Raw genomic sequence first — 115,343 nt, forward strand, 5'->3', positions numbered from 1 at the left:
GCGCGTTGGCTTGTTTGGATCGTTTCAACGAGACGAGCCCAGTGCTGAGAGTGATGTCGATCTCCTAGTCGAGTTTGTACAGGGAGAAAAGTCGTTCGACAACTTTATGGCCGTCTCTTTTCTTCTGGAAGAAGAGTTTGAACGTCCAGTCGAGTTGGTGACGCCCGAGGCACTCAGTCCTCACATCGGTCCACACATCCTGCAGAACGTCGAATATGTCGAGGTCGGAGACTGAGTATCTTCGTCACATCGAGGACGAAGCACATTATTTAGCGGAAACCAGTCGCGAGGTCAGCTGGGCCGAGTTCGCCGACGACGAGACCCTAAAGCGAGCATTTGTGCGGAGCATTGAGGTGATCGGAGAGGCTACAAAGAACCTCCCAACGGATATCCGAGATCGGTACCCGGAGGTCGATTGGCGAGCGATGGCAGGAATGCGTGATCAGTTGATTCATGGCTACTTCGGTGTGGACTACGAGATCGTTTGGGAGGTGGCAACCGAAAAGGCTCCAGTATTGAGAGAGGAGATCGGTGCCATTCTCGAAAAGGAGGACGCAGCATAACCCACATTGCAGCCGACGACGGGCCGATGCCATTTTTTAACATTGGCGGTTCCAGTGCTCTGTTCATCCGTTTCGGGGCCCGTCGCGGCTGAATTTCCTCGTTATGTGCACCCACCTCCGATTCCTCTCGCATCGGATCATGGTACGATGCTTCAAAATCTGTCCGCTGAGGAAACCACAATTCTAGCGACCTACTCGAACCGTCAAGACGCGGAGGTCGCCAAGGCCCGGTTGGCCGAACGTGAGATTGACGCCTTCATCGTGGCCGACGATGTCCACCCTCCGTTCCAACTCACCGAAGGGGTGAAGCTTCGTGTCTTAGAGGGAGAGGCAGACCGGGCTCACCACGTTCTCGAAGAAAAGACGGAGGTTTCCCCGGAGTACGGGGTCACCACGGAGATGCCTTCCGAATCCGTCCAGGAGGAGCAAAGCGAATTGACGTTTGGCAGTGGTGGGCTTGTGCAGGCGACCGCCTGGACGTACGTTGCGGCGTTTCTCTTCATGGTGGCGATTATTCTGACCGGACTTCTCGTCGGTCTGTAGCGACAAGGTACAACATTCGGCGCAGCGCGATGCGAACTTCTTCCCTATTTTCGTTTCGGGTCCTTCTTTGCCTCACCGGTCTATTCCCCACAACTGCCCTTCCTGCACCCGCGCAGGAGACGAGTTCTGATACGACGATCGTTGGCGAATGGTCGGCCGAGGAATCATACTTCCGCCCCGTGATCCGCCTTGAGCGTGCTGCCAACGGGTCGCTGGTCGCTTTCCTGGCTGGCAATGCTGAGAAAAAGGGGACCCCTTTTTCCAAGACTCGTCTCCGCGGGGATAGCCTTTTCCTTGAGTCCGATCGGATGAGTGTTCAGTTTCGGGGCGTCCTGTTGGTGAAACAGCGGGTCATAAAGGGCAGGTGGAGCCAGGGGGAACGCTCGGCGACCCTCACCCTGACGCCTGTCGAGGAGGCCGCTGCCGATGAGAGCGCCCCTACGACTTCGTCTCGTCCCCAGCATCCCGAGAAACCCTACCCCTATCGTACTGAAGAGGTCACGTTCAAAAGCGAGTCCGACGGCGTGACGCTCGCGGGAACCCTCTCTATGCCGGACAAGGAAGGCCCCCACCCCGCCGTGGTGCTGCTCCAGGGATCGGGGGACAACGGACGGGACTACGCCTATCGAGGTCATAAATTCTTCCTGGTTCTGGCCGACCACCTGACCCGCCACGGAATTGCCGTCCTGCGCTACGACCTGCGCGGTGTGGATGAATCGGAGGGACGCCTGTCGGGGGCGAGTCTTGAAGATCTTGCCCGTGACGCAGCGTCTGCTCTCCGCTTCCTGAAGGAGCGGCCGAGTATAGAGGCAGGGAGCGTCGGACTAGTCGGGCACAGCATGGGTGGGATGATCGCTCCCTGGATCCACGACCAATTCCAGGACGCGGCATTCCTCGCGCTGCTCGCCCCACTGAGCCTGCCCGGCCACCAAGTACTCTCACAGCAGAGGGCGCGGATCGCTGATGTCGCGGGCGCTTCGCCAGCTGAAGTCGATTCCATCCGCAAGCAGTCGCGATGGATCTTCGAGATTCTTCGTTCCGACCGAGATTCTGCGGACGTGGCGTCGCAGCTCCGGCCGATTTTTAGGAATGGTGGCGCCCAAAACGATCGGCTCCAATTGAAGGTCGAGGCCAACACTTCTCCGTGGTTTCGGGATTTTGCCCGCTATGATCCGCGACCCGCGCTCCGACAGGTTGAGGTGCCAATCCTGGTGTTGTTTGGAGGGGAAGACCTGCTGGTGCCCCCTCAGCAAAACGCGGCCCCGATGCGTGCTGCGCTTGCGGACAGCCGGTCTAACCGCGTGTCGGTTCGCGTACTGGAGGGGCTAAACCACCGGATGCAACCGACGAAAACAGAACGGGCCAGCGAGACGGCAGAGATTGAGACGACCATCGCGCCGGAGGTTCTGGAGCAACTCACCAAGTGGATTCGAGACAGGGTTGGATTCGAGTAGACCTGTGACACGATAGACTGGGCACATAACACGACTGCTGCACCTGAACCCGGGCTGTTGCCGTTTCCCTTGCGCTGTCGCTAATGCGGTTCGCTTTTGCCGAGCGGAAGTGACTACGCGAACGGATGGAAAACTGATCGGACATAGTCGTTCTATCGGGGTAGATTAGAGCAAACCTTTTCCCGTGCCCGGGTCAGGTGAGCGTTCTCGTTATGCGTACCCGACGCATCGACGGCGTGACCGCTGAAGTTTACCGGTAGATAGCCAGTACTACGAATTTCTTAGATCAGTTAATCTTATAGTCAGTTATGATGGCGTTTGTCGTTTTAATAAATTTGATATTCTGGGGGGGCGTGTTGTACTGGCTTTACAAAAGAACTGTCGAGCCTACTGTCAAAAAGTACAGAGATGCATCAGAAGGAGTCGAAATAGCTCGGAAGTTTGGCGGTGTCGAGAAAATTTATGACAAGCAGGTGTCTTTCTTTAAGGAATCAGGATTCCGAATTGTATCATCATATAATAAAATAATCGAACTTGAGAAGAAAGAGGAGAACACAGTTTCGGAAATTAAGATGGAACCTTCCAGTACTGAAGAAGCTGCTGTTAAATTTTCCTCAACTCATATAGATGGAGAAACAATAGAGTTCGAGTTGAACACAGACAGAAGAGATGAGAACCTTCAAAAATTATATAAAAGTCTTTGCAAAGAATATTTATACAAGTATGCAGATAATAACAGATCAAATAATTGGGGAACCAAAAAAGACTTTATTATAGAGGAAAGCCTGAGCAGGAAAAAGATATATTCGTTGAGATGGGAAAATATTGCTAATAAAATTAGAGGAGATAATGATAGGGCAAGCAAATTTAAAATAAGAGTAATAGAGGACTGGCTTGTGGAGTTTATGGTATACCCACAGAGATTTTTTGAGAATGCACGTTATTTGGCATCTGGGGGTTATTCTGATGGTTTTTTTACAATCGACAAGAACGTGAGCAAATCCATCGAGGATTTTGTATGGGAGGCCTCTGAGCATGAGCATGTCCGGCTTCCTTTCTGGTTCATTTCTGCCCTTCCTGGCCTCTCTTTACAACTTGCAAAGGAAGAAACTGATCAAATTTTCGGATCTGACAACTCCGACCAAGAGACAGATTTTCAAGAAGAGTTACTTGATTCAGAATTAACCAAAAGAACTAAAGATATAATGTCCAAAACAAGCGGTAAAAGCTTTGATTTAAAAGAAGAGGGAGGAGGAGTATTGGGGCCTGGCGAATGCAAATCGATGCTAGAAAAGCATAAATCAAGCATAAGTTTTGATTCGTCTATCACGTTTCAAAATATATGGGGCAAAAACCCAAATGCAGAACAGAAATTTAGAGATGCATATTTATTATGACAGATTCTGATTGTGATGAATGTTGTACGCATAACAAATCACTGTAGATGACGAGGGGCCAGTGCCAGTTTCGGGCGAATTTATAGAGCAGTTAGTCCTCGTTAATCGAAAGCAAACAAGCAGACTAAGAGAAATTTTTTACCATCCGCTTCGGTTGCCGATGAGCCGATTTCCTGATGTCTTCCCGGCCCCTCGCAAGCTAAGTTTGTCCGTTATACCTACTCCGATCATGATCCGCGTCGTCAGGCTTATTCTTGTGGCGCTCACTGTCACATTCGTAACCACCAGTTGCGATGTCCTGGAAGACGGACCGAGACCGACTCTAAAACAGCCGGTTGAGATGCCCATACGGTATGATGCCCATCGCTTTTTAGTGACACCTGTGTCCCCGGCAGGGGATACCCTCAGCTTTATTGCAGACACAGGAGGAAACTTCACCTGGATCTTCGAGGAGAAGGCGCGAGAACTCGGGCTTTCGGAGGTGAATTATGAGACGAAAGGAGCATATTCCGGAGTCTCTGAGGAATTTAGCGTGATTGAGTCCCCAAACTTTCGGGAGGAGACTCGTCTTCCGCCTCCGGTCTACCAGAACAGTCACTACGTTTCAGTGCCGATGGAGTGGAATTATCGGCACGGACGGAAGTACATCGAAGCGCTTTACCGCGGTGTGGATGGAGGTGTCCTGGGAAATTCGTGGTTTGCCACACGCACCTGGCGATTTGATTACGCGGCTCAGCAGCTTGTCTGGAAGGAGGACGGAGCGCTCCCTGAGGGTTGTCCAGAACACCGGGTAGAGCTAACTCCTGTCCATGGCGAACGCGGCGCGCCGGCTAGTGGCCTCATGACGCTGCCGATCGTGGTGGCAGGCGACACAGTAACAGTCCTGCTCGACACGGGGGCGACCGTTGTGCTAACCGAATCGGCCAGTCGGAAGGTTGGGGATAGTGGATCAACAGTCCGGGCAGGATTCCATCTCGGCCCGGATCTATATCGGGAGTGGCGTGACGAGCACCCGGAATGGGAACGCATTGAAGGCGGAAGCGGAACCGACGGCGATTACGATTTGATCAGAGTCCCGGAAATGAAGGTGGGAGGCCACGAGATCGGCCCAGTTTGGCTCAACGAGGCTGCAATGGAATTTGACCGATACAACGGAGCCCAGGCTGCAATGGGTGGGGCAGCCCTCAAATACTTCGACGCCGTGACAGTAGACTTCAAGAGCGGGGTTGCGGTTTTCGAACGTTAGCCCGGATCGCACCCAGACGAAAGATGGAACGTGGGTATAACCATCACTGCAGCCGACGCTGGGCAGATGCTATCTTCCCTCAATAGTGTCTCGGTGCCGTTCTCAGAAGATGAGAAGAGCAGCGCGGCTGAGTTGGTTCGTTATGGTGCCCGAACCTACTCCCTGAATCATCTGGGGTTGGATGAGCGTCTCATTTCCACGGCTTTGATCCAAAAACACGTGGGATAGCTATGGAACGCGAGCAAATCTTCCATCGCGACCCGGAAATTCTCGGGGGAACGCCCGTCTTCGTGGGTACGCGCGTGCCGGTTGACTCCCTCGTTCAGCATCTGAAGCATGGGAAGCGCCTGGAGGAATTTCTGGATGACTTTCCCTCCGTGCGTCGGGAGCAGGCGGAGGCATTTTTAGACCTTGCTGAGACCGAACTCCTGCGCGAAGACCGTTCCGCACCGGCATGAACGTCCTTCTCGATGAGAACATTCCTCGGAAGTTGCAGTGGCGGTTGAAGGAGCGAGGGATCGAGGTGGTGACTGTTCCTGATCGCGGATGGGCGGGCGTCACCAATGGGGAACTCCTGAGCCGGGCGGACGGGGAGTTCGACGCACTTCTGACGATGGATCAGGGAATCGAGTATCAGCAGAACATTCAGGACCGTTCGCTGGGGGTTGTGACAATCGTAGCTCCGGACAACGAGTATGAGACGCTTCTTCCCCTTGTCCCGCGTATTGAGTCGGCCCTACAGGAGTTGGAAGCAGGAAGGGTTGTGTCTGTGACGCCATAACCCCCGCTAGAGCTGACGGAGGGCTCGTGCCGTCATGGGTCGAGGTCTGTTGGATGGGGGTGCCTTTGATAATCAGAAGTGGCAATGCAGACGGCTGATGACTTCGTCCGGCGCCGTTTTTTCTGTCTTTGAACGCTCCGGTTGAGGTTTTCCCGCCCTCCGCACCTCAGCTACCACGTTATGCTCCGCAGCAACATCCGCGGTTGCTGGCGGTTTTTAGAATACTATGGCTACAGTTCAGACCCGAAAAGACTTACTAGAGCGTCTGCGACACCACAGAGACGATCTACGTCGGCTCGGCGTTCAGCGCGTTGGCTTGTTTGGATCGTTTCAACGAGACGAGCCCAGTGCTGAGAGTGATGTCGATCTCCTAGTCGAGTTTGTACAGGGAGAAAAGTCGTTCGACAACTTTATGGCCGTCTCTTTTCTTCTGGAAGAAGAGTTTGAACGTCCAGTCGAGTTGGTGACGCCCGAGGCACTCAGTCCTCACATCGGTCCACACATCCTGCAGAACGTCGAATATGTCGAGGTCGGAGACTGAGTATCTTCGTCACATCGAGGACGAAGCACATTATTTAGCGGAAACCAGTCGCGAGGTCAGCTGGGCCGAGTTCGCCGACGACGAGACCCTAAAGCGAGCATTTGTGCGGAGCATTGAGGTGATCGGAGAGGCTACAAAGAACCTCCCAACGGATATCCGAGATCGGTACCCGGAGGTCGATTGGCGAGCGATGGCAGGAATGCGTGATCAGTTGATTCATGGCTACTTCGGTGTGGACTACGAGATCGTTTGGGAGGTGGCAACCGAAAAGGCTCCAGTATTGAGAGAGGAGATCGGTGCCATTCTCGAAAAGGAGGACGCAGCATAACCCACATTGCAGCCGACGACGGGCCGATGCCATTTTTTAACATTGGCGGTTCCAGTGCTCTGTTCATCCGTTTCGGGGCCCGTCGCGGCTGAATTTCCTCGTTATGCGGCCTACAGGAAGTGTCCTGAACCGAAGTTCACGTCGGCGTAAGGACTATTGAATTCAAATACTCCCATATCCTCCGCTCGGACCATGAATGTTGCCGAGAGAATCAACAAGCAGGTTCAGCGTCTTCCGGAGCAAACGCAGGCTGAGGTACTTGACTTTGTAGAATATCTACTCACAAAAACGGAGCGCGTGCAGGCTCGCGAAGAGGACCAGCAATGGACGCAGTTTTCTCTAGCTTCTGCAATGCGGGGAATCGAGGAAGAGACGGAGCCTGAGTATACAGAAGGAGATCTCGAAGAGCGGTTCTGAGGAATTATCTCAAAAGATATCAGCACGTTCGCCCCCCCTTTGTCTCTGTCCTCCAGATCCACAAACCATACTTTTCTGAGGGATCTCGGATGGTTTCTCAAGATGGCTGGTTCGTGTTGAGATAATTCCTATTCGTCGTGAAAGAACCTGGTGAGATCGTTCTGTTTCGGTTTCCCCGTACGGGTTTGGCGGAGGGCAAGCTTCGCCCGGCTCTGCTGATAAGCAAAGCTCCTGGTCCGTACGACGACTGGCTGATCTGCATGATCTCTTCGCAGCTCCACCAGCAGATCGAGGGATTCGACGAGTTGATTGAGGAAGGGGACGGTGACTTTCAGCAATCGGGGCTTAAGAAGACGAGTGTCGCTCGAATCAGCCGACTGGCGGTTGTGGAGGGAAAAAATCCTTGAGGGAAGAATTGGGAGGATCAGTTCTCGTCGGATGCAGCGGATTCGGAGGCGTCTCGCGGAATGGATTGGAAAAGACAAGAGAGACTGAGTGGGGTAGTCGTGGCCGCATAACACGCCCGCTAGAGGTGACGGAGGACTCCTGCCGTCATCGATCGAGGTCAGTTAGGCGGGTTCAACTCTGCTGGTTGCAAGTGGCAAGGTCGGAGAATGGAAACTCCGTCCGTCGTTTTTATTTTTCTCGTCTTGCACTTCTGTTGACGGTTTCCCGCCCTCCGCACCTCAGCTTCCACGTTATCGCGCTCCGGAAGCATTCCCGCTCTTGGTCCGTTGATTGATAAACCGTAAATCCATTAATTTCGCCGAACCATGGATTGGAAAGAACGAATCACGATTGATCCAGATCAGTGCGGAGGGCGACCCTGTATTCGGGGGATGCGAATCCGCGTCATTGATGTGCTGGACTTACTGGCGGCAGGTCTTTCGCATGAGCAGATTCTGGAAGAGATGCCCGACCTGGAAGAAGAGGATATTGAGGCATCGCTTCGCTACGCTAGTCGTCGGATTGATCATCCCGTTTTAGCGGCATGACCGAGGTTTGGATTGACGCGCAGCTTTCTCCCGCCCTGGCGGCGTGGACCAACCGCAAGTACGAGGAGATCGAAGCACAGTCTGTCCGCGCTGTCGGACTGCGGGATGCCGGGGACGAAGAGATCTATCGGGCAGCGAGAAAGGCGGAGGTCATAGTGATGACCAAGAACAGTGATTTTCTGAACCTGCTTGATCGACTTGGCCCGCCTCCGAAGGTGATTTGGGTCACCTGCGGGAATACGTCCAATAGACGGATGCGTCAAAGTCTCAATCAGACGCTTCCTTCGGCCGTCGATATGCTTGAAGGAGAAGAGGAAATCGTAGAGATTGGCGATCAATAGGAGCGCCATAACACGATCACTACACCTGAACCTGGGCTGTTGCCATTTTCAGACAGCCCAGGTAGAACAGGTCGCCTCTGCTGGCCGAGAGTGACGATGCAAACGAATGGACACCTCGTCGTACATTACAGTTCGAATGGCACCGGTTACAGCTGAACGGTTGCTTGCCCGGGTCAGGTGAGCGTCCACGTTATGGCGCGCTGTGCAACTGCTTCTGCTCGTCTCAGTTGATACAAGATCAATCCCAAGCGGAAACCCTCCACTCTCATGGCTACGAAGTCTCTCGATCAGCGGATCGTCCGGACACCGGACATCTGTGGCGGAAAGCCGCGCATTGCAGGGCACCGCATTACGGTCCAAAACATCGCCATCTGGCACGATCGCCTCGGTTGGAGCGCCGATGAAATCGCCTCCGAGTACGATTTGGAGCTGGCCGATATCTACGCGGCCCTTGCCTTCTACTTCGCTCATCGCGAGGAGATCGACCAGTCCATTCGGGAGGGAAAAGCCTTCGTCGAAGAGATGCGGCGCAAGACGCCGTCGAAGCTTGAGAAGAAGCTTCAGGGGAAGAAGTAATGGCTGCCGTTCGATACTATCTGGACGAGCACATTGCAGAGGCGGTAGCGACAGGGCCTCGAAATCGGGGGATTGACGTTCTCACGCTGAGCGGAGCTGGGATGCTGGGAGCCAGCGACAGAGAGCACTTCGCATACGCCTACGAGGAAGGAAGAGTACTCGTGACCTACGATGACGACTTCCTTCGGCTGGCTGACCAAACCGAGGAGCACGCGGGCGTCGCCTTTGCGCCACAGAGTCGGTCGATCGGAGAACTGGTTCGCGGTCTTACGGTAATCGCGGAGGAAATGGAAGCAGAAGAGGTGGAGGATCACGTCGAATTTCTGTAATTCTGATCCGTGCGCTCCATAACACGACCCTAAGTACATAACAAAAACGCAGTCGGACTTCGAAGAACCCGCAGGCAATCGAAGAATGCCTGTGGCTGTGGCTCTGGGGTTGTCAGAATGTTCTGAAGCCGGTCCAGCCCATATCGGAATAGACTTCTCTCCCTGCGTCCGTGTGTCTTGGTCGCGGGAGGTCCTTCACGCCGAGCGCGCCGGTTTCCAACAAGTCGCGTCCAGCTGAATGCCAGCGCTAGAAGACCGATCAGTCGCTCGATTCGGTTCGGCTCGGTCAGGTTGGTTGCTTCCAAGTCGAACCCGCGTGACTTGAGGGCGGCAAACATCGACTCGATTTCCCAACGGCGCCGGTAAAGATCGGTTGCTCCATCGAGATCGAGTCCCCATGTCCCAGAATCAAAAAAAGTAGCATCCGCGTCGCTGGAGCCGACATGCCGCATCACAACTCGGACTGGAACCGGGGAGTCTTCCTCGCCGAACAGATAGCGCTTTCCTTCCAAGATCCGCTTTGATCCAGGGCTGAGTAGGCGAGCAAACATCCGTGCCGGGAGTGCAGGACCTTCCTCACTGTCTCCAATCCGCCGATCCGACCGGAACCGTCATTCCATCGTGCCCGACTCCAACCGTAAGCACATTGACCGGTGTCTCCCCGAAAAGCCACTCCGTACGGTCAATTACGACTACGTACGGCGGGGCCTGCGGAAGTAAGTGCACCATTAGGCCTCCCAGTGCTGTTCAACATCGTACTCCGCCAAAAACCGTTGGATACGACGATAATTCGACTTCTGATGAACACCGGCTTTCAGGGCCAGGGCAATCTTCCACAGGTCTGTCGTCGTCAACTGAAGCAGTGCCGAGGTGAATCGCGCCATGAACTTGAGCCGGGCTCGGTACTACCCAAGGTGATTGGAGAGAACGTTCGTGATTGAGGCTACGTATCGCATGATCAACGGGACTGGCGCGTGGCACAGATCGCGGCTTGGTCGTCACGATCTGTATCGCCGGACGTCGGTCCCATTCACGTGTTTAGATCCGTCCCACTTTTGTCACGTACAGTGAACACGACCACTACACCTGAACCCGGGCTGCTGCCGCTTTCATGCGGCTACGGTAGAGCAGCTCGGCTTCGTTGACCGAGAGTGACGACGCGAGCAGATGGAAACTCCGGCGTACGTAGGACGGGTATCAGTTGAGATCGTATGTCTTTCCGTCCGGGTCAGGTGAACGAGTCCCTTATGCCGTGGGGCAACGTAACATATCGCCGGTTCGGAGCACTCAATAACGCGGTCTGACAAGGAGGGGGGGCTGAAAATAGCGGGCGGACGTCGGTTTCCAGCAGTCTCGTTTCTCGCGTCGTCTGCGTACGGTGCCCCGGACGCCGCCGTAGAGCTCGGTCTGGTATAGGGGGAGCTCACCATCAAGAGCGTGGACAATCTATCCCGGCGGGGGATTCCCGTGCGGGGCGCAGGGGGACTCTATCCGTTCCCCTATATATCAATCTATGGACTCGAATCCCCCTATGCCTCCATCACTGCTATTTACGTACACCGCTTGTGGGATTTTCTTTCTCACCGGTTTAATCACCGGCGTTTGGAAGTACTACCACATCCATTCATCGAAGGAAGCACAAGCACCGGTCTATGTAAATATTGCACATCGATCCTCGCTGATGTACAGTTTTGCCACGCTGGTTCTGGCCAAATTTGTAGAGCTAAGTCCCTATTCCGAGACGGTGACGTTCTGGTCGGCAGCAGGGCCCATTGTGTTTTTCGCTCTGGCGATTTCGACGTATGTGATTCATGGCGTTCTGAAAGACACCGATAATCAGTTCAAAAAGCCTCATACGCTGGGGGCATTCACACTTCCTAACTGGGTGATTATCACGTTTATGGTGGCGCTGATCATAGCTGAGATCGGAGGAGCTGGAATTTTGTTTGTGGGATTCTTGAGCACGCTCTGAGCCGACCGTGTACCTGCCGTCACACAATTCTAAATCGGGTGAACGACTCCGGGACAAGCAACGACTACAAGTGGCGGCATAACATCTTGGTCAAGACTGGAGGTAAAGCAGTTCAGACTCAATTGTCAGATACTCGTGCATAACCATTCATTGCAGCCGACGACGGGCTGCGGCCAGATTCCATCGATAGCGTCTCGGCTGCTCGATTCATAGCTTTTCCTGCCCATCGCGGCAGAGTTCTATCGTTATGCCGCACATGAGGCATTACCTCTCCTCTGCTGTGAGCGGCCTTTCAATGAGGGTTCAATAGATGCACCAAATACATTAGCTGCCATGAGCCAGTCCTTTAGATTGGATCTAGTCTTAAAGAGGGCCACCCACTTAATCACAATATTGACAATACTTTTTCTTGCTACATCTGGGGACACCGCAGCTCAAAAAAAGAGTCTGACACTGAAAGCTGGTTATCCGTTGACTATTGGAGATACATTCCTATCTGAGTATGACGGGGTTGTGGGAGGCGACCTTATCTACAACTACCCCCTCTCACAGCAGTTAATGTTTCGCCCTGCTGTAAGATACGGACGACTCAACTTAGACCGTACTGATGTGACAGCAAATCTATATTCGGTTAGAGCAGGATTTGGATACTATATTTCGATGACGCGCTCTTTGAGTGTGATTCCGGAAGCCGGGATTGGATATACCCGATTCAGCTTCCAAGCCTCAGAAGACGCTATGGGAACCAACAGCATTTCTACGTGGGTAGCACTCACCCCCACGCTGAGCGTTAGTCCCTCGGTCGACATTGGGGTTTCGTTCGGTTACAAGGCGTCCTTTCTAGAAGAGCCAGAGGAAGCACTGGATACGCCCTATAACCGCCAACTACATGCACTCATGTTTGAAGCAATTCTCACGTACGGGCTTTGAGTAAGAATCCAAAGGGGGACTCAAGGTTTTCCGAATATTTGCGGCATAACCTGTCCACTACACCTGAACCCGGGTTGGTGCCGTTTCCGTGTGCTGTTCATAGGGCAATTCGCTTCTGCAAAGCGGAGGTGACGACACGAGCGAATTGAAACGTGGTCGAAAGAAGTCATTCAGGCGGTATGGGTTAGGTCAGACTTATTACATCACTCCGGTCAGGTGAGCGTCCTCGGTTATGCTGCACCGCCCCGTGCCAGAGAACCCTCGATTTGAGCTGAGGACTCCCCGATGATACGAACTGCACTCAAGGTTATTGGCGGCATCCTTCTTCTCGCCGTGCTGGGCCTCGGGCTCTGGTGGCACATCAGCGGCCTTCACTTCCTTTACAGTCAATTTAGTCCCTCGACCGAGCAAATCATCGGCGATCAGGAGGTGCCCCGCTCGCTCCCGGACGCCGAGTGGCGGGCGGATCTTGACTCGCTCGAACAGATTCTCCAGCAGCGGCTCATCTATTTCGAGGATGCCTACGGTTTGCGCCGGTTGGCCCGGCAAGTCGACTCGCTGAAGCGCCTCGTGCCGACGCAGACCCGTGCGGAGCGGGTCCTGTCGGTGGCTCGCCTGCTGGACCTTTCGACTCCCGGCACCCGGCATACCACCCTGCCGTTTATCCAGCGGCCCATCAGCTGGAGACTTCTGCCGATGCGTATCTTTGAGTTTGACGACGGCTACTACATCGTCCATGCGGAGGAAGAAACCCTCATCGGGAACGAGGTGCTGGCCATTGGAGAGACCCCCGCTGACTCGGTCGCCGCGACTCTTGCACCCTGGGGCATCACGTCGTTTGCGGAGCCCCTTCGGGCGGTCGGCGTCGTCGAGCAAACCGATGAGATCCCCGTCCGGATGCAGACACCGAGCGGGCGCCAGGTGACTCGGGGCTTTGAGCCGAAGGGAGCCTGGTCCCTCTCGACTGTGCTCTACGAGAAAGGTCTGCAAGAGCCGGTGAAGGGGGAATGGTCTCCCGCGAACGCCCATCCGCGAGAGCGCAACTACTGGCTTTCCTACCGCGACTCGACCGATCTGCTTTACGTGCAGTTCAACCGCGTCCGAAACGCGTCTTCGGAGTGGACCATCGCAGATCTCGCCGACAGCATGCGCGTGATCGCCGACACGCGCCCGCTTGACAAGGTCGCTCTTGACCTGCGCAACAATGGTGGGGGGAACCACGACCTGGTTGAGCCAATCGTCGATCTGCTTGGCAGCCATCCCAAGATCGACCGGCCCGGGGCGCTCTACACCCTCCTTAGTCGCATGACCTTCTCCGCAGCCGGAACGCTTGCGCTGGAACTGGAGCGTCGGACGAAGACGATTTTCGTCGGCGAACCGGGAGCTTTCGCGCCGAACATGTGGGGCGACACCGTGCCGTTTGTGCTCCCCAACTCGAAGCTCGTCGGCAACGTGTCGTATCGGTACTGGCAGGCCAGCCTGCCGGATGATCCGCGCACGCAGCTTGTCCCCGAGATTCCGGTGCCGTTCACCTCTGATCAGCACTTTTCGGACACAGACTCGGCAATGATCGCCCTGCGGCGGCACGAGCCGGCCCCGCACGAATTGGTCTCGCTGACCGAATCAGAGCGAGCGTCCTTCACGGGCACCTACCGTCTTTCGCCAATTCACCGGGCGCAGGTCACCAACACCGGCGATGGGCTTCAAGTCGTCGTCGATCGAGGACGGTTGGCGTCCGGCCTCCACCCCTTCATGGAGTCGGACCTATACCCGCTTTCTTCGACTCATCTCGCCACTGACATTGCGGACGTCCGCGTGAGGCGCCGATCTGGCTCGAATGAACTGACTCTGGCTTGGAAAGACACGACCTACGTGCTCACGCCAGTCGACTCAACCTTTACGCTCCCAACGGAGGATCTCCGAGCCGGTCGGTACGAACAGGCCGCCAACCGGCTGCGCAGGGCCCGATCATCGGGCTTCAAGCTCGATAGCTGGATCACCACTGCACTGACAGCGCGGGCCGACACGCTCGAAGCGAGAGATGACCCGGAAGACGCGCTCCGCTACAACCGGCTCGCCGTGGAGCTTTTCCCGGAGTCCTGGAGGGTCTATTCCAGTCTTGCACACAACTACGAACTCCTTGGACAGACTGCTGCCGCGATCAGTGCCTACCGGCGATTCCGGGCGCTTGACCCGAGCCGGGCGGAGGCTGTAAACGAGCGGCTGCGTAAATTGGAACGTTCCGACGAGGGAAGAGAAGAGTAAGCTTTCAGTCGCCATTCAGAGGCGAAGAGGTGCAGAATAACCCCTATTGGAGCCGACGACGAGCTGTTGCCGTTTTCGAAGATTGGTGTCTTCCTGATTCTCTCCATACGTCTTGAAGCCCGTCGCGACTGAATGTTACCGTTATGCCTCATTGGGATTCATCTGCGAGTGAGATACGCATAAGAGTGTCCCTGGCTCTGCGCAGTGCACCTCGATGTCCACATACGCGGGTGCCGTTGACGGGAGACGGCTGCATCTTCGCAAGATCGAAGTGGGGGATTCCCTCCGACCCTGCAGTAACGGGAGCGCAGATGTCTTGGGAACAGGGGGAAAGGGTGTGGTTATAAACTTCGAATTCGAATAGTTGGAATCCGAAGTTATCTTAAGTTGTAAGCTGTGAACAGGAATACGCGCGCAGCGCTTCACTTATGGATTGCGATGAACCGCACCGCCGGCAGCATCCACGAGCACCTGCGTCGTCAGGTGGAGGCGCATGACCTCACCCTGACGGAGTTTGGGGTGCTCGAAGCGCTCCTCCACAAGGGACCGCTCACCCACAGCGAGATTGCAGACCGAGTGCTCCTTGCCAGCAGTAGCATCACCTATGTTATTGACAAGCTTGAGGACCGCGGCCTCCTTTGGCGGCGCCAATCGGAGGAAGATCGTCGCGTGAAGCTCGCAGAGCTGACCTCAGAAGGTCGAGCGAAAATCGAAGCCGCATTCTCCGAGCACGCTGCGCTCCTCGACGACCTTATGGCAGAGCTCAGCCTGGAGGAGAAGCGCAAGACAGCATCGGCACTCCGTCGTGTGGGCCGCTGCGCAAACGAGTTCGATACGGCGTCTTCTTCCGACTGACGAATTCGTCGCTTTCCCCGTCCCAACCCAGCAACAGATCATGAACACGGCAGAACCCCGACCCACCGTCCACGGCCTACACCACGTTACGGCCATAGCGGGCGACCCGCAGGAGAACGTCGACTTCTACACCCGCGTGCTGGGCATGCGTCTGGTCAAGAAGAGCGTGAACCAGGATGCACCGGATACCTATCACCTCTTCTACGCCGACGGCGTCGGGTCGCCGGGCACGGACCTCACGTTCTTTCCGTGGCCGGACCTCCCGAAGGCCCGCCCCCGCGCTGGTCAGATCGTGGAGGTTCCCTTCGCCGTACCGCAGGGCAGCCTCGCTTACTGGCAGGAGCGGCTTACGGAGAACGACGTGACGATTCAGGACGAAGAAATGCGCTTCGGCGAGCGGACACTGCCGTTCGAAGATCCGCACGGCCTGCGGCTGGCCCTCGTTGAGACTGACGATGACCGGGAATTTGAGCCCTGGACGCACAGTCCGGTGCCGGCGGAGCATCAGGTGCGCGGCATGCATGCGGTGCGGCTCTGGGAGCATGAATTGGGGCCGACCGAGACGCTCTTAACTGAGGTGATGGGTTTTGAAAAGATCGGCGAGGACGACGACTGGCACCGCTACGGCGTGGAGGACAGCGGCTCTGGAACGCTTGCCGAGGTGAAGGTGGTGGACCAGCATCCCCGAACGAGCAATCGGGTTGGCGGGACCGGCGCGGTGCACCACGCGGCCTGGCGGATGCGCGATTCGGAGGAAGAACTGGAGCTGCGTGACTTCATCGGGCGAGTTGGCCTCCAGCCCTCGCCACAGATCGACCGGCACTGGTTCAAGTCGGTCTACTTCCGCGAGCCAGGGGGCGTCCTCTTTGAATTGGCGACCGACGGGCCGGGCTTTACGGTGGACGAGGACCGGGAAAATCTGGGCACCTCGCTCGTGCTGCCGCCGTCGATGGAGGATCAGCGCGAGGAGATCGAAGCAAACCTCCCGCCGCTCGACACGCCTCAGCTGCAGGCATAACCGACGGCCCATTCCGATTCGACTCCCAAATACGCGACAACTCGGACCATGCAAACCACTTCGCAGGACCGCTTCGCTCCCTGGCCGGAGCTACCGCCACTCGACGATTGGCAGGACACCTTAGAGACCGTCCACATGTGGACGCAGATCGTCGGCAAGATTCGGCTGGAGCAGGCCCCGTGGATCAACCACTCGTGGGGCTCGGTGCTCTACGTCACGACGCGGGGGCTTACCACCTCTCCCATTCCGTACGAGAAGAGCACCTTTGCCATCGATTTCGATTTCGTCGATCACGCGCTGCGCATTCACACCTCGCCAGGACAAGAGCGCACCTTCGACCTGAAGCCGATGTCGGTGGCGGACTTCTACGAGAGAACGATGCGGGCGCTCGGGGATCTCGGCATCGAGGTAGAAATCTATCCGAAGCCGGTGGAGGTCCCCGACCCCATTCAGCCGTTCCCCGAGGACGAGTCGCACGCGAGCTACGAGGCCGACGCCGTGCACCGCTTCTGGCGCGCGCTCGTGCAAGCCGACCGCGTGTTCAAAGACTTTCGCGCTCGGTTCATCGGCAAGGTGAGCCCGGTCCACTTCTTCTGGGGCGCGTTCGATCTGGCCGTGACCCGCTTCTCCGGGCGGGACGCGCCGCGGCATCCGGGCGGCGTGCCCAACTGCGCCGACTGGGTAATGGAGGAAGCCTACTCGAAGGAGCTTTCCAGCGCAGGCTTCTGGCCGGGGACGGGGCTGGGCGAGGCGGCCTTCTACTCCTACGTCTACCCCGAACCGGATGGCTACCGCGAGCGGGACGTGCAGCCAAACGCGGCATACTACCTCGACGAGATGGGCGAGTACGTTCTTCCGTACGAGGCCGTGCGCACCGCGGACGATCCGGACGCCTTCCTGCTGGACTTTCTCCAGAGTACCTACGCGGCGGCTGCTGACCTCGGGGCTTGGGACCGCGACGCACTGGAGGGGGAGCCCACTCCGGCGTGACGCACACGTTTCCCGTTCCTCTTCTTCTCCACAAGAACACAATATCCGATGCCTACGACCCACGTCTTTGCATTCGCCGGCAGTCTTCGCGAGGGCTCCTACAATCGGGCCCTGCTTCGCGCTGCACAGGAAGAAGCCCCTGAGGGGGTGACGATTGAGATCTTTGACCTCACCGGCGTGCCGCTCTACAACGCCGACCTTGAAGCCAAAGGCGATCCCGATCGCGTGACGGCCCTCAAGGATGGCATTCGGACGGCCGATGCGGTGCTCATTGCCACCCCGGAATACAACCACGGGGTGCCTGCCGTTACCAAAAACGCCGTCGACTGGGCGTCGCGCCCCCCGAAGGACTCCCCCCTCGACGGAAAGCCGGTGGGGATCATCGGGGCCTCACCCGGCATGACGGGCTCGGCGCGTGGGCAGAGCCAGCTCCGACAGGCGTTCGAATTCACCAACTCCTACTGCATGCCGCAGCCCGAAATCCTGGTGGCCCGTGCCCACGAGAAGTTCGACGAGGAGGGGCGCCTCACCGACGAGAAAACGCGGTCCTTTTTGGGGAAATATCTTACCGCCTTCGAGGAGTGGGCGACACGCGTTTCTGAAGATGGACGCTAGGTTGCTCTCCGCATCTTTTCCTCCTTCGATCTCCAATCGTTCTCGCCTGTAAAGACGTGCCCATGGCTACTCCGTCCATCGTTTCCCCCGAGGACCAGAGCGCGACATTCGTCGAGCTGTTCTTTGACCTCGTCTTCGTCTTTTCGGTGACGCAGGTCGTAGCTGCTCCATCATGACTTCAACTGGACTGGGGTCGGGCAGACGGTGCTCGTGTTTTGGCTCGTATGGTGGGCCTGGACGCAGTTTGCGTGGACCCTAAACGCGGTCGACACGACGCATCACGGGGTGGGGCTCTCACCCTTGTGGCCACCGCGGGAAGTCTCTTTGGCGCACACCGCGGCGCGGGTCTGGTCCCTAGCTTCGCTCGGGGGACTCGTCGCCGTTCTGGAGCGACGAGCGGACCGCCCTCTGGTGGACGTGTCCGAATAGTCCTTGGGTTTTCGATACTATCACCGGGCGTGGAAACGAATTCGAGACCCGTCAGATGTGGGGGTAGATATGGTGTGTCAAAGCCCCGCCGGGTGCATTAGGACCGAGTGGCCCTACTGTACTTGAAGTGAGGTGACCCCAATTTCTGTACCATGGTGCATGTTAGACTGGTGCCGGGTGACGGGTTACTTGAGGGGAGACTTGGATGACCAGTTGCCGCAAATCCCTGAAGGGGCCGAAGCTTAGCCAGAGCCGAACCGATGTAGCTTACGAGCACTATTTCCAGCGGTGCGGCGGTTTCTTTCTCCTTAGATCCCCCCGCAGCGCAGGTTGCAACAGGGCCAAGAGAAGCTTCCAGCTACTTTCTATGAGGCTCGATCATCGGACGGGGAATCTCATGTTTCTGCCTGCATCCACTGCCGAAGTGTCCGAACCAGCCTGCGAAGCAGTCCAGGCCGGTAGTGCCTCTCACGCCAGATGTCCACGAAGGGCCGAGAGGAGGGACCATAACGCTCTGATCCGAGAGAAGCGGGGGAAAGCCCAGCCTCGGCGGCAGCCACCCATGCGAGGAAGGCCCTGTGGGGATCGTTCCTGAGTTCTTCAGGAAGAGGCATTTCCCCTACCGCGTCCATGGCTTCGGCGGCTCCATTCAAGAGCACACCTAGGGCCTCGGCCCGAGCCTCTCGTTCAGAAGAGCCTGTCGTTTGTCTGCTGTTCAAGGAGAGGTTGGCAGGGTCTGCGGAAGCGGAATCGTTCAGGAAGGTAGGCCGGACGGCAAGAAGGCCTTTCCGCAACTCAGGCCGTAGTTCGGGTCCAGAGCCAACCAGAATTTGGCGCGAGCCAAGAGGGCAGGAGTGCTCGCCTCCATTCTCGGAGTTGGGAGGCAACGCAGGACTCTTGGTCAGAAAGCGAGCAGTCAAGCAGCAGATAAACCGGCAGGCGGGGGACGCTATCGGGCGGGGCTCTTCGTAGCACGGGGGCTCTTGGAATGGAATGTCCTGGCGTAGGCCCCAAAAGCTCGGATCGGCCGTAGCTTCCAGGCACGTAGAAAGAAGGGGTTGAAACTGGCTCAGTGGCTTGCTGGACCTTGGGTCGAGCAGGAAGGCCAGCTGCGTGGCTAGCCAGGAGAGGCGCCGAGGATCATCTCCTTCTAGGAGAAGGGGAGGCACAGGCCCAGTAGGGCAGAGCGCCCCGAGGAGCCATCCCCGAATTCCGATCCAGGCCTCGCCCGCCTCAATCTGAAGGAATTTACGGAAGGCGGTGAGGGAGCCTCTCTTTTTGGGTGCAGGCAGGGGACGGGCATACTCGCTTCGAAGGAAAAGAACAGGGGCGCTGGAGCGGGCCTGCCACTCGCCAGGTTTCACTTCGAGAATGGTGTTTTCGCCGGCGTCAATGTAGATTGCTCCGTTTCCGAAAGCGACGCGTGAGGAGACGTGGGCCGGAGAGGGCACTGCTGGAGTGAGAAACAAGAGGGCCGCCCGGCAGGCATCTGGACTTGGGATCCGTTCACTGCGGTTGTAGGTGAGGCGAAGGAGTAGGGGTACGACGAGCGGGCCGTCAAGGGGATACGCTTTGCCAGAAATAGCGGGGCGATGAGCCTCTCCAGCCTGCTTTTGGGAGCCGCTCTTTGTGGAGGAGAGAAACGGAAACACCAGGTAGAAGGCACCGCCCGCGCTCAGGACCTCTGCGCCCTCCTCCTCAAGGAGACGAATCACCCTCCGGGTCTCTGAGGAAAAGCTGGGTCCAGAAGAACGGGAGGTCCCGTTCTCCCTTGAGGAGGCCTTCCCGGCTCCGATATCTGAGTATTCATTCTCCCGAGATCCGTTCTGCCGAGAGGGGGGCGTCTCAAGAGCTTCTGTAATCGATTCTGGCTCAGTGGACTCGAGAAGGCCCGCCTCCTCTGAAGGAGCAGCCTCTTCCAAGAGATCGGACTCTTTCGCAGGATCAGTCCCCTTTGAGCAGAGATCTCTCACATCCGGTTCGGAATCCGAAGTGGAATCCTCTGACATGTAAATATCCGAATCGGAGACCTCCGACTCGGTAGAGGGAAGAGAAAATCCAACCGCTCCATTCCGGCTTTTGACCTCAATTTGGTCGAGACTGTCGAGGACCGCTCCAAGGGAGCCTTCGTCATAGGGCATCTCCACGCCGATTCCCTCCCACTCGGAAATGTCTGCACCGATTTTTTCCCATGTGGGGTCCTCATCCTTAAACTTTGCCTCTTCGGGAGGTTGACTTGGGGGCAGCCCTGGAGACGTTTCTTCGAAGACCTGCCCAGACCGAACGCTACCGCCGGAGACGAGGTATTCTTTGATCTCTTTGAGGGAGGCGGAGGGGCCAGGGACCGCCTCGAAATCAATCTCGTGCGTCGGGTGCGCCCGGCTGAAAAGATAGGGCGACTGGTCGGCCAGGCGGAGCAAATCTTCTGCGCTTCCCCCGCTTTCAGCCCACGCGGAGAGGTCAAAGTGCTCCTCAGTTGAGGGGAGGCGGAGGACCTTGATGCTTTCTGCGACGCCTCTGAGATGCTTTGCGACCTGCCGCGCATGGTCGAAACCAGCCTCGTCAATGTCGGGGGCGATCCAGATGTGAGCGCCCTTGAAGTAGTGGGAGAAGGAGGTTCTCCATTTCCCGGCTCCGCCGGGTGCGGTCGTCGCGAAGTAGAACCGGTCAGAGGACGCTTCGAGCGAAGACCGCATCCGGAGGGCCGTCTCTACGTCCTTTTCACCTTCGACGATCAGGATTGGTTGGCCTTCACCGATCGCTTCCAGCATTTCGGGGAGAAGGTAGGGGAGGCGCTCTACGTCCTGCAGGGACCACGTCCAGCCGCCCTTTGGATTGGGCCTACGCTGCCGGAACGCCTTCGGCTCGAAGCGCACGACCTGGTAGAGGAGGGTCCCCTCCGCGTCGAAGTAGTCGTAGGTGTCTTCAATTCGGGTTGAGCGGCCGCTTTTCTTTTTCGACCTGGACGATTGGGTGGACGACTTTGCGTTGGGGGATTTCGGGTTGGGTGACCTCGTAGTGCGAGAGGCCTTCTTCGGAGAAGTATTGTCGGGAGAAGACATGTCCGACTTGTTTTTCCTGGAAGGAGCAGGCTCAGAGCGGGAGAGGTAGAGATCGCTCATTTCGAGTCCGACCGCACGTACGACGGCCTCTGTTTGGCACTTTGCGTGGCAGTGAATAAGCAGGCGGTCTCGGATCAGCGAGATGGAGAGGCTCGGAGTCCGGTCGTGGTGTGCGGGGCAGCGGGCCTTCCAGCGAGCCAGGTATTTCCCGCTGTTGGGGAGCTGCTTCAGGCCCTTGAGGCGCCTGAGGAAACGGTCATGCTTGGGCATTGGGCCAAATGGGCATAAAGGAGTTGGTAGCAATGGGGACAAGAGAGGGCCCCAGGGGAAGAGGAAGCCGTCGGTGAGTTTCAGGCCACAAGTCCCAATAGAAGCGGGGCCAAGGCTCTCGTCAAGATCCGCCTGGCTCATCTTTGTGTAAGCCGTCCATAACAGCCACGTAGACATCTGGCGCAAATATGGGTTTTGGGCACTAGGGCTCTTGACAGGAGCGGAGACCGGGCGTATGATGGGCGCCGGCTTTCCGAATGCATAAGGAAAACCTCACACTGGCAAGCGGCTCCCTCCTGACGAAAATCATGCACGAGACCCACCACCTAGAGCGAGAAAGTGCCCGTCGCATGGCCCACTATTTAGAACCGGTCCGGCGGTTTATGGATGATGAGAATGTCACCGAGATCTACACCAGTCCTCTCGACGGACGTGTGTTTTTAGACACCCGGCAGGAGGGACGCGTAGGCACGGAGACGTTTCTGTCTCCCGGGGACATTCGCTCGTTTCTCAGCGTGGTGGCTGACCGGCAGGCTGAGACCCTTGGACCGGGCAACGAATCGATTCAGGCGCAGCTTCCGGAGGCAATCTTTGGCGGCGCGCGGTTGCAGGGCATCTTGCCCCGGATTGTGCGCATGCCCTGCCTGAACATCCGCAAGCGTCCCACTCGGATTTACACCCTCGCCGACTACGTGGCGCAGGGCGCCCTTACGCCGGGGCTCAAGGCGAGCCTCGAAGAGGCGGTGGCCCAGCGAAAGAATGTCCTGGTAGCCGGGGGCACGGGGAGTGGCAAGACCACCTTCGTGAACGCCCTCCTGAAGGCGATGACTGATTACGGCCCACGGGAGAATTTCCTTCTGATTGAGGACACGCCCGAGCTGCAGTGCGAAGCGGAGGACCGGCGGGAGTTTCAGACAACCCTCCATTCGCCTATGGCCCATCTCGTTCGGATGAGCCTCAGAGCCAGCCCCGACCGGATTATCGTCGGAGAGGTGCGCGACGGGAGCGCTTACTACCTGATGGACGCCTGGTGCACGGGTCACCCCGGTGGGGCCGGCACCGTCCATGCTACGAACCCCGTGGGGGCGCTCCGCCGCATGGCGCGCCTCGCCCGCCAGGCCTACGACGTGGACCACCGCGTCCTTGTCGCCGAGTCGATCGACCTCGTCTGCGTGATTCGCAAGTCCGGCGAAAGGCGAAAAATCACCGATGTGGTGCAGGTCGGAAAGGACCTTACCCCGTCAGGAGGGTTCGCGTTAACACCGCTCTTCCCGACAGGCTTTTCAACGGGTACCGGTCCGGGTGGGACCGAAACGCCAAACGGCGTTGGGCACGAGGCTTCCAGGCCGTGAGCACTCCGAAGTACACCGACCGGAAGTACGGGGAATCCAGGATCAATCATAAAACCAAACAAACCAGAATACCGATGACTCAGCCCATGTCCTTGATCGATAACAGCAGTTCTAACCACACGTCCAACTCTCGACGGCCGCTCGCGCCTCTTTCAGCTCGAGGCATTGAAGAGGAGAAGAGGAGAGGGGGCAGCGCCAGTTGGGTCCTCCTCACGACGGTTGCGTGCATGGGCTTCCTGCTTGCGCTTGGCGCCACCCCCGCCTTTGCGGCCGGTACGACCGCCGGCGTCCCGTGGGAGACGGCTCTGACCTCGTTCCTCGACATCTTCTCGGGCCAGACGGCGCGGCTCCTGGCGGCTCTCATGTTTATTGGGGGTGCGGTGATCTGGGGCTTTAGCCGCAACGAGGAGGGCTTCCAGATGATCGGCAAGGTCATCGTGTCGGCGGGCCTCATCATCGGCGCAGCGGCCCTCAGCACCACCATCTTCGGAGCCGTGGTTTAGGGCCGGAAGGGGGCGAAGGTGTGGAAAGAAAATCTTTCCTCGTAAAACCGCAATCACAGAAACACTGAAAAGATCAGAATGGAAATCCATCGGCAGCAAGGGGGGTCAGTAGAAGCTCCGATTCTTGAGGCGAACACAGTGCACCAGTCCCTGGTGCGGAGCCCGCTTTTTGCCGGGGTCGAGTTCGGCATCTTGCTCATGGAGGTGGGCATCTCAGTCGCGCTTCTCTTCGTGGCAAACTTCAGCCCGATGGCGATTCTTCCATGCCTCCTGGTCGGACTGGGGATTCACATCCCTACTCAGCGGCTCCTTCGGAGCGACCCGCAGTTTCTTCAGGTTCTCGCGGCCAGCCTCCCCCACCGGGCCTACTACAGCCCCGTCAGCGACGTCCGCGTGCCGCTGCCCAAGCTGAGGTCGTGTATCTCAACGAAGACCTGACCCATCACGCCAAACGAACACGTCCATGGACTTTCTTTCTCTCCTTCTCGGTGCCGGGGGCGGGGCCCTTCTCACAAAGGCCTTGTCGGCAACCCGGGAGTTTCGCCCCGGCGTCACGGGCATCGCCGACCTCCTGCACTGGGATTCTATCATCGGAGAAGGAGCTATTCAGCAGGCCGACGGCTCGATGCTTTGCGGATGGGCCTACCGGGGTGCCGACATGCAGACGGCCACCATCCACGAAAGAAATGCCCTCGCCCGGCAGCTCAACGAGGCACTATTGCCCCTCTCCGACGGCTGGATGTTTCACGTAGACGCCGTGCGGCGGCCCGCCCACTTCTCGGCAAAGGAGGGCGCCTTTCCGGACGGGCTCAGCCGCCTCATCGACGAAGAGCGCCGTTTGGGGTACACCTCTAACTCTCGGGGTCAATCAATCGAGTCGAGATCGGGCTTCTACGAGACGAGCTACGTGCTGACGGCGACCTACAAGCCGCCGGCGGGCGTCTACAACCAGCTCTCGCGGTTTTTCGTGACCGGCCGAGAGCGGAGGGCTGCAAAGATTGATCGACTGGTCGACCTCTTTGAATCGCAGGTATCGGAGGTCGAGATGCGCCTGCGCGGGCCGCTTCGCCTGCGGCGCTTCTCGACAGAAGAGCTCCTTCGCCACCTGCACACGTGCCTTACGGGCCTTCGGCATCCGGTCACGCCCCCGCCGGTCAACGTGGGACTAAATTCCTACCTTGCCGACCAGCAGGTCTTTGGGGGCTTTGCCCCTCGGGTTGGGGACCGGCACGTGCGGGTGGTGTCGCTTCACGGCTTTCCGAACGCAACCTCGCAGGGAATCCTGGGCCGCCTTCACAACCTGCCGGCGGCCTACCGCTGGAGCACCCGTCTCATCATGCTCAGCTCAGAGACGGCCTCCCAACTCATCCGCACCCGGCGGCACTCCTGGTTCAAGAAGCGAAAGGGCCTCGCCGAGGCGATCCGACAATTTGCCGGGCAGCAGGTAAGTGAGGAGCAAAAGCGCATCGAGCGAGAGTTTTTCGAAGACGAGAGCGCAGTGCGGATGGCCACCGACGCGAAGGCGGCGCTCACGCGCATGCAGTCCGCTGAGGCTCGCTACTGCCTCTACACGTCCACGTTCATCGTCATGGAGCAGGAAGAAGCCCGCGCCGAGGAGACCGCGGAAGAGATCCGGGAGGTCCTGGTCGAGGCCGGTTTCCCCAGCCGGGTCGAGGACGTAAATGCCCTGGAGGCCTACCTGGGCTCTCTCCCCGGCAACGGGACGGCCAACAGCCGGCGTTTTGCGGTCCACACCCGCAACGTCGCCGATCTGATGCCGGCAACCCAGATCTGGCCCGGGGCCGAGCACAACCAGAGCCATCTTTTTCCACCGAAATCTCCGGCGCTCCTCTCGGCGAAGACCGACGGGTCGACGCCCTTCCGCCTCAACCTGCACGCCCAAGGGGACGTGGGGCACACGCTCGTGATCGGCGCCACCGGAGCGGGAAAGAGCGTCCTCGTAAATATGCTCATGGCCCAGTGGCTCCGCTATGAAAAGGCACAGGTCTTTCTCTTTGACCTCGGGCACTCGGGCTACCTCCTCGCGAAGGGGGTAGGCGGACGGCACTACCAGCTCTCCCCGGACGCGGGAGCGGCCCTTTCCCTGCAGCCGCTTCTTCAAGTAGACAGTGAGGAGGAACGTGCCTGGGCGGCCTCCTGGATTGAGACCACCATCCAGCTTCAGGGCGTGAGTCCGACGCCCGCCCGGCGGGCCGAGATCGGGCGCGCCCTCAAACTGATTGCGGCCAACCCGCCGCATATGCGCACCCTGGAGGAACTGAAGATCCTGGTTCAAGACAAAAAGGTCGCCGGTGCGCTCGGGCAATTTGTCGGAGAGGGGACCTACGCCCACCTCCTCAATGGAAGCCGGGACGCGCTTGCAGGAGACGCCTTGGGGGGCGACGCCCCGGCGGGGGAGGAAGGCAGGGAGCCAAGTAGCGAGGACACTTCCAGGGTCATTAATCCAGCGTACCAGGTCTTTGAGCTCTCCGCCGTGCGCGACCTTCCGGAGAGCGTCTTCATTCCCCTTCTGCTTTACCTGTTCCATCACGTCGAGCGGCAGCTCCGGGCCGACCGCCCCTCGATCATCGTCTTGGAGGAGGTCTGGCACGCTCTCATGCACTCCAGCTTCTCCGAGCAAATCAAGCAGTGGCTGCTCACGCTCAGAAAGCAGAACGCGGCGGTCGTTATGGTGGCCCACACGCCCGCCCAGATCGCTCAACTCGAAAACCGGGAGATCGTGATCGATTCGTGTCCGACGAAGATTTTTCTTCCCAATCCCGATGCGGTCGATCCGGAGACCAAAGCCCTCTACCGAACGATGGGCCTAAATGAGCGAGAGATCGAGGCGATTGCTGCGGCGACTCGAAAGAAGCACTACTTCTTCAAGTGCCCGGTCGGGAGCCGCCTCTTTGACCTGGATCTGGGGCCTCTGGCCCTGCAATTTGTGGCGATGCCGTCGGGGGACGTGGGTGCCCTTCGGGGGCGGGTCGAGGCGCTGGAGAAGAAACGTGGGCGCGGGTGGGTCGCCCACTGGCTTCGCGAACAGGGGCTTTCCGAATGGGCCAGTCGGTTTGAGGGACCAGTCGAGCCGCCTCTCCAGGAAACAGCGGGGGCCGGTGTGCCGGTCGGCGAGGGGGAGGGAGGCCGATGAGCAGATCAAAGAGATCGATTCTCCTCCGTTTCCGATGGCTCATTGTAGCGGTGCCTCTGGGCATGGCGATGCTTCTGATGGAGGCGGCCCGGCCGGCTCCGGCCCATGCGCAAAGCGAGTTGGCAGTGTCCTGCTCCCCCTGGCTTCTCCTGGGGCGGGATTGTCCGGTGATGGACGTCGTGCGCCGGATTGCCGAGGCCGAGTATGCCGATGGGAGGAAAATAGAGCACCAGCAAAAGCGACTGGAAGAGCTCCTGAGCGCAATCGAAAGTAGCAACCTCAGCAGCTTTGTCTTCACCGATGCCCCGGCGCTCCTCGAGCAAGTCGAGCTCACGCTAAAGGCGGGCTCAGGCCTTGCCTACAGCTCCTCCCGGTTGTTGGGCGAGCTCGATACCCACTTTCTCTCTACGCTGGGCCCGGACTACGATCCCGGCGCGGATGCCCCGGCGCGATACGACGAGCTCCTTCAGGCCTACCGCTCAATTGGAGGCACGGGGCGGCAGGTGGGGGCTGGGCTTACCGACGCGGCCGGTCGGGTGCGGGCCGTGCAGCAGGGCATCGAGGACGTTGGGCAGCTCCTGGGCTTTTCGCTTCCAGGGATCGGGAGCCCGCGCCAGTCGGCCCAGGCAGAGCTGCAGATGGCGATCTACAACGCCGAGGAGACGATCCAGATGCGTCAGGCCATTGCCCTGCAGACCAACGCCGAGATCCTCAGCTACATGGACCGGGTGGCCGACGATCGGATGGAGACTCTCCTCCTGCAGCGGGCCATTCAGGGACCGCTTCTCCCGCTCCTCTCACCAGAATAGCAGCAATATGGTGCTCAAAGGCCAAGTCGAAGGCGCCGAACCAAACGCTCAAAATTACCCGCTAAACGATGAACATCATCACAACATGTGACTCCTCCAAAGCTGACTCGATGCAAGACCTCAACGGCGAATGCCGCTGGGGAATTCATCTCTCTTGTAGCCGGGCAATCTATCTTGCGCTTCTTGTGGCTGGCCTCTCGGCAGGAGTCGGCTCGCGGCCGGCAGCGGCACAGGTCGGGTTCCCAGTCACCGATCCGGCCAATGCGGCCCAGGAAGCGACGCTCGTGTTCTGGCAGGAGCGGATGACGGGCGATGCGGTGGACAAGCTGATCGAGCTATACGATCAGCACCGTCGCCTCGGGGCCTTCCATTCAGGATCCTTCGATTGGCGAGACGTAGAGCTCGAACTCCTACTTCTGGAGCTCACTTCGGAGGCGGGTGGAGCATTCGGGTACGGACTTCCAGACCTGAAAGCTCGCCTCCGGGCACGGTTTCCAGGGAGCGAGGGGTTTTCGGTCTCTACGCTGGAGGGGATCCGTCAGCAGGCCGGGCGCCACCTAGAGACAGCCCGCAACCAGGCTCAAACCTATCGGCAGCACTATGAGCTGATTCGCGATTCGAGAGATCGAATGGGGGACTACTGGGCAGAGCTGCAGGGCATCGTCGGGGAGCAGCAAGCCTACGATCTCCTTCTCGCGATGGGCGTCCTGGAGGGGGAGGAGTTGACTTTGACCCGCCAGCTTCTGGCGCAAGATCTCCTCCTCACAATTACCTCCAAATCGAGTCACGCGAGCGACAAGGCCCTTCGCATCCGCACGCTCACACAGGGAATTGCGAGTCCCCTTCCGTAGACAACCAGCATCCCGAACGATCAAATAAAAGCCTTACATGAATCTGTTTTCTCTTCTGTGCCTCATTCAGTTCAGGTTGTTGGGTCAGGTGCTTCGAAAGCCTTTTCAGGCAGGCCTGGTGCTCCTTTCCTTTCCGTTTGGCGCCGAAGTCACCTACGGTCAATACCCCGTCCACGATGGTGGCATGGCCCATCAGAACCAGGAAACCCTGACGCGGCACGCGTTCGAGCAGTTCGTAGAGCGACACGCGATCCTGGACTTTACGCGAGAGATGATGCGCGGCCTCCCGGACTCGAAATTTGAGTGGCGGGATGCCGTTGAGCACGCCCTCGCCGTCGAGACTGTACTGAGCGAGACAGATGTCCTCGGATACACCCGAGGAGACCTCCGGCTCTTGGTTGAAGAGGCGTATCCTGGGTTTGCGCCGGTCGCCGACTGGGCGATCCAGCAAGAGGGGCGCGCAAGGCAGGTGATCGGGACCCATCGGGCCATTCTCCTTTCGATTGCCGAGGATCAACTCCGGTGGAACGCGCAGCAAGGGCGGCTTCTTCGCCTCAAAAACCGAATTGACGGGGTCGGGGAGAGCTGGGGAAGCGTTGTGACGCCCCTTCTCCCAGACGTAGCCCCCAGGCAAAAACTCATGGAGCTTCGGGCAAACGTGAGAGCCGTTGCTCAGCGAGAGACGCTTCTCCTTCGCGAAGCCATGCTTGCCCGCTCGCTTCTCTACAACTTGCAAAACACCACCGGGCCGGACGCGAAGGCCCGGCAGCTGGCCCTGACAGAGAGGGCCATCGGAATCGCGTCTCCGTGAGCGATCTCCATGCCAACCGTCTCACTCACGCTAATCCCAGACGAACGAAAAACGATGGGGCAAAAGCAAAGCAGAGGTACCCGGTATACAACCCATTCGGCGCATACACAGCATTCAACTCGTATTCTGCACCTCGCGCTGCTTTTCCTGATGGGAAGTCTTCTCGTCCCTGCACTTCCAACTGATAGTCACGTCGCCACCGCCCAGATTGCGGTCAAAGATAAGCGGCTGAGGAAGCGGACGAAAATCGAAAACAACAAGCGGACGGAGGAAATCATCTATAAGATTTTGGAGCTTGAACGCTTAGTTGATGAGGCCCGCTCACTTGTCCACACCGCCGGGCGTCTCCATGAGATTGAGGACGTGCGCGGACTGGTCGATGCGATTATCGGCGCCGCCGACGAGCTCGGCTATTCCAACGCAGACTTTGCGCTTCTCTACGACGAGATCTTTGCGGGGCCGGATGCGCCTCTTGACGTGCCAACCTACGTCACGGCTGGACATGACCGCCTCCTGCGCAGCTACCGGTCTTTGATGGAGGGGGTGCAGGGCCAGATGGCGACCTTAGAGGACGCTAGCCTCACGGCCCGCCAACTGAAGTGGCAGATTGAAACTGAGGCCACCAACCAAACGAAGGCGCTTCAGCTTCAGGGCGCGATCGACGTCTTCCGCGCCCAGGAGATGATGCTGGTCCGCCAGGCCCTTCACCTCCAGACAAACGTGCAGGGCCTGATGGGGGCCTACGAGGCCAACCGCCAGGCCCTCCAACAGGCCACAATCACGCGCAGCATCGTGCCGTGAGGCCTTCTCCATCTGTATGCTGTTGCCGTTCGATCCGTGCCTCAAGGCACCACTATCCCCACTCTCTTCTTCTGGAAACCCCCTTCCATTGAAGAGCTCCTTCCTCTTTTAGGGACGCTTCTGACGCTCCCCTTGACCCTTTCGTAGATGCCCAGAACGCTGCATTGCCTCCTCAGTCATCCGCTTCTCAAGTACATACTCGCACTTCTGGTCGTCGCGATGGCGGCGCTATTGGACGTGCTCCCAGCCCTTGCGGGAACGGTCACGTGCCCGTCGGGAACGGCGACGACCCCTGAAGTGACGTTCGTGCACACGCTCGTTTCCAACTTCGAATCGACCCTCCGAGGATTCGTCGCAAACGCGCGTCCCATTGCGAGAGACCTTCTCATTCTTCTGGTTGCGTTTGAGCTCATCTCCTCTGCGACCGCCTGGGGCCTGAGCCGCACCGGGCTCGATGAACTTATCATGCGGCTCAGCTTCAAGATCTTGATCTGGGGCCTCATTCTCGCGGTGATCAACGGGACCGGCGTTCCCTCCAGCATTTTCAACCTGGAACACATCGTAAACGGGTTTCGGTCTCTTGCCCGAACAGTGGCGGGCACCTCCCTCCCGACGCCGTATCCGGACGTGGTCATCGGGTGGGCCTTCGACCAAAGCGCCTGCCTGCTGTTGCAGGCCAACACGAATGGGTACCTGCTTTTCGGCCTAACGGGGCTCTGGAGCCTCCTCGCAAGCCTCGGGGTCATCGTCGGGTACACGATCGTGGCCTTTCGCCTCTGGGTTGCGATCATGAACTCGATCATCGCGGTGGCGACCGGGCTGGTCCTCCTGGGATTTGCGGGGTGGCGCGGCACCGCGGGCCTTGCGGACGGGTGCATCACGTGGGTCTTCAGCGCGGCGATCAAGCTATTCTTCCTGGACCTTCTTCTTTACGTAAGTGAGGCGACGCTGCCCCTCGTCCAAGGGGAGCTCGACCTGGTTCTCTCCACGCAGTCGCTGCTCGCGTTTACAGCCGCGCCGCTCGTGGCTTGGTTCTTCGCGGGACTCGCGATCTATATCCCGACCGTGGCCGGCCGTTTCTTTCGGCGCCACGTCAATGTCGGGATTGCCCGCTCGATCAGCTGGTAGGCCCTGATGCTTTGCCGGTGGCTCGGCCCCGTCCCACTTCAATTCTAACCCGAACACCGAAATGACACACTCCACCAATCATTCCTCCAGTCAGGAACACCCAAACCCGCAAAATGGGGCCGAGACTCCTGCCACTTTCTCCACAGAGGATCCCTCCGCAAAGGAAAATCAAAACAGTGGATACCCCTCTGGGGAGGAGCGGAGAGTGGGGGAAGCCACTCCAGTAGGCCGCCTTCTGGCGTGGCTGGGACTGGGCGGGATCTTTGGAGGGGCTGGCAGCGCGAAAAGAATAGGAGGGGAGACAAATGATCAGCCGTCGACGAACGGAATTGCCGCGCCGCCAGGCTGGACGAAAGGCGGCAATCCCTACGTGCGCCCCGAGAAAGAGTGGCAGAGCCGCTACATGGACCTGGCGACGGCAAAGCGGAACTGGCAGCTCATCGCCGGGGCCTCGGTGATTACCTGCCTGGTGCTGGTCGTCGCGTACGTGCAGCTCTCGATGTCCTCCCGCGTGGTGCCCTTCCCAGTGGCGATCGACAGCCTGGGGATCCCCCTCGCGTACGGCACCCTGGAGCCGAAGCCCGATGTCGACCTGGCCGGCCTCGTCGAGCGCTCCAGCATCGCGAGCTTCATTTTGAACACGAGGCGCGTGGTGGCCGATCCCGTCGCCCAGCGTCACGCCATCGAGTCAGCCTACCATTTTTTGGACGCCCGTGGACAAGCCTTCTTGAACGCCTACTTTTCCCGTCCGGAGAACGACCCGCTCCGCCTCGGCAAGCGCATCCGACGAGAGGTGAAGGTCCAGAGCATCCTAAAGATTCCCGGTTCCAGCTCCTACCGGGTCACCTGGACTGAACGAGAACGGGGCATAAGCTCTCGCAAGGTTACAAAAAGCACCTGGGAGGCGATCCTCAACGTGGGCCGCACCTCGCCTACCGAGATCACCGAAAACGCCATCGCCAACCCCCTTGGGACCTACATTCTCGACGTAAACTGGGGGCCTATCAGCGCCTCTCAATAGGGAGAAGACTGGACAGCGCGCTCTCCCACTAAGCCAAACCACCCTCAAACGATCACCCTCCAACGACACTGCTAATGACTTTCCCCTTCGGCGTACCCATTCACACTCCCTCTAGTAGCGAGTGCATTCCGGGTGACATGACAATCAGTCGCCATTCAACTACGGTTCTTCTTTTCCTCGGAGCGCTCCTTGTCGGGGGGCTCCTTTTTGAAACCCCGGCTTTTGCACAATCAGCCGCTTCCACCTCGACAGAAGAGGAAGAGGTCCCGGTTCTCTTATTTGAAGCCCCGGATGCTGTTCGTGCGGACTCGGTCCCGGTAGGATTTCTTCCGTGGCAGGGGATCGAAGTGGATCCGCTCTCGCCTCGGGCCCCTGCGAAAGTCGAGGGGCAAACAGAAAAGTCGTCGGCAACCATGTCCTCCCGAGCGCAAGTACCGCCAGCAAGTGCATCATCAGTAGAGGCTCCTCCAGTTAGGGAGGCCTTGAGCATGGAGGAGGCGGTTCGGGCGTACGAAGAGAGTGGTGCAGCCCTGCCGATTCTCACGCAGGGCCTCTCCCGGCGGGTGCCCTACGGCCACGAGAAGCCGACCCTGCGCTGCAATCAGCTCATCTCCTGTCTCATCATGCTGCAGCCCGGGGAAACGGTGCGTCACACCGTCGCGGGCGACCCCAAGAACTGGAACATCAGCCTCGCCTCGATGGGGCCGGGGGGCGTGACGCCCCTCGTCGTGGTAAAGCCGGTCTTTCCGCTTTCCGACCTGCGAACCAACCTCTTCGTCATGACCGACAAGCGGATTTACGAGGTCGCCCTGGAGGCAGAAGGCATCCGGGACCGCCGGCCGGTGGGGGACCCCTCTCGCTTGAACGTCCTGGAGTTCTACTACCCCGACGAGATGGTGCGCACCTGGCACCAGAAAGCCCGCGTCGAGCACCAGGCCGAAGAGGCCGCTGCTTTGCGCGCCACGACTGGAGAGGTCCTCGACCTCTCGCCGCGAATTGCGCTTACGGACATGAACCACAGCTACAAGTGGAAAAAGGACAAGCGCTTCCCTTGGGAGCCAGCTGCGGTCTTTGACGACGGACGTCACGTCTACATCAGCCTCGAAGAAGGGGCCCAGCATGACGCCTCAGCGACCCTCTTCGCGAGGGGGCTGGACGGCTCGAACGTGATGATCGAATACGTCGTGCGCGGCGGGCGGATCATCACCGACCGGGTCTTCCGGGAGGCGGTCTTTATCTACTCGGAGCCCACCCGGCGAAAGAAGCCGAAGAAATACGAGCTCGTCATCGAGAATACCTCCCGGTAGGAAGGCACTTCCCGATAGAGGATGCCCTCTACCAAAAGTAGATGGGGCATCCACCCCTTCTCAACGCTTTCAGCCAGAAAATGTAATGAGCGACCCCAACTCCATAATTCCGCCCGATCCAGAAGGTCTCTTTCCCACCCGAAAGATCAGCCGTCCTGCCGTGCTCTTCACTGCCGGAGCCGCGCTTGCGCTCATATTTCTCGTTTTGCTTATGACCGTAGGGGAAGAAAGCGCCGAAGGCCCGGAGGCCGAGCTCAGCAGTCAGGCCACGCCGGAGAAAGTTGAAGCGGGCACCATCCCTGAGATTCTTCGGGACCTGGACGAGGAGGTAGATCGATTTGATGACAACAACGTCGCGGCCCGGCATGCGAATGAGGACGGGTCGACCCCGGACAGCGTGGGCGAAAAGAGGCCGAGCGGCGAAGGGAGCGCCAATCAGGCTGAATCGGGCAGCGGACACTCTACGAAAGAACGGCCTGCAGGTGGGCAGTCTTCAGGTGGCAACGTCACCGCCGAGAAGAAATCCAACGGTCAGCGCTCCAACAGTGGCCCATCCAACGGTGCTCCGCCAAGCGGTAACCCCTCCGGCGAGAGCGCCACTGGTGAGCCAAAGAGAGCCGAGGCGCTCCTGGAGCTTCTGCGGAAGCGCAGGGAAGCCTCCTCTGCAGGCGCTGCGTCGCAGGGCCAGTCCTCCGCCTTTGGGTCTTCGGCGCAAAGCGCCTCAAGCCCTGCGCCGGGGACCAGAGACTACTACCGCCAGCAATTGGAACGGCGCGCACGAGAGCGGGCGCTGAGTAGAGGTGCTGACGGAAACTCCCAGCGCAGTGCGTTCAGAGGTGGTGGACGTCCGGGGCAGGATGATCCTGTCGAGAAGGCCTTTATGGCCGGGGCGACGGCCTCGCCCGTCGTGTCCGCAGGCGGGGGCTCCCCGGGAAGCTCCGCATCGATTGGAGCTGAACCTGACCCGCAGGTCCAGCGGCTCCAGCAGATGCAAAAGATGGCTGAGGACCGGGGCGATAGGGAACTCGCGCAGATGATCGCGTGGATGGCAGCAGATGCAGAGTCGGCTTCAAGTTCGTCAGCTGGAACCGCAACCCCAGTGAGATCCGCCCCAGGAAGTGTCGGAGGAGGTTCTTCCCCGCAGTCGAGAACCCATTCTACTCTGACCGGAGCGCTCCCTTCGGAGACCTGGCCGGGAGGACGGCAGCAGGTGGTTCGGATTCGCGCGCCGCTCACGCCGTTTGAGATCAAGGAGGGGACCACGATCCCCGCCCAGCTAGAGACGGCCGTCAACACCGACGTGCCGGGCGGCGTCCGGGCTCGCATTACGCGGAACGTCTACGACTCCCGCACGCAGCAGCACCTCCTCATTCCTAAGGGATCAGTTGCTCTCGGATCGGTCGAGGGCGGGGCCGTCGTCGGCCAACGCCGGATCGCGATGGTTTGGGACCGGCTTCTTCTTCCCGATGGGCGAAGCATTGAGCTTGGCTCCCAGGAGACGAAAGACGGCATTGGCGCCGGCGGCGTGCGGGGCCGCGTCGACAACCACGCGTTTCGCCGCTTCAGCGGTGCGCTCATGGTTTCTCTCGTAGGCGCGGGCGCTCGGATCGCGACGGCCGAGCCCCAGGCCGGTATCGTCGTGGCCCCCAGCGCGAAGACGATCATCGGTCAGGGCGCGGCCCAGCAGACCGCCGAGGTGGCCACCTCGATGCTGGAGCGCAACGTCAACATCCAGCCGACGATCAAGCTGGAGGAGGGGCACCCCTTCCACATCTACCTCCAAAACGACGTGGCCTTTGCCGGGCCCTACCGCCCGACCGACGGCTATATGGGATGGGAAGGCGGCTCCGGATTGGGCGATGGGACACGTCTCCCATGAGCCTTTCTCCTCCGACTGCAGCAGCTCTATTACGCTTCCCCATATCTCACTCTGATTTTGACAAAATGCCTCGCTCCGTCCCTCGCCCGCCCCTTCCCTCAAAGGCTGCTCACCTGATCAGCCTCGTCGTGGCTGCCACATGTGGCCTGCACGCCGGGGTACAATACATGGCCTATATGACGGGCTTTCACCCGGTTCTTGGTGAGCCGGCCTTTGACCTGTCTGGGGTTGGAGAAGATGTTCTTCCGTGGCGCTTTGGCCTCTGGATCCCTCTTGCTGCGGGCTTGCTGCTTGCGTCGGCCGCGAGCCTCCCGTGGGAAGAAGCCAGGCGCTTTGCGCCCGTAGCGCTCGCCGGCGCGATTTTGTCGTTTGAATTCTCTCTCGGGCCGATCTACGGTCTTCAGCACTACCTCAGCTGGATGCGGCTCTTTTTGGAGGAAGAGGCCCTTCGGCCCGTCGCCGAGCAGGCGATGGTCGTGACGACCGGGGGGCTTATCTCGGCGATCCTTCTTCTCCTGGGGGCCTTGAAAGGCTCCTTCCGCCTACGCGAGACGACGAGCCAGGGCTCTGCTCACTGGGGAGAGGAGCGTCCCCTCCAAAACAAAAAGGGCCTCATCCTGGGGAAAAGCAGGCGTCGCCTTCTGCGCTTCGATGGGGAGGGGCACCTCCTTACCCTCGCCCCCACCCGGAGCGGCAAGGGCACCGGGCCGGTCATCTCGAACCTGCTCGCCTATCCGGGGAGCGTCGTCGTCACCGATCCCAAGGGCGAGAACTACTGGGTTACCGCCACGCAGCGGCAGGCCATGGGACAGCGAGTGGTGGCCCTCGACCCGTTTGGCGTGGTGGGCGGCACGGGCGCCTACAACCCCCTCGACATCATCGACACCTCTTCGGAGCGCTGTATCGACTACGCCCGCATGCTGGCGGAGATGATCGTGGTTTCTCGCGGCTCGGCCGACTCCTCGAACTCGAAGTTTTTCCAGACGGAGGCGCGGGCGATCGTCTCTGGACTGATCCTCTACGTGTCCCACGCCAAAAGCGGGCGCGATCGGCACCTGGGCACCGTGCGCGAGCTTCTCACCCTCGCGCCCGAGCTCTTCGAAGCCCTCCTGGAGGAGATGATGGTGACGAGCGGGTGCTTTGGGCTCATCTCCCGGACGGCCGCGCGCATCCTTCAGAAAGAAGACCGGGAGCGCTCCGGCGCGATCAGCACTGCGCAGAGCCACACCCACTTCCTCGACTCCCCGAGTGTGCGGCGCCGCCTTCGCTGGTCGACCTTCCAGATGGAGGACCTGAAGCGAGAGCGGCTTACCCTCTACATCATCGTCCCGATGGACCAGCTCGACGCCTACGCGGGCTTTGTGCGCCTGATTATTGCCTCCTGCTGGATGGGCATAATCCGCGAGACCAGGCGGCCGGAGGAGAACGTCCTCTTTCTGCTTGATGAGTTTGCGAACCTCGGGAAGATGGAGATGATCGGGAGGGCGATTACGCTTTTGGCCGGCTACGCCGCCACGATCTGGATGATCGTGCAGAACCTCGGGCAACTGGAGGTGGAGTACGGGCGCGGCTGGAAGTCGCTTCTGGACGTGGCGGTCCTTCAGACCTTTGCGACCGGCGACCAGGAGACCGCCGAGTACGTGAGCAAGATGACCGGGGAGGCGACCGTCTTTACGGGGAGCCAGGCCGAGAGCCGCTCCCGTGGCAAGGGAGGGCGCGGTCGGCAGCGCTCCTTCAACATGAGCGAGCGCTCCCGCCGCCTCCTGACGCCGGATGAGGTGCGGAGGCTTCCCGCGTCTTGTCAACTGATCTTCCTGAAGGGAGAGCCGCCCATACAAACCAGTCTCCTGCGATACTACGAGGAGAAAGGGCTCTCGGCCCTTGCCGATCCCAACCCTCTCTACGAAGGGACCGTTGAGGAGCAGCGCCGCAATGGGGAGCCCGAAGAACTAGCGCGCCCAGACGCTGATCCTCGCCCGGAGGAAAGTGAGATGCAAGGGGAGGAGGAACGGGCGGAAGAGGCCGCTGAAGGGCCAGGCCCGGAAGCCTCCTCCGAAGCCGGCAGTCAATTCCCGATGCCCGACGAAGAGCCCGTCGTAGACGATTACTTCCTGCCATTTGCACTTCGGAAGGAGGCCCCGTTGAGCGGATCCAGTTCGGAGGGGGAATCGGAGTGCGAATAAGACCCCTGCTCTGGGGGACTACAACCTACACCACCGATCCAACAGACGACGAAAATGAAAAACAACACGCGGAAATCTACGATCCTCTTTTCACGACTCCCCTCGCGAGCACCTCGATTGCGACATGTTCTTCCGGTAGCAAGGGCAGTGGTTCTTGCACTTTATGTTGGCTTGGCAGTCGGATGCGATTCGGTTGGGCCTACTGGGGGAGAAGAAGACAGAACCTTTGACATCGATCGGGTTCAGGTATCGTTTCAGCCGACGATGGTTTACGATCACCCGAGCTTCGAGATCACAATCGAGAACCTCCTGGATTGGGGGCTGGAAGAAGTGGTGATTGACATGTCTTATTGGGTAGATGATACGCAGATCGGGAATACACCGATGCCCTTCACGGCTCAAATTCCCTCTAAACTGAAGGCACGGCAGCGATTCCTCGTTCACACCCTCAATCCCTCCCGGATTACGTCACACGAGGACTACCAGTGTTACCGATACGAGGTGCGCGCCGAGGACGAGAAGGGGAACTATGAGACCAAGAATTATGAGGGCACCTGCTCCTGATCAGTCTCAGCCGAGTACTACGTTTCCCTTACGGCTCTGACGGTGAAAGCAGCACCTTGAAAGGGATCCATCACCCACCTGACGATCACGAACATGCCTTTCCAAAGAGAACCCACAAAACGCGCTGCTGGGGATACCCGCAGCGAAATCAAGTCCCATCACATCGAGCGGCTTTTGAGCATTGATCCTGCGCGACTGGATCTCACAAAAAAGCGCAAGACCTGTCGGAAGGACCTCCAACTTCCCCTCGGGCTTCTCGCCGGGGCCATTGCCGCCCTCGTGGGGGGTGGACTGGCAATCGGTGGGGTCGACATTGTGGCAGGGATCTTTGGGGAGCGGAGCTTCAATCACCTCCTGGTGCAATCGGTGCTGAACGGCGCTGCAGTTCTCATTTTGCTCTCCCCATTGGTGGGGTTCGGGCTCTCGACCGGGCCGGCCCGGAACGCCCTTTGTAGCCTTATCGATTGGCTTCTCGAAGAAGAGATCGGCCGGGCCCGAGCATACGTACAGAAGGTTGAAGAGGAGGAGGGGCTTCTCTGGCGATTCTTGGAGGAAGAAGCGGAAGTGTCCCTTGGGGATTCCCTTGGCGACGAGCGGTGGAGAGAGCTTTCCCGTCAGTCGAGAGAGGGGTGCCTTAATGAAATGGATGTCCAGGGCTACCGGCGTGCCGTTCTGTTTTTGCAATCTCGCTGGAGACAAGACAAGTCATTGAGCAAGAGCGAGCCCTGCGCGGAAAGGCAGCGCGAGGGGGAGGAGGAAGTATGAGCTCACGCGCATTCCAAGCTCAGGCGGACCGCTCGTGTGGGAGGCAGGAGATTTACCGCTGGCAAGAGAGGAGATTCTCTAAATGGATTATTCGTGGGGGAGTGATGGCGGTCACGGTTGTTGGGGTAGCACTTGTCGGTTCAGCTCTCTTTGGCCTTGAGGGTCAAGCGTCCACAGAAATGTTCTCAGGGAGGGGCTTGATCGGAGAACGTTCCGTACTAAAAGAGACCCCTCATTGGGGCGTCCCCTCGGCAGCAGAGAGCATTGACAGAGCGTTGAGCAGAGCCCAGGCGGAAGGCGTTTTCGAGAATAGGCTCCCCGAGAAGGTTCAGCCAGAAACCGGAGCACTTGGGTACCTTCGTCTCCTGGAGCACCTACCCGCCCAGCCGCCGGCGATTGGCAAGGTCAGTTCCCCGTTTGGGACTCGGGCCGTGCCTCACAGGGAGCACCACTACGCGGCTCAGGATTCCCTCCAGGGCGGGGGTCGTTTGGGCAGAGAGGAGTTCCATAGCGGAATTGACATCGCGGTCCCGCCGGAGACGCCCGTCCGAGCACCGGGGCCGGGCATCGTTATAGCGACTGGCCGCAGCCCCAGGCTCGGGACCTACGTCCGCCTCCTCCATAAAGAAGTCCAGCTGGAAACCGTGCTGGCACATCTCTTTCGGGTGGCTGGCGGCCTAGAGCGAGGACAGCCGGTCCGGCGCGGGGAGGTGGTCGGTTTTTCGGGAAACAGCGGGCGAAGCACCGGTCCGCACTTGCACTTCGAGGTCCGCTCCCTTCCGGGTTTGGTACCAGTCGATCCGACTAAGGTATACGCCCTCTACTTTACCTGCCTCGACCACTTGTCGAGGTTCCCCATCGGGTCGATCCACGCCCGCCTTGAACCATATCGAATTTGGGTATCTGAGAGCGGAAAACGCCTCTACGTGAGCAGGTAGTTGCGAAGAAAAGAATCCAGTGGAGGTTGATCGTTTTGTGAAGATATAGTTAATCAAATCCGCTTTAAGCAGGATGTATTTACTGGGACTTGATCTTTAGTTGCTCAAACCTTCTCGTTTAGTTTAACATTGGGTTAGGCATTTCTGGGCTAGTCCTGTTGAGGGATACACTCAACGTGATTGCTGACATTCAGTAATCCAGTCTAGTCACAGCTGTGGGGGGCTCAGTGCAAAATGCTCCGGTTTCGCGGGAAGCGGTCAACAAGGCATGGGGAGATGTCGATGGTTAAACCCGCGATCATCCTCTGGAAGCGTTGGTCCACTGGGGTCCGCTGCAATCACTTACGGTGATTTGTGAACCGGTCCCACGCAGCATCATGTCAGCTTCTACCAACTCCTGGAATCGGGCAGGTGATGCGTCTGAGGACCAGGAAGATACGTTGCCGTCAATTGGGGAAGAGCTCACCGTGAGTTCCTTCACGGGGAAAGCCAGCTTGGAAGTCCCCCTCCCGATTCCGCCGGGACGATCGAATTTCACGCCACACCTAAGCCTGCAATACGCCGGTGGGGCCGCCAACGGACTCTTCGGTCGAGGGTGGTCGTTGAATCTAGCACACATCTCTCGCAAGCAAGATGACCGGGTCCCCACCTACAGTAATGATCCAGATGAGTCTACGTTTGTCTCTTCTCGGTCAGGAGAGTTAGTGCCTGTTCGGAGCGGGGATGGGGCGGTGGAAAGCAGGGTAGAGGAAGGCGGGCGTTTCCACGTTGTTCGCTATCAACCCCGGGTCGAAGGTGCCTTTGAACGGATAGAACAGTGGAGAGAACGATCTACTGGAACCTCTCACTGGCGCGCGACGGATGCTAATGGAGTCACTCGCATATTCGGGCGATCGGAGGCGACGCGAATCCATCACCCTGAGGATCCACAGCAGATCTTTCGATGGCTCCTTGAGCGCGTCTACGATCAAGAGGGGAATGTCCAGCAATACGAGTATGCTCGTGAGAACCATGCGGACGTGCCGGAAGGGGCCCCAGCAGAGAGTCACCGCGATGAGGAGCGTCGCACCAATGCTCACCTAAAGCGGGTTCGTTACGCAAACACGTCGCCCTATCGTCCGGAGCAAGCAGGGTTTTCGGAGGGAAACCGCTGGATGTATCAAGTTGTGTTCGATTATGGCGGTCACGACGAGACTAATCCTGACCCAACGCCACAGGGGACGTGGAGGGCACGGCCTGATCCTTTTTCTCGATACAGGGCCGGTTTCGAAATGCGTACGTATCGGTTATGTCGGCGGGTGCTTGTATTTCAGCGTGACAAACCCAATTCCAGCACCCCTACTCTGACCCGGTCTCTTGATCTTACGTATGGTCCTCGATCGGAAAACGATACGCTTAATACGGCTGAGGCACGACGAGGCGTACAACTGCAAGAGATAGGACTGACCGGCTACCGACCAAATGGATCTGGTGGGACCTGGACCAAACAGGTGCCTCCTCTTTCACTGACCTACACGAAGCCGCAAATAGACGCTGACGTCAAGGTCCTAGAGGGAGGAGAGCACTACCTTCCCAACAGCATTGACGGGACGCAGCACGCGCTGGCCGACTTACTGCAAGAGGGCCTCCGTGGTCTTCTCGCCCGGAACGCGAATCGGGACGCCTACGGACGGAGCCGGGGAGATGGCTCTTTTGACGAGCCCTCTCCGCTGGACCGCCCGAGTGCGACGGGGGGAGGCAGCCCGACCTACGCCGACATTGACGGCAACGGCAAGATGGAGGCGGTCACGCATCAAGGGGCTGCACCGGGAACGTACGAACTTGATGGGGCGACGCAGTCGTGGGGAAAACATGAGCCTTTTGAGAATGCCCTGCGTGAGAGATGGGCGGACGGGGCCGTTGCACAGGGGGACCTTACGGGCGACCAACTACCCGATGCGTACGTTTCTACGCCGGATGAAGTGGTCTGGTACGAGTCAGAAGGTCGAACCGGTCATCGTGCTGCCAGCCGAACGAGCCAGCCTCGTGGAGACCAAGAGTCTCCACCAATGGTGGGTTCGGAGCCCGGGGTTGGTCTCTATCAAGCGGACATGACCGGGGACGGCCTTACGGATGTCGTTCGCGTCCGAAACGGTCACGTTGCGTACTGGCCCAATCAAGGGTATGGTCGTTTTGGCCGTCGGGTGACCATGGGGAAGGCCCCGAGGGTCGCCTCTTCGGACCAGTTTGATCCCCGTAGGCTGCGGCTGGTGGACCTGACGGGGACAGGAACGGCGGATCTGCTCTATATTGGCGGAGACGGAGTCTGTTATTGGTACAATGAGTCGGGCAACAGCTTCGGCTCGAAGCACTGCCTGGACGTCTTTCCACCGGTAAGTCGTTTGCACTCGCTGCAGGTGGTAGACCTCTTCGGAGATGGGCTGCCGTGCCTGGTCTGGAGCTCGCCCCTGCCTGGGGACAGTGGGTCGTCGCTCCGCTACGTGCAACTCCAGACCGAGCCTCCCCATCAGCTCGAACAGATGGAGAATGGGATGGGGAAAGACGTTCGGATCTCCTACGGTTCGTCGGTCGAACACTATCTCCGAGACCGTCGAGAGGGGCGGTCGTGGAACAGTGCCCTTCCGGTACAACAGACGGTCGTCGACAAAATCGAGCGGATCGATCACGTTGGGCAGACAAGAACCCACACGGAGTATCAGTATCACGACGGATACTTCGACGGTGTGGAACGAGAGTTTCGAGGATTCGGCTGCGTAGAAACGGTCGACACGGAGCAGGTCTCAGAGTATGCCGGTCTTGAAGCTGAGGACTACGTTGCTCCTTCCCGAGAAGTGACGTGGTTTCACCCAGGATTGCCCCCCGAAGAGCTGGGCCAAGAGGACGAGTGGCCCTACCGGGCGTATGACGGAGATCCACAGAGTGGGCGCAGCTTGACCTCCTGGATAGAAAACGAGGGGCAGCTTTCAGCCCGGACGCGCCGAGAGGCTTATCGGGCGCTTGGGGGAGAGGTGGTGCGAAAGGAGGTCTACGGCGAGGATGAGGACCCAGCCGCAGATCTTCCGTATCGGGTTCGGGAAAAGAGCGCTGGCGTTCGCGTCCTGCAGGATCGAGCCAATGACTCCCACGCCGTTGTTCACCCTATTCCTTCAGAGACGCTAGACCGTCGATACGAGCGCACGAAAGATGACCCTCGAGTCAGACACCGATTGGTGCTACAGGTTGGGCCCTACGGCACCGAAGAGCGGGTGGCAACCGTCGCATATCCGAGGCGGACCCAGCATGCACAGCACGAAGAGCAGAAGCATCTTCACCTAACGGTTGAGGAACAGGACGTTGTTCATGAGACCAACCGGTTTTATCGGCTTCGAGTCCCGATCGCGTCTCGCACATATGAAGTTGCTGGCGTGAAACCGCAGAACGGAGGGCTCTTCGATCGCCCGGGCGTAACCGACGCAATCGATACGGCTCGGAATAACGTCCGACCATTTGACGACCGGTTCGACAATTCCCCCTCGTCTCCTACGGCGCGGCTCGTCGAGTGGACGCAAACGTTTTACCACGATGCCAACGGGAACCCCACCCGTACCGTCGCAGATACCGATGTCCCCGTTCGGCACCATCACGACGAAGAGGCGCGTTTGACGGATCCGTTGGTGCAGGATGTGTACGGCTCCGAGGTGGACGCCCAGCGGCTACGGAGTCTCGGCTACGTGAAGCGAAACGGCTACTGGTGGGCCCCGTCGCCGATCAAAAGCTACGAGGGGCCGGAAGGGTTTTACCTGCTTTCTTCCGAGACGGACCCGTTCGGACACACCTCGCAGCAAACCTACGACAGCAGCTTCCTTCATGTAGACTCGACGACCGACAAGCGGGGCAACACGACGAAGATAGAGGTCGACCCTTATGCGCTGCAGCCTCGGTGGGTCAAAGACCCGAACGGAAATGTTTCTGAGATGCTGTATGACCCCCTCGGGGTGCTGCACGTCACCTCGCGCCACGGCCAACAGCTCGACGACGCGGGCTCTCTGGTCGATGCTGGCGACGAGCCGCTGGATCAGTATCAGCTGCGGACGGCGCCTCGGGACATGGAGCAGGTCCTACAAGACCCGCATCACTTCCTTCAGGAGGCCACCTCGTTTTACCACTACGATCTTTTTTCCTGGCGTGACACTCGGTCAGGGTCACAGGGCAGTCCCCAACCGGTTCATCGGCTGAAGGTCAACCGAGAAACCCACGTACACGATTTAGAAGGCGGGCAGACCGACCTTCAGTTTGCCGTCGACTACCTGGATGGATGGGGGCGAGACGTACAGACGAAGAAGAAAGTCGGGGCCGGGAAGGCCCAGGTGGTCCAGTCTGACGGCTCGGTTCACGAGGAGCAGGTTCAGGGCCGTTGGTTGACAACCGGACGCACGATTTACAACAACAAGGCTCTCCCCCTAAAGCAGTACGAGCCCTACTATTCCGCAACGCCACAGTATCTGGACAACCAGGCCCTAAACCACTTCGGGGTCACCCCGGTCTACCGGTACGATCCGCTGGGGCGCCACGTGCGGACCGATACCCCGAAGGGCTTCTTTTCTGAGACCACAATTACGCCGTGGCGGGTGGAGACCTCCGATGAGAATGACACGGTCGAGCGGTCCTTCTACTTCCAGACCCATGTGCAGCCGGGCCTGGTGTCCGGAGCGGAAAAGAAGGCCATCGACAAGGCGCGCCAGCACGCAGACACCCCGAGTGTGGACCTGCTAGACCCGCTCGGGCGACCGTTTTTGACGCAGGAACAAGCGGAAAAGGGAGGGGACCTCCTAGAGACATACCGGGCTTATGATGCCCTTGGGCGCGAGCGCGTCGAAGTCGACCCGCGCCAGCACGAGAAAAACGAGTCCCGTGCATCGGGCGATGAGGTAGAGACGTTCGAGCGAACCTACGACATGTCAGGCGCGGAAATCCGAAGTGTCAATATTGATCGCGGCGAACGCCGTCAGCTTGTCGACGCCATGGGGCGCCGGGTGGGGTATTGGACCGGGCGAGGACATCACAGACAGATCGAGTATGATGCCCTTTCCAGGAAGACCTCTGTGCAAGTTTTCGCTCCCGGCAGCAGCGCAGGGCGTACGGTGCAGGTGCGGACCTATGGAGAGGATTCAAGTGTTGCCAACGCCGCCGATCGGAATGCACTTGGTCGTTTGGTGGAGCACCGAGACCGAGCCGGAGTCCGGACCGTCGAGCGGTACGACCAGGCCGGCCGACCTCTTGCGGCGGAGCGACAACTGCGCTCAGCCTACGGGAAGCCTGTCGATTGGGAAGCTGGGCAGCATACAGGCTTGGAGTCGGATCACTACGAGCTGACCCAGTCCTTTGACGCGCTCGGCCGAATTGTGCAGCGCAGTCTGCCCGACGGGAGTGTGCAAAGGCCCCAGTTTTCAGAGGGGGGCTGGCTCGAGAAGCTCAATGTAAAAGCCGCCGGGGGATCGGTTGACGAGAACGTCGTGGCAGGGATGGATCGCGATGCGAAGGGGCGGCGGACCCAAATGCAATACGGCAACGGGGTTCGGTCTCATTACACGTACGACCCACAGACAGGACATCTTCGCCGTCAGCGCAGTACTCGTCCCGCGAGCGAGAATGGGTCCCAGACCCGGGAGCCGATTCAGGAGATTGACTATACCTACGATCCCGTCGGAAATGTCACCCGGCGGGAGGACACGACGCGGGAGCACCTGTTCGATGCGTTCCCTCGGTCATCGTCGAGCCCTGCGCATTCGGAGTACACATATGATGCCCTCTATCGTCTGGAAGAAGCGACAGGATGGGTCCACAAAGGGCTACTCGAGCACGACTATGCTGCCGACACGTCCCCCCCCGACCCTGTAAAGGGCACCCGTTTTGCCTCTCTAAATGACGGTCAGGCTCTTGAGCGCTACACCCGGACCTATGACTACGATGCGGCAGGCAATCGGACCGAGATGAAGCACATCGGGGCCAGTCAATCATGGACTGCCGAGATGTGGGTCGACGACAAATCGAATCGAAGCACCACGAAGACGCGTCGGGATGGAATCGACCGACAGAATCCAGCGGCACTGTTTGATGCCGATGGCAATCGGTCACAGCTCGATCATGTCGCGGAGATCGAGTGGGACGATCGGAACCGTATGCGTCGCGCGGTAATCGACGACACCGTCGTGAATGGACGCCCAAAACACGCGGTGTATTTTGTGTATGCGTCGAGCGGAAGTCGGATGCGCAAGGTGGAGGAGCGGGTGCGCAGCGGCGTCCGGCGCGTGACGGAGACCATTTATCTAGGCGATTGTGAGATCAAGCGTCAGTACAAGGAGGAACGCACCGTCTTCGAGCGAAAAACGTCGCATGTGGGCGACGGGGAGGAGGTCGTTGCGTCGGTCCACCACTGGACGGTCGATGACCTCGGCCGGGAGACCGACCGGCCCGGATCGGCCAAGATTCACTACCGCCTGCGGGACCAGCAGAATACAACCACGCTCCACCTCGACAGCCAGGCCCAGGTTATCAGCTACGAAGAACACTTTCCCTTTGGCGGGAGCTCCTTTCTGACAGGACGCAAGATGCAGGAGGTGCGGTCGCGGGCCCATCGATACATGGGGAAAGAGCGGGACGACGTCACCGGCCTATACTACTTTGGGCAGCGCTACTATGCTTCCTGGATTGGGCGGTGGATGAGTCCGGACCCGGCGGGGGCAGTTGATGGATTGAATCTGTACGCTTTTGTCCGCAACAACCCCGTCGGCCGAGTAGATCCCAGCGGATTAAATTCTGAAGCAAACGATTTTCAACGCCGGGTCCAGCAGCAGGCCGTCCCAGTGAGTCGGTTGCCGGAGGGACTTCAAGACGAGGTTGATGTCAAAGAACTCAAGGAAGAGGGCAAAGCCTACTATTTTGCAGCGTCTCAGCAAAAGGACGAGTTTAAGACGGCTGAGAGTTTTGAGCAGCTCCACAAGTTCGCTCAGGAGCATGATGTCCCCATTCGCAAATTTGATCCACAGGCCGAGAGCATTCGGGAGTTTGCTGAGGAGCAAGGAGCGGGAAAAACGATTGGGGAGGCATTGGCCTCTTCCGATGAAGTGTACACCGCCTCAGACGTAGAGGGAGGTCTCAAAGGAGACGCTGAATCCGATACGGCGTCCAGGGGGGAGTCCGGCTCAGCAGAATCTCAAGACAAGAAATCCTCCAAGTCGGAAACGTCTTCAGGTACGGATCGCAGCGGCGGACAAGAGTCAGAAAATCAATCCGATAGCTCTTCCTCAGGAGGGGAGCAGTCGGAGGAGCAGCGCAAATCCAAGAGTCAGCCAGGCAACCAAGAGTCCGGCCAGGGACCGGAGGATACGTGGATGCCGAGAGTAGATCGACCGCCAGAGTACGACAAAGGAGAAGCGCTTGACGACTTACAGACATTTCTGGACGTGGTAGGACTCGTGCCAGGATTAGGAGAGCCTGCCGATGCGCTGAATGCACTGGTATCGTTGAGCCGAGGAAATTACGGCGATGCCGCACTGAGTGGAGCTGCAATGATCCCCTTTGCCGGGTGGTTTGGTACAGGGGCGAAATTTGGCAAGAAAGCAGGAGTTGATGACGCCGTTGCAAAAGCAATAAAAGAGTCAGGCGAAGAGGGGGGCGGGAAAGCTGTCAAGGAAGGACTGGAGGAAGGGTCCGGGAAGGCTGTCCGGGAAGGAACTGAGGCCGGCTCGGATGTTCGTCGGGCTGGTAAAAAAGGTGAGGGGACGTCTGGAAAAGGAGTTGAAGAAGGATCCGATATTAACGAAGAGCGACTCAGAAAACTAAGAAAACGAAGGGAGCAAGGTCGTGAACCTAGCGAGCGGCTAAAAAGGCTACACGAACTTTCCAAGCGTGACGATATCCCATGGGTGGCTGGTGACAAGGAGCTTTATGAAGCTGCACAGGATGCGAAAGGACCGGGGTTGTCTCGGGAATGGCGTAATTTCCGTAGCCGATTGGGGAACCGGCTTGAAAAACGGGGACGAGACGTGAAAGGAAAACCCTTTCATCACTGGAAAAAGAAGAGCCGGTACCCTGATAAGGCAGACGACCCGGAGAATTTATACCTGACTCCAAATGAGGAAGTGCATAAAGAGGGGTTTCATCGAGCGCAAGATAGGGTGCTGAATAGGGAGACAGCTCCAGGTATGAGTGACTCTGCGACCAGAGATTTGTTCAACGGAATGTCTGAAAGTAAGCCCATGTCGGACATCCGTAAGCAACTACAGAGAGAGGATCCGACTCTGAGGGATCCCGACCCAATTAATCCAAACCGAGAAAATGTGAGAGATCTCGATAACATAGATCGCGCTTTGGAAAACTGGTGAGAACAGAGATTGTCAGTCCAGCTTCGCCCTGTAGCTATACTACAACAGGTCTCTTCTCACAATCCCCCCAAAACACCTAACTTTCTGCCGTGTCTGAATACCGCGTACATCTCACGATCGCCGGCGATCAAACAGAACACCTCACCCAGAAGCTTCAAGAAGTGGCCGGCCTGACGGCCCAAGGGGCGAGCGATGTCATCGGTCGTCTTGGGGTGGTCGGACAAGATTACGGTTTCAGGGAGGCCCGTCGCGTGGCCGGACAGATCGAGATGGCGGGGGGGCAAGCCATGATTCTTCCGCAGGAGTCTGTCGATTTGGAAGACGGTCGGCCCCTTCAGATCCAGGTGCTGGACGCAGAGGATCAGCCCCTTTCGGGAGTCACCGTGCACCTACACAACGAGAATGGCGAATTTTCGGACGCGATTGAGCCTGCTGAAACCACCGAAAACGGGCGCGCTACGTTTTCAGGCTTCACTACGCTCGTCAACGAGCACTTCGAGACCTATCCTCCGATCTGGTTCGAGGTCGAGAAGGGAGGCGACGAGTTCAACGTCACTCACAGTGCCTTTCAGTGGCCGGGCTTCCTGGATTCCTCGGATGACGTAATTTACGTCGTCCAGGTGGCTGAAGAGACCGAGGAGGATACGGAGCCGACCGACCGGCAGTATCGGATATCGGGCACTGTCGTCAATGAGAAGTCGCGAGAAGGGCTCGCCGGATTGAGAGTGCAGGCCTGGGATCGAGATGTCGTGCATGACGACTTTCTTGCCGCAGCCACAACGGGAAGGGCGGGGTCATTCTCCCTCCAGTTTGCCCCCGTTCGGTTTAAGGAAACGCACTTCGAGGAGGGACCGAACGTCTTTTTCCGCATTCTGGATGGCGATACGGTACTTGCTGAGATTGACCGATCTGATTTGAATGGGCTCGGGTCCAGTGGAGACGTGGAGGTGACGCTCCCCGTGCCCCCGCCGGCGGAGAAGGGCAGTAGAAAAGAACGACGCGTTTTTGGACAGGTAACCAGGGCGGACGAGGGCCCTGGGGCTGGTCTGACCGTCAAAGCTTACGATCGGGATCTTCGGAGTGAGCAGCTTCTAGGTACGGCGACGACAAATCAGGACGGGCACTATGCGATTGGCTACACTCCTGATGCCTTCCGGAGAGCAGAGAAAGAGAATGCGGACTTGCGTCTCAGGGTCTATAACGATTCTGGGCGAGAGTTATCCGTCGCCCTTTCAGGGGAGGAACAAGACACGGTCTTTAATGCCCAGCCGTCGCAGAAAGTCGATATCGAAGTCACGGACCCTCACGTTGAGTCCTCGTTATACGAGCGGCTCCGTTCAGACATCGACCCGCTCCTAGAAGGCGTTTCGCTTCGAGACCTGACCAATGAGGACATTGACTTTCTTCTCCACGAGGTCGGTCGGCCCCGGAAGTACATCGGGTATGTGGCCGATGATGCACGCCTACGGATGGAGGCCAACGTGCCGGAAGGGGTTTTCTTTGGTCTTGCGATGCAAGGGATCGGCGTTGTCGAGCCAGAAACTGGGGGGCGACCACGTCTTGATATGCCGACCGTGCTTGGGCAGACCATCGATGAGATTATCGACGGGGTCGAGGCGGCCATCGAAGAGAATCAGATTCCCCACGGTGTGGAAGAGCAGATTCCAGCCGTACGAAGGGAGTTAACCCAATTGAAACGGAGTGCCCCTTCGGAGAGCCGCAAAAAGCGGGCAGATCGGGTGAAGGAGGTAGGTCGCATTGCGGGGGTCAATTCAGAGGCGCAGAAAGAACTGTCCCGGCAACTGGCCGATGGACAGGTATCGGACGAGACATGGTCTCAACTGGTTGAACAGGGCACTCTGACCGAAGACGATGTACGGGAGGTGCAAACCACCTTGTCTGTCAATGCTCTGGTTGGAGATTATACTCCCATGACCGAGCGGCTACGCACCGAGTCCGTCCCCCGGTTGGATCGACCGGTCCAGTCGCCAGAAGACCTGGCTGCCCTTCGGCCAGACGATTGGAAAAGGCTCACAGAAGACTCAGACATCTCCCCGCCGGCCGATCTTTCTGCAAGCCAGTACGCAGAGCGCCTTGCGAATAGGGTCGAGCAGCAGTTCCCAGTCGCGTCGTTGATTCACCGCACGGTGAAGTCTGATCATGCGGACGCCTGGAGCCAGATCGAGGAGGTGCACAGCCTCACTGAAGAGAATCCGGATTTGTTTTCGCGCCTTACCGATGAACGGCTTTCTCTGAGTGAGGTCCAGTTTGCGGATCGAGGGGAAGAGGAAGTGCAGTCGTTGAAAGAGAGCCTGAAGAATATAAAATCGTTTGCACGGACGTACTCGTACTTAAATACGGCAGAGACGCTGGACCGAGAAGACCTTACCGTTTCAGAAAAGGTCGAACGCGTGCAGGCCGACATGACGGCCCTGCAAACCTTCTTTGATGACAATGGGATGCAAGAGCTGCAGGCGCTCAATTTGGTGTCGCTGCCCACGGAGGACGGAGGCCCTGAGCCCATATATGAAGGGGTGGACGAGGAGCGACGGCCGCAGGTGCGGAAGCAGGCGATGGCATTTCAGCGAACGCTGAGCGTGGCGCCGAGTGTTGATGGATCGCGGGCACTTCTGGCTGAGGGTCTCGATTCGGCGGCTCGGATCCAGGCTCACTCGCCAGGCACACTCTCGGAGCGTACCGGGCTTTCACGGGAGGAGGCAGAGACGGTCTACCGACGCGCCCGTGAGCTTAAGGCCGAGGTGAACCGCATTGGGGTAGGACTTGCCACAGAACACCCAGCGCTTCGCACGAATCCTGGGATGGTCGAAGCACCGGACCGCCTGGATACCGACTTGCGAGAGATCGACGGGTATGCCGACCTGTTTGGCCCTCAAGACTACTGCGACTGCGATCACTGCACGTCTATCTTTGGTCCCGTTGCCTATTTTGTCGACTTGATGCGATTTGTTGAGAGGAATATTCTCAGCGAAAACGACTTTTCAGGCGCGCAAGCTCTCCGACTTGAAAACCGCCGACCGGACCTGTGGGAACAGCCGTTAAGCTGTGAGGCGGCTACCGAACTCCTGCCCACCCTCACCATCATCAACGAGATACTCGAACGGTACGTGGCCGGGGACACAGCTGATGACACCACGCCGGAGGCGCGTGCACGGGCCGCCTACAAGTTGCTCCGACAAGCCGAGCATTCGTTTCGGTTGCCCTTTCACCGGCCGCTTGTCGAAATTCGAATCTATCTCGAGCATTTCGGCATCGATCTGGACCAGCTCGTAGAGCTCGTGCATGGATGGGGCCACCGCGCCGCGCGAGAATCGCTCGAACTGGCACCGGAGGAGGCCGACCAAATCGTTACCCCGGACACGTCGGAGCAGCATCTCCGAGACTTGTACGGCATCCCGTCCGGACAAAGCCTGACCGAGCTGTCCGTACAGACCGTTCTTGAGGCCAGCGGGCTTGAGCGAGATGTCCTGACCCGGGTCGTGAAGCTTGGGGTCGTGAATGGGAGCGGCACCACCCTCCAGATCCAACGGCAGCGCGCTTCGGCCGGCTCAAATAAGTATACGGAGCGGGTTGTAAACCTCTCTGCGGACAAACTGGACCGCTTGCATCGGTTTGTCCGCCTCCATGCTCGCCTCCCCTGGACCGTCGAGGCCCTCAATCACATCTTGCGCCGCAAGGCGCCTGCCCTCTTTGCCGATTCCTCCTCCGAAGAGGATCGACAGGAGGCGTTGAAGTACATCGCGGGACTGCGCAGAATACAGGAAACGCTTGAGCTTAAGACGGAGGATCTGATTGCACTGGTCGATCGGATCCCAGCGGTTGCGCTCGCCCCTGATGAGCGGAGTCTCTTCGATCGTTTGTTCAATCCGGAGCGGTTGGGCCCAGAGCCGGAAGATCGCACGCGCTGGACACCGTCGACCCTTCCGATTTTCCAGCACCCCGTGTTTGCAGCGTCCGGATCCCAGGGGAGCACGGATCTGGATAAAAATCACTACCGTCTGATGAGTGCCCTGAGCGTTGAGGAGGAGACGTTCGCTGTGCTCCTGGACCGTGTATTGGGGAGCGAGGCCGACCCGTCGACCGCAGAGGTGCAGCTGACCCATGATCGCCTCTCCCGGCTCTATCGGCATGCGCAATTAGTAAAACATACGGAGTTGGAGATCGAGCCACTCTTTGCAGTGCTGGAAACGGTCAAGCAGTCGGCGGGAGCCGAGGTCCAATCACTCCAGGATGTGCAAGACCTTTTGAGATACCGCGAATGGCAGAAGCCAAGCCCCTTCAGTGTGGGTCAGGTGCAGGACCTGCTCGACGGAGCGGGGGGGACCTGGACAGACCGCGAAATCCGGAAGGCGCTTAAACAGGCGGAAGAGGCCGCCCAGGCGGTCACTTTTCCGCTGGACGTGCTGTTGGCCCCGTCGGCAATCGGCACGCCAGAGGCCGACGTTCTGGTCGAGGTCCTCATGAATCGCGGCATCTTGGCTGAGGTCTCCAGTAACGGGAACGATCAAAGCCGCGCCTCCCGCTATCGGGTGACCGATGCCTTTGATCCGACGACCTCCTTGCCGCTCACATTCCACGACGATCAGGGGCAGGTCGATACTGCGCGCAATAGCGCCCATCAGGACGAACTGAACGTCCTTCGAAATAACGAAACCCAGCTCCGGAATCTTCTAGCCGATCATTTGCCGGATGAGGCGGCGGTCGATGCGCTTGCTGGCTCGTTTGGGATCTCCCCGGCGACGTTCCGAACGCTTTTTCAGCGCAGCGTCTTGGATGTTGACAGCCGGAGTGACCGTCTCATCTTGACGGAGGCCCCGGGGGCATCGTCGGCGATTCCATCGAAAGTCAAGACCTTCTTCGAACAGATTGAGCAGACGCTCGGCTGGGCCGAGCCCCTCGGCCTGAAGGACGAGGCGCTAGCGTTTGTGGTGGCCCACCCAAAGATCTTTGCCTTGCCGGCCGTCGGATCCGCGCCGACTCTCGATACGGTTCGACAGCTCGTCCGCTATGCCTCGTGGCGAGAAGAGACTGAACAGCCGGAAACGTTGGATGCGTTGCTGGCGACCAATGTGACCGATGCTACACTCCTTGCAGAGGTCCTGGGCGTGTCCTCATCGCGTGCCGGCAGTTTTATGGAAGCGCTCCCGTTGCCCGCGAGCGGATCGCAAGGATCGCCTGAGCCGGCGGATGCTGTCCAGCGGTTTGCCAAGCTATACGGTGCAATCGGCATGGCTTCCCCATTGGGGGTTGATGGTCGAACCTTTGTTAACCTAGCCTCGGAACGATTTGAGGTTCTCCAAGAGGTCCGAGAAGGGGCGCTGGCCGCCTTTCGCTCCAAGTACGACGACGAGGAGAGTTTCCAAGAAGCCTTTGGCCCGTTCGAGGACCGGGTTCGTGAGCGACGCCGAACGGCCCTCGTGGACTTCATCCTGACCCATCCAGAGCTGAGCTTTGACACCGAGCGGGACGTGTACCACCACTTCCTGATCGATCCGGAAATGGATGGCTGTGCCCAAACGTCACGGATCGTGGAGGCGACCGGTGCGCTCCAGCTCTACGTTCACCGGGTGCTCATGGGGCTCGAAAAAGACACCGACGGCGATCTTGTAGTTACGCCCACAGATGACGTCCGCGAACAGTGGGAGTGGCGCAAGAATTATCGGGTCTGGGAAGCGAACCGAAAAATCTTTGTCTACCCAGAAAACTACTTGGAGCCCGATCTGCGAGACAACAAGACCCCGCTCTTCAAGAATCTGGAGGACACCCTGCTCCAAAAAGAGATCACGGAGCAGACCGTCGAGACTGCGTATCGTAAATACCTGGAAGATCTGGAAGACGTGGCCGGTCTGAAAGTGAGGGGGGTGTGTTGGGACGAGGAAGAAGAGGCGTACCACTTTTTTGGGACCACCAACAAGGAAGACAGTCGCTACTTTACTCGGTCCATGCGGTACGTCGGGGAGAGCGGCGGCTGGGACAGCCTCTATTACAGCTCAGAACGGCCGGTTGAGTGGACGCCGTGGCAAGAGGTCGACCTGAAGATTGAAGCCCCTCTTGTGACGCCATACGTCTATCGGGACCGCCTGCACCTGTTCTGGATTGACGCGCGGCCGAAGCAAGAGACGGAGATCAAGGACGGCACCATGGAGGAAGAAGAAGTGAGACACGAGATCTTCCTCAAGGTCGCGTATCGCACCCAGGACGATGGGTGGAGTGACGTTCAGGAAATCTACCTCACGTGGACCAAGGAATTTGAAGAGCCCGGCTCCTTTGAGCGGCTAACGGAGACGTGGTACGAGGTCTATCCGTATGAGCAAGATGAGGCCCTTCACGTTGCCTATCGGGATAAGGCGTACGAGACGAAAATAGACTTCGAACGTGATTTTGGGATCGCCAGTTACGAGTATGAGTCCGAGACGCTTCCGACGTACTCAGGGCCTCATGTGTCACGTCCTGGAGAAAGACAGGAGGGAGATCACTTCAAGCTTGACCTCTATAACGGGGCGGCAGAATCGGTCAAGGCCTCTGCTGAAGGTGCAGAGAAGTTTTTTCACTTAGATGATAAAATAGGAAGCGGTGAGAGGAAGTACTCTTTGGCTACCCACGTCGAATCATTCCGGAATGACTTTGACGTCGACCATTCCCCGTATCCCATCACCCCGGTAACGGAGCCACAGGAGGGGGATGTGCAGTTGCAGGTAGACGTGACCTCTCCCGTTTCTCTCGACGACATTGCGGGGCTTGGCTCAGAACTAGACATTTATCATCGCACGTCGATCCTCACCGTCCATGGCTCCCCGGGCGACGTAGTTTATCAGGTAGGGGACCGTCTGTACTTCTTAGAATCGAACGTCGATGCTGCTCTCTTTCTCCCCATTCCGTATTGGCGGACCTGGTCATTGACGAGTGAGGTCGTGGACGACCTGGGAGAGATCCTCATGCGACGGGGGATCAGCGGTTTTCTTCAGGTGGACACCACGGACAGAGTCGATGAGCTGCCGTTTCCGATACCTGAAGATGAGACTGAGCTCCTCAAGTTTCCCCACCAGGAAGAGGATCAACTCGATTTCTCCGGTCCGTACGGCACGTACTACCGAGAGCTCTTTCTCCACATTCCCCTCCTGCTGGCCCAACACCTGAACGAGGCCGGCAAGTATGAGGCGGCGCAGAAGTGGTACCATTACGTTTTCGATCCAACGACCGACGAAGAGCCGCCGACCGAGCAGCAGATCAACAACGGGGTTCGCCCAACGGCTCACTACTGGAAGTACGCAGAGTTCAAGGAGCCGCTCACCCGAAGTGTCGAGGACATGCTGGAGAATTCTGAGGCCGTTTCCCAATATAAAGAGGATCCCTTCAGTCCGCATGCGATCGCCCGGGCCCGCCTCAGTGCATACCAGAAGTCGGTGGTCATGCGCTACGTGGACAACCTCCTCGACTGGGGGGATGACCTCTTTGGTCAAGATACGCGAGAATCCATCAATCAGGCCCACCTGCTGTACACGATGGCAGCGGACATCCTTGGGCCCCGCCCTGCAGAGCTGGGCGACTGTGAAAGCGTCGAGGAGCGGAGCGAGCCCCCCACCTATGAGGATTTAGACGTCGAGGACGAGTTTGACGTGGCCGTCGAGAACATCGTGGTCGCCAAGCGGGCGCAGGCCAGGATGCCTGAGGCGGTCACGAATGGGACAAGAAAGAGGCTGTCGTCTTCGCTTGGCGTATCAGCCGCCGTGCAAGGACTCGGGAGCGGAGGAATTACCGGCCCAAGCGCCCAAAACCGGATGGGCAGGTATGACCTCTTCCAGAACGGTCAGGCGGCCGACGGGGCTGAGAACGGCGCCGCGAAGTCGTCAAGCAAGGCGGCGACGGCCTCGTCGATGCAGCCTTCCCCGACCGACGCGTTCTGTCTTCCGGCCAACGACGAATTGCTGGGGTACTGGGACCGGGTGGAGGACCGCTTGTATAAGATCCGACACTGCCTCAACCTCAGCGGGGAGCGTCGCTCCTTGTCCCTCTTCCAGCCGCCCATCGATCCGGGGCTCATTGCGCAAGCGAAGGCCGCCGGCCTCAGTCTGAGCGAGGCCCTTGAGCTCTCAGAGCCGGACGTACCGGTCTACCGGTTCAGCGTGCTTCTGGAACGGGCCAAGGGCTATGCCTCCACGGTCCGCAGCTTTGGGAGCAAGCTCCAGAGCGCCCTTGAGAAGAAGGATGCCGAGGAGCTCAAGAAACTCAAGGCCTCTCACCAACAGAACATTCTCAAGCTCCAAACCGAGGTTCGAGAGCGGAAGGTAAAACAGGCGAAGCGGAATCTGGAGGCCTTGCAGGAATCCAGGAACCGGACGGATTTTCGGCGCAAACATTACGATGACCTGGTGAAAGGAGGACTCTCGACAGGAGAACAGGCCGACCTAGCCTTTCGCGCCACGGCCCAGATGTTTGAGATGATGGCCAACAGTTTCAACACGGCCGGATCCATCGCTCACGCCGTTCCACAGGTAGGGGCCCCCACCGCGATGACGTACGGCGGGAATCAGGTGGGCTCGCTGCTCACGGCCCTGGGATCATCCTTCAGCAACCAGGCCAGTTTTGCTCAATTCATGGCCTCGATGAGTTCGACCCTTGCCGAGTATGAGCGGCGGTCGGATCGGTGGAAATTCCGGCGAGATCTAGCGGGGAAGGAGTTAAAGGAGCTCGACAAGCAGATTCTGGCTGCGAAGATCCGCGTGGCGAGTGCCGAACGGGAGCTTGAGATCCACGAGAAGCGAAAGAGCCAGTCCGAGGAGGTCTTGGAGTTTTACGAAGACAAGTTCACGAGCCTCGGTCTCTATGCCTGGCTCTCCAATGAGCTCCAGCGGCTGTACCGAGACGCGTACAACTTGGCCCACGACATGGCACGCATGGCCCAGCGGGCGTATCAGTACGAGCACAGCGCCGAGGACGAGGTCTTCATAGAGCCTGGGCACTGGAACGGGAGCCGGGCTGGATTGCTTGCTGGCGAGCGGCTTCAGCTCCAGCTGGAGCGAATGGAGAAAGCGCACTTGGAGAACAACCAGCGCGAGTATGAGATCACGCAAACCTTTTCGCTCCGCCAAATCGACCCCTTCTCGCTGCAGGAGCTCCGAAACACGGGCTCCTGTCAATTTCGGCTTCCGGAGGTTCTATTCGATGTGGCCTATCCGGGTCAGTATCGCCGCCGAATTCGTTCGGTCCGCCTGACGATTCCCTGTGTCACAGGCCCATATGTCAACGTCGGCGCCAAGCTGCGCCTCCTTCAGAGCTTCGTTCGCAAGGAACCGGAGACCGGGCCACAGCACCTAATTGCTGAGCCGCGGGCCCGGAATGCGTCCATTGCGACGAGCAGTGCGGAGAATGACAGCGGCCAGTTCCAACTGAGTTTCCAGGATGGCCGCTACGTGCCCTTCGAGGGAGCAGGGGCGGTCAGCGAGTGGGCTCTTGAGATGCCTGACCAATTCCGCAGTTTCGATTACGACACGATCACGGACGTGCTTGTGCACGTAAGCTATACGGCCGAAGAAGGAGGCCAGAACTTCAAGAATAACGTGGTCGGGGGAATTCAGGGACGGCTGAACACAGTGGCGGAGGACGTGGGGATTTCCACGCTCGTGAGTCTGAAGGAGGAGCAGAACGGGGCCTACCAGCGGCTCTTCCAATTTTCGAGCGGTGAGACAACGACCACGGAATTTACCATTACGAAGGAGAAATTCCCCTACTTCCTCGAGGACACTCCAATGAGGGCCGCAACCGGAGTTGTCGTGTTGAGCCTCTCGGAAGAGGCCATGAGCCACTACACGGACAGTCCCTCCTCCGAGGCGGGCCCCTTGAGTGTTACCCTGAAGGCTGACTCTGGAACTGACACCCAAGAGGCGACCGAGTCCCTTCGGAAAGGGACGGGGATAGAGGCCTTTAGCGAGGTGCCCCACGCACGGTTCGACCTGGCGGGAAGCTCCGACGGCCTGGCCGTTTCCGATGAAGGATTGCAGCTTGAGGTAGAAATCGCAGACTCCGAGTTGAAGCAGTTCCTTACAGACCTGCGATCGTCGATGGGCGTCAGTGAGCAGGACACCGGCCCGGATCCCGTTTTCTTCCGTGAGATTGTGGACGATGTCGTGGTGGGGGTACGGGTAGAAAAAGTTGGATAGCATACCCTCCGCACACGAATATATATCTGAATCTATCCCCTGAATGGGGGCCAGTCCTCATCGGGGGCAAGTACCAGAGCGCTCTCACCGGGGTGAGTGCTGGAGGGGGAATGAGCGTTGAAAAGCGGTCCGTCAGAGACAAGACCGCAAGCCGGGTCCTGGAGTTCAAGCCGGGTTTCGGAGCTGGGCCTCTCGGCCAAACCCACGGTGGGACTGTGGGAGAGAACAAAGTTTGCCGCCCCAAACGCCTCTTATGCAGGTGGATTAACAAGAAGAAGCATTTGGCAGGGGGGAGAGGGGCCGAGGTTGGAGCAATCCAACGGCGTCTGAAAGCCGAGCGGGACGCCGGCGAGGGCTTGATGAGTGGCACTTTGCATTTCCGAGGTCGCCCACTTCCTCTTAGTTCGCATCCTCCGTGGCCGCGTGCTTTGAAGACTCGTGGGCGTCTGTCGATGGCGCTTCCGATGTTGCTTCTGTCGGTTTTACGGACGCGAGGAGCAGGACGCTGCAGATCAAGCAGCCCAGCCCGATCGGCGCCCAGAGCGTCAGCTGCACCCAGTCGTCCGAGGGCCCTATCGCCACTGTCGCACCGGTCGCTGCGGAAAGGGCCAGCATGTAGACAGCGCCCTTCACGTTCCAGAGAACCGCCAGGACGAACCCCCACGGACGCCGCCGCCACAGCCATACGCCGCCCAGCAGCGCGACCGATACCACCATTGACAGGTCGAGGGCCGCGATCAGATTCGTATGCAGTCCAACCGCGTCGATCATGGCCGGGGCCTCTCCCGTTGCAAGGTACTGGAGCGATAAGGCGACGTAGAAGCCGCCCAGGACAACCGCCACAAACACCATGAATCCGCCGATCCACCGGCCAGGAAAGCCCTGCTGCACTCGCTGGTAGAGGGCCTCCGCGTCGAGAGACGCCAGGCCGAAGACGAGAGCAAAGCCGGAAAGCGTGTAGAGGATGGCATAAACGAGAAACAGACTGTTGAACGCCGCCCCGAAGAGATAAAAGGCGTAATTGTAAAACGTGTAGGCGAGCATCCCCATCCACACCAGAAACGCCTTCCGCGACCCTTGCCGGGCCCCAATCAGAGCACCGACGAGGAGCGGCGCCGCCACAATCAGCGTAACCAGGTCGTTGCCGTACCAGCTCGATGCCACGAGCGCATTGTCCTGGTATAGGTCGTGAAATAGCAGGCCCGCACTGGATGTCAAGACCATCAGGATGGCAATGACCACCGATAGGTGATCCGCAATTCGCCGGTTGGGTGTGCTCATATTTCTACGATCTGGTCTCTATATGCGGGTGTCTAGATGGTGCTTCCGTCTACAAGAAGAGGTTAGTGCCTCGGCGTGAAGCAATACCAGCGCGGATGTTTTCTACAGGCGCGGAGCGAGGAAAAGGGCAGCCAAAATGCCCACGTTCACGATGAGGCCGGCGTAAGCCACGGTCCAGTCCAGGGCGGTCAGGACCACAGAAAAGAGCGTTACCCCAACGAGAAGAACACGCCAGTTCGGCCAATCCAAGAGGAAGGCCAGGGCCCCGACCCAAAGTCCGATGGCGGCTCCGGCCCAGAGGATTCCGAATATTCGGATGCCCGCCGGGCCCAGGTCCCAGTATCCATTGAGCAGAGTCGTCTTGTATGGAAACTCGGGGAGCTCGGCGAGCCGGAGGTATACAGCGGTGCCTAAGAGGTGGACGAGGCCGTGAAGAAAAAGCAGGGCCGCGGCGGCCAGGTTCAGGAACCGAAGCATCTGTATCAAAGGGAATTGGGGGAAAGAGACACGGAAGGAGCCGGACGGGCGAAGGGCTCGAACGCTTCCTGTTCGGGCGAAATGCCAGAGGCCGGCCGGAGGACGGCGTTTCGGACTGGAAATGCGCCGTTGAAGGTCATCGGTCGCGGGTCGGCATCCAGAATGGTGGTTTCTCCCACCGACGACTGTGCACTGAGGTGGAGGTGCGGTTCCCAGCTGTTGCCACTGTTGCCGACCTGCCCGAGACGCGTGCCCGTTGTCACAGAATCGCCCGGTTGCACCTGTATGCTTTGGCGTTTCAGGTGCGCCAGCAACACGTACGCGTCGGGAGCGCAGCGGAGCAGTACGTAGTTGCCGGCCTTGCGAGTGGTATCGCGAGTCGGTGGGGAGAGGTCGGGAAGACTCCCTTCCGTTGACTCTACCATTCCGTTGCACGGGGCGTAGATCGGGGTCCCGAAGATCGCGTACTGGTCGAGCACCGTCGGGTACAGGCCTTTTGCGCGGTTGCCGGTGGGATAGAGCTGGACGATATCGAGTCCCCAGAGTTGCCCGCGCCATCTCTGCAGCTTAGGGGCACCCACCTTCATGTGCGGATTCATGAGCGACTGACTGCCCCCGCTCGCGACGTAAAAAGCCTCGCTACGCAGCGGAAACGTCAGGTGTACAGGATCCTCGGGAACCCGGTGCGCCTGATAGACCTCTAGGAGGCCGGTCCCGCTGAGAAGGAGGAGAAGCCCCGCAATGGAAGGGCCGGTCCACTGCCATCCCACGGGCCGCGTCCAAAAGATGCGCCGCCGCATGCGCCAGCCGCCGTACGCCGCCATTACGACAAAAAGCCCCAAGAGGGCGTACCGGCCGTAATAGGAAAGCATGTGCCAACTGCCCAGGTAGAACGTCGCGAGCACGTAGCTCCCGACTGCCGCAGCCTTTAGGCCCCAAAGGAGTCGACACTCGCTGCGTAGCGCGACCCAGATCAAGGCAAGTGAGGGAAGAACGATGAGGGTAAGTATCGAAGAGACAAGAAGCAGAATCATAACACTGGAAGATCATGGGACCGACGGCGCACGGCGTGGATATGAAGCCGACACAATCAGCGTTGCGGCAAGCAGGCAGAGAGCAAGGCCGGCCCACCCGGCAGTTGCGGGAAAAATCGATGTAACTATGAGATAGGGCTGAGTGGCACTCCAGCCAACGACAGCAAGCACGGCAATTCCTCCCACGGCCTGAAGTAGCCGTCGTATCCAAGCCGTTCGCTCCAGCGGCGCGAACCGGCGCTCCTGTGTACGCAATGCCCAGACGAGGCGGTATAGCAGCCACAATGAAACGATCACCAGCAGCCCAATGAGGCCCCAAAGGGCCGTCGTTGCGTCAGTGATTCTACCCAGTTTTACTCCCCCAAAGCCGCGCCACGTGCTCCATGCCGTGAGTACGTGAGCGAAGAAGGGCCAGCTCCGCTCACTGTTGGTCAGAAGGACAATGCCGTCGCCGGATTCTGGAACCAGATGAAAATGGCTCATCCACCCGTGTCCTTGGCCCCCGTGCCATGCGGCCTGTCGGCTGTCTGGAAGGACTTCCACGAAATGCCCAAATCCATACCCATCCGCGACAATTCCGTAAAGGCCAGGAATGTCTGTCTGCGGTGCATGAAGCATGCGAATACTTTCGGGGGAGAGGAGCCCGTCCATCTCGTCGCCGAAGGAGAGCATCTCTGCGCGGAGAAACCGGGCGATGTCTTCGACGGGGGCAAGCAATCCGCCGGAGGCCCGAACCGGGTAGACGTACGGAGCCACTGGCGTGCCGTCTCCTTCATACCCCATCGGGATGTACTCTCGAAGCGAGTCCCTCCACGCAAATGTGGAGCGACGCATTCCCAGCGGTCTTAAGACCTCCTCTTCCATGTGCGTCGCGAAATCACGCCCGCTCACCTCTTCGATGAGGAGCTCAAGCAAGTTGAACCCGACGTTGGAGTATAAGAATTCCGAGCCGGGAGGTCGGATCAGCCGAGCCTCACGGGTCAGATAGTCGCGTAGGGAGGGGCGAGAGCTCTGAGGAGCATACTCCGCTCCTTTTCCGATGGGGCCCAGGGGAAGACCGGCCGTGTGGCTCAGCAACTGGCGGACGGTTACCTTTTGCGCGGCGTACTCCGTGTCCGGGAACGTCCAGTCCTCAAGATACTGATGCACGGGCGCATCCAAATCGATTCGACCGTCCTCGACCAATCGCATAACGGCCCAGGCGGTGACCGACTTCGAGATGGATTCCACGCGGCAGACCGCCTCCACAGTCATTTTCCGGCCCGACCCGGCATCTGCGGTGCCGTAGGCGCCGGACCATACCAGTGTGCCTTCATGAATGAGGGCCATGCTTGCCCCGGGAATCTGGTATTGCTCCACCAGTTCGGGGACGCGGCGATTGAGATGCGCAGTGAAGTGCTCAAGAGAGGAGAGTGGCTCAACAGGCGATTGAACACACCCACTTAAGAAAAACGCAAGCATTAGAACGGTGACCGCTGCTATTTGCCAATGGGCTCGCCTGCTTGCAATCTTTCGAAACCGCGTGCCATTCGGTTCACAACGTCGAGTATTCGGAAATAGATCTGACATAAGGTTCCCTCGCGGCTCCTGACGTTCGTCTCCTTACTGCCACTGTCACGCGGTGGCGAGGATACAGCAGGACGGTCCCGCCGAAGTGCGGTCTTCAGTGACGGGGTTCTCGGCCGTCGTATTTTTGTAGGCGATGGCCCCTCCAACTGGGGCGGCCCGCCTAACTGGGGCTCAAACACTTGTACAATATAGCCACGATTCCGTCTTGGCTGCCAGTGAAATGCAGTTCTCATCGTAAGGAAAAGGAGCAGCCACAAAGGGGTGGACTCCTGCGCGATGCGGAGACATTCAACTGCATGCATCTGCCGCCCGAGCCGTGTGGGGATCCTTGACAGAATAGGCTGGCAATATGGTTGACGCGTTGGGTGGGGGACGACCTAATACCAAATACTTAGGGTAGTTGTGCATTCGAGGTATCTATCAGATACTGATACCCGGTCAGGGGCGGGACCGCCTCGTCGGTGTAGCTGTGGAGCTTTTCGCTGACCCTTTCTTTCAGCTTGGAGAGCGTCTGGTGCAGATGGAACGCGAGGTGATCTTTCAGGTCCTCCCAGAACCGCTCGACAGGGTTGAGTTCCGGGCTGTAGGGGGGTAGAAAGATCACCCGAACGTTCTCCGGTATCGTGAGCTTGTTGGCCTTGTAAAACCGGCCGTTGTCCAAAGTCAGAACGTTCAAGCTCTGGGAGTACGCCGACGAGAAGCGGTGTGCTGGGGCTGTTACCGCCCAAAGTGCATGATGACCATTTGTAAAGGGCATAAGTTCGTTGAGGTGCGAAACACGCACACAGATTGGTCTCTAGTACTAATACGATTGTATTCAATTGATTAATTGAGTGATGGAAGATAAGCAGAAGCGTGCGTTCAAGGACGAGATTTACGAGCAGTTCGCCCGCATGGGCAAGGCATTCTCCAGTGCTTCTCGCCTGGAGTTGATCGATCTATTGGCGCAGCGGGAGCGCACTGTGGACGAGCTGGCAGAGGAGACCGAGATGTCGGTGGCCAACACGTCGCGCCACCTGCAGGTGCTGAAAGGGGAGCGCCTCGTGCGCCGACGAAAGGAGGGAACCCGCGCGTACTACACGCTCGCCGACCCGGAGGTGTACCGCGCCTGGAAGGCGGTGCGATCACTCGCCGAGACGCGTCTAGCGGAGGTTGAGGAAACGGTCAAGCGCTACCTGTCCGACCGCGACGAGATGGAGGCACTTTCCCAAGAGGAACTGGAGGAGCGCCTAGAGCGAGACGACGTTCTCGTCCTTGACGTGCGGCCGGAGGAAGAATTCGAGGCCGGCCACATACCCGGGGCGCGCTCGATTCCGGTGGACCAACTGGAGGAGCACCTGGACGAACTGCCCGAGGACCGGGACATTGTCGCATATTGCCGAGGACCGTACTGCGTTTATTCCGACGACGCGGTTCGAAAACTCCAGGAGAAGGGTCGCAATGCACGGCGTCTTTCGGAGGGCCTCCCGGACTGGCTCGTTGAAGGCCGATCGGTCGAGCACGGAGGGTAGTTTGTCATATTCAGGCTTCAGCCTACCACAAGTGGAGAAGCTTTACGTCTTATATTCAATTGTTCAATTGAGTACAGTGATGCAGCGTCATGGGTACTATTCACCCAAGAGCGGTCGGCCAGGACAAAGAATACCACGGGTGGGTCGACGATATAGCGTTACTCGAAATAACGTTACTCGGACTGGTTGATTGTACCGGCGTCGATGACACTCGTCCCGTTCTGGCAGCTGAGGCTGACTGAACACTCACCGGGGCTGATTGACGCTATAACGCCGTTCGCTGTTCAGTAAAATCAACAATTTCAAGTCATGAGGTCGGTTGCCTCAATTCTCACGATCGCCGCACTCCTCGTCTTTGTAGGCCCCGCTCAGGCTCAGACGGACGCTCGCCACGTCGATCTCGAAGTCGAGCCGTTGGCCTATGCCTTCGGCGGTGCTGGGTGGCACGTCTACCATGCAGGCCGTTGGAAGTACGAGATCGAAGTCTTCGGCCTCGAGATCCCTGAATCCCTTCCCGAAAACGACAGCTTCACCGCCTCCCCGCTGGGGGCCGAGTTGCACTTCGAGCGTTTCTCCGGCGAGGCTTCCGGCGGCTTCTACATTGGTCCCAGACGGGGATCGTTCGCCTCGACCTCGCCCACCAGGGCAGCGGGACGAGCGAGCAGCGTCTTCGGTACTCGATCGGGGTGCGGGGCGGGTATCAGTAGTATCCGGGTCTTGGCAACCACTACGTAAGCCGGGTGATTGGGGGCTCGTACACTCTGAATAGCGAGCCGATCACCATTGGTGGAGACACCTTCGAGAGCGGGCCTGTCGATCCGTGGGGCACCGTCGGCATTGGATGGATCTTCTTCAGGTAGGTGACAAGCCACTCCTGAGTTGTACGCATTTCTATAATCACGAACGCCTTGATCCATGAGCATAGAAGCGAGAACGACCAGCGAGTGGCCCTCTGAGGAAGATCTCGTAGACCTGGAGGCTGGGGGCGATCGCTGTGCCGTCAGCTAAAGAAGGAGCGTTCCAGCCCTTGGAGAACCGGAATCCGTAGATGCTCCATTCACCGATACTGTCAATAAGCGCTCCATGAAGTCTCCTGTTCACGGCATACGAGCCAACTGGAAGCAGTTCGTCCTGCAGGTCCTCACCGTCTTTGCGGTGGGGCTCACGATGGGCGCTGAGCGGAACGTGGTTCCTCTCATGGGAGAGGAAATCTTCGGCGTCGAGTCGTTTCTGGTCATCGGGACCTTCGTGGTGAGCTTCGGCCTCGTGAAGGCGATCTTGAACCTCTATTCGGGAAAGTGGGCGGACGCCTACGGCCGGCGGCCGGTGCTCATTGCCGGGTGGCTCTCGGCGGTGCCGATTCCCTTTCTGCTGATCTACGCCCCGAGTTGGGGGTGGGTCGCGCTCGGCAACGTCCTACTCGGGGTCAACCAGGGCATCGCCTGGAGCATGAGCATGATTTCGAAAATCGACCTGGCCGATTCGAAGGAGCGCGGCCTGGCTGCCGGCATTGACGAAGCCTTCGGCTACACCGGCGTCGCCATCGGGGCGTGGCTCACCGGCGTGATTGCCGCCCACTACAGCCTCCGCCCGGAGCCGTTTTACTTCCTGTTGGGGGTGATTGCCCTCGCGCTCCTGATCGCCGCATTCCTGATCGAGGAGACGCTTCCGTATGCCCAGGCCGAGGCCGATAAGAGGGCCGGCACTGATCGCGACGATGCTGAGCTGCCGTTCTGGGACATCGTGAAGCGGGCCACCTACCAGGATCGTACGCTGTTGGCCGCCGCCCAGGCCGGGCACGTCGAAAACTTCGTCGACACGCTCCTGTGGATCGCCGTGCCCATCTTTCTGGCCGGACACGGCCTCGGCCCCGCCGAGATTGGGGTCGTGGTCGGCGTGCACAGCGGGTCCTATTTCCTCCAGGTGTACACGGGCCGCCTCGGAGACCAGATTGGACGCAAGCCGCCGATTGTCGGTGGGCTTCTTCTTGCAGGGGCCGGTGTGTTGGGGATGGTGCTGGTGGAGGGGTATGCCCTTTGGATTCTCTTCTCCGGCCTGTCGGGGGTGGGCATGGCGCTGCACTATCCCAACCTGATTTCCGTCGCAAGCGACGCCTCCCATCCGCTCTGGCGATCCACCGGGCTCGGCGTCTACCGCATGTGGCGTGACCTCGGATATGCCGTGGGGGCGATTCTCATCGGACTCACCATAGACTTCTCTTCGATCGAGACGGCGTTCTATGGGGTGGCCGGGGCGATGTTTGTCTCCGGCATTTACGTTCTGTGGCGGATGGAGGAGACGCATCCGGAATTCGGCACGCATGTCTCTGCGACGCGACCTGAAGAGAGCGAGTTGGGCGCCGAATGACTGAGAGCCTCCTGTCCTACAATTGTACTTCGCATAAGGAGCTGATAACGCCATGACGTCTGACTCTGTGCGTTCGCCGACCGCTTCCCCTGGATGGATGCGCTGGTGGAACCGGACTCGATACCAGCTTTACGCCCCGATTTATGACTGGGTCGCCCGGCCACTCGAAGAGGGCCGCAAGCGGGCCATCGAGCAGGTCGCGCCTTCCTCCGACGACCGCATCCTGATCCTCGGAAGCGGACCCGGCTCCGACCTGGAATATCTTCCGCGGGAGGCCGAAATCACCGCGGTCGATGTAGTCCCGGAGATGGTGCGTCGGACGACATCGAAAGCGGAAGCGCTCGACATGAACGTGGACGCACAGGTTGGAGACGTGCAGGCACTTTCCTTCGAGGACGATTCGTTCGACGTGGTTCTGCTGCACCTCATTCTTTCGGTGGTGCCGGATCCGAAAGCTGCCGCCGCCGAGGCGGCCCGCGTCCTTGCGCCGAACGGACGCGTGTCGATCTACGACAAGTTCGTTCCTTCGGGAACGGAGCCGTCCCTGCTCCGGCGTGCGCTCAACCCACTCGCTCGATTCCTGTTTTCTGACCTCACCCGCGAGCTCGATCCCTTACTCTCTCAGGCCGGCCTTGAGGTCGCGACTCCTCGCAAATCTTCCCTCGGTGGGCTTTACACCGCAGCGGTGGCGCGTCCCATTCACGCTGTAGACACTGGAGACCGAACGGCTTCCGAGTAGCCTGAGGTTAGGTACGGATCACTTACGGCGCTATTCCTCACTCTCGAATCACGATCGTTATCCATGCCTGCTCTTCTCGACGCCCTGCAACAGACCCAGACCATTGCCATGCTCGCGGGGCTGGCGGCCTTGATGCTCTGGGAGCATGCCCACCCGTTTTTCGACTACTTTCGAAAGGCACCCAAGGAGCGCGGCGTGCACGCCCTTCGCAACCTGCTGTTGGGCGGGCTCAACGCGGGCGTCATCTCTCTGGTGTTCGTCGGGCTGTGGGGGGCAGCCGCCCTCTGGGCCGACCAGCAGGGCATCGGCCTCCTCCACTGGGCGGAGGCCGCGGCGGGCCTGCCGACCTGGGCCCACGCCCTCGGGGCGGTGCTGCTGCTCGACTTTTGGATGTACGTGTGGCACCGCATCAACCACGTGATTCCGTTCTTCTGGCGGTTTCATCGCGTCCATCACCACGACCCGAAGATGGACGTGACAACGGCCAGTCGCTTTCACGTCGGGGAGATTATTCTCTCGTCCCTCCTGCGGCTCGGAGTCATCGTCCTGGTCGGCGTGCATCTCTGGGAACTGGTCCTCTACGAAACGGCGATGTTTGCGGTCGTGCAGTTCCACCACGCCAACATCGCTCTGCCCGCCGGCCTCGACCGCACCCTGCGTGCGATTATCGTGACGCCCAACATGCACAAGGTGCACCACTCGCGCTGGCAGCCGGAGACGGACTCGAACTACAGCTCGCTCTTCTCCTTCTGGGACCGTTTGGGCCGCACGTTTCGACTCCGTGAGGATCCCTCGACGCTGGAGTTCGGGCTCGACGGGTGGGACGCGCCGGAGGACCAGCGGTTTGCGGGCCTGCTGTGGGCGCCGCTCAAAACCGTCGACTCCGACGAGGATCTACGCTCGAAGACAGTGTCGGTGGAATCCCCGTCTCGCGAAGGCGATTCCGCCCGCACGGAGTGAGGAGAGGGAGGCTGGCAGAACCAGCTTTCAGGTCTTGGGTCGACGCAATGGGGCGGGGAGCCGACTGCCGATCTTCTGACCGGAACGTTCTGCCCGGCACTGCTCACGCTCTACACCCGTGAGGCAACGTCTACCGTCTGCGAAAGGCTCGAAGCAGCGCCGGATCCGGAGGGAGGCATTGAGATCCTTGACATGTTCTGGGACCCGGAAGACTTAAGGCCAGATGGGGCCACCGCCAACCGCGTGCCCCCTCTTCTCGTCTATGCCGATCTCGTGGCCCTGGCAGATCCCAGGGGGCTGAACATCGCCCGGAAGATTCGAAAAGAACACCTCGGTGGAAGAATGGCCCCGAAGCGTTGAGCGCTTCCTAAGCCGAAGGATGTCACCAGAAAGAAGTGCATCCCGATCACATGTTTCGTAGTTGCTGCTCTCCTCTCGACCTCGACGGCGAGCCGATGCCGATCGAGACCTTCCGCGACCTTTACCACGTGCCCGGCTTCAAATACGAGTACGTGAATGGGCGGGCGGACATCTCCGTGCAGCGTTCGGCACACGCCATCGTCGCGGCGCCCACAGGTCGGATCGTGGAGCAAACTGACCGTTCGTTGCCCGACGACGTGGAGATGGATTCGGCAGCCGGCACGCCTGTTGGGGACCTCGAATCCCTCTGGGTAAACGCCTTTGCCCGGACGCTGGACTACTACGGCTGGGCCATAGAGGACATCCGCGACGACGCGCGTAAAAGTCTCGACAGGCTTTTCGGAGAAGAAGCCCTTCACCCTGCGTCCCTTGTTGCGCATTGGAGGGGCGATCTCGCAGCTTCTCGTGAACCAGGCCAAGACCCGGCCGCTGATCGACTTCTTGTGCGTGCGCCGGCACCTGCGCCGGAGGGGCGTAGCCAGGGCGCTCGTCCATCGGGGGGCTCGCCGCCTGAAGGAAGAAGCGGGTGCGAATCACCGAGTGACGCTCTGCAGCGGATACCTGCTTGCCAACCGCGAGAGCGCAGCGTGGCACGAAGCGGTCGGCTTTGTGGAGCTTCCCGACTGGCTCGTCCTAACCCACCGTTATCGGCGTCTGCAGCACAACCTCCGGCGGGGTCTCGTGCGGGACGTGTTTGGGGCAAAGCACCGGGCTGAATCCCTACAGGCTACCCTGGGCGAGATGAAGGAGGAGAGGCGGAGCGACCCGCTGGCCTACTCGCCCTCTCGGTGGCTTGACCCAAAGGAGGAGCCTACCGATGAGGAGGAGCGTACTGGTGAGGAGGGCACCTCCCTCGGAAGCCGGATCGACGGGCATCTGGAATCCCATTTCGACCGGCTTGATGGGTTGGGGCCTGTGTGAGAGGCGAGGCTGTTGGTTGCTATTTCCAGGTCGTTCGACGCCCACCTCAAAGAAACCACACGGGGTAGTGGCAAGTGTTGTCACCACGTAGTGACAATAAACCCAACCGGGCGACAGTCCAGCTCAATTCTCCCTCCGCTTATGCAATCTTTTGAAGAGAAGGGCCTTCCGGCCCTGCCGCTAACACATGATCTCATCCGATCGGTAGGCCGGTTGCATGAGTACCGGGGACGGGAACAGCTGTACACGCAGCAGGCCCGCCAGGAGCTCGATACGTTGAAGGAGGGGGCAGTCGTCCGGGGCGCCGAGTCTTTAAATCGAATGGAAGGGATGGAGGCAGCTCCAGAGCGAATCAAGAAACTGATGGATGAAAGCGCGGCTCCGGAAACGCGCTCTGAACAAGCCATTGCGGGCTATCGGGACGTTTTGCACACCATCCACACCCATCACGAAGGCATTGAGCTGTCGAATGGCGTTGTGCGACAGTTTCACCGGGATCTGTTCAAGTACACCAGCATCGGCGGCGGAGATTGGAAGTCGGCCTGCATCAACATCATTGAAGAACATCCCGACGGCACGGAGGCGGTTCGGTTCCGAACCGTGCCTCCACACCGAACGCCTGAGTGTATGGAAACGCTTCACGCCCAATTTGCTCGGGCGTGGACGCAGGGGGAAGTGGATCCGCTTCTTCTCATTGCAGCGTATGTTCTCGACTTTTTGTGCATCCACCCGTTTCAAAGCGGCAACGGTCGGATGGCCCGCCTTCTGACACTCCTGCTTCTTTACAAGGCCGACTACGGGGTGGGGGAGTACATCAGTTTGGAACCTATTGTCGAGGACAGCCAGGAAAGCTACTATGACGCCCTGTCCCGTTCATCCCAAGGGTGGCATGAGGCGAAGCACGATCTTTGGCCCTGGACCGACTATTTCCTCGGAATGCTCCTGTCCGCTTACGAGGAGCTTGAGGACCGGGTGAGTGTTCGCGACTAGCGAGGGGCAAAGACGCAGCGGATTCTCGACACGCTCGAAGAGGTCCACGATGGATTCCGCGGGAGGGAGAAAGAGGGGGGAGGCCACGCCATGCTCGCTGGCAGGGCAAATTACCAATCGGTATGTGCGATGGTGGTGCGACGGGCCTTCTCGTCTGGATGGACCTTCCCCTTGAGTACAATCACACCGATCCATCTCGAATCGGTAAGGTCCATGTCGTTATTAGGGCGGGCCTCGCCACGTGCATGAGAGCCGTAGACGATAAGCTTTTTGAGACGATCTGAGTACATCTTCTCAGGAGCAGGTTTCGCATCTGCGAGTGCCTCTCGGACCGGGGAAGAAAATGGCGAGGCGTCGGGCTTCGGTGAACAGGGAAGAGGAACGTCCGCAGGTTGGATCATCGAAGAATCACTCTTGAAAAGCGGCTACGATGGAATGCCGTGCTTGGTGCTGTGAGGCACGTTGCGGACCATCCGAGCCCCCGGCTCGTTTTCTGCAAAGTCGATTGGCCTCTCACCACCAAGGCCGTATCAGTTACCCTCTGGTAGACAGCTGATTTTACCAGGGGCAATCGGGGGATAATGAAGGTTTGGGGGAGCTCTCTTGCTTGGAGCTCTCTTGCTTCGGAGGGCTGCGTATTAAAACCGCTGATCATCGCTCATAACTGGGAAGGCAAAGGTCAGGTAGAACGGCCGGGCGGATCTGCGAGGGTTTGGGGGGAATCGAAAAGCGCCCTGAGAGAAGCAGAAGCAATCAACCCCGAACGTCGCGTCCACTCGGGGCGTGCCAAGCGCTGGGACAGGTGCAGAGCAGATGATGAGCGTCATGGCCTCCGATAGCTCCGGAGAAAGGGGGATTGGCCCGCCCCGTACAAGAGCCCCAGGGCCAGGCCATGAGGGATTCTTTTTCCCGTGAGCGCTGCTTCGGATCCATTTGGAAATCAGAGGAAAGCCGCTCTCTTCTCAAGGCAGGCGGTAGGTTCTCGGTAATCCCAAAATGCAAAACTCGAATCGACGACCCCTTCAGTTGATGACTCGTCACTTCCGCCTGCTTTTTGCGCCGCTCCTCTTAGCGATTCCGCTATTGCTGGCGGGGCCGGATGCCGGAGTAGCCCAGCCTACGGCCGACAGCACAGACAAGGACGTTCTGTACGTTCCGACGGCCCCGTCGGTGGTGAGAACAATGCTTGAGGTTGCCGGCGTCACGGAAAGGGATGTCGTGTACGATCTCGGCAGTGGGGACGGGCGCATGCCGATTATGGCCGCCAAGGAATTTGGGGCGCGGGGGATCGGGCTCGAAATTGATTCTGCTCTGGTTGCGGAGGCCCGAGGAGAGGCCCAAGTGCAAGGGGTGTCCGACAAGGTGAAGTTTCGGCAGAAGGACCTCTTTAGCGCCGACCTCAGTAAGGCCACGGTCGTGACCCTCTATCTCGGGCCGGCGATCAATGTCAGGCTCCGACCAAAGCTTCTTAGAGAGCTGGATCCCGGGGACCGAATCGTTTCCCACGACTTCCGGATGGGAGAGTGGGCCCCCGACTCGACCGTTAACGCTGGCCGGGGCAATACCGGGAACGAGACCGTCTACCTCTGGATCGTGCCCGAAAAGGTTCACAAAGACCTCCGAGACACGCCGATGAGCCGGAGGCAAACTGATGGGGCGGTTCCACGCTCCACCCCCAGTTCTTCATCCCCGAGTTCTTCATCGAATCGGGTTCGTCAAACGACTGCTTCCTTGACTGAGCCGACCGGATCGGCCGCAAAGGACAGAATCCGTGCAAACCGAACGGTTCGTTCGGCCTCTGCTCCTTGAAGGACCCGCCGGTCGTCTCGATAGAAGGAATACGTGCTCCGGCAGCGGCCGAGAGGAAGCTGGGCCGCCTCCTCGTTTTCAGGTCCAAAAGCGACTTGGGATGGGGGGCAAAGATCAATTCGGTTCTTCGCTGCTCGTCGGAGGGGAATCCTCTCCTCTTCTTGGGCTAGCGCATCAGCCTAAGCGAGCGATGCTCGCATGTCAGCAATGGTAAGCGCCGGATATTCCTCGGTGATTTCCTCGGGAGAGAGGCCCTCGGCCAGGGTGTCGAGAACGACCGATACCATCACACGCGTCCCCTTGATTCAGGGTTTTCCATGACAGATGTCCGGATCCGTTGTGATGTGTTCTTCCCACAGGGCCATACTGGAAGGGGGCGTTTCGTAAGTTTATGGCCGTTCAGTAGAGAGACAGAGGAGAAGTTTGCTCGCTCTCAACGCTGGAGAATTTTCTCTTCCACTGCATTGACGAAGCGCTCGGCCTCCTCAACGAGTTGGACTGCCTCCGACCTGTCAAAGTCTGAAAATACATCATAGTCCGCTTCTCCGCGCATTGACTCAGCGGTGGTAAGGATCCCTCCAACTTCCTCGCTGACTCGTTCGGTGCGAACGAAATGATAGCCAAACCGCCGAATAAGGCTGGCGTGAGTGCTTGGTGTCTCTTCCTTCGTGAGAAGAGCCGCGCGAGTGGCGCTAAAGACAGCGTAATAGGCCCGGTTGATGGTCGCCTCCGCCGAACCGTTCTCCAGAAGAAGCTCCGCGTCAGACAGTGCTCTGCGAGCCTTCTCGATCAGGGCTCGGATGGTTTCTTCATTTTCTGAGCTCATCGGGTCTGCGTGGCGGTCTCTTCGGAAGGAGGAGCCGGCCCGGAGGAAAGCGTCTCCAAGAGGTCAATGCCTTCTGCTTTCGCAGATTGGACGAGCGGCCGGCGATCGTCTTCGAAGTCTTCTGCGCTCATGTGGACGAAGGATAGCGCCGTATCCTGATAAGCGGCGGCTCGTGTTGCAATTCGACTGGTGCGTTTGGCCTCCTCGTAGGATCTGACGGGCCCCTCAAGCACGACGAGCAGGTCGACATCGCTTTCAGGCCGGGCCTCTTCCCGAGCATAAGAGCCGAAGAGAATGAGGTGCTTTAGGCGAGAGCCGTAGAGATCCAGTAGGGATTCAGCCGCCCAGCGAAGAACCCCCCGGGTCTTTTCTGGAATGGGAGGGAGCGTGTTGTCCATTGGCTGGAACTCCAGGGGCTGGAGCGATGACAAAAAGCGGACGATCCCATCTTTTGATGACTACCTGTTGATGGAAGACACCTCTTCTCCGAAAGATCCGAATGCACGTTCGAGAGACGGTAGTGCCGTTATTGCACAGAAAGCCCCCCTCCCTACAAACCCCGGAATTTTGCCTATCCCCGGGGGTGTTGAGCTCCGTGGATGGATTTGTTTGGGGCGGGGCGGCGTCGATTGGATGGTTGTGTTGTTAGCTTTGCAATAACGGAAATGGTTTAGATAGGTGTGATTTTGGGCACGCGAGGGCGAAAATCGTCACGTATCGGACTGATTTCAGAGCTGAAAGCGGCTTCTTTCTCCCCTCGCTACGCGTCTTCTCCGTATCCGGACTGTCGCCGCAGGTGGCCTGGAGAACACGAGGGACGGAGTCCCTCGATGGAACGGAGTCCCTCAATGGACAGGAGCATTCCTCCTTAAGCAAGTGGAGGTGGAAAGAGGCTTTACCTGGACGATGCCCTGAACCTGGAATTCGATATGAAGTGAGAAGCTCTGGAGGAGGCCCGTTCCTACGAGAGGCATGGTTGGAGCTCCCGCAACAAACACTTCGCGGGTTACACCGGAAAGAAGTGCTTTCGCATCATACAGCAGAACGTCTCGGACCCGGTCGTCCGCAAGGGTGACCTCGGTAAGGGTGGTTTCCGGCGGGCCCAGCTACGTGCACGGAAAGTGCCGGCTCTCCGTCAGAAGTAAAGAATCCTGTCATCACTCCGTGCTCGTCTCTCGCAATCGACCGCCGAAGTGATATGCGTGACGGCTTCCCACTCTGCGAAGCCACGTTCGTCCTCTTGCGTCCGGTCGTCGCTCTATGAGACGGTCAAATGCCGCACGAGCATTGGCGTCAATCTCGTAGTCTTCTGTCTCAACATCGATGACAACGAATTTCTGAGCGTCCTTCTCAACGTCAACCTCGGGACGAACCACCCGCTCGAAGATTTCATTGCCACGATCGGCGAGTCCAGATTTTTCCTCGGACATGACGGGCTGCAATCGCCTGTTGGCAACCAGTTGGATAAACTTACTACGACGACCGCCGGAGATCTTTCCTCAGAGAACCGAAAAGACAAAGGGGAGAAACTCCACCCTACGCTCAGTTCGAGCCCCCCTATCCCCAATCTTGACCTCAGCCCCGAGGAAATCATCCAGGCGATCCTGAAGGAGGGAGCGCGAGCCACCCTCTCCAACCAGTGGCGCCTGGCCCGTCGTCGCGTTCAGCGAGAGAGTCGCATCGAGCTTCTCGGCCCGAATGGCCCCGAGGTTCTCGCTTGCCTCACCGAGCACCGGGACGTGGTGGATCTCGACTGGCAGTGAAACCGGCAATGAGACGCTTGTCTTATCTTACAGCGTCCTCCTTGAGATAGGCCGGGAGAGAGCCTTCTCGGGTGATGGCCCTACAGGGTGGGGGTGCCCTACAGGGTGATGTGGATGGGAGGCAGGGGGCGCATCCCATCCACATCACACCCAAGAGGGCTTTTCCAATGACTACGAAAGCGACTTCGAAAAAGAGATCTTCCAGCAAGACACCGTCCGGCAAGAACGGATTCAATCTCTACCAGAGCGTCACGGATCAAATCATAGAGCTCATCGAAACGAGCCAGGCTTCCGGCCGGGAGCTCCCGTGGCACCGAGCGGGGGCAGATATTTTCCTGCCGGTCAACGCCACGACGGGGAGCCGGTACCAGGGAATCAACGTCGTCTCGCTCTGGGCCTCCGCCGAGATCAACCGGTTTACGACCGGCACGTGGGCAACCTACAAGCAGTGGCAGTCCATCGGCGCGCAGGTCCGAAAAGGCGAGAGCTCAACACTCGGGGTCTTCTACAAAAAGTACGTGCCGAACCGGAAATCAGAGCCCGCAGCTGCGGAAAAGCTAAGCGGCAGGTTCGAAGACAGGGGGGAAGAGAACTCCGGCAGGGACGACTCCGGCGACGGGGATCCTGGGGAGAAGCCCAGGGCTCGGTGGTTCGCTCGGGCTTTCCGGGTCTTCAACGCCGATCAGGTCGATGGATACGAGCCTGACGAGCACTGCGAGGAGCTTCCCGAAGAGAGCCTCGTAGAGCGCATCGAGCAGGCAGAGACGTTTGTGGAGACGACCGGTGCCACGATCGGGCACGGCGGCGGCCGGGCCTACTACAATCCGAGCGGTGACTACATCCAGATGCCGGGAGAAGTGCGGTTTCGGGATACGGAAACGAGTACGGCGACAGAAGGCTACTACGCAACGCTCTTCCACGAGCTTACCCACTGGAGCGGGCACAAGGGGCGCTTGGGCCGGGACCTCACCGGGCGGTTCGGAGGCGCCTCCTACGCGATGGAGGAGCTCGTGGCTGAGTTGGGTGCGGCGTTTCTCTGCGCGGAGTTGGGGATTTCCGCCCAGCCGCGCGAGGACCACGCCGGCTACATCGCGCACTGGCTGGAGGTGATGCGGAAGGATGCGGCTGCTATCTTTACCGCAGCCGCGAAGGCGAGCGAGGCAGCAAGGTACCTGAGTGGAAGCGAAGACGAGGAGCGTGTCGGAGAAACCTCTTCAGAATAGGGGGACTGGCTTTCTGTGCTCGTCACACCAACGAACCGTCTCGGCGGAAAAGGATTCTTCCAGCACACGTCCCATCTGTCAGAAGAGTGTTTGTCTATGGCCACGATCACACTGACGGGCGTTCCGGACAAATGGAAGGAGCGCCTCCAGGTACTTGCCGACCGGGAGAGGCGTAGCCTCAACCAGTAGGCAATCTAGCTTCTGAAGCGTGCCGTCCATGAGGAGACAACCGGATTCGACCGGGCCTATCAGCGCTTCCGCGAGAAGCAGGGGGAATCGCCGCTGGAGCAAGGAGACCTGAGTGGCCTTCGGAGCGAGAAGGGAGGCCGTCCTGTGGGCATGTAACGCCCGCCTCGTAGGAGATACCGCCAAATCAAAATCGAGGGCGAGAGATTGATACTCAGTTGGACGAAATCGCAACAGAAAGAGGCCGCTCTGAGAATTGATCGCTTCGAAGAAAACCAATCCCCAGGTCTGAGATCGCCCTCGTCCCCTGTGTCACGTCAAAACGTGATTAGCCGAAGCCGACGGCCACCTCTGCGACTCTACCGGTTCCGGATAAGTGCCAGTTTCACACTGGAGCGATTGCCTTCGGTCGGCAGTGCAAAAACACAGGGGTACATCACCCCAAATCGGAATCAGAACCACCCCTATCACTCACTCCTCGGGGCTGTCTACTTTTAGTTGCACGCCTCGCGCAGAACGACCGTATCCTCTACCAACTAGACAACATCCTAGCCACACTCGGTGTGTTCGGCCGCCTCGACCTGCCGCCACGCCCATCGGGCTCGCTCTGTTTCAGTACCGGCTGGTAGATCACTGGAGCGAGTATAGACTGGCACGTCGATTTGAACGACGCCATCCCGTGTATGCTCACCCGAAGCCCCTAAGGCTCTCAAGTATCGAAGGACACCCGTATTCTCGGCAAGAACGTATCCTCGGAAGAAGTCTATCCCTTGTGCTCCGGCATACTTACTTATGGCCGCCATAAGCATCGATCCGATTCCCTTCCCCTGATAAGCATCGATGACTACAATTGCCGCCTCTGCTATCGAGGGACTTTTCACGAGTCGAACGTACCGCGCAATACCGATTCCAGGCGTACCATCACGGTGGCAATCCACCGCCCCAAGTGCCATATGAGAGTTGCCGTCCACTTCTGTAAGGTACCGGAGTTCGGCCTCACTAGGATAGAACTTGGGCGTAAAAAAACGGCGGTACGTCGTTTCCGCCGACATCGATCGCAAGCCCTCGAGGATCCGCTCCCGATCATTCTGGGTGACCGGTCGGATACACACGCTCATGTTCCCAACTGTGACGGTACGTGGGAAATAGGTGTGCGGAAAAGTATTCATTCCTCAGTATTGCATAGTAGGCTCGTCAAGCTTGCATGCCCGCACTGACGATAAGTGAGGACGTTACGTATGTAGACACCGAATTCATCGGACTGTTCTAAGGGGTCAGAAATGGTACCTGAGCGTATCCAGCAAAATGCTCTTTCATTACGAGGTCTGGGAGACATGAGCACCCGAGAGGGAATGAGCACCTTGATGTAGTCAGCACCGCTCCTGAAAGCAGCTACGCGCCGGTCGGCCCGATGTGTGTGGAGGAGGCCTCCGGTTCGAAAGCGGCCCGAAAGAGTGACTTCGCAATTTTGCGACCGCCCTGCTCGCTCGGCTCGATCTGCTGGGTGTAGTCCTCCCTGCTTGTGCACACCCGGCGCAGATCGATCACCGGACACTCGTGGTCCAAGGCCGCCTGGAGGATTACGTCGTTCCACATCGTAAGCGCGGCGTCGATGACCCGCTGCTGCCCACCGTGTTCGTCAAAAGCGCCATTGTAGATGGTGCAGACCGTGGTGGGCAGCCCGGCCTGGAGGACTTCTTTCAAACATCTCCGATATGCTTCCGCAAAGCGCTCGACCGCGAGGCTCAGCTCAGCGAGCGCCTCGGACACGTGTCCCACCGGCTCCTCCAGCACGGGAATCTCCATCACGGCATCGTTTCCCCCAACGCTAAGAACCGCGCGGGTTGCCCCTTCCGGCAGTCGATCGAGTTGACTCCCAATGCCTTGAGTGGCCGCTCCGTCCACGGCCAGGAGCGTTGCCCGATCCTCCTCCGGCAGCAGGCGAGACAGGTGATCAATGACGGCGGGACCGCCGGAGGTATACGCGCCGTTGTCGAGGGTCGAATCGCCAAGAAGCGCGAGGTGCATTTGCGGAGTGGGGCCGAGTGTTTGTTGTGGTTGCGAGGGGGGCAAAAGACTGGACACCAGGATACCAGGTATAGCGTCAAATCTCCTCGCTCCGAATTTCACCTTGAACGGTGTCTACCACGATGCTGTGGTGCTCCACGTCGAACCATTCATGGAAAACCTCCAGGGTTCTCGGCTCCGGCCACAGCGCCGGGTCGGCAAACCACCCCGCCAGCTCCGATTCGAAAAGCGCCTCGTAGTTGGCCTCCACCCACCGCTCTACTGACTCTGGTCCATCTGCGTCTTCGTCGGCGACTAAGTAAACAGTCCGGTCGGTTCGAAGGGCCTCCTTCGTAATCCCTGGGTCGTCGTCGTACGGATCCGCATCGTTGATCCACCGGACCATGGGACCGCGATACTTGAGTAGGATGGCTCCTCGGTTAATCATCGGCGTCGATGCAGCAATGAGAGACGTTGTGATCGGGAGTCTCAGGGATGCCCGTAAGGATAGATGAGGTCAGACGGGAAGGACCACGTTCAAGGCGGAGTGTCTCGCGTGAGACATCGAGCAATCCTCAGGTCGGCTTCGGCGAAAGAGAAATTCAGACCACGTCCCGGAGAGCCCACACGTCCTCACTTGGATTGTACTCGTTCACGCTCGACCCGCCAAGACCGGTGTCCTCCAGAATCCCTGCGTGCTTCAGGATGCTTTTCATCTGGTAGAAGGTGGTCGAGCGGTAGTGAATCGGCTCCACACGGTCCCATTGAACCCGGCCGCGATCATCGAGGATTTCGGCGCTTCGTTTCGGATGAAAGAAAAGCGTCGGCGTGCGGTCGTGGTCGAGCGCGTCGCAGGCGCGGACGAGCTGAGGCATTGTGGCCGAGCTGTCTGCTTGTTTTAGGCCGCGGACGATGAGGCGCACCATTGGCTCTTGAAGAAGTAGAATACGCAGGGCCGCGCCGGCACGGGGCATCACGTCCGCAAGCGTGGAATGGATCGCCTTCGGATGTATACTGCTCCACTCTGCGAGAGAGGTGTCAAGAATGTCCCCAACGGCCGCTCCCGTGGGGGTGAGGCGCACGCCGTTTCCCTGGATGCGGAGGAGGCCGAGCGTTTCGGCGCCGCGAAGCGCGCCTTTCCACCGCTTCGGCAACGCCTCGTACGGCTCGATGATGTTCGGGAGTTTGGCCGTGTTGTATAGCGGACCGGGTTCAAGTGCAATCGCCCATGCGAGGTAGTGCGTGGGAAGGTTGTATGTGAACGTGCTCCATTCCTGCGTGCGGACGCCGGTGTCGAGCTGGCGGCGGATCGACTGATACGGATCCCGCCACGGCTGGCGGGCCCTGGGCCAGACGAGAGGCTCGGCGCTCTCCTGGTTCGCCGAGGCGGCAAGAAGGCCAATATTCTTTTCTCGGAGGCGCTCGACGGTGGGTTCGCTGATCCGATCGGCAGGAGCGCTGAGGAAGCTATACTGCACGCCGTCCTGGTACATCTCCGCTTGGGCCGCGCCCTTCAGCAGGTCGCCGGTTCCCTTGGCCTCGACGGCTAGGAGGCTTTCCCCGTCGTCGAGCCGACCGACCAGATCGGGATGACGGGCATCTTCACCGACCTCAAGGGTGATGCGCTGGTAGGGATCCAGTCCGCCGTGCTCCAGGAGCGTGTGGTGTGCGTCGGTGAAGAGGTGCAGCACAGAGCCGCCGTCGGGGAGAGAGGTCGACGTCAGAAAGGAACGGACCCGTTCGACGACGGCGGGTTCAGTCATCGGAAGAACGACTCACGCAATGGACAGTGGGCAGAGGTCTTTCGAAATGGAACCGTCACAGTTCCTCCACAATAACTGGGTCTGTCAATGCGTACCGGTTCAGCGATAGGGAGACTTCCCCTAAAAAAGCGAAAAGCCCGCCTCGGGGCTGCCGGGCAGGCTTTTCTAAAGCATCGCGCTACGTCGTGTCTCAAACGCAGAGCACATCTTTAGTGTGATGCTCTGGACCTACAATACGCCCCCCGCCAGTTCCAGTCAAGAGGGAAGTGCAACGGGGTGGTGAAATCGGGGCCCCTCACACATGGCTGCACATGGGCTTTTCGAACAGGCCCTGACATCTCGGATGAGCCTCGATGTCTGGAGGGCCTTGACCTCTTGCAGATGCAGTCTTTCCCAGAGCATTCCTTGTAAGGAGCCCCAGAGCACTCCATCTTGAGAGCACTCCTTGAAGACGCTCCGCGAGGGCACTCTTTTTGCAAACGCATTCTTTCTCACAGACGGTTTTTCCAAAAACACGTCCGACGCTACCATGAGCGATGATAGCACCCACGACCTTGGCGGCCCGAGCCCGGCCGGACGCCCGGGCGGCTCCGCCGGCACCGGCGAGTTTCTGGAGGCCCGAGCTACGATTTATCGTGAGGACGGGGGCCTCGATCATCTCCAGCTGGAAATCTCGGCCCTGAACTTCCGCCGCAAGCCAGAGGCGGCCCTCATCGGCGCGCTCAAGGAATCGAACGCCGGGCTCGAGGGAGCCGAACAGATTGAGGTGGAGATCGGGGGCGAAACCCTCACGCTAAAACAAACCGGCTGGGAGATTCAGTAGAGAAGGCCACCAGAACGGAGGCGCCTCTCCGTAAAAAAGAATTGTGGGGAGAGCTGGCCACCTTCTGGATCACTGACCACTAGACCTGGTTCCCTCAAATGAAATGTGCTCGCTCCCACTTGAAATAATTTTGCCATGAGCGCCACGATCCCGCTTCCAAGGAGCCAAGACGCCGGGGATTTTCCTGAGCTTGGGGCCGGTGGACCGGCCGGTCTCGTCTCAGCCGTGCGTGAGGGCATTCCAACCGGTCGCTTCGACGCCCTGAAGACACTCGTGGGCGTCTCGACTGAAATGCTCACCGAGGTGGTCGGCATCAGCCCTTCCACCCTGAGCCGCCGGCGCAAGAAGGGCACCTTCAACAAGGACGAGTCCGAGCGCATCCTGCGCATTGCCCGTATCGCTCTTCGGGCCGTCGACGTCCTCGATGGAAAGGATAACGCCCAGAAGTGGCTCACCGAACCGGCGCGTGCCCTCGGCGGAGAGAAGCCCCTGGAGTTTGCCGACACCGAGCCCGGGGCCCGAGAGGTTGAGCGGCTTCTCATTCGCCTGGAGCATGGGGTCTATAGTTGAACGGCGTCTACAGCTGAGCCATCAAACCGGTTGACGTTTCTGTTCTGACGATAGTACGGACTGATGACGCGCGTCTGGCGGATCGTAAAGGAGAAATTTGCAGATTCAGCCTTTAGCGGAGAGGGCGCGCGCCGGGCCGGCGGGCGGTTCAACAGCCCCGGCCATCCGGTCATCTACACTTCCGGGTCCCTCGCCCTGGCCGAGCTGGAGATCCTGGTCAACCTGCCAACAGACCGGCTCCTGGCGAGCTACGTGGCCTTTTGGGCGCAGATCCCAGACGGGCGGATCGACACGCTTGGTCGAGATCAGCTTCCCGACGGATGGCGAGAGGCGCCAGCCCCCGACTCTGCCAAAGAAATCGGAGACCAGTGGCTCCAGTCGGAGAGGTCGTTGGCCCTTCGGTTGCCCAGTGCCGTCGTCCCGGCCGAGGACAACATCCTCATCAACCCCAACCACCCGGCCTTTGGGGAGGTGGAAACCGAGGGGCCGTTCGATCCGGAGATTGATGATCGCCTTCAGTGACCTCTTCTAACCTGGGGTAAGGTTAGACCTGAATGGGAAGGAGTCAGAAGAGAGACAAAGAGGGGATTGGAAGTACTTATTGCGCCGGAACGTCGCCGCACTGCAGGGAGTGACCTGAGTGTTCAATGTGTTTTTCGGGTCCAAACCTCCCTCACTCCATGTCTGACGCGCCACAAAACGTCAAAATCACCGGCATTCGCATTCCCTTCCTTGATCTCGTGTGGCTTCTGACAAAAGTGGCCCTTGCGTCGATTCCAGCCGCACTGCTCGTCGGTCTTATCTACGCGATGATCTATGCCCTTCTGACCGGAAGCATCGCTGGGATCGGGTAGCCAGGCAGGAGGGTGGAATCCGGTAGTAGGAGAGGTCCAAAAGAGGCCTACAGCCACGTCTGCCCAAAACCTCCAGGGCCTGTCCCTCAGGATCTGCTCCTCAGTTCGGAGAGGAATCATCCATTGGAGGGCAGCAGAGGCGTTTTTGTTGTGCTTTAGATCAGCTAACCAATTCCCGAACACTGTCGACTCCTGACTTAGGGAAAACGTCTGCAGTTTGGTCAGAGGTCTCTCTTGAAGTTCCATTGTAGCACTCTCATCTTGCACCTGCACCTCGCCAGTAGCGGACGCTCGGTGTCCGCTCTTTAGGGATCCTCTGCTATCTTGATGGAACCGAGGCGACTGGATGACGCATCGGTCATCGAGGCAATGCTTCCCCGCATCTCTTCTGCATCTTCAAAGAGGTTATGAACACGGACCTGCGTTCTACGTCCATCGGCAGACAAAGCCAACCTACCCATCTCAAACTCCTCGCCCTTCTCAGAGACGGAGAGTCTTTAACGCAGGCCGAGATGACCGAGCGACTGCCGATCAACTCAAAGCGGCAGGCCCGCCGCCTGATTGAGAAGCTTGAAGGAGCCGATGTGCCCCTCGAGTCAAGCCAGAGGGGACAGGAAAAGGAGTACCGCCTTCCCCCTGAAGAGTGGGAGACGCGCCTTCGTTTGGACTTGACCGAGCAAGAGGCTTTGGCATTGCTTTTGGCGGCCTGGGCAGCAGGATCAGGACTTGGCCCCGCACCCCTGAAAGAGGCCCTTAGCAAAGCGACCCGTGGCTTGATTGAAGGGCTCCCTGCGTCGGTAACGACCTTCGAGCCCAGCTCCCTCATGGACCACATTCACTTTGGGGAGGCCGCTTCGGTGGAAGTCGACCCGGAGGTGTTTACCGATCTGGTCGACGCACTTTCTAACCGGCGGGCGATCGAGATCGACTACTACTCCGCGAGTAGCGATCGGCGCTACGAAGGACGAAAGATCGACCCGTTAGGTTTGGCCGTGCGCGGAGACGCCTGGCTCTGTGTGGCCGAGGACCACCGGAGCGGCGAGCGCCGGGACTTCAACCTTACGCGCATCGAGGCGGTCCGGCCCCGGCGTCCCGACAGCAACGGAGGGGACTACCGGATTCCAGAAGACTTTGACCTGGAGCTCTATTTTATCGACCGGTTCGAATCCCTTGATGCGGAAGAGGTTTACGAGGTGCGTCTTCTGGTTGAGCCCGAGGCGGTGCCCTACTTCCGGTCGAAGTCCTACCACCGGACGCAGCAGATCCACGAGGAGGCCGCCGGTGGCGAGGGGGCGGTCATCTCCTACGAGGTGGCGGGTCTCGAAGAAATCGCCTCGTTCGTACGGTCCTGGGGGCCCCGAGTGAAAGTGCTCCAGCCGTCGGAGCTTGCGGACCGCATTGCTCGGGAGGCACGCCGAATGGCCGCCCAATACGAGGAAGACCCGCCCGCGCCCTGACCAATTTGAGCGCCCAAAAGAGACCGGACGCCGGATGTCCGGCCTGGAGGCAAGCCTCCATATGTTGGCTGATGAATCGACGGTTGACTTCGAATCCATCGGGCTCCCGTTATGCCAGAGGGTATCTCACAGGCCAACCCGGAGGCATCTTCGATCAAAGGGTCGATCAAGAGCGACCGTGCGCCGAGGGAGACCTGGGCGGTGCACGTGCGGTTTGCGCCCTCAGAAGGACGCAGGCTCCGCCGTCCGGAGCCGACGAGCTGTCCGGGCGAGGGTCCCCTCTGGACCGAGCGGCCCATCCTCATGGAGCGGGCCGACGGGACCTACGAGCTGATCGGCACCTCCGGAAATTTGGACGGGCTGGCCCGGTGGGTTCTCAGCTTTGGGACGAGCGCCGAGGTCCGAGGCCCTGACCGGCTCCAGCGCCGGGTGGCTGCTCAGGCCCGGCGCATAGGACGGAAGTACCCTGAAGACCGCGACTGTAAGAACTGAAACCGACACCTCACGAGAACGAAGCTATTCGAGAGAGACGTTTTTAAATCGCACCCTTTGGGACAAACTGACGACACCTATGCGACTCAATCTGACACTTTCTCCCAACACCGATCCGGTTCCGTTCAATCACCTGCACAAGCTCACGGGCACGCTACACAAGTGGCTCGGGTCGGAGAACGACCTGCACGACGGGCCCAGCCTGTACAGCGTCGGCTGGCTGAAGGGCGGGCATGGGGAGGATGGAGCCCTGCAGTTTCCCGATGGCGTGCGCTGGCGTCTTAGCTTCTGGGAGGATGGGGCTGCGAAAACCGCATTGGAGGGCATTCTGCAGGATCCATCGGTCTTTGCCGGAATGCGAGTCGTGGAGGCCCAGCAGCAGACGACGCCTGCGTTTTCAGGTGGCTACCGCTTCGACGTAGACGCGCCGGTCATTGCCCGCCAGCGCCGCGAGGATGGGAGCCGCGAGTACCTGATCCACGACGACGAGCGGGCCGACGATGCCCTCACCCGCACCCTGCGCGCCAAGATGAAGGCGGCCGGGCTCGACCTCGATCCGTCAGAGGCGCAGGTACGGTTCGATCGGGGGTACAAGGGAGCCGACACAAAACTCGCGACCATCGAAAAGGGGGGGCATGAGATTGACCACAAGGGTAGCGTGTGTCCGGTGATCGTGGAGGGGCCGCCCGAGGTCTCACGCTTTGCCTGGAACGTGGGCGTAGGGGAGCTTACCGGAAGTGGGTTTGGTGCGCTGAAGTGACGCCATCGCGATGAGCAACACACTTGAATAGATTCTACACCTATGTCCAACTCACTCAACCTTTCTTTCTTTTTAGAGCCGCCAGACCTGGATACGACAGCACTCTTGGAGATTAGGGCGCTGTCGCCGTTGTCAATGACTGCCACCCAGCCGGGCACGTACTATCGCAGTCAACCAGCCCCAACTGAGGCTATGCTGTTTGGGCTGCTCGAAAACGCCCTGGGATGGCACTTCCCAGAGAAGGTGCGCTCCACCGTTTTGAAGAAACTGCGCTCGGAGGCGAAAAGCGAACTTGGGCGTGGGCATCCACAGAAAAAAGAGCCGTGGATCACGGGCGATGACGACTCGGAATCCGGATCCGGCTTCCTGAGTCTCCTCCAGCATCATCTTGAGTTTGAGATGTCGGTGTTGCCGGACACGGTACACTTCGATGATCTCTGGGCTCGGCATGCACGTGGGAGTGGGACGGAATTTCCAGGTGGAAGTCGTCACTACGACGTGCGACTCGAACGCGTGGTGAGTCTTGAGCGGAGCGATGACATCAAGTTTGGCGACTACTCCAGTTACAAGATCCGCGACCCGGACGCTCTTCCGGATGTCGAAGAGGGGGACAAGGTGCACGTGAAGGCGCTTCGACCGCAGTATCCCCAATACTATACCAGCCCGACGCCCCGCGAGTACGTCATTCCGGAAGGACCGTACCGGTACCGCGTGCGCACGACAGAAACGCTGGCGACGCAAATCGAAGACGCGCTCGACGACCCGGCGGCCCCGCTCTATCTCGGGAATAACGACGGATGGGTGGAAGCCGAGTGGGAGGTGATGAACCAATGAATCAGACCACGACACCGATGAAACCCGACAAGACCGAGTCCCCGACTCTCGTTTTCGATCATCCTTATCCGCGCTACGGACTGGCCGCCGCACTCGTGCAAGTGGGCGTGGGGCGGGAGTGGAAAACACTGCTCGATCAGCCCGAAGCTCTTCTGGACGCAGCCCAGGTTGCGATTCGCGATGGTTTGCAACGCTTCCGTGTGCATACCAGCTGCGATTTGGACACGGACCGGGAGCTACAGTATCGCTGGCTCTCGAACGAGGAGCTAGAAACTGGGGGTCAGAAAGCGGAGGACGGATATTACATTGCCCCGCATGTCGTGATCGACGATCGTAACTCGCGCTACCTGATCCGGGAGGCCCGATCTACGCTCGACGAACTTCAGAACGAGGAAGAGATCGATCCGCAGGCGTCGGTGAAGATGAAGCGCTCTTTTGCCCCGTTTACGTCGAAGCTAAATCAGGGGACGAAGACCCTCTCAGAACCGAAGTCTACAAAACTGGAGGCCGTATTCTCGCTGGTGGCGGCCCTCACATCCTTGAAGCCTGCCGCGCAGGTGGATTTCACCAACCAGGTGATGATTCCGGATCTGGATCTGGAGGGGATGATCCGGTTCGTTCGGCTTTTTCGAAGCATGAAGGACAAGGAGACGGGCGAATTTTTGACCCTCAACCGATCGGAGGACAGCAATCGGAAACGTCCCCCGCTCTTCGAGGGCAACTACCCCGATGCCCCTGGCAGCAGCGCCTTCGGTCCGGTTGGGCTTATGGGGGCAATGGGGCAGTGGGCGAAGCGGGCCGGCCGGCTGGATGAAGCGCGTGACGTGCTAGACCAGATGGCCGGAAATCCGGTCTACCTCGTCAGCTACGATGGCGGGCTGATGCGACAGGAGTTCGTCGGACACCACGCGGCTCGGCTCGCCGAAGAGCAAGACCTTCCGGCCGTCATCGCCAGTTTGTATCGGATCCGGTTTTACAACGAAGACGACAATCGCCCGGACAGCACCAACCGGCAGAGCTTCTTCCGAATGGCGGGACGGTTTCTGCAGCTCTACACCCAGCCGGCCTTCTGCGATTTCCTTGCCTTTCGAGTCCAGTACGACCGTGTTTTCTCACCAATTCTAACCGACTACTTTATGAATAAGCAAGCCATCGACGCCGACATCGTGCAGTCCGCACGAGCGTACGGCGCGTACCTCAACGATGTCGCCTACCATATCGCCCGCCAGGAGGTGGAGGAAAACGACGAGCAGGACGGCGGCGGCACGGGCCGAAATCTGTACGAGGCTAAGACGCGGGCGCTGGCGCAGCTTGAAAGCACCGCCATGAGCGCTCGCCGTCCGTCAGCTCTCTTCGCACAACTCAACGTCGACGCCGGGCGCCAGTCAAACCGCGACGTGCCCGCGGCGGCGGAGCGCTTCCTGGAGGCCACGAATGCGGGAGAAATCGACTTCGACACCGCGAAGGACCTCGTGCTGGCGTACATGCGACTCCGATCTGAAAATGGGTCTGAAAACGCGCAATCCGAGGACGACGATTCGGACGATCCCTACATGGAGGACGGTGAGTAGTCGGCAGCAGCACCGCACCTTTTCCTCTCTTTTTACTTCACTTGACGACACAACTTCTACCATTTATGGAAAACGTAAAAGGCATTTCCGTCACGCTTCTCTCACCGATGTCCAATCACACGGCCAACGGAGGAGAAAAACTCCTCGGCAACGCGTCGTCCATTAAGCGACGGCCCGACGGTCGGGTGTACATCTCCGGTCAAATGCAGCGACACGCGCTGTTCAGTGCGATCGAACGCCTCAATTTAGAGCACGACAACCGGGGCGACACCTACGTATCCAATGGCGACGGAACGACCAATCAGATCCAAAAGGATCTCCGTGCCGACATGGGCGGGTTCATGCACCCGTCGCAGGGCAGCTACTCGGGCCGCCGGACCGCGCCGGTGAGCGCGACGTTCGCCGTGGCCAAAGAGGAGAGCGACGTGGGACGCGACCTGCTCATCCGCATCAAGCAGAACACCAACGAAGAGTCCGAGCAGAAGCAGGCGCTTGCCACCAATGAGTTCAGTCAGGACGACGACATGCAGATGAGTTTCCATCTGGACGTGTCGGCCCTGTCGGTGAGCAAGGCGTTCACCTACGAAGAGGAGCGCCACGTCGAGACGAACTACGTAAAGCACGTTGACGAGGCTGAGCGGACACGCCGCGCAGAACTGTTTCTGGAGGCCACTCGGTTTCTGAACGACTACGCCAACCAGGCCCGGAATGCGACCACTGGGGAGCCGCAGGAAGCGCTCATCGTGCTGGATTCCCGGCTGTCCCGAAAGGCATCACGCTTCTTCGACATGAGCGAGGCGGAGCGGGAAAACCTCTTCGCGGAGCTCGATGCGCGAGATGCCAAGTACTTCTACGGCGACGATACCACCACCGACGGCAAGAGTGTGTTCGAGGCATACGATGCTGCGCTGGACGCCATCGACAGCCTTTACGATCCGACGGAGGGAGCCGAGCCGGTGCCCTTCAACGAGTTCGCTCAAAAGGCGGAGGCCTAACCGATGAACCCGATTCTTGCCAAAACCAACGGCATCACGCTGGAGGAGCACACGCGACATGTCGTTGAGCAGGCCCGGGCGTGGCTCGATGCGTTTCCGTTTCTGGAATCGAAATATCAAGAGCGAACGGGAGCGGCGCTTCGCCCTCAGCTTCTGAAAGCGGCCGAGGTGCACGATCAGGGCAAGCGCCACTCCACATGGCAGACGGCCTGTCGCAAAGATGCGAAGGAAGGCGGCTCGCGGCACCTGATGACGGCAGACCTACGTCACGAGTTCGCGTCGCTCGATTATGCGGACACGAGGGGAATTGACCTGACACTGCCGGAGCGTGCCGCAATTGCCGCTCACCACGGAAAGCTGAGCTACGACCGGCGGGCACGGAAGCGGTGGAAGAACGACGGCGAAGGACAGTTCGAATATCTGTGGGATGAGTTTTGCGAAGAGGATGGTCGGTGGACAATAGATCCACCGCCCAATCTCGCAGAGAAAGCCTTGAACGAGCGGTTTCGTATCGCCGGGGTTCGGTCGCTTCTCCGCCTTGCCGACACGCGGGCGAGCATTCAGGAGAAAGAGTCCCAGAACTGGGTGCCTGATCCCGAAGAGCTCCAGTTCGCGTACGAGTTTCCGTATGACTCTCCGCGCGGAGTCCAGGAGGTCGTTACAGAGGCGACTGAGGACGATGGTCGGGACGACACCGCCATGATTCTGCGGGCCCCGACGGGGAGCGGAAAAACCGACGCGTCACTCCTCTGGGCGCAGCATCAAATCAATGCCGGAAAGGCCGACCGGTGCGTCATTGCCATGCCCACGCGGTTTACGTCCAACTCATTGTCGGTGGACGTGGACGAAAACGTGAGCAAGACGGGGCTCTACCACTCCAGCGCGTGGCACGCCCGGTACGGGGAAGGAGTGGGGGAGGAAGACGAGGATGCCCGTCACCGTGCCGGGGAGATGCACCGGATGGCGCGGCTGTTGGCGACGCCCGTCACGGTGTGTACGATCGACCATCTCTGTGCGGCGCTCACCGGCACGCGAGAGGATCACTTTGCCATCTTCTACCACCTGTGCAACAGCTGCGTGGTGATCGACGAGGCGGACTTCTACGATCCTTTCGTGCAGGCGAATCTTGAGGTACTGCTCCACGTGCTGCGCCACTTCGACGTGCCGGTACTGGTCATGAGTGCGACCGTGCCCGACGCCGCCAAAGACTTCTACAACATCGGCACACTGGAGGAAGACACGTCGGATTTAGACCGCACGCGCTGTTACATCAAAGACGCGGGTGAGGCGGACGAGCCTGATGAAATCGTAGACGTGCTTCGACCGATTGCCCGCCAGGACCCCCCCACGGCCATTTTGTACGCCAACACCGTGAAGAGGGCGCTGGCGTACTACGACTGGTTTCGAGACAATACCGACGTTGAGCCCATTCTGTACCACTCTCGTTTTACGGAGCCGGGCAAGAAAGGTGTGGAGCAGAACCTGCTCGACGCGTTGGGACAGGAGGCCTGGGATGAAGGGACTGCAGAAGGGGTGGCAGTGCTCACCCAGATCGGCGAAATGAGCTTGAACATTAGCGCGCCGGTGATGGTGAGCGAACTCTGCCCGTACGACCGCTTGGCCCAGCGTGCCGGACGGCTGGGGCGATTTGAGGGCATGGACGTGGGCACGCTCCACGTCGTGACGCCGACGAAGGAGGGCAACCTGTATCCGGCCCCGTACGGTGAGTTTGATCAGGACGAGTACGAGTGGCATCCAGGACGAGCCCTCGTTCAGACGCGGGAAGCCCTTCAGTTCGAGCCGCACTCGGCGCGAGACTTTATCGATGCGGTGGACGAACTCTATCCCAATGCAGAGTCCTTTTCACCCTCAGACGACCGCATCAAGACCAACCGCAAGCGACTCGTGCAACACTTGAAGGATGATTGGCTCATCGTAAGTGCCCGTCACTCCGACGAAGAAACCGAGTCCACGGATGATTGGCTCAGCCGGGATATTCCATCGCAAGCAACCGTTCTTACGGCCTGTCCCGATCGGTTCGACACATACTCCGAGTATCGGGCCTTCGAACAGGAGTACGGAGTGTCGGTCCCTATGTATCATGTGCAGCGGGACGACCGGGAGCAGCGTCCGGATCTGCCACCGGTTCAGAAAGTGGCCGTCGAAGTGGCTGACGAAACAGAAGAGGCCTGGTATTCTCCGGCGTACTCCCCAACAGAAGGCCTTATACTCGATCAAAAACGAGGGCGCTCGATGAACGACCGATGTTTGTAGGGTGGCATAATCTCGTCGCCCTCCCTGCTCAAGAATAACTAAGCACCGATTCATTCGCCTATTATCACTGATGATTATGGGTAAACCATTGAACAACAAAACGATAGAGGTGGTCGTCACCCTCCCCGGGGTTGACACAGAACCGCGGGGTGACGACTTTAGAAACGCCCAAATGGCTATCACAGCGGCCCTCAGCGTCGCTCAAGAGGCATTTATGAGGGCGAGAGGTTAGCTTCGAATCGGACCTATGAGGTATTGAAAGTTCTCGCGCCTCTTCTGCGGCACACTGCGGATGCTCCTTCGAATCGGACCTATGAGGTATTGAAAGAATCGCGACGTTGATCATCCGCCTCAGCGTCCGCATCTTCGAATCGGACCTATGAGGTATTGAAAGAAGCAGCTTTCCTTCATCAAGCGGCTGAATCGGGCGCCTTCGAATCGGACCTATGAGGTATTGAAAGATCCGAAGCCTGCCCCCGATCCGGATTCCTCGACCGGCTTCGAATCGGACCTATGAGGTATTGAAAGGAGGAGATCATCGTTGAAGCTGATGAACGATCCACGCCTTCGAATCGGACCTATGAGGTATTGAAAGGCCGAGACCTGGGACGCGATCGAGAAAGAAATCGAAACTTCGAATCGGACCTATGAGGTATTGAAAGTGAGGCCGCGCGTGATCGGATGCGTGAGATGGGTGTTCTTCGAATCGGACCTATGAGGTATTGAAAGAGCTGACCCCCCACAGGTGAAGCAGTCCACTTATGCTTCGAATCGGACCTATGAGGTATTGAAAGTCATCATAGGTAATGCCTGCACGAGTGTCCAGCGCGGCTTCGAATCGGACCTATGAGGTATTGAAAGGATCTTCCATCGGCAGTGGCAGCGCGTGAGGCACTTCTTCGAATCGGACCTATGAGGTATTGAAAGTCGTACGAACGCTTGTCTTGGTCTCCAGCCTGATCCACTTCGAATCGGACCTATGAGGTATTGAAAGATAATCTGATCCGAAAATGTCAGCAGCAAGGTGAAGCTTCGAATCGGACCTATGAGGTATTGAAAGCATCTTTGACCCCCGCCGCCGCTGCTACTCTGTGAGGCTTCGAATCGGACCTATGAGGTATTGAAAGGCGGGCTGTGGATTATCGCCTGGGCCATCGGGCTGACTTCGAATCGGACCTATGAGGTATTGAAAGCGCAACCCCGCGATAAAATCCTCCCGCGCCTCCTGCTTCGAATCGGACCTATGAGGTATTGAAAGCCTCTCTTCGGCACAAAGAGGACGGCACCGACGTGACTTCGAATCGGACCTATGAGGTATTGAAAGTTGGTCGAGGCCACCAGGCCCACCATCGAAGACATCCTTCGAATCGGACCTATGAGGTATTGAAAGTACAGCGTCGGTTCGTGAGGAGTGTCCGCGCCGCACCTTCGAATCGGACCTATGAGGTATTGAAAGTATTCTGATCGGGGATATCGACGAGATCCGGGTCAACTTCGAATCGCACCTATGAGGTATCGAAAGCCAGACGATCCTGGACGCGAAATGTCCGGGGTCGGAAGGGAGCGTTTGTAGACTATGGGTGTGTCGGCCGGGACGCGAAACGAAGCGGCCCACTCGGCACACCCGTTGTCTGTTGGATCGATCCTCTGTCGGCGCATGTCCGCTCCCAATTCTGCTCCGCCTCGTTCCTCGTTTCGCGTGGGAGGAATGCTCGTCGGCTACTACGTGCTCTGCCCGCGCAAGGCCTGGCTCTCGATGCGGGGCCTGTGGATGGAGCAGGAGTCGACCACCGTCGCGCTTGGGCGGCAGATCGATGAGAACAGCTACGAGCGAGAGCAAAAGGAGATCATGCTCACGGCTGAAGCGCCGAACGGCACGCCCCTCATTGGCAAAGTCGACTGGGCTCGGCTCGACGCCGGCGTCCTCCACGAAACCAAAAAGAGCCCCTCTGCTGAGGAGGCCCACAAGTGGCAACTCCGGTTTTACCTGTGGCTTCTCGCCCTAAACGAGGTGACAGGACCGCAGGGCGAGCCGTTTGCCGGCGAGCTCAACTACCCGAAGCAGCGCCGCACCGAAGACGTCCGTCTTACAAACGCCCACACCGAGCGCTTGCAGGAGATTGTCCAGTCGCTTCAAGCGCTCTCGCGCCAGAAGTCTCCGCCCCCGCGGCGAGAGGAGCGCTCGTTCTGCCAAAAGTGTGCATTCGAGGAGCTTTGTTACGGGTGAGCACCGGGACCGGGTCAGATGCTGCGTCCCAACCTTTCTTTCGTGATTTCAGTTCAAGACCATTCTCCCTTTCCTATGAAGCGCCCGTACTACCTCTTTTCCAACGGTCGGCTTTGCCGCAATCAAAACACACTCTGTCTTGAACGAGCGACCGACGCCCGCTCTCCCGGGGCCGAGGTGGCGGGGGACCGGCTTCCTTTGAGTGAGATTCCACACCGAATCAATCCGGAATCGCCGACAGGGGGCGACGGGGCTCCGCAAGGCCAATCGGACCCGGCCGAAGAACCAGTCGCCACTGGAGCGGGACGGCAGAGAGACGAGGACGCCGCTTCCCAGGAAGAGTCTGGGGCAGTCAGCAACTCATTGACCTCCGACGACGGCCAACCCAGTGGAGAATTAACCGGCGAGTCGATTCCATTTCCGATCGAGAGCGCCGAGTCAATCTACTGCTTCGGGGAAATTGACGTCAACTCGAAGCTGGTGAGCTTCCTCTCGAAGCACCACGTTCCACTTTTCTTTTTCGACTACTACGGCAACTACACCGCCAGCCTCTACCCGAAGGAGCACCTCTTAAGCGGACGCCTTACCGTCGAGCAGGTACGCCACCACACCAACCAGGAGAGGCGCCTGCGCCTGGCGCGCTCGTTTGTGGAGGCGGCCCTGGCCAACATTCGCCGCGTGCTTCGCTACTACGCTTCGCGCCTGGAGGAGGGCACCGAAGGGATCGAGGAGGCAATCAGAAAGATCGAGTCGATCAAAAAACGGGCTCAGGAGGCCGAGGGCCCGGCCACGCTTATGGGACTGGAGGGCCAGGCCCGGCGGCGGTACTACCGGACTTGGCCAACGCTCCTGGGCGGGGCCGGCGAAAACTTCTCCTTCGAACGGCGCAGCCGACAGCCGCCCTCCAACCCGCTCAATGCCCTGATCAGCTTCGGAAACAGCCTTTGCTACAGCGTGGCACTTCGCCAGCTCTATCACACGGCTCTCGACCCGACGGTCTCCTATCTTCACGAACCGGGGGACCGGCGGTTTTCCCTTGCCCTCGACCTGGCAGAGGTTTTCAAGCCGCTTCTGGTCGACCGGGCAATCTTCCGCCTCGTCAAGACACGTCAGATCCAACCCGACGATTTTGAGGAGCGTCTCGGGGGAGTGTACCTCACCGAAAGCGGGCGCAAGACCTTCGTAGAACACTGGGACGAGCGCCTGCGCCAGACGATTGAGCACCGGCGCCTCGAACGTAAAATTAGCTACGAGCGCCTCGTGCGTCTCGACGCCTATCGCCTCACGCGTCACCTTTGTGCTCCGGAGGACGACCCGTACGAAGGGTTCGAGATGTGGTGGTAATCTTCTGAGTCTGGGCGTCCGGACGGGCTGTCGCTTTCTCTTTACATCGACACGGGAGCAACCTATGTACTTCGTAGCGGCCTACGACGTCGACGAACGGCGGGTCGGAAAGATGCTTAAGATCTTTCGGCGCTACCTGACCTGGGTGCAGAATTCGGTCTTTGAGGGGGAGCTGACCGAAGCGCAATTTGCCGAGCTCAAAGCGGAAGCAGAGGCGTTGATGGACCCGGCCACCGATTCGGTAATCTTCTGGAACCTGCAGGCCCAGAAGTATTGCGATCGCGAGACGTTGGGCCAAGAGCGGGGAACGACGGGCCGGATGCTATAACCCAGCGCCTATGACCAGGCGTTCCCGAACGGCGTTCTCGTCACCCTCCCGATCGACCTACTGGGAGAAGGCTTCTGATTCTTAGTCGAGAAATTCTGTTCTATATAAGATACTGAATAGCAATGATTTACGAAGTCTCGTCACCCTCCCGGAGAGAATGCATTACCGACGGGGGACGACAATTGGGGCGGCTTAGACGTCCCGATGCCCGCCTGCATTTGCGCTCACGGCCGTTTTTTGGCAATTTGAGGCAGCCTTCGAATCGGACCTATGAGGTATTGAAAGAGCGGCCTTACGGCCTATCGTTTCGCAAAGAGCGCGGCTTCGAATCGGACCTATGAGGTATTGAAAGCCGAGCGATCCGATCACCGATCCCGTGCAGATCACCTTCGAATCGGACCTATGAGGTATTGAAAGAAGGCGTGAGTATTGCCGACGACGGCGAACTGCTCACTTCGAATCGGACCTATGAGGTATTGAAAGTCGAACCCAAGTCGGATATTGGGTTGAATTTCGCAGACTTCGAATCGGACCTATGAGGTATTGAAAGGGGCCACGGAGGGCGATCTCGAAAAGGTGGAGGAGTCCTTCGAATCGGACCTATGAGGTATTGAAAGAACAGGAGGGAGGTCGGGGTCATCAAAGCGAACCTTCTTCGAATCGGACCTATGAGGTATTGAAAGACCATTCACTACGCGGAGTACGTCCACGAGGGCACGACTTCGAATCGGACCTATGAGGTATTGAAAGAGGACCTCTCCGGCTCGACCGAGACGGTCACGACGACTTCGAATCGGACCTATGAGGTATTGAAAGTGGGTGGCGATGGCAGGGTGACTTCAGGCATGGCCTCCTTCGAATCGGACCTATGAGGTATTGAAAGAAGTCGCAGGTAAGGAGGTTGAGGGCGAGGGCCAGGCTTCGAATCGGACCTATGAGGTATTGAAAGAGAATACTGACCCCTACTGGAACGGTGTCTGGGACTGCTTCGAATCGGACCTATGAGGTATTGAAAGTTGTGCCATACGATCCAGATGATTAACGAAGAGACTGCTTCGAATCGGACCTATGAGGTATTGAAAGGGCGCCGTCCTTGGCCCCTTCCAGGTCCGCGGCGAGGCTTCGAATCGGACCTATGAGGTATTGAAAGTGAAGTGATGCGGGAAACCCACCGCGTGCTCGATGCTTCGAATCGGACCTATGAGGTATTGAAAGTTCTTCAGGATCTGCACGTCCGTGATGATGTCGGACTTCGAATCGGACCTATGAGGTATTGAAAGGTGGCGAAAAGCGGCTGTTCTTCCATCCAGACGGTGTCTTCGAATCGGACCTATGAGGTATTGAAAGGGCCCGCCACCCACTGCCCAAAATCCGCCCTGAACGCTTCGAATCGGACCTATGAGGTATTGAAAGTCGCCTGCCCGTCAGCGTATTTCATGGCAGTAATTCTTCGAATCGGACCTATGAGGTATTGAAAGTGGCGTCCGAATATCGGCGCACCGGCCGGGAGTTTGCCTTCGAATCGGACCTATGAGGTATTGAAAGCACGTCCCCGTCGCGGTAGGCGTCGAAAAGCTCAAACTTCGAATCGGACCTATGAGGTATTGAAAGCGAGTTGCGGGAGGTGGCCTATGGCTAAACTCATTTCCTTCGAATCGGACCTATGAGGTATTGAAAGAATGCCGTCGGCCATCGACTCAGGAGGGCGTTCACCTTCGAATCGGACCTATGAGGTATTGAAAGAGACAGCTTCTCGACTGGATGGACCGGGTCAGGCTGGCTTCGAATCGGACCTATGAGGTATTGAAAGCTACCCGCATTTCTCCGTGAGTGGCATCGAGGGGCGACTTCGAATCGGACCTATGAGGTATTGAAAGTGGCCCCCGGCGCGGAGATCAGCATCTCACGAGCGACTTCGAATCGGACCTATGAGGTATTGAAAGGCATCCTCAGCAACGAGGTCCGCGTAGAACGACGGAGAGCGCTCAAAAGCGAACTCGACAAGGTGCAGGGCCGCCTCGAAAGCGACGACCTCCGCGGCCTACACGGCCGCCTTGAAGAGGCGCGGCAGGACCTGGAAGAGGCGCAGGCCGAGGTAGACCGGCTCCAGCAGCAGGCCGAGGCCGCAAAGCTTCTCTACGAGACGCTCACAGAAAAGCGAAGGGAGGCCCGCCGCCAGTATCTCGCGCCTCTCCGAGAGGAAGTTGAAGAACTGCTCAGCCGATTCTTCGGGGCCGACCGCGCCACCGTGCAGTTTGGGGAGACCTTCGGCGTCGAGCGGTTTAGCCGTTCGGGGGAGGGGAGCTTTGAATTTGACCAGCTCAGCGCCGGGGCGAAGCAGCAACTGAGCGTCCTCACGCGCCTGGCCATGGCCCGCCTCATCTGCCAGGAGCGTCCCCATCCGGTGTTTTTGGACGACGCGCTCTCAGACACCGATCCCGATCGATTTGAGGCGATTGCCAACATCCTCCGGAGCGTCGCCCGCGAGATGCAAATCATCATGACCACCTGCCACCACGAACGGCACCGGCGCCTGGGGGTGACGACGAAGCGGATGGAGTCCTTGAAGCAGCAGGCCGTAGGAGAATAACAGCATTACGTTTACTTCTCACAGGGAAATCCTTCCTCGACTTCGCGCAGCACACTCGTGAATGGAGAATCGTTCCGGCCGGGTGGACGTAACACGCCTTGGATCTCGTCTTATTCTACTGCCCCTAAAAGAGGTCGCTATGAGCAAACTAACAGTGGACATCCCCGACGACGTGGCCTCTTCCCTCCGGCTCCCCCCTGATACGGCTGAGAAAGAAGTGCGCAAAGAATTGGCCCTCACACTTTATGCTCGACGCCTTCTTCCTCTCGGCAAGGCCCGGAAATTGTCTGGACTCTCTCGTCGGGACTTCGAGGCACTACTCGGAGAGCGTCAAGTGCCCCGTGACTATACCGAAGAAGAGTTGGAAGAAGACCTGCGTTACGCCTTCGGTAACGACTCCGAATCCTCGTCAACTCGAAAGCTCGACGAATGACTGTCGTCAGTGATACGTCCGTTCTGATCCACCTCGCTCGGATCGACCGCTTCAATCTCCTTCATCACCTTTTTTCTGAACTCACGGTTCCCGAGACAGTCTGGCATGAGACTGTCTCGGAAGGGAAGGGGCAGCCCGGGGCACCAGAACTACAGTCAGCCCGTGCGTCTGGCTGGATCGAGGTGGCTTCCGTTAATACGGAGACCGGTACCTGGCGACTTCTGCATCAGGCGCTCGACGAAGGGGAAGCCGATGCTCTCGCGTTGGCGAACCAACGAGGAGCTGACCTTGTGCTTCTCGATGAGTCTGCCGCCCGAAACCGAGCGGAGGACCTTGGACTTCGAAAGACCGGGACCATTGGCGTGCTTCTCCGTGCGAAGCGGGAAGGTCTGATCGATCGGATCCAACCCGCACTCGACGCATTACGAGCGACATCTTTTTGGATCGATGAGTCGCTCTATCGGCATGCGCTGAATGCTGTGGGGGAACTTCCGGAGGAGACATAATCTCTCAGGACAATTCCCGTAAAGAACCTTCCCAAGCAACCGACTGTCCACAATCATACCGATCTCGGATCGGTGGAGACGAAATTCTTCGCCTGGCGAGCAAGTACGAAACCTAAGTTGTTAGGTACAGTCGGTTCTCGTCAGTGACTCTGAAATTTGGCTGCCAGATGATCCGTCGTGGGAACAGGAGGTTTTAGCGAAGGAGATCGAAAAAACACGCTTCTTGAAAGTATCGAGTCCGCCCTGTCGTTTTTGGACGTGGCTTCTGTTTCACACGCCGGCGCTGTTCGAGCCGGTAGGCTATACGAGGACTTCGAAGACGGCATCATTGGCGAGGCGGCCTCCGAAAGCGGCACAGATGTTATCTGCACACGGAACGCAGATGACTTCGGGCCGGCCCGTCCCGAGGTGCTCACTCCAAGCGAACTCGCCCATCTCCTCCGACCGTAAATGGCCTCTGTATTCATGCATGATTTTAGACGATCCCTTCTGGCCCGTCCAGTTACAGAACGGCGTGAGGTCTTGGCGAAGCAGGCCAAGGAGATGAGCGAGCACTACAACGCAACTCGCGAGGAGCGCACAAGCTGGCAGAGCGGCAGGATCTACGATTATGATTCCGAAGAAACTCCCCCCTCCTCCGAAAACTCCGAGGAGCCGAAGGGCAAGGGGGGAGGCCAATCGGACGATCTCAAAGAGGTAGATTAACGTTCAGGGCCACCTCCTTCGAGACTGTCTCCGGCCCGGCTCCACGTACCGTACCCTCTTCCTTTAATCCCATTCATCCGCACGCCGACGCTCGTCCATGGAATATACAACCCTCGGCTCGACGGGACTGGAGGTAAGTCGCATCTGCCTCGGCTGCATGAGTTTTGGGGCCACCGGCTGGAAGGACTGGCTCCTGGATGAAGAAAAAAGCCGGCGGCTCATCGAAGGAGCCATCGAGCGGGGCATCAACTTCTTCGATACCGCGAACATGTACTCCCACGGGGACAGCGAGCGGATCCTGGGGGAGGTCCTTTCCGACCACAACCGAGAGGAGATGGTCGTGGCCACGAAGGTGTATTTCCCGCCGTCGGAGGAGCCGCATCGGCACGCCACGGGACTCTCCCGGAAGACGATCGAGCAGGAGCTACAGAACTCCCTCGATCGGCTTGGCCTCGACACCATCGACCTCTACCAGATCCACCGCTGGGACTATGACACCCCAATCGAAGAGACGCTCCGCGCCTTAGACGACGCCGTCCGGCGGGGGCAGGTTCGCTACATCGGGGCCTCCTCGATGTGGGCCCACCAGTTTGCAGAGGCGCTGAGCCGAAGCGACCATCTTTTCTCTTTCGTCGTTCGACGAACCGAGGGCAGGTGGGCGTGCGTCTCTGCCCATAATACCGACGTGGTCCCGGGATCGGAAACGAATGTCGTTGGTCCTGATGGGAAGATGCAATCGGTGAGCTACCGCTCTGCCTCCAAAGAATGACCCGTTTTCGCTACGTTTCCTGTGTACAAGGTCAACGGACTTTCCGGAATCCGAAATCGCATGAGTGACTCGCACGCGTCTTCGTACCGGGCGGCACGTAGTACCCTATGCTTGCCGTCGACTTGTCAAGGACCTTCGTTGAATTCATCCTGGGAAGCTACAAGTACCAGCGAAAGCGAGATGAGAACAGCAAAGCGCGAGGATGAGATGTCAGACCCCTCACACGAGTACCGCTCACTCGTAGAGTGGTCCCGTGCAAATTTGAAAGGGATTCTGCCATAGGATAAAGCCAGTTATGCAATGGCAAATCGACGCCCCGAACAGATCCGACCGAACGTGTCCAGACGTGGTGAGCGTCTACCCGGAGAGGGTTTGATGTATGCGATATTGAGCCGCCCCACGTAGCCGCCGACATCGAAGAGGAGGACAGGCGTGAGCGACCGTCAAGCGACGAAAGAAAATGCCGTTTTTCTTGTGTCCAACGAGCGGGTGTTGAGGGTCGGTAGGGCGATTAATTAGGCCCCAGGTTTTACAAATAGGCTTCGAGGCGTTATGATACTACTACTAATAGAGAATGAAAGTAGCGTCTCACGTCTCATGGGGAGACGAGTGATATCCCGTTCACCACCGATCTCCTCTCCTAATGTACCGTCTCTTTTTACTTCTTCTCTTCTCGATAGCACTTACCTCAATTCCAACTTTGGCCCAACCGGCCGCCGACTCTGTAGAGGCGCAAGTCACCTTTGGACTACACGGTGCAGACGGTCAGGGCCGTGACGGGCCGATGTCGAAGTTGAGCCGTGACCTGGTTGAATTATATTACCAATACCGGGCGTTTCGAAGTACGGGCCGCACTGAGCCATTCGTTTCAGAAGATCAAACTCTTCCGGTCCGAGACTCACTCGTCACCATTGATGCGATTGCCGCACAATCCCCGGAAGTTCTACTTGACAGCTTGAGGGCGATAGGTTTGCAGGAGGCAGCTCGCTCCGAGCGCCTCGTTTCCGGAAAGCTACCAATCTTGAATCTGAACAGAGCCTCTCGCCTCTCGCTCTTGCAGAGCATGAGGGCAGCTAGGTCAAGGTCAGGAGCCCGCAGTGGAAACGGCGTTTCGGTTCGGGAAAATGAGGAGAAGTCACCAGGAGAAGCAGAGTCGGGACCGAAAAAGGAGCGCAAACCGCAAACCTCGACTGGTTCGACTGACAGCTTGAAAAACCATGGCATAAGCCCAGAAAGCCAGCAGCAGTCGGCAGATACGGGCGGATGGATTTCTCTTCCGAAGTACTGGCTTGTGGGGGGGGCTGTATTGCTACTCATCGGTTTTGCCTTAGTGTTTTTTGGAAGCAGCTCTGCCGTGGACTAACTCCTGCCGACCGGGATTTATCAGTTTCACCAAAAGAGCCTCGAACATTATTTCGGACATGCAAACAAGTGCCTTTCTGAGAGCCACTATATCTCTTCTCACGTGCATGCTTGTAATTTCTCAAGCATCCGTCTTCGGGCAAGAGCCTTTAGTCGAGCAACAGGTTCTAAAAGACTTGAAAGGAGAGGACCTAGAGGATCGAGACGGTCCATTTGCGAATCTAGGGTACGACCTTACCCGTTTGTACCGGTCGTATCAGCAGTTTGAACAGAGGAAAACCGAAGCCGCGTCCTTCAAGCCCAGGTCGTCTTACATCCCCGTTCGGGGAGAGATGGTTACGGTTGACTTTCTGGCCCGACGAGGAGAGGCAGAAATGCTTGAAGAGGCGCTCCGCTCACTGAACGGTCAAAGCCTTGCACGAGAGGGTCGCCTCGTTTCTGTGCGTCTTCCCATAGGTGCACTTTCAGAAGCTGCTCGTCTGGAGTCCTTACACTCGGCTAGGCCCGCCTGGGCGGTCTCTTCCTCTGGAGAGGTTACAACTCAGGGCGATTCCGCAATGAAAGCAGACGACGCCCGATCCGAGAGTGGGTTCGAAGGAGGAGACGTGAAGGTCGGCGTTCTTTCTGACAGCTACAACCAAAGTGGTGCCTCCAGGACAGCCCAGGACGATATCGACAGTGGTGATCTCCCACCTTCGGGCCGGATCGACATCCTGGACGACACTGAGCCTGGGGACGATGAAGGCCGGGCGATGATGCAAATCATCCATGACATAGCTCCTGGAGCCGACCTTGCTTTCCACACCGCTTCTGGAGGACAAGCAAACTTCGCTCAAGGCATCCGTGACCTGGAAAATGCTGGCAGTTCGGTGATCACCGACGACATCTATTATTTTGCAGAACCGATGTTTCAGGATGGGGTAATTGCCGAGGCGGTCGAGGACGTGAGTAAGGACGGCGTGGCTTACTTCTCAGCGGCGGGCAACAGGGCTCGACAATCTCATACCCAAAGCTTTTCCTCTTCGGGCTCTTCTGGGCCAAACGGGGGGACCCTTCATGACTTCGGAGGTGGAGATACTCGCCAACAGGTTTCGATTCCAACAGGAGAGGAGATCTGGTTTTCATTTCAGTGGGTAGACCCGTATGCCTCGGTCTCCAGCTCAGGGGTGGGTGCAGATACTGATCTCAACATCTATCTTGTAGACCAAGCGGACAGCATAGTAGCCCGAAGCGAAATCGACAATATCGGCGGCGACCCTATCGAGGTGATCACATTTGAAAACGACGGGTCTATTGACGCCGACGGAGACGGCTCAGCCGATACACAGTTCGACCTCCAGATTGAACTGTCTGAGGGTCCAGCGCCAGACCGTATGACTTACATTTACGGGGGAGGGGACCTCTCAATCGACGAGTATCAAAATCCTGGCCCTTCTACCTTTGGCCACTACAACGCGGAAGGCAGCCACAGCGTGGCGGCTGCCGCTTATTTCAACACGCCTGAATTTGGTACGGATCCGCCCCAGGTGAATTCCTTCTCTTCGGAGGGTGGGGTTCCGATCTACTTCGACGACGACGGGAATCGCCTTAGCTCGCAGGAGGTCCGGCAGGTACCGGACGTTACGGGCCCGGACGGAGGGAATAATACTTTCTTTGGGTCCGACAGCGACGCGGATTCAGACAACTACCCGAATTTCTTCGGCACCTCGGCCGCAGCCCCACATGTGGCAGGCGCCGCGGCCCTAATGCTTTCGAAGAATCCCGGTCTTCAACCCAGCGAGATATACTCGAAGTTGGAGGATACGGCCATCGACATGGACGACCCGGCGACCTCTGGCTTCGACGATGGGTACGACCGCCGGACAGGCTACGGTCTTATTCAGGCCGACCAGGCGCTGAGCCAAGTCACCGAAGAGACTCCGCCAACAGCCCCAACCGGATTGACGGCAAGTGCAGGTGATCAGGAGGTGAGTCTCTCTTGGGACGCAAACAGCGAAAATGATCTCGCCGGATATAACCTCTACCGTTCAACTTCTTCGTTTACCGATCCAACAAGCGCCACACAGGTCAACGGATCGCTGCTGACAAGCACCAGCTACACGGACTCAGGCCTGTCCAACGGCACGACATACTACTACCGCCTCACGGCCGTCGATGAGGCTGGAGCAGAAAGCACGCCATCCGGAGAGGCGAGTGCAACACCCAGCGCCACGACCCGGCCTGCGGTGTCGTTCGTCCGGTCGGAGTTAGATTTGGACGAGGGACCCGACGCGGTATGGGGAGACTACGATGGCGACGGGGACCTCGATCTCTTCGTGTGCTGCAGTACCCTCTACCGGAACGATGGCCGATGGAACTTCACGAAAGTCAATGCAGGAATTCGAGACTTTCCAGCAATTATTGACGATCAGGTTATGGGCTCGGCCGATTGGGGAGACTTCAATGGAGACGGTCGCCTGGACCTGGTCATCGCCGGTTACGAAACGGGAACCAGCGGCACCGCGGAGATTTATCGGAATGATGGAGACACTGACGGGGATGGAACCGTCGAGTTCTCTAAGGTGAACGCAGGTCTCAATGACCTCAGTAGGGGCGGGGATATACCGAAACTATCTCCCGAAGCTGGAGGCCTCAAACGCACCACCTCACAGTGGGGGGACTACAACAATGATGGTAGGCTCGACCTGATCGTCACGGGTGGCCCGACAAGTGTGTATCGAAACGATGGGGACGGTAATTTTACGGATATAGACGCTGGGGTAGCAAATGTAAGCTGGGGAAGTTCTCAGTGGGGTGACTATGATGGTGACGGCGATCTAGATCTGGTAGTTTCCGGCCGCAATGAAGGTGTGCACATATATAAGAATGAGGGAGGTGGGCAATTTGTTGACATCAATGCCGATGTGAAAGATTACACTTTCGGTTTTACAAAGTGGGCAGATTACGACAATGACGGTGACCTCGATCTAGCAGCTGGAGGATCCGAAGGGATGGGTATTTACGAGAACGAAGGTAGCGATACGTTTCAGAGAGAAAAACCCGGTTTCGGCGGATACTTCATAAGTGATGAACCAAGGTATAACGGGTCTTTATCTTGGGGAGACTATGATAATGATGGAGACTTGGACATTGTAGTCACTGGTGAGGTTAGGGCTTTAAGTGGAACTTTTACCGAAGGCGAAAGCTCAGATATATCAGCGATATACGAAAATAAGGGTAATGGGGAATTTTCTTATGTGGCTTCAGTTTACGAATATGGGTACGGCTATTCTTCGGTAGAATGGGGAGACTATGATGGGGACGGAGATCAAGATTTACTCATGGCTGGGGGACGCACGATTGTGGTCCAGAACGGCTTTCCGGAGGAGGTTCGCGCGCGAGCCAGCCGAACATTCAACGGCGCCGCGACCTCCAACGACTACCGGCTCGTCGGCCTACCAGGAGCAGCAGATCAACCTATCGATAGAGCCGTCGACGGCGATTTTGGAAGTGCTTGGAAGGCTTACTGGGACGATGGGTCCTCTGACGATTATCTCATCGAATTCGACGACTCGGATACCTTCGATTTTCGAAAGGGCCGGGGATTTTGGCTGACGGCTACTCAGCCCTGGACGACCAGCGAGTCATACGAGGCCTTGCGACCGAACGGCGATCGAACGGTTTCAATTCCGCTTCATGACGGATGGAATATTATCTCTAATCCTCTGGGTGCGTCTCAATCTTGGGTCGGCATTGAAGATGCCACAGGGACCGAACTGCAGCCGATCTTTTACTTCTACGGTAGCTACGGGAGGGCCGATACCATGTGGTCGGCAAGTACGGGTCAGGCCTACTACTTCTACAATGATCAGAATCTCGATTCCCTTCAAATTCCTTACCCCGAGGTGCCAATTAACGCCAACAAATCCAAGTTCGGACGTCGGTTAGGGGTGGGGGGCATGCAGAAGAAGGGATCCCCTTCGGCAGAGATTCCCTCTTCTGCAGAAACGCGCTCCGACCGAGAAGACGCGCTGCTCTCTCTCTCGGCCCGCTCGGTTCGGACGGAACGTACCTCTTCTACAGTTCGGATCGGTTTCTGCGACTCTCCCAAGCATGGAGATGGCCCTAAAGACGTGATTGCTCCTCCTGGCCAGTTCGAGGACACGAGCCTACGGATCCGTGCATCCGGCCAACCAGACTCCTCCCGTACCCGACACTTGATGACGGACTGGCGTTCGGGGCGGGAAGAGGAGGAAAAGAGCGGCGAGACGTTCGACCTTGTGCTTTCCACTAGTACCGACTCGCCAGTCCGATTGGAGGCAGTAAACGAAAAGGCAGTCGGTAACCGCAACGTCACGCTCCTACATCCGGCCTCTGGAGCGTCTTACAACCTACAAGCCGACGACAAAATCCGTATCGATCCTCAGCAGAAGCAAACTCGTCTTCGCCTCGCGGTAGGGAGCGCTCGATACGTCAATCAGAAGGAAGAGGAGATCCTACCCAGCGAGATCTCGCTCGACGTTTACCCGAACCCGATTAAGGAAACCGGGACTGTTGAGTACACCCTTCCTGAGCCGAAAAACGTTCGGCTCGTCGTGTACGATGTCCTCGGGCGTCAAGTAGCGGTACTGGAAAAAGGTCAGCAAGAAACAGGTCGCCATCGTGTGAGAGTAGGTAACGCCAACCTTTCGAGTGGGGTATACTTCGGGCGCCTTACCGCCGGTGGACAAACTCGTACTCAGAAGATTACGGTCGTTCGTTGACTGCGCTCACCTTACCGTATCTCCTCCAGAAACGGAGTTTGATATGCGTTCGCACAACCGACTACGTCAAGCTTTTAACCGTCTCCGGATTCTTGCGGCTGGCATCCTTGTCCTGTGTGTATGCGCCACCGGTGTAGGGTGTGGAGGTGCAGGATCCAACGATGATCCGGGCCCATCTGAGGAGGAAGCGCCTCCGCCTACGCCTACGGATCTAGAGGGAAATTCGGAAAACTCCCTTGTCGAACTGACTTGGAATGGGGTCAACGACGATGATCTCGGTGGATACAACGTGTATCGGGACACAGACCCTATCGATGGAGTATCGGGTCTCAGCCCAGAGAACGGTTCTCCAATCTCGAGCACATCGTATTCAGATGAGGAGGTCCAGAATGGAACGCCCTACTACTACGTCGTGACGGCCGAGGACGAGGACTCCAATGAGAGCGACCCGTCGAATGAGGTTGAAAAAACACCGTTCGATGATCCTCCAAACCGGCCTTGATTGCTAGCGCGTATGGTCCTCCTCATGGAATGACACAGTTGACAAGTAGAAATTGGCCGAGGTCCATCCGAAAAGTGAGGTTCGACCGGAAAGTTGGGCCGATGGGTCGGCTACGAGAAAAAGATTAGATCGAAGCCTGATTAATTTCCTCTTAAACCAACGAGCCCGCCCAACGCAATCGCATCTACACCCTCTTCAGGTCGTACTCGAAACGCCTTGGACGTTGCGGAACCGGGAGCAAGCAGGCGAAAATCCCCCGGCATTGGGGGATGAGACCAAAGCGAGGAAGCCTTTAGAATGAGGAGCTTTTTGCCAGGGTCACCATTGCTCTCGTCCACAAGCGACCCAGCCATAGGCGATTCAGTGGAAGGAGTCCTACAGTTAAGAATCGGGGACTTCCCTTGCGGCTGGGCTCCTTTGAGCCGAGGTCTTCCAGGCTGAGGAGAGTTTTCAGCCGGGGCAGTCAACCGGGAGATCCCCGCGAGAAAAACGGACTGAGAACGTCGTAAATAACGACCGATAATGCAGACATCTGGGAGGAGAGATCACTCCAGCGTACCTGAAAAAGAAGGGCCACAAGAAGCACACAGTGACCAACCTCTCGTATCACTTGTAATACGTGTTGTACGACCTCCAAGCGACAGCCTCTTCTCAAGCCATGGCCCAGTTGACCGTTCGGACCGACAACGACCTGAAGGACCACCTCCAGAATCTGGCGCGACAAGAGAGAAAAAGCACCAGCGACGTCGTGCGCAGCCTCCTGCGGCACTATGTCCAGGACCGAGATCGGGGCGCGGCTCTTCGAGCCCTCTGGGAGCGGATGCGACAGAGGGCCGAAGAGGCCGGAGCCGAACGAAGGCGTTGAGGACGCAATTGAGTCCGTGCGCGAGAAGAGCCGGGACGAAAACCTGCCGGCGGGAGGCCAAGAGTGAAAGTCCTATTCGACACGAACGTCTTCGTGTCTTCGGTTTTCGGCGGCCTTCCTCGCCAGGTCGTGGGGCTCTGGTTCGACGGCCGGATTACGCTTTGCCTCTATGAGCCGATTGTAACGGAATACCAGCGGGTCCTCCGAGAGATCGGCGCGGTCAGTGAGACGGAGGAGCGTGAGTTGATCGAAGCCTTCGCGTCGGGGGAAGGCGTCCTGTACACGGGCGATCCGCCGTCCATCGGAGGCGTGAGTCCGAATCCGGACGACGACAATGCCGAACGGGTTCGGCTTCTCGAATGCGCTCTGGAGCTGGAGGCCGAGCGTATTGTCTCCGGCGATTCGGACCTTCTGGAGCTGAATTCCTACATGGGGATTCCGATTCTCACGCCCAAGAGAGCTTTTGGAAGAACTCGGCGAAGCACCCGGCGGGTAATTCTCCGGGAGACGCAAATCCCGAGAGACGCAAGTCGGCCCAAAGACGAGTGTTGGATTCGACCGGCAAAAACCGGCCAAATGGGCCAGATTTCGCCCTAAATTATAACGACCGATAAGGCGAGCTTATCGGTTATCATAGGGTAGAATATTGTCTACTGTGACGGTGGCTGAGTGGTCATCCCCGAGGCGCCTTCGCTCGGCCACATACCTTATAATAAGGTCCTCGATTGGTAATGCCTACCTCGAACTCCTGCAAGCCCCACATGCTGTTGGGGTGACGATGGCATTTGCAGCAGGTGTGTCTCGGGGTCATATCCCGTCAGTGGACCAAAGTAACAGACCTTCGATCAGACCTCTTTGCAAATTGTACACTGCCTGAGAACCCGAAGGCCGTCCGTCGGGCCTGCAGTTGCAAATGGGGCACTACCCAAAATCACCGGAATCGCTTGCCTTTGCTGCGGTCCAGAAACGCCTAGTTCGCTAAGCGCCAAAGAAACGACCAGTCACCTACTTTCTGAAGCCATGAAAACACTCACGATCCAGCTCTCCGACGAGACCGCCGACCGCCTGGAGACCCTCGCTGACCAACTTGGAATGTCTTTAGAAGAGGTTGCGCAGGTAAGCATTGACGATCAACTCAAACGCTTAGACCGTGGGTACGAGGAAGCCGCAGAAGAGGTGTTGTCGAAGAACGCCGAGCTCTATCAACGCCTTTCGTAATTGAGGTCTCTCATTGTTGGACACTTCCTGGTTGGGCATTCCCCTCCAATCCCTCATAGTCGTCAAATGTCGTGCAGTACCTGAGCGTCACCGAAGTTCTTGATCTACATCGGCGTCTGATCGAAAAATCGGGAGGAAGCCCGGGCCTTCGTGACCGCGGCGCTCTCGTTTCGGCGGTTCGACAACCTCAGATGTAATTTGGAGGAGAAGAGCTATATTCTTCGACTGCAGAGAAAGCGTCCGCGCTTGGATACGCCCTGATCCCAAATCACCCGTTTATAAATGGAAACAAGCGGGTGGGACGCGCTGCGGGCAAAGCGATCGACCTTCCAGACTACCACGCAATCGATGGCTCGCTGGCGAGCGGCCTCCATGAGATTGTCCAGTGCGGGCCGCTCCTCCTTGCCCCCGCTGACACTTTTGTCCCAATACCAGTCGGTGACATTCAGGTCGGCGTGCTCCTCGTCTTCACGCTTCAATCGAGGGGATTGGAAAGCGGAGCGCAGCCGTTCTCTACTGCGAAATCGGAGATGTCACTCGGTTCACCTCTGCAAAGTAGTTCATCGCATACGCGGGGCAGGACCCCCAGTGTGAGGAAAGCGGAGACATTGCCCGTGGGAAGACGATCAGCAAACAGGGCAACGCCCACGTCAGATCGGTGCTCTACGGCTGTGTAACTGCTGCCATTTGGAACGGCAACACCCGGCCAGTGCGGAAGCTACTGGCGATCGTGTACGGATGCTGGAATAACAACGAACACTTCAATCCAGCCCACGAGAAACACTTAGAAGCTCGCCAGGCGGAGAAGAAATCCAGCGGTAGCGCCTTCGGTGAGTAGAATACAGGCCAGAGCTTCGATATGTCGGCCCCGATCTCACGAAAGGGAAAGAAAAAGGGAAGGCTACCACGCCAGAGAAGAGCGTTAGCCCTTCAGCGCGTAGTAAAGGGACCTTCCTCGATGAATATACCTGCTTTTGATGAAGCTTGACAATCAACTGGGTATCTTGATCTCTCGCTTCGGCTGGTGTCTTTCCAATCTCACCTTTGAGGTATTGAAAGCCTCCTGTACCATATTGGAGGTCACCAATATCAGGACTTCTACCTCAGTAACCACAGTTGACGAATACCCGCTGGTCACCGACAGGTGGAAATTTGGCTATACAGTCGGCATATTAATTTTACCTGTCGTGCCGAGTTCTTGTCGAGGTGGAATAGGGGAGCTCTCATCTCTACCCCAACAGTATGTGAGATCATGTATAAACCCACTACTAGTCGAGGAGCGGTTCTCACAATCAGCGTGATCCTCCTAACGGCCATTGCAATCTGGGGGATTGGACAGACGGTAAGCACACAAGACCAAAGTGGTCAGTTGAAGACCGAGAAGCCGTCTCCATGGCAGAGTTTTGAACCCCAAGCATCAGGTGTGGGAACGGATGAGGATCCCTTTGCACGTCTCCGCTATCGGTGGATGCGGCTCCGTAACCCAAAGACCGGTCGCATCCCCGAAGACATTCGTGAGAAAGAGCTTGTCTTTGCGAAGTCCATGAGGACCGGCGTGAACCGGAAGACAAGTTCGTGGGCCCCGCGCGGCCCTGCCAACGTCGGCGGCCGCTCCCGAGCGGTGTCCTACGACCGGACCGACACGAATGGAGAGACCATTCTCGCGGCAGGCGCGTCGGGGGGCATGTGGCGCACCACCGATGGGGGACAAACCTGGAACCGCACTTTTACGAAAAGTCAGCGGCCGAATGTCACGACCGTCATTCAGGATCCACGGACGGGGAAGGAAGACGTGTGGTACGCAGGTACAGGGGAGTACTATGGAACGGCCTCATACACCGCTAGAGGGGCTTTCTACCGGGGGGATGGTATCTATAAGTCCACCGATGGAGGACAAACGTGGTCGCCATTGTCCAACACCACGAGTGAGGAGACCGATTTTGACAGCGTGTTTGACTACGTCTATCGCGTTCGTGTGGACCCGTCCAACACGACCAATGATGAGATTTACGCGGCAACGTATGGTGGCATTCAGCGGAGCACGGATGGCGGATCGAGTTGGACAACCGTTTTAAGTGGGCTCTCGGGGGATCAAACCTCAATCACGGACCTGGCAGTTACCACGAGTGGTGTCGTCTACGCCACGATGAGCAGCGATGGGGATACCCGCGGCCTGTATCGGTCAACCGACGGGACGAACTGGACCGAGATTACCCCCTCGGGATGGCCCTCTGGTCAAGACACGTACTTTCGGACGGTCGTCGACATTAATCCCTCCGATGAGAGCGAGGTGTGGTTTCTTTCGAATGCGCCCGGGTATGGACCCGTAGGGGCCGACGGCCAAGGCGATAAAATCGGTCACATTCTCTGGAGGTACGACGCCGATGCGCCTTCGGGAAGCCGGTGGACGGACTTTAGCGACTACCTCCCGACACGGGGCGACAATGACGACAACGTGAACGACGGAAAGTACACAGGCGACTTCAATTCTCAGGAGGGCTACGACCTGCTTGTCGCTGTTCACCCGAGCGACCCGTCAAAGGTGTTCGTCGGCGGGCGCAATCTTTGGCGCCTCGACGTTTCGGGATCCTCCACGGGAGCGGACACCTGGATTGGAGGGTATACGCACCAAAACGACAGCTACGCAGACTATAATCCATCGGAGAGCGATCCTCACCATCCTGACCAGCACACCCTTGAATTCCACCCAACGGACGGGGACCAAATGCTTGTCGGGAGTGATGGGGGCATACACGAAACGACGGACAACCGGGCCACGGGAGACGGTGGGGTCACCTATACGGATCTGAACGACGGCTATGTCACCACGCAGTTTTATCAGGTCTGCCTCAACCCCGACGATAGTGACGACACGATCTTAGGGGGAATGCAGGATAACGGAACCTGGGGAATTAAAACCACCAGTACATCTGACGACTGGACTGAACTGCTGGGGGGCGACGGGGCGGAGTGCGAAATTGCCAATCGCCAAAGCGCAAGCGGTGTCGTTCGGTATCCCTCTAGTCAGAACGGGAATGTCGTTCAGGCTGTCTACGACGCCAATGGTAACTTGCTTTCTTCGGCTTCTGCCACCCCCTCAGGAGCCTCAGGGCAACTCTTCATCCATCCCTTCGACCTCGATCCGGCAGACCCGACCGTGATGTACTACCCGGGAGGGACGTCCCTTTGGCGAAACACTGATGTCGAAGGGACTCCGTCTTCCGGATGGACCGAGTTGACTGGCGCGACGCAAAGCGGATATGTCATCACAAGTGTTCGTGCTTCAGTGAGCAGCTCCAAACACGTTCTGTACTACGGGGCCACCGACGCCGACGGAGACGGCACCAGAGAGCCCGCCCGCCTTTTTCGGGTAGACAACGCCAACTCCGTTCCTGCGAGTAATTTTTCTCGCAATGAATTGCCTACGTCGGGCGCCACGACCTTTCCGGACGGTGGGTACGTCAGCGACATTGCCGTCGACCCCACGGACAGCGATAAGGTTCTGGTCGCAATCTCCAATTACGACGTCGTGAGCCTGTTTTACTCGTCAGACGGCGGCCAGTCGTGGACCGACGTTGAGGGAACGCTCGGGGGGACGACAGGTCCCTCGGTCCGTTCCGTCGAGATTCTTCCTCAGCCCGCGCTCGGTCAGACGACTTATTATGCTGCAACCAGCGTGGGGCTTTACTCGACGACCTCTCTTTCGAGTAGCACGACCTGGGATCCGGAAGGGGGGAGCAGTATCGGAAACGTGGTGGTGGAAGACGTTGAAGCCCGAAATTCGGACGGGCTCGTCCTGGTTGGGACTCACGGCAACGGTGTCTATACCAGCAGCGTGACAGTCCCAGTTGAATTGGCTCAGTTTGAGGCCGACACGGACGGGTCTGCCGTAGAGCTAACCTGGGCCACCGCGAGCGAAGCGAATAACGCCGGGTTTGAAGTGCGGCACCGCTACCGCAATGAGCCATGGGAAGACGCAGGCTTCGTTGAGGGGGGAGGCACGACAGGTCAACCGAACACCTACCGCTTCCGGTTCAAGGATCTATCTCCTGGACAGCACACGTTTCGTCTTCAGCAAGTCGATACCGACGGTTCTGCGACTCAGCTCAAAACTCGGACCGTGACGATCTCTCCTGCCGGAGCGTACGAGCTTACGAAACCGTCTCCAAACCCCTTCGCCACCTCCTCAAACCTGCGCCTCACTGTCGATCAGACGCAGCACGTCCGCGCCGTCTTGTACAACACCATTGGCCAGCAGGTCAAGACCCCTCTCGATCGGACTCTCTCGGCGAACCGACCCGTAGACGTGTCTATCGAAGGGCGCGATCTGTCCAGCGGAATATACTTTCTTCAGGTTCGAGGAGAGACCTTCGATGCGACCCGCCAGATTGTCGTGGCGCGATAGATCTGGCTTGACGATAGCATTCTCGAATCCCTACAGCTCCATGACTCAATTTTTGAAGGGAGGGCTGGTTCTGAGTGTCCTGCTTGCGATGGCTGCATGTACCAGCTCACACACCGACCGTTCGTCTTCAGCGGCAGATGAGGTTGATGATAGTCTGGCCGCGATAGACAGCGTGGAGCATGATCAGGCGCCCGCCCCGCCACCTGGAACTGCGGAGATTCGGGGAGCTGTTTTGTCGTGTCAGGAAGATGAGCAGGTCCGATGTGAGATCCGTATCGACGAGGTGCTGGGGTATGGCGCTTCTACGCCTCCGGTGGCTTCCGGCATGCGGAGCGTACTGGTCCGCCCTGCGATATTGCAGAATCGGACCACCCATGATCTTGTCACGATGGGCCTTTGGACGCTCAGGCTCCGTCACGTCGGAGATCGTCCTCAGTTGGGGAGCGATCAGAAACAGAATTCCACTCCAGCGTGGACGATTACAGAAATAAGAAACTGCTGCTAGGAGACGCAGGTTGTCCGGCTCTGCTTCCAAACAAGCCACGGAAAGATTCTCTCTGGACCTTGCATTATGAATTGGACCTGACCCGTCTTGGTGGATTGGTTGGTTTGCAGTGAAACTACGCAGACCGCAATCCCCCTCATTCTCTTATCCGACCCACCAGTCCAACTTTTCGGGCGCACCTCGCTTCGGTGATCGACATGGGAGGGGATGAAGCACGCTGAGAAAGCGTGAACAGCGGGAACCATGTGGGCATTTGTCTTTTTTACAAGTGACAGATGCGCACTGACATCCATACCGTTTCCCTTATGTCGCAAGCTCTGGCTTCCACGGTTCCCGAAGATGACGGCCTTCGGGTCACAAATGACACCGACGCCGACAATCAGATTCGGGAGGGGTATTCCATCAGTGTGGCGACACATCTTCAGGAGGTTCTGGATCTCTCCGACGAGATGATGGCTGAAATTCTGGGACGCTCCCGCCGTACGTACCGGCGCTATCGCAACGCCGACAAGCGGCTCGGCCTCTCCGAGTCCGAGCGGCTCTTTCGGTACCTGCGCCTCTTGTCCCGGGGGGAAGAGATCTTCGGCTCCCGGGAAAAGGCCGCATGGTGGCTGAACGAACCCAATACGGCGCTCGATGGGCGAAAGCCGTTGGAAGTGGCACTGACCGCTCCCGGTGCCGTAGTGGTGGAGGATCTGCTCGGCGGCCTCGAACATGGATTCCCCCTGTAGGCTGTGGCGGACCGACAGACGCTCTACCGGATCACACACGAGCGGTACGCCGACGAACCCTTCTCGGGAAAAGGGGGACTGCACCATCGAAGCCGCTGGGCCTCGAAGGGGCAGCTCGTTAGCTACGCCGCAGGTCATCTCGCTACGGCGACTCTCGAAAAGATCGCCGGCGTGAAACGGGCCGACCTCCTCACGGAGATGGTCTTCGTGAAGGCCGAGGTTGCCCCAGCGCTCATTGACGAGCTTCCGGAGGAAGACCTACCGGAGAACTGGGACGCGCTCCCGCCGACCGACGCCACTCGTCGAGTCGGCGACCGGTGGCTTGATAAGCAGGAAAACCCGTTGCTCCGAGTGCCCGCCGTCGTGCTTCCCGACTGCTACAACTACGTCATGAACGCCGCGCACCCCGACACGGACGCCTTAACCGTTGTGAAAACCACACCGCTCCTTCTCGACAACCGGGTGCTTCGGCAACTGGGAGCGGGATACCGACCCTGACGCCGCGGGAGCTTTTGGAGCAGGTCGGTGAAGCGCCCGGCGAGCAGTTCTCCTGCGAAACGCAGGTTGGGCTCAAACAGAGCCCAAGAAGCACCTACATAGCCCGAACTTCAGGGTCTAATTATACGGCGCGCAGGACAAGGCACCTGGCCCGAGGTCCGCTCGAGGATCTAATGTTCAGAGATCGGGCCTTCGAAGGTCGAGGCAGTCCCTCAGATCCGCTCGAATCCTCCATCCTGCACTTCGTAAGCCACTCCGCCCACAACAAACACGTCTCCGATCGACGAGCGGCGAACGCTGTCGCAGTGAAGCTCGATCACGGCACCCGAATCGGCCTTCGACGGTTTGTGCCGCATCAGGCGGAGGGCTCGCCTAAGTGCCTCGCGGCGACCGGCCGCCTGCACGTCGACGGTCGCCGAGTGCTCGTATTCTTGTTGGCGGTCAGTCCAGGACACGTCGGGCCGCTCCTCGAAAACGGTATGTCCGGCGCCAGTCTGGGAGTGTTGCCGGTGGTAGACTTCAACGATCAAAGCCGAAGCGGGAGTGTTTAGTGGAATGTGTTTGACGCTGATTAGAGACCGGGGTGATATCGGAAGTTATGCCCGGCTTGCCTCCG

97 protein-coding genes, 2 pseudogenes and 2 CRISPR repeat arrays (1 of these 101 running past the window's edge) are annotated in these 115,343 nt (G+C 58.6%); of the genes and pseudogenes, 79 read left to right on the forward strand and 20 right to left on the reverse strand.

What is annotated here, in order from left to right; all coding sequences use genetic code 11:
• The 16 genes from BSZ35_RS17625 to BSZ35_RS17700 all read left to right on the forward strand — a co-directional run.
• On the forward strand, positions 1–235 hold a 235-nt coding region (locus tag BSZ35_RS17625), incomplete at its 5' end, for a nucleotidyltransferase domain-containing protein (protein WP_181149421.1).
• On the forward strand, positions 216–563 hold the full coding sequence (locus tag BSZ35_RS17630) for a DUF86 domain-containing protein (protein ID WP_105013921.1): 348 nt from the start codon (positions 216–218) through the stop codon (positions 561–563). The genes BSZ35_RS17625 and BSZ35_RS17630, both read left to right, overlap by 20 nt.
• Before the next feature lie 147 nt (positions 564–710).
• Positions 711–1,106: a hypothetical protein gene (locus tag BSZ35_RS17635; protein ID WP_105013922.1), complete on the forward strand. Its 396-nt coding sequence runs from the start codon at positions 711–713 to the stop codon at positions 1,104–1,106.
• Between the two features lie 29 nt (positions 1,107–1,135).
• Positions 1,136–2,560, forward strand: coding sequence for an alpha/beta fold hydrolase (locus BSZ35_RS17640; RefSeq protein ID WP_105013923.1), 1,425 nt, complete (start codon positions 1,136–1,138; stop codon positions 2,558–2,560).
• 308 nt (positions 2,561–2,868) lie between these two features.
• Positions 2,869–3,957 (forward strand): hypothetical protein, encoded by a 1,089-nt coding sequence (locus BSZ35_RS17645; protein ID WP_105013924.1) that lies wholly within the window; start codon positions 2,869–2,871, stop codon positions 3,955–3,957.
• Between the two features lie 340 nt (positions 3,958–4,297).
• A complete protein-coding gene (locus tag BSZ35_RS17650) occupies positions 4,298–5,203 on the forward strand; it encodes a hypothetical protein (protein ID WP_146110156.1) in 906 nt (301 codons plus the stop codon).
• Between the two features lie 230 nt (positions 5,204–5,433).
• On the forward strand, positions 5,434–5,661 hold the full coding sequence (locus BSZ35_RS17655) for a DUF433 domain-containing protein (protein WP_105013926.1): 228 nt from the start codon (positions 5,434–5,436) through the stop codon (positions 5,659–5,661).
• Complete coding sequence (locus BSZ35_RS17660; protein WP_105013927.1) at positions 5,658–5,984, forward strand: DUF5615 family PIN-like protein; 327 nt, start codon at positions 5,658–5,660, stop codon at positions 5,982–5,984. Before BSZ35_RS17655 ends, BSZ35_RS17660 begins: the two co-directional genes overlap by 4 nt.
• Before the next feature lie 226 nt (positions 5,985–6,210).
• Positions 6,211–6,525: a nucleotidyltransferase family protein gene (locus BSZ35_RS17665; protein ID WP_105013928.1), complete on the forward strand. Its 315-nt coding sequence runs from the start codon at positions 6,211–6,213 to the stop codon at positions 6,523–6,525.
• Positions 6,506–6,853: a DUF86 domain-containing protein gene (locus BSZ35_RS17670; protein WP_105013921.1), complete on the forward strand. Its 348-nt coding sequence runs from the start codon at positions 6,506–6,508 to the stop codon at positions 6,851–6,853. Before BSZ35_RS17665 ends, BSZ35_RS17670 begins: the two co-directional genes overlap by 20 nt.
• A gap of 192 nt (positions 6,854–7,045) precedes the next feature.
• A complete protein-coding gene (locus tag BSZ35_RS17675; protein WP_105013929.1) occupies positions 7,046–7,270 on the forward strand; it encodes a DUF2281 domain-containing protein in 225 nt (74 codons plus the stop codon).
• Positions 7,271–7,407: 137 nt separating this feature from the next.
• Entirely contained in the window at positions 7,408–7,677 is a 270-nt protein-coding gene (locus BSZ35_RS17680) for a type II toxin-antitoxin system PemK/MazF family toxin (protein WP_219846693.1), read from the forward strand.
• A 366-nt stretch (positions 7,678–8,043) separates the two neighbouring features.
• A complete protein-coding gene (locus BSZ35_RS17685) occupies positions 8,044–8,265 on the forward strand; it encodes a DUF433 domain-containing protein (protein WP_103038199.1) in 222 nt (73 codons plus the stop codon).
• On the forward strand, positions 8,262–8,606 hold the full coding sequence (locus tag BSZ35_RS17690; protein WP_105013930.1) for a DUF5615 family PIN-like protein: 345 nt from the start codon (positions 8,262–8,264) through the stop codon (positions 8,604–8,606). Before BSZ35_RS17685 ends, BSZ35_RS17690 begins: the two co-directional genes overlap by 4 nt.
• Positions 8,607–8,873: 267 nt before the next feature.
• On the forward strand, positions 8,874–9,182 hold the full coding sequence (locus tag BSZ35_RS17695; protein ID WP_105013931.1) for a DUF433 domain-containing protein: 309 nt from the start codon (positions 8,874–8,876) through the stop codon (positions 9,180–9,182).
• Positions 9,182–9,511 carry a DUF5615 family PIN-like protein gene (locus BSZ35_RS17700; RefSeq protein ID WP_105013932.1) on the forward strand — a complete coding sequence of 110 codons (330 nt, stop codon included), beginning with the start codon at positions 9,182–9,184 and terminating at the stop codon, positions 9,509–9,511. Before BSZ35_RS17695 ends, BSZ35_RS17700 begins: the two co-directional genes overlap by 1 nt.
• A gap of 29 nt (positions 9,512–9,540) precedes the next feature.
• Here BSZ35_RS17700 and BSZ35_RS20245 read toward each other — a convergent pair whose 3' ends face one another.
• Complete coding sequence (locus BSZ35_RS20245) at positions 9,541–10,062, reverse strand: transposase (protein WP_105013933.1); 522 nt, start codon at positions 10,060–10,062, stop codon at positions 9,541–9,543.
• Positions 10,063–10,239: 177 nt separating this feature from the next.
• A complete protein-coding gene (locus BSZ35_RS19625; protein WP_181149423.1) occupies positions 10,240–10,395 on the reverse strand; it encodes a hypothetical protein in 156 nt (51 codons plus the stop codon).
• Between the two features lie 647 nt (positions 10,396–11,042).
• Between BSZ35_RS19625 and BSZ35_RS17710 the strand changes: the two genes are divergently transcribed.
• The 8 genes from BSZ35_RS17710 (at position 11,043) to BSZ35_RS19770 (ending at position 18,332) form a co-directional block, all read left to right on the forward strand.
• Complete coding sequence (locus BSZ35_RS17710) at positions 11,043–11,483, forward strand: hypothetical protein (RefSeq protein ID WP_105013934.1); 441 nt, start codon at positions 11,043–11,045, stop codon at positions 11,481–11,483.
• A gap of 660 nt (positions 11,484–12,143) precedes the next feature.
• Positions 12,144–12,413 carry a hypothetical protein gene (locus BSZ35_RS17715; RefSeq protein ID WP_105013935.1) on the forward strand — a complete coding sequence of 90 codons (270 nt, stop codon included), beginning with the start codon at positions 12,144–12,146 and terminating at the stop codon, positions 12,411–12,413.
• Between the two features lie 285 nt (positions 12,414–12,698).
• Positions 12,699–14,678: a hypothetical protein gene (locus BSZ35_RS17720; RefSeq protein ID WP_105013936.1), complete on the forward strand. Its 1,980-nt coding sequence runs from the start codon at positions 12,699–12,701 to the stop codon at positions 14,676–14,678.
• Between the two features lie 438 nt (positions 14,679–15,116).
• Complete coding sequence (locus tag BSZ35_RS17725; protein ID WP_105013937.1) at positions 15,117–15,533, forward strand: MarR family transcriptional regulator; 417 nt, start codon at positions 15,117–15,119, stop codon at positions 15,531–15,533.
• Between the two features lie 40 nt (positions 15,534–15,573).
• On the forward strand, positions 15,574–16,551 hold the full coding sequence (locus BSZ35_RS17730) for a ring-cleaving dioxygenase (protein WP_105013938.1): 978 nt from the start codon (positions 15,574–15,576) through the stop codon (positions 16,549–16,551).
• A 48-nt stretch (positions 16,552–16,599) separates the two neighbouring features.
• Positions 16,600–17,541, forward strand: coding sequence for a DUF5996 family protein (locus BSZ35_RS17735; RefSeq protein WP_105013939.1), 942 nt, complete (start codon positions 16,600–16,602; stop codon positions 17,539–17,541).
• A gap of 48 nt (positions 17,542–17,589) precedes the next feature.
• Positions 17,590–18,156, forward strand: coding sequence for an NAD(P)H-dependent oxidoreductase (locus tag BSZ35_RS17740; protein ID WP_105013940.1), 567 nt, complete (start codon positions 17,590–17,592; stop codon positions 18,154–18,156).
• A 62-nt stretch (positions 18,157–18,218) separates the two neighbouring features.
• On the forward strand, positions 18,219–18,332 hold the full coding sequence (locus BSZ35_RS19770; protein WP_146110157.1) for a low temperature requirement protein A: 114 nt from the start codon (positions 18,219–18,221) through the stop codon (positions 18,330–18,332).
• A gap of 648 nt (positions 18,333–18,980) precedes the next feature.
• Here the strand turns inward: BSZ35_RS19770 and BSZ35_RS17745 are convergent.
• Positions 18,981–21,647: a hypothetical protein gene (locus BSZ35_RS17745; protein ID WP_146110158.1), complete on the reverse strand. Its 2,667-nt coding sequence runs from the start codon at positions 21,645–21,647 to the stop codon at positions 18,981–18,983.
• 527 nt (positions 21,648–22,174) lie between these two features.
• Here BSZ35_RS17745 and BSZ35_RS17750 point away from each other — a divergent pair.
• The 15 genes from BSZ35_RS17750 to BSZ35_RS17820 all read left to right on the forward strand — a co-directional run bounded on the left by BSZ35_RS17750 (position 22,175) and on the right by BSZ35_RS17820 (position 39,045).
• Entirely contained in the window at positions 22,175–23,269 is a 1,095-nt protein-coding gene (locus BSZ35_RS17750; protein ID WP_105013942.1) for an ATPase, T2SS/T4P/T4SS family, read from the forward strand.
• Positions 23,270–23,355: 86 nt separating this feature from the next.
• The gene (locus BSZ35_RS17755) at positions 23,356–23,772 is read left to right on the forward strand and encodes a TrbC/VirB2 family protein (RefSeq protein WP_181149428.1); all 417 of its coding nucleotides are present in this window, start codon (positions 23,356–23,358) and stop codon (positions 23,770–23,772) included.
• Between the two features lie 138 nt (positions 23,773–23,910).
• Positions 23,911–24,210 (forward strand): VirB3 family type IV secretion system protein, encoded by a 300-nt coding sequence (locus tag BSZ35_RS17760; protein ID WP_181149429.1) that lies wholly within the window; start codon positions 23,911–23,913, stop codon positions 24,208–24,210.
• A gap of 25 nt (positions 24,211–24,235) precedes the next feature.
• Positions 24,236–26,926: a hypothetical protein gene (locus tag BSZ35_RS17765; protein ID WP_105013945.1), complete on the forward strand. Its 2,691-nt coding sequence runs from the start codon at positions 24,236–24,238 to the stop codon at positions 26,924–26,926.
• Positions 26,923–27,735, forward strand: a complete 813-nt coding sequence (locus tag BSZ35_RS17770; RefSeq protein ID WP_146110159.1) for a hypothetical protein — start codon at positions 26,923–26,925, stop codon at positions 27,733–27,735. Before BSZ35_RS17765 ends, BSZ35_RS17770 begins: the two co-directional genes overlap by 4 nt.
• Before the next feature lie 185 nt (positions 27,736–27,920).
• A complete protein-coding gene (locus BSZ35_RS17775; protein ID WP_146110160.1) occupies positions 27,921–28,586 on the forward strand; it encodes a hypothetical protein in 666 nt (221 codons plus the stop codon).
• Between the two features lie 37 nt (positions 28,587–28,623).
• On the forward strand, positions 28,624–29,397 hold the full coding sequence (locus BSZ35_RS17780; protein ID WP_105013948.1) for a hypothetical protein: 774 nt from the start codon (positions 28,624–28,626) through the stop codon (positions 29,395–29,397).
• A gap of 150 nt (positions 29,398–29,547) precedes the next feature.
• Positions 29,548–30,198, forward strand: coding sequence for a hypothetical protein (locus BSZ35_RS17785; protein WP_105013949.1), 651 nt, complete (start codon positions 29,548–29,550; stop codon positions 30,196–30,198).
• 147 nt (positions 30,199–30,345) lie between these two features.
• Complete coding sequence (locus tag BSZ35_RS17790; protein ID WP_146110161.1) at positions 30,346–31,326, forward strand: hypothetical protein; 981 nt, start codon at positions 30,346–30,348, stop codon at positions 31,324–31,326.
• Between the two features lie 61 nt (positions 31,327–31,387).
• Positions 31,388–32,347, forward strand: a complete 960-nt coding sequence (locus BSZ35_RS17795; protein ID WP_105013951.1) for a VirB8/TrbF family protein — start codon at positions 31,388–31,390, stop codon at positions 32,345–32,347.
• A gap of 488 nt (positions 32,348–32,835) precedes the next feature.
• A complete protein-coding gene (locus BSZ35_RS17800) occupies positions 32,836–33,654 on the forward strand; it encodes a TrbG/VirB9 family P-type conjugative transfer protein (protein ID WP_181149432.1) in 819 nt (272 codons plus the stop codon).
• Positions 33,655–33,739: 85 nt separating this feature from the next.
• Positions 33,740–35,533 (forward strand): TrbI/VirB10 family protein, encoded by a 1,794-nt coding sequence (locus BSZ35_RS17805; protein WP_105013953.1) that lies wholly within the window; start codon positions 33,740–33,742, stop codon positions 35,531–35,533.
• Between the two features lie 65 nt (positions 35,534–35,598).
• Positions 35,599–37,716 carry a type IV secretory system conjugative DNA transfer family protein gene (locus BSZ35_RS17810; protein WP_181149434.1) on the forward strand — a complete coding sequence of 706 codons (2,118 nt, stop codon included), beginning with the start codon at positions 35,599–35,601 and terminating at the stop codon, positions 37,714–37,716.
• A gap of 264 nt (positions 37,717–37,980) precedes the next feature.
• On the forward strand, positions 37,981–38,280 hold the full coding sequence (locus BSZ35_RS17815; protein ID WP_105013955.1) for a hypothetical protein: 300 nt from the start codon (positions 37,981–37,983) through the stop codon (positions 38,278–38,280).
• Positions 38,281–38,373: 93 nt separating this feature from the next.
• Positions 38,374–39,045 (forward strand): hypothetical protein, encoded by a 672-nt coding sequence (locus tag BSZ35_RS17820; RefSeq protein WP_105013956.1) that lies wholly within the window; start codon positions 38,374–38,376, stop codon positions 39,043–39,045.
• 374 nt (positions 39,046–39,419) lie between these two features.
• On the opposite strand, the gene BSZ35_RS19990 is transcribed toward BSZ35_RS17820, so the two are convergent.
• Complete coding sequence (locus BSZ35_RS19990; protein WP_258096788.1) at positions 39,420–39,701, reverse strand: hypothetical protein; 282 nt, start codon at positions 39,699–39,701, stop codon at positions 39,420–39,422.
• Positions 39,702–41,473: 1,772 nt separating this feature from the next.
• On the opposite strand from BSZ35_RS19990, the gene BSZ35_RS17830 reads away from it, so the two are divergent.
• Positions 41,474–48,346, forward strand: coding sequence for a toxin TcdB middle/N-terminal domain-containing protein (locus BSZ35_RS17830; RefSeq protein ID WP_258096789.1), 6,873 nt, complete (start codon positions 41,474–41,476; stop codon positions 48,344–48,346).
• An 89-nt stretch (positions 48,347–48,435) separates the two neighbouring features.
• Positions 48,436–58,521, forward strand: coding sequence for a neuraminidase-like domain-containing protein (locus tag BSZ35_RS17835; RefSeq protein WP_105013959.1), 10,086 nt, complete (start codon positions 48,436–48,438; stop codon positions 58,519–58,521).
• Between the two features lie 399 nt (positions 58,522–58,920).
• Here the strand turns inward: BSZ35_RS17835 and BSZ35_RS17840 are convergent, their stop codons facing one another.
• The 5 genes from BSZ35_RS17840 to BSZ35_RS17860 all read right to left on the reverse strand — a co-directional run bounded on the left by BSZ35_RS17840 (position 58,921) and on the right by BSZ35_RS17860 (position 63,639).
• Positions 58,921–59,802, reverse strand: coding sequence for a hypothetical protein (locus BSZ35_RS17840; RefSeq protein ID WP_105013960.1), 882 nt, complete (start codon positions 59,800–59,802; stop codon positions 58,921–58,923).
• 102 nt (positions 59,803–59,904) lie between these two features.
• On the reverse strand, positions 59,905–60,279 hold the full coding sequence (locus BSZ35_RS17845) for an ABC transporter permease (protein ID WP_105013961.1): 375 nt from the start codon (positions 60,277–60,279) through the stop codon (positions 59,905–59,907).
• Between the two features lie 5 nt (positions 60,280–60,284).
• A complete protein-coding gene (locus BSZ35_RS17850) occupies positions 60,285–61,313 on the reverse strand; it encodes a M23 family metallopeptidase (protein WP_105013962.1) in 1,029 nt (342 codons plus the stop codon).
• A 12-nt stretch (positions 61,314–61,325) separates the two neighbouring features.
• Entirely contained in the window at positions 61,326–62,882 is a 1,557-nt protein-coding gene (locus tag BSZ35_RS17855) for a serine hydrolase domain-containing protein (RefSeq protein ID WP_105013963.1), read from the reverse strand.
• Between the two features lie 391 nt (positions 62,883–63,273).
• A complete protein-coding gene (locus BSZ35_RS17860; RefSeq protein WP_105013964.1) occupies positions 63,274–63,639 on the reverse strand; it encodes a transposase in 366 nt (121 codons plus the stop codon).
• 79 nt (positions 63,640–63,718) lie between these two features.
• Here BSZ35_RS17860 and BSZ35_RS17865 point away from each other — a divergent pair, with 79 nt between their 5' ends.
• From BSZ35_RS17865 to BSZ35_RS17900, 7 genes are all read left to right on the forward strand, one after another.
• The gene (locus BSZ35_RS17865) at positions 63,719–64,393 is read left to right on the forward strand and encodes a metalloregulator ArsR/SmtB family transcription factor (RefSeq protein WP_105013965.1); all 675 of its coding nucleotides are present in this window, start codon (positions 63,719–63,721) and stop codon (positions 64,391–64,393) included.
• A 309-nt stretch (positions 64,394–64,702) separates the two neighbouring features.
• A complete protein-coding gene (locus BSZ35_RS17870) occupies positions 64,703–65,128 on the forward strand; it encodes a hypothetical protein (protein WP_105013966.1) in 426 nt (141 codons plus the stop codon).
• 348 nt (positions 65,129–65,476) lie between these two features.
• Positions 65,477–66,760, forward strand: coding sequence for an MFS transporter (locus tag BSZ35_RS17875; RefSeq protein ID WP_105013967.1), 1,284 nt, complete (start codon positions 65,477–65,479; stop codon positions 66,758–66,760).
• Positions 66,761–66,812: 52 nt separating this feature from the next.
• The gene (locus BSZ35_RS17880; protein ID WP_105013968.1) at positions 66,813–67,499 is read left to right on the forward strand and encodes a class I SAM-dependent methyltransferase; all 687 of its coding nucleotides are present in this window, start codon (positions 66,813–66,815) and stop codon (positions 67,497–67,499) included.
• A gap of 63 nt (positions 67,500–67,562) precedes the next feature.
• A complete protein-coding gene (locus tag BSZ35_RS17885; RefSeq protein ID WP_105013969.1) occupies positions 67,563–68,459 on the forward strand; it encodes a sterol desaturase family protein in 897 nt (298 codons plus the stop codon).
• Positions 68,460–69,284: 825 nt separating this feature from the next.
• Entirely contained in the window at positions 69,285–69,800 is a 516-nt protein-coding gene (locus tag BSZ35_RS17895) for a GNAT family N-acetyltransferase (protein WP_181149440.1), read from the forward strand.
• A gap of 141 nt (positions 69,801–69,941) precedes the next feature.
• Positions 69,942–70,790 (forward strand): Fic family protein, encoded by an 849-nt coding sequence (locus BSZ35_RS17900; protein ID WP_105013972.1) that lies wholly within the window; start codon positions 69,942–69,944, stop codon positions 70,788–70,790.
• A gap of 110 nt (positions 70,791–70,900) precedes the next feature.
• On the opposite strand, the gene BSZ35_RS19345 is transcribed toward BSZ35_RS17900, so the two are convergent.
• Entirely contained in the window at positions 70,901–71,080 is a 180-nt protein-coding gene (locus BSZ35_RS19345) for a nucleotidyltransferase domain-containing protein (RefSeq protein WP_146110162.1), read from the reverse strand.
• Positions 71,081–71,819: 739 nt separating this feature from the next.
• On the opposite strand from BSZ35_RS19345, the gene BSZ35_RS17905 reads away from it, so the two are divergent.
• Positions 71,820–72,599: a class I SAM-dependent methyltransferase gene (locus BSZ35_RS17905; protein WP_258096790.1), complete on the forward strand. Its 780-nt coding sequence runs from the start codon at positions 71,820–71,822 to the stop codon at positions 72,597–72,599.
• Positions 72,600–72,778: 179 nt separating this feature from the next.
• On the opposite strand, the gene BSZ35_RS19775 is transcribed toward BSZ35_RS17905, so the two are convergent.
• The 4 genes from BSZ35_RS19775 to BSZ35_RS17925 form a co-directional block, all read right to left on the reverse strand.
• Positions 72,779–72,904: a DUF433 domain-containing protein gene (locus tag BSZ35_RS19775; protein WP_272483069.1), complete on the reverse strand. Its 126-nt coding sequence runs from the start codon at positions 72,902–72,904 to the stop codon at positions 72,779–72,781.
• A gap of 128 nt (positions 72,905–73,032) precedes the next feature.
• On the reverse strand, positions 73,033–73,425 hold the full coding sequence (locus BSZ35_RS17915; RefSeq protein ID WP_105013973.1) for a HEPN domain-containing protein: 393 nt from the start codon (positions 73,423–73,425) through the stop codon (positions 73,033–73,035).
• Positions 73,422–73,823 (reverse strand): nucleotidyltransferase domain-containing protein, encoded by a 402-nt coding sequence (locus BSZ35_RS17920; protein ID WP_105013974.1) that lies wholly within the window; start codon positions 73,821–73,823, stop codon positions 73,422–73,424. Before BSZ35_RS17920 ends, BSZ35_RS17915 begins: the two co-directional genes overlap by 4 nt.
• Positions 73,824–74,582: 759 nt before the next feature.
• Positions 74,583–74,855 carry a hypothetical protein gene (locus tag BSZ35_RS17925; protein WP_105013975.1) on the reverse strand — a complete coding sequence of 91 codons (273 nt, stop codon included), beginning with the start codon at positions 74,853–74,855 and terminating at the stop codon, positions 74,583–74,585.
• A gap of 30 nt (positions 74,856–74,885) precedes the next feature.
• On the opposite strand from BSZ35_RS17925, the gene BSZ35_RS17930 reads away from it, so the two are divergent.
• Both BSZ35_RS17930 and BSZ35_RS17935 read left to right on the forward strand, forming a co-directional pair.
• Positions 74,886–75,188: a hypothetical protein gene (locus tag BSZ35_RS17930; protein ID WP_105013976.1), complete on the forward strand. Its 303-nt coding sequence runs from the start codon at positions 74,886–74,888 to the stop codon at positions 75,186–75,188.
• Positions 75,189–75,355: 167 nt separating this feature from the next.
• Positions 75,356–76,411 carry a zincin-like metallopeptidase domain-containing protein gene (locus tag BSZ35_RS17935; RefSeq protein ID WP_105013977.1) on the forward strand — a complete coding sequence of 352 codons (1,056 nt, stop codon included), beginning with the start codon at positions 75,356–75,358 and terminating at the stop codon, positions 76,409–76,411.
• Between the two features lie 1,578 nt (positions 76,412–77,989).
• On the opposite strand, the gene BSZ35_RS17950 is transcribed toward BSZ35_RS17935, so the two are convergent.
• The 3 genes from BSZ35_RS17950 to BSZ35_RS17960 all read right to left on the reverse strand — a co-directional run bounded on the left by BSZ35_RS17950 (position 77,990) and on the right by BSZ35_RS17960 (position 80,367).
• Positions 77,990–78,625 (reverse strand): SGNH/GDSL hydrolase family protein, encoded by a 636-nt coding sequence (locus BSZ35_RS17950; protein ID WP_105013980.1) that lies wholly within the window; start codon positions 78,623–78,625, stop codon positions 77,990–77,992.
• Between the two features lie 76 nt (positions 78,626–78,701).
• Positions 78,702–79,052, reverse strand: coding sequence for a hypothetical protein (locus tag BSZ35_RS17955; protein WP_105013981.1), 351 nt, complete (start codon positions 79,050–79,052; stop codon positions 78,702–78,704).
• A gap of 154 nt (positions 79,053–79,206) precedes the next feature.
• Positions 79,207–80,367: a hypothetical protein gene (locus BSZ35_RS17960; protein ID WP_105013982.1), complete on the reverse strand. Its 1,161-nt coding sequence runs from the start codon at positions 80,365–80,367 to the stop codon at positions 79,207–79,209.
• A 529-nt stretch (positions 80,368–80,896) separates the two neighbouring features.
• Here BSZ35_RS17960 and BSZ35_RS17965 point away from each other — a divergent pair.
• The 25 genes and pseudogenes from BSZ35_RS17965 (at position 80,897) to BSZ35_RS18080 (ending at position 108,588) form a co-directional block, all read left to right on the forward strand.
• Positions 80,897–81,190: a hypothetical protein gene (locus BSZ35_RS17965; protein ID WP_146110164.1), complete on the forward strand. Its 294-nt coding sequence runs from the start codon at positions 80,897–80,899 to the stop codon at positions 81,188–81,190.
• Between the two features lie 135 nt (positions 81,191–81,325).
• The gene (locus tag BSZ35_RS17970; RefSeq protein ID WP_105013984.1) at positions 81,326–81,760 is read left to right on the forward strand and encodes an antitoxin Xre/MbcA/ParS toxin-binding domain-containing protein; all 435 of its coding nucleotides are present in this window, start codon (positions 81,326–81,328) and stop codon (positions 81,758–81,760) included.
• Between the two features lie 63 nt (positions 81,761–81,823).
• The gene (locus BSZ35_RS17975; protein ID WP_105013985.1) at positions 81,824–82,282 is read left to right on the forward strand and encodes an RES family NAD+ phosphorylase; all 459 of its coding nucleotides are present in this window, start codon (positions 81,824–81,826) and stop codon (positions 82,280–82,282) included.
• Positions 82,283–82,440: 158 nt separating this feature from the next.
• Positions 82,441–82,614: a hypothetical protein gene (locus BSZ35_RS19635; protein ID WP_181149445.1), complete on the forward strand. Its 174-nt coding sequence runs from the start codon at positions 82,441–82,443 to the stop codon at positions 82,612–82,614.
• 407 nt (positions 82,615–83,021) lie between these two features.
• A complete protein-coding gene (locus BSZ35_RS17980) occupies positions 83,022–84,071 on the forward strand; it encodes a WYL domain-containing protein (RefSeq protein ID WP_105013986.1) in 1,050 nt (349 codons plus the stop codon).
• 111 nt (positions 84,072–84,182) lie between these two features.
• The gene (locus BSZ35_RS17985) at positions 84,183–84,563 is read left to right on the forward strand and encodes a WYL domain-containing protein (protein ID WP_105013987.1); all 381 of its coding nucleotides are present in this window, start codon (positions 84,183–84,185) and stop codon (positions 84,561–84,563) included.
• A gap of 79 nt (positions 84,564–84,642) precedes the next feature.
• The gene (cas6, locus tag BSZ35_RS17990) at positions 84,643–85,323 is read left to right on the forward strand and encodes a CRISPR-associated endoribonuclease Cas6 (RefSeq protein WP_105013988.1); all 681 of its coding nucleotides are present in this window, start codon (positions 84,643–84,645) and stop codon (positions 85,321–85,323) included.
• 42 nt (positions 85,324–85,365) lie between these two features.
• Positions 85,366–86,157: a hypothetical protein gene (locus BSZ35_RS17995; RefSeq protein WP_146110165.1), complete on the forward strand. Its 792-nt coding sequence runs from the start codon at positions 85,366–85,368 to the stop codon at positions 86,155–86,157.
• Positions 86,158–86,174: 17 nt separating this feature from the next.
• A complete protein-coding gene (locus BSZ35_RS18000; protein WP_146110166.1) occupies positions 86,175–87,728 on the forward strand; it encodes a hypothetical protein in 1,554 nt (517 codons plus the stop codon).
• Positions 87,729–87,793: 65 nt separating this feature from the next.
• Positions 87,794–88,723, forward strand: a complete 930-nt coding sequence (gene cas7p / locus BSZ35_RS18005) for a type I-PGING CRISPR-associated protein Cas7/Csp1 (protein ID WP_105013991.1) — start codon at positions 87,794–87,796, stop codon at positions 88,721–88,723.
• Positions 88,724–88,726: 3 nt separating this feature from the next.
• Positions 88,727–90,997, forward strand: coding sequence for a CRISPR-associated helicase/endonuclease Cas3 (locus tag BSZ35_RS18010; RefSeq protein ID WP_105013992.1), 2,271 nt, complete (start codon positions 88,727–88,729; stop codon positions 90,995–90,997).
• A gap of 232 nt (positions 90,998–91,229) precedes the next feature.
• Positions 91,230–92,519: a CRISPR direct-repeat array (repeat unit 30 nt; unit sequence CTTCGAATCGGACCTATGAGGTATTGAAAG).
• 135 nt (positions 92,520–92,654) lie between these two features.
• Positions 92,655–93,224 (forward strand): CRISPR-associated protein Cas4, encoded by a 570-nt coding sequence (gene cas4, locus BSZ35_RS18015; protein WP_105013993.1) that lies wholly within the window; start codon positions 92,655–92,657, stop codon positions 93,222–93,224.
• Between the two features lie 75 nt (positions 93,225–93,299).
• Complete coding sequence (cas1b, locus tag BSZ35_RS18020; protein WP_105013994.1) at positions 93,300–94,568, forward strand: type I-B CRISPR-associated endonuclease Cas1b; 1,269 nt, start codon at positions 93,300–93,302, stop codon at positions 94,566–94,568.
• A gap of 64 nt (positions 94,569–94,632) precedes the next feature.
• A complete protein-coding gene (cas2, locus tag BSZ35_RS18025; protein ID WP_105013995.1) occupies positions 94,633–94,896 on the forward strand; it encodes a CRISPR-associated endonuclease Cas2 in 264 nt (87 codons plus the stop codon).
• 255 nt (positions 94,897–95,151) lie between these two features.
• Positions 95,152–96,839: a CRISPR direct-repeat array (repeat unit 30 nt; unit sequence CTTCGAATCGGACCTATGAGGTATTGAAAG).
• A 62-nt stretch (positions 96,840–96,901) separates the two neighbouring features.
• Positions 96,902–97,486: a hypothetical protein gene (locus BSZ35_RS19355; RefSeq protein ID WP_146110167.1), complete on the forward strand. Its 585-nt coding sequence runs from the start codon at positions 96,902–96,904 to the stop codon at positions 97,484–97,486.
• A 61-nt stretch (positions 97,487–97,547) separates the two neighbouring features.
• The gene (locus tag BSZ35_RS18030) at positions 97,548–97,919 is read left to right on the forward strand and encodes a UPF0175 family protein (protein WP_219846696.1); all 372 of its coding nucleotides are present in this window, start codon (positions 97,548–97,550) and stop codon (positions 97,917–97,919) included.
• Positions 97,916–98,425, forward strand: a complete 510-nt coding sequence (locus tag BSZ35_RS18035) for a DUF3368 domain-containing protein (protein WP_105013997.1) — start codon at positions 97,916–97,918, stop codon at positions 98,423–98,425. The genes BSZ35_RS18030 and BSZ35_RS18035 overlap by 4 nt, the downstream gene beginning before the upstream one ends.
• 258 nt (positions 98,426–98,683) lie before the next feature.
• Positions 98,684–98,875, forward strand: coding sequence for a hypothetical protein (locus BSZ35_RS18040; RefSeq protein ID WP_146110168.1), 192 nt, complete (start codon positions 98,684–98,686; stop codon positions 98,873–98,875).
• Between the two features lie 15 nt (positions 98,876–98,890).
• A complete protein-coding gene (locus tag BSZ35_RS18045) occupies positions 98,891–99,130 on the forward strand; it encodes a hypothetical protein (RefSeq protein WP_146110169.1) in 240 nt (79 codons plus the stop codon).
• 97 nt (positions 99,131–99,227) lie between these two features.
• Positions 99,228–99,749: pseudogene (locus BSZ35_RS18050) on the forward strand (aldo/keto reductase); the annotation flags it as partial.
• Positions 99,750–101,818: 2,069 nt separating this feature from the next.
• Positions 101,819–106,003, forward strand: a complete 4,185-nt coding sequence (locus tag BSZ35_RS18060; protein WP_181149448.1) for an FG-GAP-like repeat-containing protein — start codon at positions 101,819–101,821, stop codon at positions 106,001–106,003.
• 43 nt (positions 106,004–106,046) lie between these two features.
• A complete protein-coding gene (locus tag BSZ35_RS18065; RefSeq protein ID WP_105014003.1) occupies positions 106,047–106,505 on the forward strand; it encodes a hypothetical protein in 459 nt (152 codons plus the stop codon).
• Positions 106,506–107,163: 658 nt separating this feature from the next.
• A complete protein-coding gene (locus BSZ35_RS18070; RefSeq protein ID WP_105014004.1) occupies positions 107,164–107,370 on the forward strand; it encodes a ribbon-helix-helix protein, CopG family in 207 nt (68 codons plus the stop codon).
• Between the two features lie 63 nt (positions 107,371–107,433).
• The gene (locus BSZ35_RS18075; protein ID WP_105014005.1) at positions 107,434–107,967 is read left to right on the forward strand and encodes a PIN domain-containing protein; all 534 of its coding nucleotides are present in this window, start codon (positions 107,434–107,436) and stop codon (positions 107,965–107,967) included.
• A 423-nt stretch (positions 107,968–108,390) separates the two neighbouring features.
• Positions 108,391–108,588, forward strand: coding sequence for a ribbon-helix-helix protein, CopG family (locus BSZ35_RS18080; protein WP_105014006.1), 198 nt, complete (start codon positions 108,391–108,393; stop codon positions 108,586–108,588).
• 356 nt (positions 108,589–108,944) lie between these two features.
• On the opposite strand, the pseudogene BSZ35_RS20250 reads toward BSZ35_RS18080, so the two are convergent.
• Positions 108,945–109,067, reverse strand: a pseudogene (locus BSZ35_RS20250) (recombinase family protein); the annotation flags it as partial.
• A 773-nt stretch (positions 109,068–109,840) separates the two neighbouring features.
• On the opposite strand from BSZ35_RS20250, the gene BSZ35_RS18095 reads away from it, so the two are divergent.
• The 3 genes from BSZ35_RS18095 (at position 109,841) to BSZ35_RS18110 (ending at position 114,727) form a co-directional block, all read left to right on the forward strand.
• The gene (locus BSZ35_RS18095; protein ID WP_105014008.1) at positions 109,841–112,993 is read left to right on the forward strand and encodes a T9SS type A sorting domain-containing protein; all 3,153 of its coding nucleotides are present in this window, start codon (positions 109,841–109,843) and stop codon (positions 112,991–112,993) included.
• An 810-nt stretch (positions 112,994–113,803) separates the two neighbouring features.
• The gene (locus tag BSZ35_RS18105; protein WP_105014010.1) at positions 113,804–114,229 is read left to right on the forward strand and encodes an antitoxin Xre/MbcA/ParS toxin-binding domain-containing protein; all 426 of its coding nucleotides are present in this window, start codon (positions 113,804–113,806) and stop codon (positions 114,227–114,229) included.
• Positions 114,230–114,232: 3 nt separating this feature from the next.
• Positions 114,233–114,727, forward strand: a complete 495-nt coding sequence (locus BSZ35_RS18110) for an RES family NAD+ phosphorylase (RefSeq protein WP_105014011.1) — start codon at positions 114,233–114,235, stop codon at positions 114,725–114,727.
• Positions 114,728–114,939: 212 nt separating this feature from the next.
• Here BSZ35_RS18110 and BSZ35_RS18115 read toward each other — a convergent pair whose 3' ends face one another.
• Both BSZ35_RS18115 and BSZ35_RS18120 read right to left on the reverse strand, forming a co-directional pair.
• Complete coding sequence (locus tag BSZ35_RS18115; RefSeq protein ID WP_105014012.1) at positions 114,940–115,257, reverse strand: hypothetical protein; 318 nt, start codon at positions 115,255–115,257, stop codon at positions 114,940–114,942.
• A 66-nt stretch (positions 115,258–115,323) separates the two neighbouring features.
• Positions 115,324–115,343 carry the 3' portion of a hypothetical protein gene (locus tag BSZ35_RS18120; protein WP_105014013.1) on the reverse strand. It continues 166 nt past the right edge of the window, so only the last 20 of its 186 coding nucleotides appear in the window; its start codon lies beyond the right edge, outside the window; it ends in the stop codon at positions 115,324–115,326.

Origin of the sequence: Salinibacter sp. 10B (assembly GCF_002954405.1) — a bacterium.
GTDB lineage: Bacteria > Bacteroidota > Rhodothermia > Rhodothermales > Salinibacteraceae > Salinibacter.

What these genes read in the sequence shown, in the direction of transcription:
- BSZ35_RS17630 (WP_105013921.1), top strand. Translation starts at nt 216, where the DNA reads ATGTCGAGGTCGGAGACTGAGTATCTTCGTCACATCGAGGACGAAGCA.
- BSZ35_RS17635 (WP_105013922.1), top strand. Translation starts at nt 711, where the DNA reads ATGCTTCAAAATCTGTCCGCTGAGGAAACCACAATTCTAGCGACCTAC.
- BSZ35_RS17640 (WP_105013923.1), top strand. Translation starts at nt 1,136, where the DNA reads ATGCGAACTTCTTCCCTATTTTCGTTTCGGGTCCTTCTTTGCCTCACC.
- BSZ35_RS17645 (WP_105013924.1), top strand. Translation starts at nt 2,869, where the DNA reads ATGATGGCGTTTGTCGTTTTAATAAATTTGATATTCTGGGGGGGCGTG.
- BSZ35_RS17650 (WP_146110156.1), top strand. Translation starts at nt 4,298, where the DNA reads ATGCCCATACGGTATGATGCCCATCGCTTTTTAGTGACACCTGTGTCC.
- BSZ35_RS17655 (WP_105013926.1), top strand. Translation starts at nt 5,434, where the DNA reads ATGGAACGCGAGCAAATCTTCCATCGCGACCCGGAAATTCTCGGGGGA.
- BSZ35_RS17660 (WP_105013927.1), top strand. Translation starts at nt 5,658, where the DNA reads ATGAACGTCCTTCTCGATGAGAACATTCCTCGGAAGTTGCAGTGGCGG.
- BSZ35_RS17665 (WP_105013928.1), top strand. Translation starts at nt 6,211, where the DNA reads ATGGCTACAGTTCAGACCCGAAAAGACTTACTAGAGCGTCTGCGACAC.
- BSZ35_RS17670 (WP_105013921.1), top strand. Translation starts at nt 6,506, where the DNA reads ATGTCGAGGTCGGAGACTGAGTATCTTCGTCACATCGAGGACGAAGCA.
- BSZ35_RS17675 (WP_105013929.1), top strand. Translation starts at nt 7,046, where the DNA reads ATGAATGTTGCCGAGAGAATCAACAAGCAGGTTCAGCGTCTTCCGGAG.
- BSZ35_RS17685 (WP_103038199.1), top strand. Translation starts at nt 8,044, where the DNA reads ATGGATTGGAAAGAACGAATCACGATTGATCCAGATCAGTGCGGAGGG.
- BSZ35_RS17690 (WP_105013930.1), top strand. Translation starts at nt 8,262, where the DNA reads ATGACCGAGGTTTGGATTGACGCGCAGCTTTCTCCCGCCCTGGCGGCG.
- BSZ35_RS17695 (WP_105013931.1), top strand. Translation starts at nt 8,874, where the DNA reads ATGGCTACGAAGTCTCTCGATCAGCGGATCGTCCGGACACCGGACATC.
- BSZ35_RS17700 (WP_105013932.1), top strand. Translation starts at nt 9,182, where the DNA reads ATGGCTGCCGTTCGATACTATCTGGACGAGCACATTGCAGAGGCGGTA.
- BSZ35_RS20245 (WP_105013933.1), bottom strand. Translation starts at nt 10,062, where the DNA reads ATGTTTGCTCGCCTACTCAGCCCTGGATCAAAGCGGATCTTGGAAGGA.
- BSZ35_RS19625 (WP_181149423.1), bottom strand. Translation starts at nt 10,395, where the DNA reads ATGGCGCGATTCACCTCGGCACTGCTTCAGTTGACGACGACAGACCTG.
- BSZ35_RS17710 (WP_105013934.1), top strand. Translation starts at nt 11,043, where the DNA reads ATGCCTCCATCACTGCTATTTACGTACACCGCTTGTGGGATTTTCTTT.
- BSZ35_RS17715 (WP_105013935.1), top strand. Translation starts at nt 12,144, where the DNA reads ATGACGCGCTCTTTGAGTGTGATTCCGGAAGCCGGGATTGGATATACC.
- BSZ35_RS17720 (WP_105013936.1), top strand. Translation starts at nt 12,699, where the DNA reads ATGATACGAACTGCACTCAAGGTTATTGGCGGCATCCTTCTTCTCGCC.
- BSZ35_RS17725 (WP_105013937.1), top strand. Translation starts at nt 15,117, where the DNA reads ATGAACCGCACCGCCGGCAGCATCCACGAGCACCTGCGTCGTCAGGTG.
- BSZ35_RS17730 (WP_105013938.1), top strand. Translation starts at nt 15,574, where the DNA reads ATGAACACGGCAGAACCCCGACCCACCGTCCACGGCCTACACCACGTT.
- BSZ35_RS17735 (WP_105013939.1), top strand. Translation starts at nt 16,600, where the DNA reads ATGCAAACCACTTCGCAGGACCGCTTCGCTCCCTGGCCGGAGCTACCG.
- BSZ35_RS17740 (WP_105013940.1), top strand. Translation starts at nt 17,590, where the DNA reads ATGCCTACGACCCACGTCTTTGCATTCGCCGGCAGTCTTCGCGAGGGC.
- BSZ35_RS19770 (WP_146110157.1), top strand. Translation starts at nt 18,219, where the DNA reads ATGGCTACTCCGTCCATCGTTTCCCCCGAGGACCAGAGCGCGACATTC.
- BSZ35_RS17745 (WP_146110158.1), bottom strand. Translation starts at nt 21,647, where the DNA reads ATGTCTTCTCCCGACAATACTTCTCCGAAGAAGGCCTCTCGCACTACG.
- BSZ35_RS17750 (WP_105013942.1), top strand. Translation starts at nt 22,175, where the DNA reads ATGCATAAGGAAAACCTCACACTGGCAAGCGGCTCCCTCCTGACGAAA.
- BSZ35_RS17755 (WP_181149428.1), top strand. Translation starts at nt 23,356, where the DNA reads ATGTCCTTGATCGATAACAGCAGTTCTAACCACACGTCCAACTCTCGA.
- BSZ35_RS17765 (WP_105013945.1), top strand. Translation starts at nt 24,236, where the DNA reads ATGGACTTTCTTTCTCTCCTTCTCGGTGCCGGGGGCGGGGCCCTTCTC.
- BSZ35_RS17770 (WP_146110159.1), top strand. Translation starts at nt 26,923, where the DNA reads ATGAGCAGATCAAAGAGATCGATTCTCCTCCGTTTCCGATGGCTCATT.
- BSZ35_RS17780 (WP_105013948.1), top strand. Translation starts at nt 28,624, where the DNA reads ATGAATCTGTTTTCTCTTCTGTGCCTCATTCAGTTCAGGTTGTTGGGT.
- BSZ35_RS17785 (WP_105013949.1), top strand. Translation starts at nt 29,548, where the DNA reads ATGGGAAGTCTTCTCGTCCCTGCACTTCCAACTGATAGTCACGTCGCC.
- BSZ35_RS17790 (WP_146110161.1), top strand. Translation starts at nt 30,346, where the DNA reads ATGCCCAGAACGCTGCATTGCCTCCTCAGTCATCCGCTTCTCAAGTAC.
- BSZ35_RS17795 (WP_105013951.1), top strand. Translation starts at nt 31,388, where the DNA reads ATGACACACTCCACCAATCATTCCTCCAGTCAGGAACACCCAAACCCG.
- BSZ35_RS17800 (WP_181149432.1), top strand. Translation starts at nt 32,836, where the DNA reads ATGGAGGAGGCGGTTCGGGCGTACGAAGAGAGTGGTGCAGCCCTGCCG.
- BSZ35_RS17805 (WP_105013953.1), top strand. Translation starts at nt 33,740, where the DNA reads ATGAGCGACCCCAACTCCATAATTCCGCCCGATCCAGAAGGTCTCTTT.
- BSZ35_RS17810 (WP_181149434.1), top strand. Translation starts at nt 35,599, where the DNA reads ATGCCTCGCTCCGTCCCTCGCCCGCCCCTTCCCTCAAAGGCTGCTCAC.
- BSZ35_RS17815 (WP_105013955.1), top strand. Translation starts at nt 37,981, where the DNA reads ATGGTTTACGATCACCCGAGCTTCGAGATCACAATCGAGAACCTCCTG.
- BSZ35_RS17820 (WP_105013956.1), top strand. Translation starts at nt 38,374, where the DNA reads ATGCCTTTCCAAAGAGAACCCACAAAACGCGCTGCTGGGGATACCCGC.
- BSZ35_RS19990 (WP_258096788.1), bottom strand. Translation starts at nt 39,701, where the DNA reads ATGTGCCAGCACGGTTTCCAGCTGGACTTCTTTATGGAGGAGGCGGAC.
- BSZ35_RS17840 (WP_105013960.1), bottom strand. Translation starts at nt 59,802, where the DNA reads ATGAGCACACCCAACCGGCGAATTGCGGATCACCTATCGGTGGTCATT.
- BSZ35_RS17845 (WP_105013961.1), bottom strand. Translation starts at nt 60,279, where the DNA reads ATGCTTCGGTTCCTGAACCTGGCCGCCGCGGCCCTGCTTTTTCTTCAC.
- BSZ35_RS17850 (WP_105013962.1), bottom strand. Translation starts at nt 61,313, where the DNA reads ATGATTCTGCTTCTTGTCTCTTCGATACTTACCCTCATCGTTCTTCCC.
- BSZ35_RS17855 (WP_105013963.1), bottom strand. Translation starts at nt 62,882, where the DNA reads ATGTCAGATCTATTTCCGAATACTCGACGTTGTGAACCGAATGGCACG.
- BSZ35_RS17860 (WP_105013964.1), bottom strand. Translation starts at nt 63,639, where the DNA reads ATGCCCTTTACAAATGGTCATCATGCACTTTGGGCGGTAACAGCCCCA.
- BSZ35_RS17865 (WP_105013965.1), top strand. Translation starts at nt 63,719, where the DNA reads ATGGAAGATAAGCAGAAGCGTGCGTTCAAGGACGAGATTTACGAGCAG.
- BSZ35_RS17870 (WP_105013966.1), top strand. Translation starts at nt 64,703, where the DNA reads ATGAGGTCGGTTGCCTCAATTCTCACGATCGCCGCACTCCTCGTCTTT.
- BSZ35_RS17875 (WP_105013967.1), top strand. Translation starts at nt 65,477, where the DNA reads ATGAAGTCTCCTGTTCACGGCATACGAGCCAACTGGAAGCAGTTCGTC.
- BSZ35_RS17880 (WP_105013968.1), top strand. Translation starts at nt 66,813, where the DNA reads ATGACGTCTGACTCTGTGCGTTCGCCGACCGCTTCCCCTGGATGGATG.
- BSZ35_RS17885 (WP_105013969.1), top strand. Translation starts at nt 67,563, where the DNA reads ATGCCTGCTCTTCTCGACGCCCTGCAACAGACCCAGACCATTGCCATG.
- BSZ35_RS17900 (WP_105013972.1), top strand. Translation starts at nt 69,942, where the DNA reads ATGCAATCTTTTGAAGAGAAGGGCCTTCCGGCCCTGCCGCTAACACAT.
- BSZ35_RS19345 (WP_146110162.1), bottom strand. Translation starts at nt 71,080, where the DNA reads ATGTACTCAGATCGTCTCAAAAAGCTTATCGTCTACGGCTCTCATGCA.
- BSZ35_RS17905 (WP_258096790.1), top strand. Translation starts at nt 71,820, where the DNA reads ATGACTCGTCACTTCCGCCTGCTTTTTGCGCCGCTCCTCTTAGCGATT.
- BSZ35_RS17915 (WP_105013973.1), bottom strand. Translation starts at nt 73,425, where the DNA reads ATGAGCTCAGAAAATGAAGAAACCATCCGAGCCCTGATCGAGAAGGCT.
- BSZ35_RS17920 (WP_105013974.1), bottom strand. Translation starts at nt 73,823, where the DNA reads ATGGACAACACGCTCCCTCCCATTCCAGAAAAGACCCGGGGGGTTCTT.
- BSZ35_RS17925 (WP_105013975.1), bottom strand. Translation starts at nt 74,855, where the DNA reads ATGTCCGAGGAAAAATCTGGACTCGCCGATCGTGGCAATGAAATCTTC.
- BSZ35_RS17935 (WP_105013977.1), top strand. Translation starts at nt 75,356, where the DNA reads ATGACTACGAAAGCGACTTCGAAAAAGAGATCTTCCAGCAAGACACCG.
- BSZ35_RS17950 (WP_105013980.1), bottom strand. Translation starts at nt 78,625, where the DNA reads ATGCACCTCGCGCTTCTTGGCGATTCGACCCTCGACAACGGCGCGTAT.
- BSZ35_RS17955 (WP_105013981.1), bottom strand. Translation starts at nt 79,052, where the DNA reads ATGATTAACCGAGGAGCCATCCTACTCAAGTATCGCGGTCCCATGGTC.
- BSZ35_RS17960 (WP_105013982.1), bottom strand. Translation starts at nt 80,367, where the DNA reads ATGACTGAACCCGCCGTCGTCGAACGGGTCCGTTCCTTTCTGACGTCG.
- BSZ35_RS17965 (WP_146110164.1), top strand. Translation starts at nt 80,897, where the DNA reads ATGAGCGATGATAGCACCCACGACCTTGGCGGCCCGAGCCCGGCCGGA.
- BSZ35_RS17970 (WP_105013984.1), top strand. Translation starts at nt 81,326, where the DNA reads ATGAGCGCCACGATCCCGCTTCCAAGGAGCCAAGACGCCGGGGATTTT.
- BSZ35_RS17975 (WP_105013985.1), top strand. Translation starts at nt 81,824, where the DNA reads ATGACGCGCGTCTGGCGGATCGTAAAGGAGAAATTTGCAGATTCAGCC.
- BSZ35_RS19635 (WP_181149445.1), top strand. Translation starts at nt 82,441, where the DNA reads ATGTCTGACGCGCCACAAAACGTCAAAATCACCGGCATTCGCATTCCC.
- BSZ35_RS17980 (WP_105013986.1), top strand. Translation starts at nt 83,022, where the DNA reads ATGAACACGGACCTGCGTTCTACGTCCATCGGCAGACAAAGCCAACCT.
- BSZ35_RS17985 (WP_105013987.1), top strand. Translation starts at nt 84,183, where the DNA reads ATGCCAGAGGGTATCTCACAGGCCAACCCGGAGGCATCTTCGATCAAA.
- cas6 (WP_105013988.1), top strand. Translation starts at nt 84,643, where the DNA reads ATGCGACTCAATCTGACACTTTCTCCCAACACCGATCCGGTTCCGTTC.
- BSZ35_RS17995 (WP_146110165.1), top strand. Translation starts at nt 85,366, where the DNA reads ATGTCCAACTCACTCAACCTTTCTTTCTTTTTAGAGCCGCCAGACCTG.
- BSZ35_RS18000 (WP_146110166.1), top strand. Translation starts at nt 86,175, where the DNA reads ATGAAACCCGACAAGACCGAGTCCCCGACTCTCGTTTTCGATCATCCT.
- cas7p (WP_105013991.1), top strand. Translation starts at nt 87,794, where the DNA reads ATGGAAAACGTAAAAGGCATTTCCGTCACGCTTCTCTCACCGATGTCC.
- BSZ35_RS18010 (WP_105013992.1), top strand. Translation starts at nt 88,727, where the DNA reads ATGAACCCGATTCTTGCCAAAACCAACGGCATCACGCTGGAGGAGCAC.
- cas4 (WP_105013993.1), top strand. Translation starts at nt 92,655, where the DNA reads ATGTCCGCTCCCAATTCTGCTCCGCCTCGTTCCTCGTTTCGCGTGGGA.
- cas1b (WP_105013994.1), top strand. Translation starts at nt 93,300, where the DNA reads ATGAAGCGCCCGTACTACCTCTTTTCCAACGGTCGGCTTTGCCGCAAT.
- cas2 (WP_105013995.1), top strand. Translation starts at nt 94,633, where the DNA reads ATGTACTTCGTAGCGGCCTACGACGTCGACGAACGGCGGGTCGGAAAG.
- BSZ35_RS18030 (WP_219846696.1), top strand. Translation starts at nt 97,548, where the DNA reads ATGGAGAATCGTTCCGGCCGGGTGGACGTAACACGCCTTGGATCTCGT.
- BSZ35_RS18035 (WP_105013997.1), top strand. Translation starts at nt 97,916, where the DNA reads ATGACTGTCGTCAGTGATACGTCCGTTCTGATCCACCTCGCTCGGATC.
- BSZ35_RS18045 (WP_146110169.1), top strand. Translation starts at nt 98,891, where the DNA reads ATGCATGATTTTAGACGATCCCTTCTGGCCCGTCCAGTTACAGAACGG.
- BSZ35_RS18060 (WP_181149448.1), top strand. Translation starts at nt 101,819, where the DNA reads ATGAAAGCAGACGACGCCCGATCCGAGAGTGGGTTCGAAGGAGGAGAC.
- BSZ35_RS18065 (WP_105014003.1), top strand. Translation starts at nt 106,047, where the DNA reads ATGCGTTCGCACAACCGACTACGTCAAGCTTTTAACCGTCTCCGGATT.
- BSZ35_RS18070 (WP_105014004.1), top strand. Translation starts at nt 107,164, where the DNA reads ATGGCCCAGTTGACCGTTCGGACCGACAACGACCTGAAGGACCACCTC.
- BSZ35_RS18080 (WP_105014006.1), top strand. Translation starts at nt 108,391, where the DNA reads ATGAAAACACTCACGATCCAGCTCTCCGACGAGACCGCCGACCGCCTG.
- BSZ35_RS18095 (WP_105014008.1), top strand. Translation starts at nt 109,841, where the DNA reads ATGTATAAACCCACTACTAGTCGAGGAGCGGTTCTCACAATCAGCGTG.
- BSZ35_RS18105 (WP_105014010.1), top strand. Translation starts at nt 113,804, where the DNA reads ATGTCGCAAGCTCTGGCTTCCACGGTTCCCGAAGATGACGGCCTTCGG.